104 protein-coding genes and 1 pseudogene (2 of these 105 only partly in view) are annotated in these 114046 nt (G+C 60.2%); 44 read left to right on the forward strand and 61 right to left on the reverse strand.

Annotation, left to right across the window (positions count from 1 at the left end):
- On the reverse strand, positions 1-3873 hold the 5' portion of the coding sequence (gene hrpA / locus V8G57_RS03010; protein ID WP_342828151.1) for an ATP-dependent RNA helicase HrpA. 162 nt of this gene lie to the left of the window's left edge; only the first 3873 of its 4035 coding nucleotides appear in the window; the start codon lies at positions 3871-3873; the stop codon falls past the left edge of the window.
- A 310-nt stretch (positions 3874-4183) separates the two neighbouring features.
- Between hrpA and V8G57_RS03015 the strand changes: the two genes are divergently transcribed.
- On the forward strand, positions 4184-5860 hold the full coding sequence (locus V8G57_RS03015) for a peptide chain release factor 3 (RefSeq protein WP_342828152.1): 1677 nt from the start codon (positions 4184-4186) through the stop codon (positions 5858-5860).
- A gap of 84 nt (positions 5861-5944) precedes the next feature.
- Here V8G57_RS03015 and V8G57_RS03020 read toward each other — a convergent pair whose 3' ends face one another.
- Positions 5945-7273, reverse strand: a complete 1329-nt coding sequence (locus tag V8G57_RS03020; protein WP_144740353.1) for a C4-dicarboxylate transporter DctA — start codon at positions 7271-7273, stop codon at positions 5945-5947.
- 556 nt (positions 7274-7829) lie between these two features.
- Here V8G57_RS03020 and V8G57_RS03025 point away from each other — a divergent pair.
- The 3 genes from V8G57_RS03025 (at position 7830) to V8G57_RS03035 (ending at position 10445) form a co-directional block, all read left to right on the forward strand.
- A complete protein-coding gene (locus V8G57_RS03025) occupies positions 7830-8570 on the forward strand; it encodes an acetoacetate decarboxylase (RefSeq protein ID WP_092398459.1) in 741 nt (246 codons plus the stop codon).
- Positions 8571-8612: 42 nt separating this feature from the next.
- Complete coding sequence (locus V8G57_RS03030; protein WP_092398461.1) at positions 8613-9395, forward strand: 3-hydroxybutyrate dehydrogenase; 783 nt, start codon at positions 8613-8615, stop codon at positions 9393-9395.
- 99 nt (positions 9396-9494) lie between these two features.
- The gene (locus tag V8G57_RS03035; protein ID WP_342828153.1) at positions 9495-10445 is read left to right on the forward strand and encodes a hypothetical protein; all 951 of its coding nucleotides are present in this window, start codon (positions 9495-9497) and stop codon (positions 10443-10445) included.
- A 37-nt stretch (positions 10446-10482) separates the two neighbouring features.
- Here the strand turns inward: V8G57_RS03035 and V8G57_RS03040 are convergent, their stop codons facing one another.
- The 5 genes from V8G57_RS03040 to hemC form a co-directional block, all read right to left on the reverse strand.
- Positions 10483-11802 carry a hemolysin family protein gene (locus V8G57_RS03040; RefSeq protein ID WP_092398465.1) on the reverse strand — a complete coding sequence of 440 codons (1320 nt, stop codon included), beginning with the start codon at positions 11800-11802 and terminating at the stop codon, positions 10483-10485.
- 185 nt (positions 11803-11987) lie between these two features.
- Entirely contained in the window at positions 11988-13184 is a 1197-nt protein-coding gene (locus tag V8G57_RS03045) for a heme biosynthesis protein HemY (protein ID WP_342828154.1), read from the reverse strand.
- Between the two features lie 4 nt (positions 13185-13188).
- The gene (locus V8G57_RS03050) at positions 13189-14373 is read right to left on the reverse strand and encodes a uroporphyrinogen-III C-methyltransferase (protein ID WP_342828155.1); all 1185 of its coding nucleotides are present in this window, start codon (positions 14371-14373) and stop codon (positions 13189-13191) included.
- A complete protein-coding gene (locus tag V8G57_RS03055) occupies positions 14370-15170 on the reverse strand; it encodes a uroporphyrinogen-III synthase (RefSeq protein ID WP_342828156.1) in 801 nt (266 codons plus the stop codon). Before V8G57_RS03055 ends, V8G57_RS03050 begins: the two co-directional genes overlap by 4 nt.
- On the reverse strand, positions 15170-16111 hold the full coding sequence (hemC, locus tag V8G57_RS03060) for a hydroxymethylbilane synthase (RefSeq protein WP_092398473.1): 942 nt from the start codon (positions 16109-16111) through the stop codon (positions 15170-15172). Before hemC ends, V8G57_RS03055 begins: the two co-directional genes overlap by 1 nt.
- Positions 16112-16447: 336 nt before the next feature.
- On the opposite strand from hemC, the gene ppc reads away from it, so the two are divergent.
- Complete coding sequence (ppc, locus tag V8G57_RS03065; protein ID WP_342828346.1) at positions 16448-19321, forward strand: phosphoenolpyruvate carboxylase; 2874 nt, start codon at positions 16448-16450, stop codon at positions 19319-19321.
- Here ppc and V8G57_RS03070 read toward each other — a convergent pair.
- On the reverse strand, positions 19318-20424 hold the full coding sequence (locus V8G57_RS03070) for a mechanosensitive ion channel family protein (RefSeq protein WP_342828157.1): 1107 nt from the start codon (positions 20422-20424) through the stop codon (positions 19318-19320). The genes ppc and V8G57_RS03070 overlap by 4 nt on opposite strands.
- 61 nt (positions 20425-20485) lie before the next feature.
- On the reverse strand, positions 20486-20965 hold the full coding sequence (locus V8G57_RS03075) for a GNAT family N-acetyltransferase (protein WP_342828158.1): 480 nt from the start codon (positions 20963-20965) through the stop codon (positions 20486-20488).
- A gap of 226 nt (positions 20966-21191) precedes the next feature.
- Here V8G57_RS03075 and V8G57_RS03080 point away from each other — a divergent pair, with 226 nt between their 5' ends.
- From V8G57_RS03080 to V8G57_RS03110, 7 genes are all read left to right on the forward strand, one after another.
- Positions 21192-21914: a GntR family transcriptional regulator gene (locus V8G57_RS03080; RefSeq protein WP_092398481.1), complete on the forward strand. Its 723-nt coding sequence runs from the start codon at positions 21192-21194 to the stop codon at positions 21912-21914.
- A gap of 1 nt (position 21915) precedes the next feature.
- On the forward strand, positions 21916-22695 hold the full coding sequence (locus V8G57_RS03085; protein WP_092398483.1) for a transporter substrate-binding domain-containing protein: 780 nt from the start codon (positions 21916-21918) through the stop codon (positions 22693-22695).
- A 36-nt stretch (positions 22696-22731) separates the two neighbouring features.
- Positions 22732-23412: an amino acid ABC transporter permease gene (locus V8G57_RS03090; RefSeq protein ID WP_342828159.1), complete on the forward strand. Its 681-nt coding sequence runs from the start codon at positions 22732-22734 to the stop codon at positions 23410-23412.
- Positions 23409-24065: an amino acid ABC transporter permease gene (locus tag V8G57_RS03095; RefSeq protein ID WP_092398571.1), complete on the forward strand. Its 657-nt coding sequence runs from the start codon at positions 23409-23411 to the stop codon at positions 24063-24065. The genes V8G57_RS03090 and V8G57_RS03095 overlap by 4 nt, the downstream gene beginning before the upstream one ends.
- Positions 24046-24774 carry an amino acid ABC transporter ATP-binding protein gene (locus V8G57_RS03100; RefSeq protein WP_092398487.1) on the forward strand — a complete coding sequence of 243 codons (729 nt, stop codon included), beginning with the start codon at positions 24046-24048 and terminating at the stop codon, positions 24772-24774. The genes V8G57_RS03095 and V8G57_RS03100 overlap by 20 nt, the downstream gene beginning before the upstream one ends.
- A 101-nt stretch (positions 24775-24875) precedes the next feature.
- Positions 24876-25931, forward strand: a complete 1056-nt coding sequence (locus tag V8G57_RS03105; RefSeq protein WP_342828161.1) for an adenosine deaminase — start codon at positions 24876-24878, stop codon at positions 25929-25931.
- Between the two features lie 181 nt (positions 25932-26112).
- A complete protein-coding gene (locus tag V8G57_RS03110; protein WP_092398491.1) occupies positions 26113-26442 on the forward strand; it encodes a DUF1488 family protein in 330 nt (109 codons plus the stop codon).
- A 60-nt stretch (positions 26443-26502) separates the two neighbouring features.
- Here V8G57_RS03110 and V8G57_RS03115 read toward each other — a convergent pair whose 3' ends face one another.
- Positions 26503-26943 (reverse strand): multidrug/biocide efflux PACE transporter, encoded by a 441-nt coding sequence (locus V8G57_RS03115; RefSeq protein WP_342828163.1) that lies wholly within the window; start codon positions 26941-26943, stop codon positions 26503-26505.
- Between the two features lie 109 nt (positions 26944-27052).
- Here V8G57_RS03115 and V8G57_RS03120 point away from each other — a divergent pair, with 109 nt between their 5' ends.
- A complete protein-coding gene (locus tag V8G57_RS03120; protein WP_342828164.1) occupies positions 27053-27913 on the forward strand; it encodes a LysR family transcriptional regulator in 861 nt (286 codons plus the stop codon).
- A gap of 78 nt (positions 27914-27991) precedes the next feature.
- Positions 27992-28150 (forward strand): hypothetical protein, encoded by a 159-nt coding sequence (locus V8G57_RS03125; RefSeq protein ID WP_175501026.1) that lies wholly within the window; start codon positions 27992-27994, stop codon positions 28148-28150.
- 616 nt (positions 28151-28766) lie between these two features.
- Here V8G57_RS03125 and V8G57_RS03130 read toward each other — a convergent pair.
- Positions 28767-29807 (reverse strand): oxidoreductase, encoded by a 1041-nt coding sequence (locus V8G57_RS03130; RefSeq protein WP_342828166.1) that lies wholly within the window; start codon positions 29805-29807, stop codon positions 28767-28769.
- Between the two features lie 169 nt (positions 29808-29976).
- Positions 29977-30339 (reverse strand): hypothetical protein, encoded by a 363-nt coding sequence (locus V8G57_RS03135; protein WP_342828167.1) that lies wholly within the window; start codon positions 30337-30339, stop codon positions 29977-29979.
- A gap of 187 nt (positions 30340-30526) precedes the next feature.
- Between V8G57_RS03135 and V8G57_RS03140 the strand changes: the two genes are divergently transcribed.
- Positions 30527-30748 carry a hypothetical protein gene (locus tag V8G57_RS03140; RefSeq protein WP_092398501.1) on the forward strand — a complete coding sequence of 74 codons (222 nt, stop codon included), beginning with the start codon at positions 30527-30529 and terminating at the stop codon, positions 30746-30748.
- Positions 30749-30847: 99 nt separating this feature from the next.
- On the opposite strand, the gene V8G57_RS03145 is transcribed toward V8G57_RS03140, so the two are convergent.
- Complete coding sequence (locus tag V8G57_RS03145) at positions 30848-31096, reverse strand: hypothetical protein (RefSeq protein ID WP_092398503.1); 249 nt, start codon at positions 31094-31096, stop codon at positions 30848-30850.
- Between the two features lie 76 nt (positions 31097-31172).
- Complete coding sequence (locus V8G57_RS03150) at positions 31173-31853, reverse strand: 4'-phosphopantetheinyl transferase family protein (RefSeq protein WP_342828168.1); 681 nt, start codon at positions 31851-31853, stop codon at positions 31173-31175.
- Positions 31854-32406: 553 nt separating this feature from the next.
- Here V8G57_RS03150 and V8G57_RS03155 point away from each other — a divergent pair.
- The 7 genes from V8G57_RS03155 to V8G57_RS03185 all read left to right on the forward strand — a co-directional run bounded on the left by V8G57_RS03155 (position 32407) and on the right by V8G57_RS03185 (position 41636).
- Positions 32407-34092 (forward strand): MFS transporter, encoded by a 1686-nt coding sequence (locus tag V8G57_RS03155; protein ID WP_342828169.1) that lies wholly within the window; start codon positions 32407-32409, stop codon positions 34090-34092.
- A 244-nt stretch (positions 34093-34336) separates the two neighbouring features.
- Positions 34337-35548 (forward strand): formate-dependent phosphoribosylglycinamide formyltransferase, encoded by a 1212-nt coding sequence (purT, locus tag V8G57_RS03160; RefSeq protein ID WP_342828170.1) that lies wholly within the window; start codon positions 34337-34339, stop codon positions 35546-35548.
- Between the two features lie 112 nt (positions 35549-35660).
- On the forward strand, positions 35661-37262 hold the full coding sequence (gene nadB, locus V8G57_RS03165; protein WP_092398511.1) for an L-aspartate oxidase: 1602 nt from the start codon (positions 35661-35663) through the stop codon (positions 37260-37262).
- A 96-nt stretch (positions 37263-37358) separates the two neighbouring features.
- On the forward strand, positions 37359-38591 hold the full coding sequence (locus tag V8G57_RS03170) for an MFS transporter (RefSeq protein ID WP_342828171.1): 1233 nt from the start codon (positions 37359-37361) through the stop codon (positions 38589-38591).
- Positions 38592-38671: 80 nt separating this feature from the next.
- A complete protein-coding gene (locus tag V8G57_RS03175) occupies positions 38672-39985 on the forward strand; it encodes an MFS transporter (RefSeq protein ID WP_342828172.1) in 1314 nt (437 codons plus the stop codon).
- A 64-nt stretch (positions 39986-40049) separates the two neighbouring features.
- Positions 40050-41321 (forward strand): M20/M25/M40 family metallo-hydrolase, encoded by a 1272-nt coding sequence (locus tag V8G57_RS03180; RefSeq protein WP_425458224.1) that lies wholly within the window; start codon positions 40050-40052, stop codon positions 41319-41321.
- A 117-nt stretch (positions 41322-41438) separates the two neighbouring features.
- On the forward strand, positions 41439-41636 hold the full coding sequence (locus V8G57_RS03185; RefSeq protein WP_342828173.1) for a hypothetical protein: 198 nt from the start codon (positions 41439-41441) through the stop codon (positions 41634-41636).
- A gap of 55 nt (positions 41637-41691) precedes the next feature.
- Here V8G57_RS03185 and nadC read toward each other — a convergent pair whose 3' ends face one another.
- A complete protein-coding gene (nadC, locus tag V8G57_RS03190; protein WP_342828174.1) occupies positions 41692-42582 on the reverse strand; it encodes a carboxylating nicotinate-nucleotide diphosphorylase in 891 nt (296 codons plus the stop codon).
- The gene (nadA, locus tag V8G57_RS03195; protein ID WP_342828175.1) at positions 42579-43730 is read right to left on the reverse strand and encodes a quinolinate synthase NadA; all 1152 of its coding nucleotides are present in this window, start codon (positions 43728-43730) and stop codon (positions 42579-42581) included. The genes nadC and nadA overlap by 4 nt, the downstream gene beginning before the upstream one ends.
- Positions 43731-43993: 263 nt before the next feature.
- On the opposite strand from nadA, the gene V8G57_RS03200 reads away from it, so the two are divergent.
- Positions 43994-44551 carry a hypothetical protein gene (locus V8G57_RS03200; RefSeq protein ID WP_342828176.1) on the forward strand — a complete coding sequence of 186 codons (558 nt, stop codon included), beginning with the start codon at positions 43994-43996 and terminating at the stop codon, positions 44549-44551.
- Between the two features lie 93 nt (positions 44552-44644).
- On the opposite strand, the gene V8G57_RS03205 is transcribed toward V8G57_RS03200, so the two are convergent.
- Together V8G57_RS03205 and bla are read right to left on the reverse strand one after the other, a co-directional pair.
- Entirely contained in the window at positions 44645-46246 is a 1602-nt protein-coding gene (locus tag V8G57_RS03205; RefSeq protein WP_092398525.1) for an ABC-F family ATPase, read from the reverse strand.
- 150 nt (positions 46247-46396) lie between these two features.
- Positions 46397-47302: a class A beta-lactamase gene (bla, locus tag V8G57_RS03210; protein WP_342828177.1), complete on the reverse strand. Its 906-nt coding sequence runs from the start codon at positions 47300-47302 to the stop codon at positions 46397-46399.
- A 116-nt stretch (positions 47303-47418) separates the two neighbouring features.
- On the opposite strand from bla, the gene V8G57_RS03215 reads away from it, so the two are divergent.
- Entirely contained in the window at positions 47419-48279 is an 861-nt protein-coding gene (locus tag V8G57_RS03215; protein WP_092398529.1) for a LysR family transcriptional regulator, read from the forward strand.
- 160 nt (positions 48280-48439) lie between these two features.
- Here V8G57_RS03215 and ldcA read toward each other — a convergent pair whose 3' ends face one another.
- The 6 genes from ldcA to V8G57_RS03245 all read right to left on the reverse strand — a co-directional run bounded on the left by ldcA (position 48440) and on the right by V8G57_RS03245 (position 53011).
- The gene (gene ldcA / locus V8G57_RS03220) at positions 48440-49375 is read right to left on the reverse strand and encodes a muramoyltetrapeptide carboxypeptidase (RefSeq protein ID WP_342828178.1); all 936 of its coding nucleotides are present in this window, start codon (positions 49373-49375) and stop codon (positions 48440-48442) included.
- The gene (tadA, locus tag V8G57_RS03225) at positions 49372-49839 is read right to left on the reverse strand and encodes a tRNA adenosine(34) deaminase TadA (RefSeq protein ID WP_342828179.1); all 468 of its coding nucleotides are present in this window, start codon (positions 49837-49839) and stop codon (positions 49372-49374) included. The genes ldcA and tadA overlap by 4 nt, the downstream gene beginning before the upstream one ends.
- A 24-nt stretch (positions 49840-49863) precedes the next feature.
- Positions 49864-50313, reverse strand: coding sequence for a 6-carboxytetrahydropterin synthase QueD (queD, locus tag V8G57_RS03230; protein ID WP_092398535.1), 450 nt, complete (start codon positions 50311-50313; stop codon positions 49864-49866).
- Positions 50314-50341: 28 nt separating this feature from the next.
- Complete coding sequence (gene queE, locus V8G57_RS03235; RefSeq protein WP_342828180.1) at positions 50342-50977, reverse strand: 7-carboxy-7-deazaguanine synthase; 636 nt, start codon at positions 50975-50977, stop codon at positions 50342-50344.
- A gap of 314 nt (positions 50978-51291) precedes the next feature.
- Positions 51292-51891, reverse strand: a complete 600-nt coding sequence (locus V8G57_RS03240; RefSeq protein WP_342828181.1) for a 2'-5' RNA ligase family protein — start codon at positions 51889-51891, stop codon at positions 51292-51294.
- Between the two features lie 76 nt (positions 51892-51967).
- Positions 51968-53011: a phospholipase A gene (locus tag V8G57_RS03245; RefSeq protein ID WP_342828182.1), complete on the reverse strand. Its 1044-nt coding sequence runs from the start codon at positions 53009-53011 to the stop codon at positions 51968-51970.
- 65 nt (positions 53012-53076) lie between these two features.
- On the opposite strand from V8G57_RS03245, the gene V8G57_RS03250 reads away from it, so the two are divergent.
- Together V8G57_RS03250 and V8G57_RS03255 are read left to right on the forward strand one after the other, a co-directional pair.
- Positions 53077-53325: a hypothetical protein gene (locus V8G57_RS03250; protein WP_342828183.1), complete on the forward strand. Its 249-nt coding sequence runs from the start codon at positions 53077-53079 to the stop codon at positions 53323-53325.
- A gap of 98 nt (positions 53326-53423) precedes the next feature.
- A complete protein-coding gene (locus tag V8G57_RS03255) occupies positions 53424-54104 on the forward strand; it encodes a DUF4386 domain-containing protein (RefSeq protein ID WP_342828184.1) in 681 nt (226 codons plus the stop codon).
- A gap of 6 nt (positions 54105-54110) precedes the next feature.
- On the opposite strand, the gene V8G57_RS03260 is transcribed toward V8G57_RS03255, so the two are convergent.
- Entirely contained in the window at positions 54111-54887 is a 777-nt protein-coding gene (locus tag V8G57_RS03260) for an NAD(P)H-dependent oxidoreductase (protein ID WP_092398545.1), read from the reverse strand.
- A gap of 86 nt (positions 54888-54973) precedes the next feature.
- Here V8G57_RS03260 and V8G57_RS03265 point away from each other — a divergent pair, with 86 nt between their 5' ends.
- The gene (locus V8G57_RS03265) at positions 54974-55867 is read left to right on the forward strand and encodes a LysR family transcriptional regulator (protein ID WP_342828185.1); all 894 of its coding nucleotides are present in this window, start codon (positions 54974-54976) and stop codon (positions 55865-55867) included.
- Positions 55868-55959: 92 nt separating this feature from the next.
- On the opposite strand, the gene V8G57_RS03270 is transcribed toward V8G57_RS03265, so the two are convergent.
- Both V8G57_RS03270 and V8G57_RS03275 read right to left on the reverse strand, forming a co-directional pair.
- Entirely contained in the window at positions 55960-57174 is a 1215-nt protein-coding gene (locus V8G57_RS03270) for a DUF4382 domain-containing protein (RefSeq protein WP_342828186.1), read from the reverse strand.
- A gap of 189 nt (positions 57175-57363) precedes the next feature.
- Complete coding sequence (locus V8G57_RS03275) at positions 57364-57711, reverse strand: hypothetical protein (RefSeq protein WP_342828187.1); 348 nt, start codon at positions 57709-57711, stop codon at positions 57364-57366.
- Between the two features lie 288 nt (positions 57712-57999).
- On the opposite strand from V8G57_RS03275, the gene V8G57_RS03280 reads away from it, so the two are divergent.
- From V8G57_RS03280 to V8G57_RS03315, 8 genes and pseudogenes are all read left to right on the forward strand, one after another.
- Positions 58000-58167, forward strand: a complete 168-nt coding sequence (locus V8G57_RS03280; protein WP_342828188.1) for a hypothetical protein — start codon at positions 58000-58002, stop codon at positions 58165-58167.
- 409 nt (positions 58168-58576) lie between these two features.
- On the forward strand, positions 58577-58879 hold the full coding sequence (locus V8G57_RS03285) for a DUF6582 domain-containing protein (RefSeq protein WP_342828189.1): 303 nt from the start codon (positions 58577-58579) through the stop codon (positions 58877-58879).
- A gap of 37 nt (positions 58880-58916) precedes the next feature.
- Entirely contained in the window at positions 58917-59303 is a 387-nt protein-coding gene (locus V8G57_RS03290; protein WP_342828190.1) for a BON domain-containing protein, read from the forward strand.
- A gap of 375 nt (positions 59304-59678) precedes the next feature.
- Entirely contained in the window at positions 59679-60230 is a 552-nt protein-coding gene (locus tag V8G57_RS03295; protein WP_342828191.1) for a hypothetical protein, read from the forward strand.
- Between the two features lie 562 nt (positions 60231-60792).
- Positions 60793-60918 (forward strand): hypothetical protein, encoded by a 126-nt coding sequence (locus V8G57_RS03300; RefSeq protein WP_092358809.1) that lies wholly within the window; start codon positions 60793-60795, stop codon positions 60916-60918.
- Positions 60919-60945: 27 nt separating this feature from the next.
- Positions 60946-61155, forward strand: a pseudogene (locus tag V8G57_RS03305) (YXWGXW repeat-containing protein); the annotation flags it as partial.
- Between the two features lie 28 nt (positions 61156-61183).
- On the forward strand, positions 61184-61369 hold the full coding sequence (locus V8G57_RS03310) for a hypothetical protein (RefSeq protein ID WP_342828354.1): 186 nt from the start codon (positions 61184-61186) through the stop codon (positions 61367-61369).
- 173 nt (positions 61370-61542) lie between these two features.
- Positions 61543-61848, forward strand: a complete 306-nt coding sequence (locus V8G57_RS03315) for a type 2 periplasmic-binding domain-containing protein (RefSeq protein ID WP_342828192.1) — start codon at positions 61543-61545, stop codon at positions 61846-61848.
- Between the two features lie 124 nt (positions 61849-61972).
- On the opposite strand, the gene guaA is transcribed toward V8G57_RS03315, so the two are convergent.
- Complete coding sequence (gene guaA, locus V8G57_RS03320) at positions 61973-63553, reverse strand: glutamine-hydrolyzing GMP synthase (RefSeq protein ID WP_342828193.1); 1581 nt, start codon at positions 63551-63553, stop codon at positions 61973-61975.
- Between the two features lie 117 nt (positions 63554-63670).
- Positions 63671-65131, reverse strand: a complete 1461-nt coding sequence (guaB, locus tag V8G57_RS03325; protein ID WP_092398563.1) for an IMP dehydrogenase — start codon at positions 65129-65131, stop codon at positions 63671-63673.
- A gap of 180 nt (positions 65132-65311) precedes the next feature.
- Between guaB and V8G57_RS03330 the strand changes: the two genes are divergently transcribed.
- The gene (locus V8G57_RS03330) at positions 65312-65839 is read left to right on the forward strand and encodes a DUF4124 domain-containing protein (RefSeq protein ID WP_342828194.1); all 528 of its coding nucleotides are present in this window, start codon (positions 65312-65314) and stop codon (positions 65837-65839) included.
- A gap of 25 nt (positions 65840-65864) precedes the next feature.
- Here V8G57_RS03330 and V8G57_RS03335 read toward each other — a convergent pair whose 3' ends face one another.
- Both V8G57_RS03335 and V8G57_RS03340 read right to left on the reverse strand, forming a co-directional pair.
- Positions 65865-66179, reverse strand: coding sequence for an RnfH family protein (locus V8G57_RS03335; RefSeq protein WP_425458218.1), 315 nt, complete (start codon positions 66177-66179; stop codon positions 65865-65867).
- The gene (locus V8G57_RS03340) at positions 66163-66603 is read right to left on the reverse strand and encodes a type II toxin-antitoxin system RatA family toxin (protein ID WP_092396492.1); all 441 of its coding nucleotides are present in this window, start codon (positions 66601-66603) and stop codon (positions 66163-66165) included. Before V8G57_RS03340 ends, V8G57_RS03335 begins: the two co-directional genes overlap by 17 nt.
- A gap of 67 nt (positions 66604-66670) precedes the next feature.
- Here V8G57_RS03340 and smpB point away from each other — a divergent pair, with 67 nt between their 5' ends.
- On the forward strand, positions 66671-67120 hold the full coding sequence (smpB, locus tag V8G57_RS03345; RefSeq protein ID WP_092396490.1) for an SsrA-binding protein SmpB: 450 nt from the start codon (positions 66671-66673) through the stop codon (positions 67118-67120).
- A gap of 83 nt (positions 67121-67203) precedes the next feature.
- On the opposite strand, the gene V8G57_RS03350 is transcribed toward smpB, so the two are convergent.
- A complete protein-coding gene (locus tag V8G57_RS03350) occupies positions 67204-68121 on the reverse strand; it encodes an SPFH domain-containing protein (RefSeq protein WP_092396488.1) in 918 nt (305 codons plus the stop codon).
- Positions 68122-68189: 68 nt separating this feature from the next.
- A complete protein-coding gene (locus V8G57_RS03355; protein ID WP_092396486.1) occupies positions 68190-68645 on the reverse strand; it encodes an NfeD family protein in 456 nt (151 codons plus the stop codon).
- A 183-nt stretch (positions 68646-68828) separates the two neighbouring features.
- Here V8G57_RS03355 and V8G57_RS03360 point away from each other — a divergent pair, with 183 nt between their 5' ends.
- Positions 68829-70601, forward strand: coding sequence for a tetratricopeptide repeat protein (locus V8G57_RS03360; RefSeq protein WP_342828195.1), 1773 nt, complete (start codon positions 68829-68831; stop codon positions 70599-70601).
- A 78-nt stretch (positions 70602-70679) separates the two neighbouring features.
- On the opposite strand, the gene ppsA is transcribed toward V8G57_RS03360, so the two are convergent.
- Positions 70680-73037, reverse strand: coding sequence for a phosphoenolpyruvate synthase (ppsA, locus tag V8G57_RS03365; protein ID WP_254785033.1), 2358 nt, complete (start codon positions 73035-73037; stop codon positions 70680-70682).
- 332 nt (positions 73038-73369) lie between these two features.
- On the opposite strand from ppsA, the gene ppsR reads away from it, so the two are divergent.
- On the forward strand, positions 73370-74218 hold the full coding sequence (ppsR, locus tag V8G57_RS03370) for a posphoenolpyruvate synthetase regulatory kinase/phosphorylase PpsR (RefSeq protein WP_092396540.1): 849 nt from the start codon (positions 73370-73372) through the stop codon (positions 74216-74218).
- Positions 74219-74243: 25 nt separating this feature from the next.
- Here ppsR and V8G57_RS03375 read toward each other — a convergent pair whose 3' ends face one another.
- The 16 genes from V8G57_RS03375 to rpsB all read right to left on the reverse strand — a co-directional run bounded on the left by V8G57_RS03375 (position 74244) and on the right by rpsB (position 90043).
- Positions 74244-75029: a TrmH family RNA methyltransferase gene (locus V8G57_RS03375; protein ID WP_092396480.1), complete on the reverse strand. Its 786-nt coding sequence runs from the start codon at positions 75027-75029 to the stop codon at positions 74244-74246.
- On the reverse strand, positions 75026-75655 hold the full coding sequence (rnhB, locus tag V8G57_RS03380; RefSeq protein ID WP_342828196.1) for a ribonuclease HII: 630 nt from the start codon (positions 75653-75655) through the stop codon (positions 75026-75028). Before rnhB ends, V8G57_RS03375 begins: the two co-directional genes overlap by 4 nt.
- Before the next feature lie 28 nt (positions 75656-75683).
- Positions 75684-76871 carry a lipid-A-disaccharide synthase gene (gene lpxB, locus V8G57_RS03385; RefSeq protein ID WP_342828197.1) on the reverse strand — a complete coding sequence of 396 codons (1188 nt, stop codon included), beginning with the start codon at positions 76869-76871 and terminating at the stop codon, positions 75684-75686.
- 2 nt (positions 76872-76873) lie between these two features.
- Entirely contained in the window at positions 76874-77662 is a 789-nt protein-coding gene (gene lpxA / locus V8G57_RS03390; RefSeq protein WP_092396476.1) for an acyl-ACP--UDP-N-acetylglucosamine O-acyltransferase, read from the reverse strand.
- Positions 77663-77666: 4 nt separating this feature from the next.
- Positions 77667-78173 (reverse strand): 3-hydroxyacyl-ACP dehydratase FabZ, encoded by a 507-nt coding sequence (gene fabZ / locus V8G57_RS03395; RefSeq protein WP_092396474.1) that lies wholly within the window; start codon positions 78171-78173, stop codon positions 77667-77669.
- A complete protein-coding gene (lpxD, locus tag V8G57_RS03400; protein ID WP_342828198.1) occupies positions 78166-79245 on the reverse strand; it encodes a UDP-3-O-(3-hydroxymyristoyl)glucosamine N-acyltransferase in 1080 nt (359 codons plus the stop codon). Before lpxD ends, fabZ begins: the two co-directional genes overlap by 8 nt.
- 22 nt (positions 79246-79267) lie before the next feature.
- Entirely contained in the window at positions 79268-79792 is a 525-nt protein-coding gene (locus tag V8G57_RS03405) for an OmpH/Skp family outer membrane protein (RefSeq protein WP_342828199.1), read from the reverse strand.
- An 87-nt stretch (positions 79793-79879) separates the two neighbouring features.
- Entirely contained in the window at positions 79880-82261 is a 2382-nt protein-coding gene (bamA, locus tag V8G57_RS03410; protein ID WP_092396468.1) for an outer membrane protein assembly factor BamA, read from the reverse strand.
- A gap of 59 nt (positions 82262-82320) precedes the next feature.
- The gene (rseP, locus tag V8G57_RS03415) at positions 82321-83703 is read right to left on the reverse strand and encodes an RIP metalloprotease RseP (RefSeq protein WP_342828200.1); all 1383 of its coding nucleotides are present in this window, start codon (positions 83701-83703) and stop codon (positions 82321-82323) included.
- A gap of 9 nt (positions 83704-83712) precedes the next feature.
- Entirely contained in the window at positions 83713-84885 is a 1173-nt protein-coding gene (gene ispC, locus V8G57_RS03420; RefSeq protein ID WP_342828201.1) for a 1-deoxy-D-xylulose-5-phosphate reductoisomerase, read from the reverse strand.
- A gap of 5 nt (positions 84886-84890) precedes the next feature.
- Entirely contained in the window at positions 84891-85715 is an 825-nt protein-coding gene (locus V8G57_RS03425) for a phosphatidate cytidylyltransferase (RefSeq protein ID WP_342828202.1), read from the reverse strand.
- On the reverse strand, positions 85715-86491 hold the full coding sequence (gene uppS / locus V8G57_RS03430; protein ID WP_092396460.1) for a polyprenyl diphosphate synthase: 777 nt from the start codon (positions 86489-86491) through the stop codon (positions 85715-85717). Before uppS ends, V8G57_RS03425 begins: the two co-directional genes overlap by 1 nt.
- Before the next feature lie 43 nt (positions 86492-86534).
- The gene (gene frr / locus V8G57_RS03435; RefSeq protein WP_092396458.1) at positions 86535-87095 is read right to left on the reverse strand and encodes a ribosome recycling factor; all 561 of its coding nucleotides are present in this window, start codon (positions 87093-87095) and stop codon (positions 86535-86537) included.
- Between the two features lie 120 nt (positions 87096-87215).
- On the reverse strand, positions 87216-87932 hold the full coding sequence (pyrH, locus tag V8G57_RS03440) for a UMP kinase (protein WP_092396456.1): 717 nt from the start codon (positions 87930-87932) through the stop codon (positions 87216-87218).
- 271 nt (positions 87933-88203) lie between these two features.
- On the reverse strand, positions 88204-89085 hold the full coding sequence (gene tsf, locus V8G57_RS03445; protein WP_342828203.1) for a translation elongation factor Ts: 882 nt from the start codon (positions 89083-89085) through the stop codon (positions 88204-88206).
- A 205-nt stretch (positions 89086-89290) separates the two neighbouring features.
- Positions 89291-90043 carry a 30S ribosomal protein S2 gene (gene rpsB, locus V8G57_RS03450; RefSeq protein ID WP_014005317.1) on the reverse strand — a complete coding sequence of 251 codons (753 nt, stop codon included), beginning with the start codon at positions 90041-90043 and terminating at the stop codon, positions 89291-89293.
- A gap of 331 nt (positions 90044-90374) precedes the next feature.
- On the opposite strand from rpsB, the gene map reads away from it, so the two are divergent.
- Genes map through V8G57_RS03465 form a run of 3 tightly spaced genes read left to right on the forward strand, consistent with a single transcriptional unit; the run spans position 90375 to position 94544 of the window.
- A complete protein-coding gene (gene map, locus V8G57_RS03455; RefSeq protein ID WP_092396452.1) occupies positions 90375-91196 on the forward strand; it encodes a type I methionyl aminopeptidase in 822 nt (273 codons plus the stop codon).
- 3 nt (positions 91197-91199) lie between these two features.
- Positions 91200-93752: a [protein-PII] uridylyltransferase gene (locus tag V8G57_RS03460; protein ID WP_092396450.1), complete on the forward strand. Its 2553-nt coding sequence runs from the start codon at positions 91200-91202 to the stop codon at positions 93750-93752.
- Between the two features lie 45 nt (positions 93753-93797).
- Positions 93798-94544, forward strand: coding sequence for a pseudouridine synthase (locus V8G57_RS03465; protein WP_144738835.1), 747 nt, complete (start codon positions 93798-93800; stop codon positions 94542-94544).
- A gap of 30 nt (positions 94545-94574) precedes the next feature.
- On the opposite strand, the gene V8G57_RS03470 is transcribed toward V8G57_RS03465, so the two are convergent.
- Positions 94575-95045 carry a cyanophycin metabolism-associated DUF1854 family protein gene (locus tag V8G57_RS03470; protein WP_092396446.1) on the reverse strand — a complete coding sequence of 157 codons (471 nt, stop codon included), beginning with the start codon at positions 95043-95045 and terminating at the stop codon, positions 94575-94577.
- Positions 95042-97354, reverse strand: coding sequence for a cyanophycin metabolism-associated ABC transporter (locus tag V8G57_RS03475; RefSeq protein ID WP_342828206.1), 2313 nt, complete (start codon positions 97352-97354; stop codon positions 95042-95044). Before V8G57_RS03475 ends, V8G57_RS03470 begins: the two co-directional genes overlap by 4 nt.
- Before the next feature lie 292 nt (positions 97355-97646).
- Here V8G57_RS03475 and V8G57_RS03480 point away from each other — a divergent pair, with 292 nt between their 5' ends.
- Both V8G57_RS03480 and cphA read left to right on the forward strand, forming a co-directional pair.
- Positions 97647-99803: a cyanophycin synthetase gene (locus V8G57_RS03480; RefSeq protein WP_342828207.1), complete on the forward strand. Its 2157-nt coding sequence runs from the start codon at positions 97647-97649 to the stop codon at positions 99801-99803.
- 67 nt (positions 99804-99870) lie between these two features.
- Positions 99871-102441, forward strand: a complete 2571-nt coding sequence (gene cphA / locus V8G57_RS03485; protein WP_092396440.1) for a cyanophycin synthetase — start codon at positions 99871-99873, stop codon at positions 102439-102441.
- Between the two features lie 54 nt (positions 102442-102495).
- On the opposite strand, the gene V8G57_RS03490 is transcribed toward cphA, so the two are convergent.
- From V8G57_RS03490 to kdpA, 9 genes are all read right to left on the reverse strand, one after another.
- The gene (locus V8G57_RS03490) at positions 102496-103884 is read right to left on the reverse strand and encodes an MFS transporter (protein ID WP_342828208.1); all 1389 of its coding nucleotides are present in this window, start codon (positions 103882-103884) and stop codon (positions 102496-102498) included.
- Between the two features lie 115 nt (positions 103885-103999).
- A complete protein-coding gene (locus V8G57_RS03495) occupies positions 104000-104368 on the reverse strand; it encodes a nuclear transport factor 2 family protein (RefSeq protein ID WP_092396436.1) in 369 nt (122 codons plus the stop codon).
- A gap of 46 nt (positions 104369-104414) precedes the next feature.
- A complete protein-coding gene (locus tag V8G57_RS03500) occupies positions 104415-104927 on the reverse strand; it encodes a cupin domain-containing protein (protein ID WP_092396434.1) in 513 nt (170 codons plus the stop codon).
- Positions 104928-104949: 22 nt separating this feature from the next.
- On the reverse strand, positions 104950-105645 hold the full coding sequence (kdpE, locus tag V8G57_RS03505) for a two-component system response regulator KdpE (protein WP_092396536.1): 696 nt from the start codon (positions 105643-105645) through the stop codon (positions 104950-104952).
- Positions 105646-105647: 2 nt separating this feature from the next.
- Positions 105648-108416 carry a two-component system sensor histidine kinase KdpD gene (gene kdpD, locus V8G57_RS03510; protein WP_342828209.1) on the reverse strand — a complete coding sequence of 923 codons (2769 nt, stop codon included), beginning with the start codon at positions 108414-108416 and terminating at the stop codon, positions 105648-105650.
- Between the two features lie 188 nt (positions 108417-108604).
- Positions 108605-109351, reverse strand: a complete 747-nt coding sequence (locus V8G57_RS03515; protein WP_342828210.1) for a TorF family putative porin — start codon at positions 109349-109351, stop codon at positions 108605-108607.
- 134 nt (positions 109352-109485) lie between these two features.
- Positions 109486-110148: a potassium-transporting ATPase subunit KdpC gene (gene kdpC / locus V8G57_RS03520; protein ID WP_342828211.1), complete on the reverse strand. Its 663-nt coding sequence runs from the start codon at positions 110146-110148 to the stop codon at positions 109486-109488.
- Positions 110149-110162: 14 nt separating this feature from the next.
- Positions 110163-112253: a potassium-transporting ATPase subunit KdpB gene (gene kdpB / locus V8G57_RS03525; protein WP_342828212.1), complete on the reverse strand. Its 2091-nt coding sequence runs from the start codon at positions 112251-112253 to the stop codon at positions 110163-110165.
- 14 nt (positions 112254-112267) lie between these two features.
- On the reverse strand, positions 112268-114046 hold the 3' portion of the coding sequence (gene kdpA / locus V8G57_RS03530; protein WP_342828213.1) for a potassium-transporting ATPase subunit KdpA. Its footprint extends 54 nt past the window's final position; the window shows 1779 of its 1833 coding nt (coding positions 55-1833); its start codon lies off the right edge, out of view — the gene reads right to left on this strand; its stop codon occupies positions 112268-112270.

Here is a 114046-nt window from a genome sequence, read left to right on the forward strand (position 1 = left end):
CTGCCAGGGCGTCGCCACCTGCATCCATTCCGCCATCAGCCGCGTATCGCGGCTCGGATCGGCGCGCAGCTTCTCCAGCCGCACGTTGACCGCCTTCAGGTAGCGCGGGAAATGGGTCAGGTTGGCATAGTCGTTATTGGCAATGAAACGCTTGCCGACCAGCGACTGCATCTGCGCCTGGATATCGGCCACCGCCTGCGGATGGCCCTTGGCGCCCTGCAAACGCTTCGGCAAGCCGTGGTACTCGGCCAGGATCAGCGCCGCCAGGCGTGCAATTTCATTGCACAGCAAACCCAGGCGCGACTTGCCTTCATCCTTGCGCTGGGTGAATTCGGCCGCCGTCCTGGGCAGCGGCAGCTGCATGCAGGCGCGCTCCAGCCCGGCATAAATGATCTGGTCGCGCAGCTCTTCCTGCGATCCCAGCGCCAGGAACTGCATGCCCATCTGCTGCAGGCCGGGGATGTTTTTCTCGAGGAATTTCAATTGTTCCTTGAGCTGCAAGGCGAACAGCCGGCGCAAGCCAAGATGATGGATCCGCACCGCTTCGTTCGGATCGTCGAAAACTTCCAGGTCACAGTGCGTGACCCGGTCCACCAGCGCCGGAAAACCGATCAAGGTCTGCTTGCCTTGCTGGATTTCCAGCAGTTCGGGCAGTTCGCCGAAGGTCCAGCCGGTCAGGTTGCTGAATTGCGCGTTGGCGCTGTCGGCGGCCTTCGCGGCTGGCTGGGCCGTGACACGGCTGGCCGCCGGCGCCACTGTTTTGCCCGTTTGCTGCGTTTCAGCGGCGGCTGCGGCCGTACTGTCGTCAGCCACCGTCACGCTCGCCAGTTTCTGGAAACTCTCGCGCGCCTGGCCGCCGAACTCAGCTTGCAAGGCAGCCAGGTTGCGCCCCATGTCAAGCTGGCGGCCATGTTCGTCGACCACCTTGAAGTTCATCGAATGATGGGCCGGCAAGGTTTCCTGCTTGAAGTCCGTGCTGCGCGCGGCGACGCTGGTTTCCGTGCGGATGTCCGCCATCAAGGCATCCAGCAGGCTGCCGTGGCCGAACACGTGGCGCGCCTGTATACGCTCGCAGAAGCCGGCGGCGTAGTCCGGCAGCGGCACGCAATTGCGGCGTATCTTTTGCGGCAGGGATTTCAGCAGCAGATGGACTTTCTCCTTCAGCATGCCGGCCACCAGCCAGTCGCAGCGGTCGGCATATACCTGGTTCAGCGCATACAGCGGCACTGTCAGCGTCACGCCGTCGCGCGGCGTGCCGGGCTCGAAGTGATAGGACAAAGCCATTTCGATGCCGGCCACCCGCATCACCTTCGGGAACAGCTCGGTAGTGATGCCGGCCGCTTCATGCCGCATCAGGTCGTCACGGTTGAGGAACAGCAGCTTGGGCGTCTGCAGGCTGACATCTTTATGCCATTTTTCAAACGTGATGCCGTTGCAGATATCGGCCGGGACCAGCTTGTCGTAGAAGGCAGCAATCAGCTCGTCGTCCACCAGCACATCCAGCCGGCGCGACTTGTGCTCCAGGTTCTCGATCTCGCGGATCAGTTTCTGGTTGTGTGCGAAGAACGGCGCCCGGGTCTCGAATTCGCCGCCGACCAGCGCATCGCGGATGAATATCTCGCGCGCTTCCTGCGGATTGATCAAGCCGAAATTGATGCGGCGCTGGCTATACACCACCAGCCCGTACAAGGTAGCGCGCTCTGACGCCGAGACCTGCGCCGTGCGCTTTTCCCAGCGCGGCTCGCCATACGATTTTTTCAACAGGTGGGCGCCGACCTTCTCCAGCCATTCCGGCTGGATCTGGGCGATGCAGCGCGCATACAGGCGGCTGGTGTCGACCAGCTCCGCAGCCATCACCCATTTCCCGGCTTTCTTCGACAAATGCGAACCTGGCCACAGATGGAACTTGATGGCGCGCGCGCCAAGGTAGTGCGTGTCTTCGTCGGCCTTGAAACCGACGTTGCCGAGCAACCCGGTCAGCAAGGCGCAATGCAGCTGTTCATAGGTAGCCGGCGCTTCGTTCAGGCGCCAGCCCTGCTCGCGCACGATGGTCAGCAGCTGCGAATGGACGTCGCGCCATTCGCGCAAGCGCAATTGCGACAGGAAATTGGCGCGGCAGTTGTCCATCAGCTGGCGGTTGGTTTTCTTGTGCTCGATCGCCTCTTCAAACCATTTCCAGATTTTCAGGTAGCTCAGGAATTCCGATTTTTCGTCGGCGAATTTCTTGTGTGCCTGGTCAGCCGCGCCCTGCGCTTCCAGCGGCCGGTCGCGCGGATCCTGCACCGACAAGGCGGCGGCGATGACCAGCATTTCGCTCAGGCAGACATTGTCCAGCGCCGCCAGGATCATGCGGCCGACACGCGGATCGAGCGGCAGCTTGGCTAGCTGGCGGCCGGTCTTGGTCAGCTGGTTGCTATCGTCGACCGCGCCCAGTTCCTGCAGCAGCTGGTAGCCGTCGGCGATAGCGCGGCCCGGCGGCGGTTCGATGAACGGGAAAGTCTCGACGTCCGTCAGGTGCAGCGATTTCATGCGCAAGATGACGGAAGCCAGCGACGAGCGCATGATTTCCGGCTCGGTGAATTTCGGCCGCTGCAGGTAGTCCTGCTCTTCGTACAGGCGGATGCAGACGCCGGCGGCAACCCGGCCGCAGCGGCCGGCGCGCTGGTTGGCGGCGGATTGCGCAATCGGCTCGATCTGCAGCTGCTCGACCTTGTTCCTGTAGCTGTAGCGCTTTACCCGCGCCAGGCCGGCATCCACCACATAGCGGATGCCCGGCACGGTGAGCGAGGTTTCCGCCACGTTGGTCGCCAGCACGATGCGGCGCGCATTGGACGGCTTGAATACGCGTTCCTGCTCCTGCGCCGACAACCGCGCGAACAAGGGCAGGATTTCAACGTGGGCAGGATGATGCTTGCGCAGCGCTTCGGCGGTATCGCGGATTTCGCGTTCGCCCGGCAGGAACACCAGCACGTCGCCGGAGCCGATCCGCGCCAGCTCGTCGACCGCGTCCACCACCGCATCCATCAGGTCGCGTTGCTCGCGGTCGCGCTGGGCTGCGCTTTGCGGCGCATGTTGAGGAATATTCGGCTTGGCTGCGGCAGCGGCGGGATTGACGCCGCTGCGGTCGGCATTGTCCACCGGCCGGTAGCGCACTTCGACCGCGTACAGGCGGCCGGACACCTCGATCACCGGCGCCGGCTTGTCAGCCGTGCCGAAATGGCGGGCGAAGCGGTCGGCGTCGATGGTGGCCGACGTGATGATGATTTTCAGGTCGGGCCGCTTGGGCAGCAGCTGCTTCAGGTAACCCAGCAAGAAATCGATGTTCAGGCTGCGTTCGTGCGCCTCATCGATGATGATGGTGTCGTACTGGCGCAGCAGGGGATCGGTCTGGGTCTCGGCCAGCAGGATGCCGTCGGTCATCAGCTTGATCCAGGCGCCCTTGGTCAGGGTGTCGTTGAAACGCACCTTGTAGCCGACGTGCTCGCCCAGCGGCGAGTTGAGTTCCTGGGCGATGCGCTTGGCGGTCGACGAGGCGGCGATCCGGCGCGGCTGGGTGTGGCCGATCAGGCCGGTTTGGCCACGCCCCAGTTCCAGGCAGATCTTCGGCAGCTGGGTGGTTTTACCCGAGCCGGTTTCACCGCAGACGATGATGACCTGGTTGGCCGCGATCGCCGCCGAAATTTCACCGCGCTTGCCGGAAACCGGCAGTTCCTCGGGAAACACGACCGGCGGCAAAGGATTGCGCTCAGGCAACGGCCGCACAGGTTCCGGGCGTGGCGATGCCGGACGCGGCTGGGATGGACGGCCAGCGGTGCGCTGGGAACTTGGGCGATCGCTTGACCGCGCTGGTTTGTTGGATTCTGATACTGACATGAGGATGGAATTATACAGAGCGCCATAGCTAACGCCTCGGCATATCGGCAACTGTTTTGGCTGCCGCATGAAATTACTACAATAACAACGCCGGTGAAACCCGCAGCCAGCGAATTAAAGCCATGGCCGTTTTGCCAACCGTCGTCCGCTACACTACATACGCTATAATCGCGGGTTATCGAAATTGCGTGAAACTGCCCGGCTCTGCCAACATGCAGCCGCAACCGCGGCCGGCAGGTTTTCCGTCTTTTTTCTCGCATCCATTATTTATTCTCAAGGCAGGCGGCCGAGATCGCCTGAACCACGCATCATGCAAGAACCCGTCTCCGAGCAGCCAAACGACAATGGCGCGGCCGATAGCGCCGACATCGTCGCCCACAATGTCTCCGTCGAACAGATCGCCAGCGAAGTGGCGCGCCGCCGTACATTCGGCATCATTTCCCACCCGGACGCCGGCAAAACCACGCTAACCGAAAAACTGCTGCTGTTTTCGGGCGCGATCCAGCTGGCAGGCACCGTCAAGGGCCGCAAAAGCGGCCGCCACGCGACCTCGGACTGGATGGACATCGAAAAGCAGCGCGGCATTTCGGTCGCCAGCTCGGTCATGCAGTTCGAATACCGCGACCACGTGGTCAACCTGCTCGACACCCCGGGCCACCAGGATTTCTCGGAAGATACCTACCGCGTGCTGACCGCGGTCGACTCGGCGCTGATGGTGATCGACGCCGCCAAGGGCGTCGAAACCCAGACCATCAAGCTGCTCAACGTCTGCCGCATGCGCAACACGCCGATCATCACCCTGATGAACAAGATGGACCGCGAAACCCGCGATCCGCTGGAACTGCTGGACGAACTGGAATCGGTGCTGAAGATCCAGTGCGCGCCGGTGACCTGGCCGATCGGCATGGGCAAGACCTTCCGCGGCGTGTATCACCTGCTGCGCGACGAGATCCTGCTGTTCGCCGCCGGCAACGACAAGGCTGACCAGACGTTTGAAGTGATCAAGGGCATCGACAATCCGCGCCTGGATGAAATGTTCCCGCGCGAAATCGAACAGCTGCGGATGGAAGTCGAACTGGTGCACGGCGCCTCGCATCCGTTCGACCAGGAAGCCTTCCTGGCCGGCGTGCAAACCCCGGTATTCTTCGGCTCGGCCATCAACAACTTCGGCATCCGCGAAATCCTCAACGCGCTGATCGACTGGGCCCAGCCGCCAGGCTCGCGCGATGCGACAGTGCGCACCGTGGAGCCGAAAGAAGCCAGCTTCTCCGGTTTCGTGTTCAAGATCCAGGCCAACATGGACCCGGCGCACCGTGACCGCATCGCTTTCCTGCGCGTCTGCTCCGGCCATTTCCAGCGCGGCATGAAAATCAAGCACCTGCGCCTGAACCGCGAAATCAAGGTATCGAACGTGGTGACCTTCATGGCGTCCAGCCGCGAACAGGTAGAAGAGGCATATGCCGGCGACATCATCGGCCTGCCCAACCACGGCAACATGCAGATCGGCGACAGCTTTTCCGAAGGCGAACTGCTGCAGTTCACCGGCATCCCCTACTTCGCGCCGGATTTCTTCCGCTCGGTGCGGATCCGCAATCCGCTCAAGATCAAGCAGCTGCACAAAGGCTTGCAGCAGCTCGGCGAAGAAGGCGCGATCCAGGTCTTCAAGCCTGTCACCAGCAGCGACCTGGTGCTGGGCGGCGTCGGCGTGCTGCAGTTCGAAGTGGTGGCCAGCCGCCTGCTCAACGAATATGGCGTCGACGCCGTATTCGAAGGCACCAGCATCAGCAGCGCGCGCTGGATCACCTGCGACGACAAGAAGATCCTGGCCGATTTCGAGAAATCCTCGGCCGGCCATAACGTTGCCTATGATGCGGCCGGCAACATGGCTTACCTGGCGACCTCGGGCGTGAACCTGCGCCTGACGCAGGAGCGCTGGCCGCAGGTGGTGTTCCATGAAACGCGGGAGCATGCGGTCAAGCTGAACTGATCCGGCAAGCTGCGGACGTAAAAAAAGGAGATGCGATTGCATCTCCTTTTTTTTCATTTCAGGGCGCTGGCCCTGAAAACAAACTTACGAATGCGTGCGCTGGTCCGCCTGTTCTACCGCGGCATCGTGCTTGGCCAGTTCCTGCTCCGCGTCGATACCCTTGTTATCCAGCTGGCGATGCAACTGCTGCTCATCCAGCTCGCCAGTCCACTTCGCCACGATGATCGTCGCCACGCCGTTGCCGATGGTGTTGGTCAAGGCGCGCGCTTCCGACATGAAGCGGTCGATGCCGAGGATCAGCGCCAGGCCGGCGACCGGCACATGGCCGACTGCCGACAAGGTCGCCGCCAGCACGATGAAACCGCTGCCGGTGACGCCTGCGGCGCCCTTGGATGTCAGCAGCAAGACTGCCAGCAAGGTCAGCTGCTGGAACAGGCTCATCGGCGTATCGGTAGCCTGGGCGATGAATACCGCCGCCATCGTCAGGTAGATCGACGTGCCGTCCAGGTTGAATGAATAACCGGTCGGGATCACCAGGCCGACCACCGATTTCTTGGCGCCCAGGTTTTCCATCTTGCCCATCAGGCGCGGCAGCACCGATTCCGACGACGAGGTGCCGAGCACGATCAGCAGTTCTTCCTTGATGTACTTGACGAACTTCCAGATGCTGAAGCCGTGCACCTTGGCGACCACGCCCAGCACGCCGAAGATGAACAACAGGCAGGTCAGGTAGAACGCGCCCATCAGCTGGCCCAGCGACAGCAAGGAGCCGAGGCCGTATTTGCCGATAGTGAATGCCATCGCACCAAAGGCGCCGATCGGTGCGACCTTCATGATCAGGCCGACCATGCCGAACAGCACATGCGAGAATTTTTCGACAAAATCAAACACCAGCGTGCCGCGGCCGCCGAATTTATGCAGCGCGAAGCCGAACAGTATCGCGATCAGCAATACTTGCAAGATCTCGTTCTTGGCAAAAGCATCAACAAAACTGCTTGGAATGATGTGGAACAGGAAGTCGCTGGCGGACTCCATCTTGCCCGGACCTGTATATGCAGCAATGCTCTTGGTATCGAGCGCGCTGAGGTCGACGTGCATGCCGGTGCCCGGATGCCAGACATTGACCACTACCAGGCCGAGGATCAAGGCCACGGTGCTCATGATTTCAAAATACAGCAGGGCCAGGCCGCCGGTCTTGCCGACTTTCTTCATGTCTTCCATGCCGGCGATGCCGATCACCACGGTACAGAAAATGACCGGCGCGATGATCATCTTGATCAGCTTGATGAAACCGTCGCCGAGCGGCTTCATCGCCGCCCCGGTTTCCGGGTACAGATGTCCAAGCACGACGCCGATCACGATGGCGGTCAATACTTGCACATAAAGGGATTTGTAGAGCGCTGGTTTTGCCATTTGTCCTCTCCGATTAGATTATTACGTTTTTTTTTAGAATATCGCCGCTGCTCGCTACATCCAGCGCCGATCATACCGCCTGCGTCCATCGACAGCACTGTCCTTGCATTCCCCCTGAATGGCGCCGGACAGGAAAAGATGGAAAAAAGAGCGCAACTTTAGCTGATAACGCTAACATCACTCAAGTTATTTACACTCGCCGACGCGAAATTGCATTTTGTGCAATCATTGTTCGATACGTCTGCCGCAATCTCTTGAATTGACAACCTTGATCAGCATTCTGTTCTGTATTGCTCTTTAAGTAAATTCCTCATGAGATATTTATCGGGCAAGATTATCGGACAAGACCTGAGATAGTCTTGTCACATTGGGTGTGTATCTTGCTTAAGGGCAGACGTATAGTGTCGGATTGCTTTTTTACCAATCCCGCGGTTTGCACCGGCGCCGGAATTTTTGCCTGGTGAAATGCACGGAAAAGTAATGGCAACCTTTCGCCTGCTTCACCTGTCACAGACAAGCCGTATTACAGCAAGTCCTTTCATAGCGAGGAAGAAATATGACTGAAAACGATGTCCGCAACAACGCCTTTGCGATGCCTATCCACAATCCGGCCTTTCCGCCCGGCCCCTATCGTTTCGTCGACCGCGAATTCCTGATCATCACCTATCGCACCGACCCCGAAGCGCTCAAGAAGATGATTCCGGCGCCGCTGCAGTTCGTCGAGCCTATCGTCAAGTTCGAATTCATCAAGATGCCTGACTCGACCGGCTTCGGCCATTACTGCGAATCGGGACAGGTCATCCCGGTAACGCTGGACGGCGTGGCCGGCGGCTATGTCCACAACATGTACCTCAACGACCACCCGCCGATCGCCGGCGGCCGCGAACTGTGGGGTTTCCCGAAGAAGCTCGGCAGCCCGGAACTTCAGGTGCACACCGATACGCTGATGGGCACGCTCGACTACAGCGACTTCCGCATCGCCACCGGCACCATGGGCTACAAGCACAAGACGCTCGATAGCGCCGTGGTGAAGAAGTCGCTGGAAGCGCCGAGCTTCCTGCTGAAAATCATCCCGCATGTGGACGGCACCCCGCGCATCTGCGAACTGGTACAGTACAGCCTGACCGACATCACCGTGAAAGGCGCCTGGAGCGGCCCCGGCGCGCTCGATTTGCACCCGCATGCGCTGGCCCCTATCGCCGACCTGCCGGTGCTGGAAGTTATCTCCGCGGTACATATCCTGACCGACCTGACCCTGCCGTTGGGTACCGTCGCTTACGATTACCTCGCCAAGTAAGTACGCAAACAAGCACGTCAATAAACAAGTAAAGGAATAGCCATGTCACTCAAAGATAAAGTTGCACTGATTACCGGTTCCGCCAGCGGCATCGGCAAGGAAATCGCCATCGAATACGCGCGCGCCGGCGCCAAGGTCGTGATCGCCGACCTGGCGCTCGACGCCGCCACCGCCACCGCTAACGAGATCAGCCAGTCCGGCGGTATCGCCATGGCGGTCGCCATGAACGTCACCGACGAAGCGCAGGTCGACAAGGGCATCGCCGATGCCGTAGCGGCCTTTGGCAGCATCGACGTCCTGATCAGCAATGCCGGCATCCAGATCATCGCGCCTGTCGTCGACTCGACCCTGGACAACTGGAAAAAAATGCTGGCGATCCATCTCGACGGCGCCTACCTGACTACCCGTGCAGCGATGCGCGAAATGATCAAGAAGGGCAATGGCGGCGCCATCATCTACATGGGTTCGGTGCACTCGCACGAAGGTTCGCCGCTGAAGGCGCCGTACGTCACCGCCAAGCACGGCTTGATCGGACTGGCGAAAGTAGTGGCCAAGGAAGGCGCAAAAGACAAGATCCGCGCCAACGTCATCTGCCCAGGTTTCGTCCGCACGCCGCTGGTGGAAAAGCAGATTCCTGAGCAAGCCAAGGAACTCGGCATCACCGAAGAGCAAGTGATCAAGAACGTGATGCTGAAAGACACCGTGGACGGCGAATTCACCACCACCCACGATGTCGCGCAAACCGCAATCTTCCTCGGCGGCTTCGAATCCAACGCCCTGACCGGGCAATCGATCGTGGTCAGCCACGGCTGGTTCATGCAGTAACAGCTTGCGGCAGCCAACGCCGGACAAGAAGGGCAAGAAATCGTCTTGCCCTTTTTATCAAGCGCGATCCGGCAGCCGCATCCAATCCGGGAAGTCATTTTGAGCACAACTTATTTTTTGCCGGCGCCAGCCCCTCGGCTGCGCCTGAAGCATGGCCTGTGTTGCCTGTTGCTGCTGGCAGGCAGCACCACCCTGCTCGCCAAAACCGAGCAGGCCACGGCGGCCGAGGCGCCGCCGGCGTTTGCCAGCCGCCAGGCGGCGCTTGCGGCCTTGCCGCCGCTGATGCTGTGGGTAGGAGAACGGCCGGACGACGTCCGCACCTGGGTCGGCGGCAGCGCCCGCCAGGCAAAACTCAAGGGCGGCGCCGACAATCAGCCCGTGCCGCCAGTCCAAGACCAGCGCATGGGCGTTGCGGTACTCGACACCACCATCCTGCTGCGCGACGGCAGCGCCAGCGTCCGCCGCCGCCAGCAGCCCTTGCAGCTGCCGCCGGCCTGGTACGCGCAAAACGGCGTGCAGCAAAAAGCGCCGCTGGTGACCATCGTCCATATCGACATGGCGCGCGGCGCGCGCAAACCGCAACTGAACGAAAAACAGAAACGGATCATCGTCAACGCCATAGTCGCCGCCGCGGCCCGCAGCCCGAGCCAGGTAGTGCAGCTCGATTTCGAGGTCATGCATAGCCAGAAGCCGTTCCTGGCGGATGTCGTGAAACGCAGCCGCGACGCCTTGCCGGACAATGTCGCCTTGTCGATCACGGCGCTGGCTTCATGGTGCGTGGGCGATGCATGGCTGGCCGACCTGCCGGCCGACGAGATAGTGCCGATCGCGTTCCGCATGGCCGGCGACGCCGGCCGCATGCGCGATGTGCTGAACCACGAGGGCCACTTCCCGCGCCCGGAATGCCAGCCCAGCCTGGGCCTGTCGCTGGATGAACAGCCGTGGCCGGACAAGCTGCGCAGCCAGCGGCTTTACCTGTTTAACCGGAATGCCTGGTCGGGGACGCCGATGGCGGGCTGGGCGGTAAGGCTGGGGGCGATTTTCCCCTAAGCCTGGCGTCGCTCAGGATTGACGGCGCCTGGGCCGCTCAAGTCTCCGCCGCGCGAGCGGCCGGATAAACCTTCACCAGCACAATCCGCGGCCCGTTCATTTTCTTGACCACGATGTCGAAGCCGTCGAATGCGATTTTCTGCCCTTCATGCGGCAAGTCGCCGAGCTTGGCCATGATCAGGCCGCCCACCGAGTCGACGTCTTCGTCGCCCTCGATCACGACATCGATGCCGAGTATCCGTTCCAGGCTGAAGATCGGCAGGCTGCCCTTGCCCAGCAGGGTGCCGTCGTCGAGGCGGCTCCATTCGTTGTCGTTGCGCCGGAATTCGTCGCGGATTTCGCCTACCATCGCCCCCAGCAGGTTATCCAGCGTGATGAAGCCTTCCGGCTTGCTGCCCTTCTTGCCGATGATGGCGAAATGCGGCGAGCCGGTGCGGAAGCGGCGGAACAGTTCCAGCGCCGGCATGCGCGACGACACATACTCCACCGGCCGCAGGTAAGCGTTCAGGCCTTCGATCGACTTGCCTTCCTGCTGCGCGATGAACAGATCTTTCAGGTGGATCACGCCCAGCACATTGACGCCGCTCTGGTCGAAGTAGGGATAACGGCTGAAGCGGTGGCGATAGATGGTCTGCAGGTTTTCCTGCAAGCTGCGCGCCTGGTGCAAAGCGGTGATTTCGTTGATGGGACGCATCAGGTCGGATACTTCAAGCTCGCTGAAATCGAGCGATTGCGCCAGGACGTTCCATTCCTCGCGGTTGAATTTTTCTCCGGCATGGCTGCCGCGCAAGATCAGTTTCAGCTCATCCGCCGAATACTGCGCATCGTGGCCGTGGGCGCCGGCCAGGCCGGCCAGGCGCAGGATCCAGTTGGCGCTGGCGTTGAGCGCCCAGATCGCCGGGTACATGGCCCAGTAAAACCCGTACAGGGGCAAGGCGCACCACAGGCCGATCACTTCGGGATTACGGATCGCCACGGTCTTGGGCGCGAGTTCGCCGATCACGATGTGGAGGAAAGAAATCAGGAAGAAAGCGAAGAAAAACGAAATGCCGTGTATCAGTTCCGGTGAGCTGATGCCGATCCAGCCGAACACCGGCTGCAGCAGGCTGGCGAACGCCGGTTCGCCGATCCAGCCCAGGCCCAGCGAGGCGAGTGTGATACCGAGTTGGCAAGCGGACAGGTAAGCGTCCAGCTGGCGATGCACTATTGCCAGGATGCGCCCGCGCAAGCCTTGGGTCTTGGCGATGGCGCGGATGCGGGTCTGGCGTAATTTGACTAAACCGAATTCGGCAGCGACAAAAAAGCCGTTGAGCGCTACCAGAAATAATGCTGCGATAACCAATAACAGGTTGTTCAATGAATCTCTTTCATGGGTAATGACGGATTACAAGTATAGGCGAGGATTGCGCTTTCAACAAAAGCGCGGAGGATCCGCCGTTGCAAACAGCGCCGGCCAAGAAAAACGGGGCAGGGTTTTACGCCAGACTGCGTATCAACCCTGCCCCATTCCAGCGTAGCGCACGGCTACCGCGATATTCCCGATTACAGCGTGGTAGCCAGCGCACACTGGCGATAATGTTCGGCGGCCAGCGCCTGCTGGTCGATTGCTTCATGCAGCTGCCCCAGTTTCAGATGCGCTTCGCGCACCGTGGCCGGCGCTACGGCGTCCGACAAAGCCTGCTCCAGGTGGCGCTGGGCCTTGCCCCACAATTTTTGCCTGAAGCAGAACGTGCCCAAGGTCAGCGCCAGCTCGGGGTCATTGGGCGCCCTGGCGGCCCAGTGCTCGCAGTGCTCGATTTGCGACAGCAGCTCGGGCGAGGCCTCGGCTGCAGCAGCGTCACGGTAGACCGCCAGCAAGCGCTGGTCCCATTCTGTCGCCAGGGATTTTTCGACGAGGGAGCGCGCTTCCGCATGCAAACCGCTCTTGTTGAATGCCTGGGCGCCGCGCATGGCGATGAATGGCTTGGTCCGGTCTTCGTTCGGCACCGTGCCCCACAGCCTGGCGATCGATTCGGCATCGTGCGCTTCATCCGACAGCAAGCCGTCGTATGCCAGCTCGCGCAAGCGTGTCGACAGGGCCGGATGCAAGGCGTCGTGCTTGTTCAGGGTCCGCACCAGGCGCAGCACTTCCGGCCAGTTCTTGGCTTGCTGGTTGGCTTTCAGCGCCAGCCGCAAGGCGTGGATATGGCGCGTGCCGCGCGCGTTCAGTTCATTAACGGTATGCAGCGCCGCCTGCGACTTGTGCTCGTCCACCAGCAGGTCCAGGGTGGTGATCAGGCGCGCCGTCTTCAGCGGCTCGTCATCTTCGATGCTGGCCAGCCAGATGTCGCGCCGTTCAGGCTGTCCCATGCGGTGGGCGGCGCGGGCGCCGATCAAGGCCGCCACGCCCAGGTTGTCGGGCAGTTCGGCGGCGCGCGTGGCGGCTTTCTCAGCCTGGCCGAAACGACCCTCGAACAAGGACTTGAGCGCATCGCGCAAGGCGTTGTTAGCAGTGGTTTCGCGTTTGTGGCGACGATAGCCGATCACTCGTCCGGGTAATTTCTGCGTGACCCGGATCGCCCGGATCAGCACATACAGGATGATGAACAGGATCGCCAGCGAGATGACGAAGAAGTTCAGCGACAGGTCAATCCGGTACGGCGGGAAAAACATCACCACGTTACCGGGGTTGTAACGCGCCAGCACGGCGAGGCCGATGGCGACTGCAAACAGAGCAACAAGCCGGAGAAAGAATCGCATAGGACTATGGCTTGCCTTTGTAAGTACGGATCGCCGCGGGGCTATCCAGCGCCGGCATGGTGATCGAAAGATTGCTGCTTTGGACCTGCTTGAGCAAGGTCTGCACGGTCTGGGTCTGCTTGGCCCGGGTGTCGAAATACTTGGTGATGGTTTCCTGGGCCGCGATCAGGTCGCTGCGGAACGCCGATTCGTTGCGCGACAGCAGGCCGAGGCGCGCATTGAGCAAACGCAGCTTCAGGTTTTCCCGGGCGTAGTAGGCCTGGGTCGGCGACAGCAGCAAGGCGTCTGGCGTATCGACGGTGCGTACCCGGATCAGCTGGCTGATCTCGGTCCACATCTCGCTGCTCCAGCTTTGCCATTTATCCTTCAGGCTGTTTTTCCAGTCGGTCACCACGGCATCCGCCGGCACCTGGGTCTTGGCGATATTGCCGCTGCCCGCGGCTTTCGGCTTGACGCTGGCCTCCGGCTGGTTGTTCGGCTTGCTGACGCCGACGATCGGTTTTTCATCGGACAGCAGCGGCATGCTGTCGATCTGGCCGATGATGCTGTCGAGGCGCACGGCGATGCCGGTCACATCCAGCGTCGGCAAGGCTTTCAGTTTTTCGATATCGCTGGCGATGGCGCGCCGCACGATGATGAATTGCGGCTTGTCGGAGCGCGACAGGTTCTTGTCGGCGTTCTGCAGCGCGATCAGCGCACCCTGGACGTTGCCAGCCAGCTGCAGCTGCTGGCTGGCGGTCGACAGCACGTCTTCCACCTGGGCCAGGGTCCAGTCGTCGCTGTTGCGGGACAGGTCCTTGTACAGCTGTTCCAGCGCCAGTTGCTGGCTTTGCGATTCAACCTGCTTGTTTTCCAGCACGCTGACCTTGCCTCGCAGTTCCTTGGCTTCATCCTGCACCGACTTCACCAGCACCTTGGTTTCCGTATTGGTGCTGTCGCCGACTTGCAGGCGGCGCGCCAGTTCCTGGCGCAGCTTGCCGTTCTCGTTGCGCATCGTCCACCACTGCGCCGCCAGCAGCAAGGCCAGCAACAGCAATATGCCGTACACCAGCCCAAGCGAACGCTTCGGCCCTTTGTCCTGGCTGACTTTGTAAGGCTGCAGCACGGGCTGCGACGGTGGCGATGCCGTGGCGCTGACGGCAGGACCAGCAGGCTGGTTCGATTCTGGAGTGGGTATCGATTCGTTCATAGCGGGAATTGTAACGCGTCGAGTAGCCGTTCGTCGCCTGAGCCGGTCAGAGTAACGTCAGTAAATCCCAGCACATGTGCCGTTTCGGCAATACGGGCATGCGGGACAAGGAGTTTCTGCTGTTGGATTTTTGCAACACCGGTGCTGCCCTCGAGCGCTTGCGCCAGGCCGACCAGGTGCCTGAGCGCTTCCGAGCTGGTCAATATCCAGTCGTTTTCGGAATCCAGCAGTGGCTGCAGGCGGGCTCTCAACGCCGCGTCGAGCGCCGGCGCCTGGCGTCGGTAGGCGGCTACGGCCTGCACCTTGACGCCCGCCGCCAGCAAGCTGTCGGCAAAAAATTCGCGGCCGCTCTCGCCGCGCACCAGCAACACCTGGCGTCCGCGCAAGGCGTCCAGGTCAAGCGCCTGCAGCAGCCCTTCAGAATCGGTCCTGGCTGGATCCGGCGGGCTGAAGATGGTGGTGTTCTGCGCCGTCAGGCCATGCCGCGCCAGCGCCGCCCTGCTGCCTTCGCCGACGATGCCGACCGGCAGCTGCGGCGGCCAGCCGGCGATATGGCGAAACGCCGCGTCGATTGCATTCGGGCTGACGAACACCACCAGCGCAAAGCTGGCGAGCTGGTCGAGGACGGCTTGCAACGGCGTGCTATCAACTAACGGCAAGATTTCCAGCAAGGGGAAAATCACCGGCTGGCGGCCGCGCGCGGCGATCTGCTGCGCCAGCGCAGAGGCTTGCTGCGCCGGCCTGGTGATGATGACCGGGCGCAAGGCAGGTCCGCCTCCTTGTGGCGCAAGCGGCACTAGGCCTCCTTGCACAGCGCCAGGATGGCTCCGGCGTCCTGCGCCTCCAGCGCTGCGGCAATCGTTTCTCCCAGCACTTCCGGGGCGTCGGCGGCGCCGCTGGCCTCAGCCACCGCAACCCGCGAGCCGTCCGGCGTGGCGATCATGGCGCGCAAGCGCATCTGGTCGCCGTCGATGGTGGCAAACGCCGCCAGCGGGATCTGGCAGCTGCCGCCAAAGGCGCGCGACAAGGTGCGCTCGGCGGTCACCGCCAGTTCCGTAGGCAAATGATTCAGGGGCGCGAGTATCTCTTGCAGGTCGGCACGGTCGGCGCAGATCTCGATCGCCATCGCGCCCTGGCCCGGCGCCGGCAAGCTCTGCTCCGGCTCGATCGGCGCCGTGATGCGGTCGGCCAGGCCCAGCCGCTTGAGGCCGGCCGCGGCCAGGATGATGGCGGCGTATTCGCCGCGGTCGAGCTTGGCCAGGCGGGTGCCGAGATTACCGCGCAAGGGCTTGATCTGCAGCAAGGGAAAGCGCGCGGCGATCAGGGCCTGGCGGCGCAGGCTGCTGGTGCCGACGACGGCGCCGGCAGGCAGCTGCTCCAGGCTGGCGTAGTCGTTAGACACAAACGCATCGCGCGGATCTTCGCGCTCCAGCACGGCGCTCAGCACAAATCCGGGCGGCAGCTCCATCGGCATATCCTTGAGCGAATGCACCGCCAGGTCGGCGCGGCCTTCCGCCATCGCCACTTCCAGCTCCTTCACGAACAGGCCCTTGCCGCCGACCTTGGACAGGGTGCGATCAAGAATTTGATCGCCGCGGGTGGTCATGCCGAGGATTTCTATATTACAGTCTGGATATAATGCAGATAACCGTTCGCGCACGTGTTCCGCTTGCCACATGGCCAGCGGGCTTTCACGCGATGCGATCACCAACTTGGAAGGGGAGGATATTTTCGACACAAGTTCTTTCAGATTTTAGCTGGTGGGGTGTTTCGCATGTAATGGCGCTTAAGAAATGGCGTATTTTCGTGCCAGGCTAGGCGCAAACCGGAGCGATAGCTGGCTATCGCGAGGATTTGCAACGACGCATGGCGTGAAAAGACGCAGTTTATTAAGTGCCATTATGTGCGTAACACTACACCAAGCAGCGCACTGGATTTTAGCATGCGCTGCGTACTGTTCCGGCGCACTGCCTCAGTTCAGCTTATATCAAAAGACTTATATAGACAGCGCCCGCTTGACAAGTTTCAAACCCTTCGTCCCCCACCCCAGAAAAGCTGATTGCACTCGTTCATTATGGCAAAACAATTGAATTCTGCTGTCCAGGTAAAAAAACCCGCCCCCAATAAAGATGCTCCGCTCAAAGAAGATATCCGCCTGCTGGGCCGCCTGCTGGGCGACGTGCTGCGCGATCAGGAGGGCGACGCGGTATTTGAAGTTGTAGAAACCATACGCCAGACGGCGGTGCGCTTCCGCCGCGAATCGGATCCGCAGGCCGGCGCCGACCTCGACAAGCTGCTCAAGAAACTCACCCGCGACCAGACCAACTCGGTGGTGCGCGCGTTTTCCTATTTTTCGCACCTGGCCAATATCGCCGAAGACCAGCACCACAACCGGCGCCGCCGCGCCCACCTGCTGGCCGGCTCCGCGGCGCAGCCGGGCAGCGTCGCCCACGCCCTGAGCAAACTGGATGACGCCGGCGTCTCCGGCGCCACCGTGCGCAGTTTCCTGAAAGACGCCCTGATTTCACCGGTGCTGACGGCGCATCCGACCGAAGTGCAGCGCAAGAGCATCCTTGATGCGGAACGCGAAATCGCCCGCCTGCTGGCCGAGCGCGACCGGCCGTTGACCGCGAAAGAACTGCGCGACAACACCGAACTGCTGCGCGGCCGCATCGCCACCCTGTGGCAAACCCGGATGCTGCGCTATACCAAGCTGACGGTAGCCGATGAAATCGAGAATGCGTTGTCCTACTATCGCATCACCTTCCTGCGTGAACTGCCGGCGCTGTACGACGACATCGAAGGCGAAATCGCCACCCAGTTCCCGACCCGCGCCCGCCAGCCCGGCGCTAGTACTGAACTGGCGCCCTTCGTGCAGATGGGCAGCTGGATCGGCGGCGACCGCGACGGCAATCCCAACGTCAACGCCGGCACCATGCAACGCGCATTGTCGCGGCAATCGACCACCATCTTCGATTTTTACCTGGAAGAAGTGCATGCGCTGGGCGCGGAACTGTCGGTCTCGACCCTGATGGTCAGCGTCAACCAGGAACTGCTGGCGCTGGCGGAAAGCTCACCCGACACCTCGGACCATCGCGCCGACGAACCCTACCGCCGCGCCCTGATCGGGATTTATGCGCGGCTGGCCTCGACCGCGCGCGAACTCGGCGCCACCAACATCCTGCGCCAGGAAGTCGGCGCCGCCGACCACTACGCGACACCGCAGGAATTCACCCAGGAATTGCAGATCGTCGAAGACTCGCTGCGCGCCCATCACGGCAGCGCCCTGGTCAAGCCGCGGCTGGCGACGCTCAAGCGCGCTTCCGAGATTTTCGGCTTCCACCTGGCTTCGCTCGACATGCGCCAGAGTTCCGATGTCCACGAACGGGTACTGACCGAACTGTTCGCCCAGGCCCAGGTAGAAGGCGCTTACGACAAGCTCAGCGAAGAACAGAAGATCGACCTGCTGCTGGCCGAACTGGCCAAGCCGCGCCTGCTGTACTCGCCCTACATCAGCTATTCCGACGAAACCGTCTCCGAACTGTCGATCCTGCGCGCCGCCGGCGAGATGCGCCAGCGCTACGGCGCGCGCTCGATCCGCAACTACATCATTTCCCATACAGAGACCGTATCCGATTTGCTGGAAGTCCTGCTGCTGCAACAGGAAACCGGCTTGCTGCGGCCTGCATCGACGACTGCCTCGGCCGCCGGCAAAGCCATGCCCGGCGCGCTGGACGTGATGGTGATTCCGCTGTTCGAAACCATTCCCGACCTGCGCCGCGCCGCCGCGATCATGGAGCAGTTCATGGCCTTGCCGCCGGTGGAACGGCTGATCGCCAGGCAAGGCAAGCTGCAGGAAGTCATGCTGGGTTACTCCGACTCCAACAAGGACGGCGGTTTCCTGACTTCCAACTGGGAGCTGTACAAGGCCGAGATCCAGCTGGTGCGCGTGTTTGACCGCGCCGGCGTCAAGCTGCGCCTGTTCCATGGCCGCGGCGGCACCGTCGGCCGCGGCGGCGGCCCGAGCTACCAGGCGATCCTGGCGCAACCGCCGGGCACCGTCAACGGCCAGATCCGCCTGACCGAACAGGGCGAGATCATCGCTTCCAAGTTCTCCAATCCGGAAATCGGCCGCCGCAACCTGGAGCTGCTGGTGGCGGCGACGCTGGAAGCGAGCCTGATGCCCAACAATGCCGACGCCAAGCAGGCCAAGAGGCTGGGCGAATTCGAGCAGCTGATGGATGGGCTGTCCGAGCGCGCTTACCAGTCCTACCGCAACCTGGTCTATGAAACTCCCGGCTTCACCGACTATTTCTTTGCAGCGACGCCGATCGCCGAGATCGCCGAACTGAACATCGGCTCGCGCCCTGCCTCGCGCAAATCGACGCGCCGCATCGAAGACTTGCGGGCGATTCCGTGGGGCTTTTCGTGGGGGCAGTGCCGTTTGCTGCTGCCGGGCTGGTACGGCTTCGGCAGCGCCATCGAAAGCTGGCTCGAGGAAGGCAAGGACAGCAAGCTCAAGGCCCCGAAGCTGGCGACATTGCGCGCCATGTACAAGGAATGGCCGTTCTTCGCCACCCTGCTGTCGAACATGGACATGGTGCTGTCGAAGACCGACCTGGCGGTGGCCTCGCGCTATGCCGGACTGGTCACCGACCGCAAGCTGCGCAACAGCATCTTCAAGCGCATCGTCGATGAACACGAACGCACCAGCAGCATCCTGTCAGCCATCACCGGCTCCAAGGACCGCCTGTCGGGCAATCCGCTGCTGGCGCGTTCGATCAAGAACCGCTTCGCCTACCTCGATCCGCTGAATCACTTGCAGGTCGAACTGATCAAGCGCCACCGTAGCGTGACCGCGGCCGGCCGCACGACGGAAGAACGGGTGAAACGCGGCATCCACCTGAGCATCAACGGCATCGCCGCCGGCTTGCGCAATACCGGCTAGCTGGAGGCGGCGGGCTGCTCTATGCTGGAACCGGCCGCCTTGGCCGGTTCGGCATCGAGCGCCGCACGCAGCCTTGGCAGGCTGCCCGGGTACTGCTGCGCGATGAAAGCGAGCATGGCTTCGCGGATGGCGCAGCGCAGGTCGAAGGCGGTGCCGGAATCCTTGGCGCTGACCAGCAGCCGCAGCTGCATGGCGCGCTCGCTGGCGTCGGTCACGTGCAGCACGCAGACCCGGCCGTCCCACAAAGGAGACTGCTTGCATATGCGCTCGAATTCGGCGCGCACGGCGGGCACCGGGACAGCGAAATCCAGCCACAGGAAAACCGTGCCGAGGATGGTCGAGGATTTATGCGTCCAGTTTTCGAAGGGGTTTTCGATAAACCATTGCAAGGGCACGATCATGCGCCTTTCATCCCAGATCCGCACCACCACGAAAGTGCCGGTGATTTCCTCGACCCGCCCCCATTCGCCCTTGACGATCAAGACGTCGTCGATGCGGATCGGCTGCGAAAACGCAATCTGCATGCCGGCGATGAAATTCCCCAGCACCGGCCGCGCCGCGATGCCGGCCACCAGGCCCGCCACCCCCGCCGAGGCAAGCAGGCTGGCGCCGAACTGGCGGGCGCCGGGCAAGGTCAGCAAGGCGAAACCCAGGCCGAGAAGCGCGGCAATGAAGTAAGCGCTGCGCGTCAGCACCCTGGTCTGGGTCAGGATGCGGCGGGCTTTCAGGTTGTCGGCGGCGCTGACGGGATTGAGCTGGACCACGGTGGCGCTTAACGCGCGGATGCAGCGCATCGCCAGCCAGGTCAAGGCGATGATCAGCGCCACCGAGGTCAGGCAGGACAGCGGCACCAGCCAGGGTGTCTCGTCCGGCGCCCCGGTCAGCACCAGGCGCACCGCGAACAGGATCAGGCACACCCGGCTGGCGTGATACGCGATAAAACTGGCGTTGGCGATGTAGGGCCGGTTGCCTGCCAGCCGCCGCAGCAGCATGATGCCCGCACGGTGCAGCAAGCCGGCCAGCAACGCCGCCAGCAGGGCTGCGCCAACGACGTAGAGGCTGGTCTCCAGGTATTGCAGTTCAGGGAAAATGCTCAGGTTCATCCATGGCCCTCATCGGTTGGTCGAATCCGGCGCCGCTTCCTTGATCTGGACCGGCGCCGGACTAGAGTTTCTTTTGCATCAGCATGGCTTTGCCCATGGCCGGATCGAGTTCGTAGCCGGCAAACCCGGTGGACTTGTACAGTGCCTGGGCCAGCTTGTTGCCTTCCAGCACTTCCAGCGTGATCTTGCAGCAGCCCAGGCCAAGCGCTACCTGCTCCACCTGCGCCAGCAGCTTCTTCGAAATCCCGCGCCCGCGAAATTTGGCGGCGACCGCCAGGTCGTGGATATTGAGCAGCGGCTGGCAGGCAAACGTCGAAAATCCTTCGATGCAGATCGCCACTCCCGCCGGCTCGTCGTCGACAAAAGCCAGCACCACGTGGACATCGCTCCTTTTGCTGATGGCGGCAATCAGGTTGCTTTTGACGAAATCGGCGAGCTGCCGGCCGCCGCCCATGGCGTCCATGGCGTAGCCGTCCAGCAGTTCCACGATGGCGCTGGCGTGGCGGGGATTGGCAAATTCGGCATTCACTATCTGAGTCATGTTCCTGGTCCTGGTTCAGTATTGATGGATGTTTCCGATTTTATATCAGCGCGGACAATGTCTTGCGGATGTCAGGCGCGTGCCAAAAAAGCGCAGCCGCTCCCCCTTTTGGTGACAATAATCGGCAGTGCTTGCCAACTTGGTGAACTGATACACCAATCTTGTATATCAGATCAGTGCATCAGTCCCGGCGGCCGCCTGGCATACGACTTGCTGATACGTCAGCATGACCGCCACCGCCAAATCGTCCACCCAGATCGCCGAACGGATTACCGAAGCGATGCTGGCGCGCAAACTGGCGCCCGGCACGCGGCTGGGCGAGCAGCAGCTGGCGGAACTGTTCGGCGTCAGCCGCACCCAGATCCGCGAAGCCTTGACGCGCCTGGTGACGCGCGGCATCGTCACCGTCAGCGCCCGCCGCGGCTGGTATGTGATCGAACCGACCCCGGAAGATGCGCGCGATGCTTTCGAAGCGCGCCGTGTGCTGGAGCTGGGGCTGCTGCGCCATGCGCGGCCGATCAGCGCCGACGCCATCCGCAAACTGCGCCAGCATGTCGAGCGTGAACAAGCGGCGCTGGAAGGCGACGATGTCGCCTCGCGCAGCTTCCTGCTGGGCGATTTCCACGTCTGCCTGTGCGAATCGTTCGGCAACACCTTGCTGGCCGACACCCTGCGCGACCTCACTACCCGCACTACCTTGACCGCCATGCAATACCAGTCTTCGCACCACGCCAGGCAATCCTGCGCCGAACACGTCGGCATCGTCGCCGCGCTGGAAGCCGGCGACCTGGAGCAGGCGGAACAACTGATGCACAACCATTTATGCAATGTCGAAGCAGGCCTGGACCAATCGCTGCGCAGCGATTCCCTGTCGCCGCTACGACAGGCGCTGGCCCCGCTTTCCGAGAATGCCGACTTTGCAACATCACCCCCGCTAAAGGAGTTTTAACATGAAGTTCCCAAAAATTTTGCTCGCCTTGGCCGCTGCTGCCACCCTGTTCAGCGGCACTGCGCGGGCCGATGCGCTCGAGGACATCGTCAAGAGCGGCGTACTGAGGGTCGCCGTGCCGCAAGACTTCCCGCCGTTCGGTTCGGTCACCAGCGATCTCAAGCCGCAAGGCCTGGATATCGACGTAGCCACCCTGATCGCCAAGAAAATGGGCGTCAAGATCGAACTGATCCCGGTTACCAGCGCCAATCGGGTGCCCTACCTGCAAACCAAAAAAGTCGACCTGATCATTTCCAGCCTCGGTAAAAATCCGGAGCGGGAAAAAGTCATCGCCTTCAGCGACGCTTATGCTCCTTTCTATAACGGCGTGTTCGGCGGCGCCGACCAGAAAGTCAGCAGCGCGGCCGACCTGGCCGGCAAGACCGTGGGCGTGACCCGCGGCGCGGTGGAAGACCTGGAACTGACCAAGATCGCTCCCGCCAGCGCCACCATCAAGCGCTATGAAGACAACAACGGCACCATCAGCGCCTTCCTTTCCGGCCAGGTGCAGCTGGTAGCGACCGGCAACGTGGTGGCCGCCGCGATCATCGCCAAGCATCCACCGAAGAAACCGGAAACAAAATTCCTGATCAAGAATTCGCCATGCTCGATCGGCCTCAACAAGGACGAACCGAAACTGCTCGACAAGGTCAACGCCATCCTGGCGCAGACCAAGAAGGACGGCGAGCTGAACGCACTGAGCGTGAAATGGCTGGGCCTGCCTTTGCCGGCCAACCTGTAAGCGCTGCTTGCCGCATCGACTAGCTTAAGGCGAGACATGAGTTATCACTTCGATTTCCTGGCGCCGTTCGACTACCCTGCCGTGCTGATCAAAGGCGTGCTGGTGACGATCGAACTGATCGCTATCGGCGGCGTGCTGGGCGTTGCCGTCGGCATCTTCGGCGCCTGGGCCCGCACCCAGGGACCGCGCTGGCTGCGGCCGCTGGTCAGCGCCTACGTTGAGCTGATCCGCAACACGCCGTTCCTGATCCAGCTGTTCTTCATTTTCTTCGGGCTGCCGGGGATAGGCCTGCAGATCGGCGAGATGGAAGCGGCGGTGCTGGCGATGGTGATCAACCTCGGCGCCTACAGCTGCGAAATCATCCGCGCCGGCATCGCCGCCGTCGCCCGCGGCCAGGTCGAAGCCGGCTTGAGCCTGGCGATGACCAGGATGCAGATATTCCGGCATGTGATCCTGCCCCCCGCCCTGCAAAAAATCTGGCCGGCGCTGTCGAGCCAGGTGGTGATCGTGATGCTCGGCTCGGCCGTATGTTCACAGATTGCGGTGGAAGAACTGGCGTATGCAGCCAACTTCATCCAGGGCCGCAATTTCCGCTCGTTTGAATCTTACCTGCTGTCTACCGCGATCTACCTGCTGCTGGCGATCGGCTTGCGGCAGCTGCTGCGCCTGATCGGCGACCGGCTGTTCGGCCGGCCCGCGGCCAAGGAGGCCACATGATTTCATTCTCTGTCTGGGACATCGTCCGCAACCTGCTGCTGGCGCTGCGCTGGACCGTGTTGCTGTCGCTGGCGTCGTTTGCCTTGGGCGGCCTGCTGGGATTGATCATCCTGTTCATGCGGACATCAAAGCAAGCCTGGCTGCGCCGCCTGACCAAGATGTACATCGAGCTGTTCCAGGGCACGCCCTTGCTGATGCAGCTGTTCCTGGCGTTTTTCGGGCTCGCCCTGTTCGGCCTGGAAGTGCCGGCCTGGCTCGCCGCCGCGCTGGCGCTGACTTGCTGGAGCAGCGCCTACCTGGCGGAAATCTGGCGCGGCTGCGTCGACGCCGTTCCGCGCGGCCAGTGGGAAGCATCGTCATGCCTGGCCATGAGCTACATGCAGCAGATGCGCCACGTGATCCTGCCGCAAGCCTTGCGCATCGCGATTCCGCCTACGGTCGGCTTCAGCGTGCAGATCGTCAAAGGCACCGCGGTCACCTCCATCATCGGCTTCGTCGAACTGTCGAAAGCCGGCACCATGATCACCAACGCCACGTTTCAGCCGTTCACCGTGTATGCACTGGTGGCGCTGATGTATTTTGCGCTGTGCTGGCCGCTGTCCAAATACAGCCAGTCTCTGGAAAGGAAATACAATGCCGCTAATCGCCATTGACAATGTAAAAAAAAGCTTCGGCGACAACCAGGTGCTGAAAGGCATCCGGCTCGATGTCGAAGCCGGTGAAGTGATCGCCATCATCGGCAAAAGCGGTTCCGGCAAGAGTACCTTGCTGCGCTGTATCAACGGCCTGGAAAGCATCGATGAAGGCAATATCAGCGTCGCCGGCGCACACCTGGGCAAGACCGAGCTGGAGCTGCGGGCGCTGCGCCTGAAGGTTGGCATGATCTTCCAGCAGTTCAACCTGTTTCCGCACCTGACTGTCGGCCGCAACGTGATGCTGTCGCCGATGATCGTCAAGGGAACCACAGAAGGCGAGGCACGCAAGTCGGCACAGGAGAACCTGGCGCGGGTCGGCCTGGCTGAAAAATTCGACGCCTACCCGGACCAGCTGTCGGGCGGCCAGCAGCAGCGGGTGGCGATCGCACGCGCGCTGACGATGCAGCCGCAGGCCCTGCTGTGCGACGAAATCACCTCCGCGCTCGACCCGGAGCTGGTCAACGAAGTGCTGACGGTCGTGCGCGGCCTGGCGGAGGAAGGCATGACGCTGCTGATGGTGACCCATGAAATGCGGTTTGCCCGCGAAGTCTGCGATCGCGTGGTATTCATGCATCAAGGCAAAGTGCACGAAATCGGCCCGCCGGAAGAGATTTTTGCCAATCCCAAGACACTCGAACTGCAGCAATTCCTGGGCGCTTCGCACTGAAAAAAGCCGGCTGGAAATCGGGGAACGGAAGGAGCTGCCCGCAATTCTGTAAAATTGAGGGTCAGCTCCTGATTTGCTCCTGTTTAACCATGGAAGTACACATGAATTCAATCAGCACCACCCCGCCGCTCGCAGCCGATCTGGTTTCCTTTATCGAAGGTTTGCCGAAAGCGGAACTGCACCTGCATATCGAAGGCACGCTGGAACCTGAATTGCTGTTCTCGCTGGCGCAACGTAACAATGTCGAACTGCCCTACGCTTCCGTGGAAGAACTGCGCGCCGCCTATGCTTTCACCGACCTGCAATCGTTTCTCGACCTGTATTACGCCGGCGCCGCGGTGCTGCAGACCGAACAGGATTTTTATGACATGACGATGGCGTACATCGCCCGCTCGCGGGCAGACAACGTGCGCCACTCCGAAATTTTCTTCGATCCGCAGACCCATACCGAACGCGGCATCAGCATCGAGGTCGTATTCGCCGGCATCGCCCGCGCTCTGCGCGAAGCGCGCGACAAGCACGGCTTCAGCAGCGCCATGATCATGTCCTTCCTGCGCCATTTGTCGGAAGAGGAAGCGTTCGCTACCCTGGAAGAAGCGCTGCCCCTGCGCGCCCAGTATCGCGACCTGTGGATAGGCATCGGCCTGGATTCGGCCGAACGCGGCAACCCGCCGGAAAAATTTGCCCGCGTCTTCGCGCGCTGCCGCGAACTCGGGTTCCACCTGGTGGCCCACGCCGGCGAGGAAGGCCCGCCGGAATACGTCAGGGACGCGCTCGACGTATTGCATGTAGAACGCATCGACCACGGCGTGCGCAGCGAGGAAGATCCGGCCCTGATGAAGCGGCTGGCGCAGCAACGCATTCCGCTGACGGTATGCCCGCTGTCCAACCTCAAGCTGTGCGTGGTCGACGACATGCGCAAGCACAACCTGGCGCGCATGCTGCACGCCGGCCTGGCGGTCACCGTCAACTCCGACGATCCGGCCTATTTCGGCGGCTACATGAACGCCAATTTCCTGGCGGTGGCGGCATCGCTGCGCTTGAGCCGCACCGAACTGGTGATGCTGGCGCGGAATGCGTTTGAAGCGACATTCCTGCCGGCTGCGGCGAAACAGCAGCTGTTGCTGGAACTGGACGGCTACTGCATGGCGCACTGATCCTGCATCGGCTGCAACCGCTGTGCGCAAGCCGCCGCGCCTCACGGGCCCGGCGGCTTTTTCACGGCGGCGGCGCAAAAATGGCCCGCATGCCTGATCCGCGGCAAGGCCATAACAAATCTGCACTACCCAAAACGCCGCTTCTGTATTGTCCTTGCAAGCCGGCCGGTTTCAGGGCACCATGGATAAGCAGCCAGATAGCCTGCCCTATCGATCCCGTCTGACTCTGCGCAACCGCTTTATCGTGGAGACCATGATGGACAACGTACTCGCCGCACCTCGCCTGACCAACGCCGGCATCTTGTTTTCGGTGACGGTCGAATTCCAGCAGTACCAGTGCCTGGTGCCGGCAACCACACTATCAGACCTGTCGCATTCGAAAGATCCCAAGCTCGACCTGCTCGATACCTATCGCGCCTTCCAGACAAAAATCGAAGGCGTCGCACGGCGCCTGATCGGCGCCGGCATCGTCGGCAAGCCGCTGGTTATCGGCAGCGGCTATTTCCAATAATCCCAAACCGGACCTGGTTGCTTCGCTGCTGCGCATGCAATACATGCATGCGCTGGATCGTCACATGCCGGCAAACGTGCGCTTCTTCAGCAAGGAAGCACGCAGCTTGTCGTACGCCAGGTTGAAAACGAAGGTATAAGGCAGGAAAAAAAGCAGCAGGCCGATATCGAGGAACAGCGCATCGAGCAGGCTCATGTCCAGCCACCATGCCACCAGCGGCACCACGATCGCCACCAGCCCGGCTTCGAATGCGGTAGCGTGCACCACCCGCATGGCCATGGTGCGGACCAGGTGCCAGCGGCGCTCGATACGGTCGAACAGGCTGTTGAAAATCATGTTCCAGGTCATCGCCACCAGCGAAATCATCAGCGTCAGCAAACCCGCATGCGCCATCGGTATCTTCATCACCCATGACAAGACGGGTGCGGTCATGCCTACCGCCAGCACTTCAAATATCAGCGCGTGAATGGCGCGTTCGGTCCAGGTTTTATGCGTGTTCATATTGCCTCCATTGCTTCAGAAAACTCTGATGAAGCTATTTTCTTCGATTTACTTGATACTATAAAATCTATAACCATCGGATAAACCGATATATAGGAGCGAGTACGCCATGCGCCACTCACTGGAAACCCTGTTCATGTTTGTCGAGGCCGCCACACTGGGTTCGTTCTCGGCGGCGGCACGCAAGCTGGGCAAGCAGCAGTCCACCGTCAGCGAGGCAATCGCCAACCTGGAAATAGACCTCGGACTGACGCTGTTCGACCGCCGCACCCGCCGCCCGACGCTGACCGAGCAAGGCCGGGCCATGCTGGTCCACGCGCAGCACGTGATTGAAGCTGCCGATCGCCTCGAACGCTCGGCGCACCGGCTGGCGGGTGGACTGGAGCCGCAGCTGACCCTGGTGCTGTCCGATACTTACCAGTCGGACCGCTTCGAACATATCCTCACCAGTTTCGAGCAACGCTACCCGGAGCTGGAACTGGAATGCATGATTGCGGAGCGCAACGACGTGGTTTCTTTGGTGCAGGAAGGACGCGCCAACCTCGGCCTGGTGGCGGCGCAGCCGGACTATCCGCCGGATATCGGCTTCGAATCGGTGCCGGACCGTTCCGCCATCGGCCTGTATGTCGGCAAGCAGCATCCGCTGGCAAAAGCCGCGCACATCTCCAGCGAGATGCTGCACGGTGCGCGCGAGCTGCGCCTGAGCACCTATGCCGACGAGCCTGTGCAGCGCCGCCGCGGCAAATGCTGGACGGCGTCCAGCTACCTGCTGCTGCTGGAAATGACGGAACTGGGTTTCGGCTGGGCCGAATTGCCGTACTGGCTGGCCAAACGGTTTGCCGCCAACAGCCTGCTTGAGCTGCAGGTGCGCGGCTGGCCGAAAAGCATACAGGTCGACGCGGTCTGGTCGCGCCAACGCGGACTGGGACCAGCCGGCAGCTGGCTGCTGGATACCCTGATGGCGCGCTGACACGGCCAGCCAGGGAAACGGCGACGCCTGGCGCGAATTTTGCTGGTATCGGGCATCACCCAGGGAAACAGACAAAAAATGTTAATCATCCTCGCCTCCGTCACTTTTGCCGTCCTGCTTGCCTTGTTCCTGCTGCACAAGGAACTGAAGACGCGCGGCTTCCTGTCGACTTACAACCGCAATGCCCGCTCCGATGCCCGCTTGCAGCGCAGCCGGACGATCAAGCCACACCATTGAGCCGCGGCAAGCTGTCACAGGCACGTGATAGTTAACGTCAAGAAGTGACAACAAATCGTCGCCGGCGCCTTGTCGTCAAGGGGCCGGGCTAGTCTCGCCTTTCTGATGGGCAAAAAAAAGCCCGCAGAGCCTTGCGGCGCGGGCTGAATCCAAACCATAGGGGGTTGGAGGAGACAAATCCACTATAAATTGAAATATGGCGCAGTGCAATATAGTAAAAATACGGTATCCAGACGCAAAAAAACCTGCGACCGTGAGGTAAGCAGGCTTATGTATTCATACATTCATCAATACAGGAGAAGATTCCCGAAACCCAGTCCTATCTGGAAAGTGGCCCCGACGTGTAACGAATCTACTCTTGTATTGGCCCGTATCGCTTTATGCGTTACAGGCAATTTTTGAATTATACACAGATCTGCCCGGCAGTGCAAGCTAAAGTCCTGTGCAGCCTATTTCCCGCAAATACGGCGGACAAAAAAAAGCCCGCAGACCTTTCGGTGCGGGCTTGAATCCAAACCTTAGGAGGTGTTGGAGGAGACAGGTGTAACTATATAGAGACGGTCCGCGGACAGCCAATTTATTTAACGCATATCAGTTATTCACATGGATGATAGCGTTACCATCCGGTCGCCGCATAGGGCAGGCGACGCCCTTCCATGGCGCTTTGGCGCGCCAGTTCCAGGATTTCGGCAACACTGACGGCGGCGTCCGCCGTGACCGGAAACGGCACGCCGTCCTGGATCGAGGCGGCCAGCGCGCGATAAAACTCGACATAAGCGCCGTCCAAGGTAGCCAGTTCGCCGCGCAGGTCAAGTTCACCTTCCACTTCCCGGATCAAGCCAGGCGGGTTTTTGGCCCAGCCCGGCTGCCCGGGACGCAAGCCGGCCTTGAGCTGGTCTTCCTGGCTGTCGAGCCCGGTTTTCAGGTAACTGCCGCGGCGGCCGTGGATCGTGAACCGCGGCGCCTCCAGAGCGCTCAGGGCACTGGCATGCAGGACTACCTGTTTGTCGGCATAGCCGAGCTGCAGGTGGACGTAATCCTCCGCCTTGGCCTGTTCGCGGTAGGCGCCGATAGTCGCGTTGACGCTTTGCGGAGCGCCAAACAAAGTCAGCGCCTGGTCGACCAAATGCGGCCCAAGGTCATACAACAGGCCGCCGCCATTCAAGGCATTCTCGCGCCAGCGTTGCCGTACCGCAGGCCGGAAACGATCGAAATGCGACTCGAAATGCGTGATCTGACCAAGCCGGCCGCTGGCGATCAGCGCTTGCACGGTGCGGAAATCGCCGTCCCAGCGCCGGTTATGGAACGGCGCCAGCAGCAGCTTGCTGTCGGCGGCCGTGCGCGCCAGGATGCGCGCCTCTTCTGCGCTCAGAGTGACCGGCTTGTCGACCACCACGTGCTTGCCGGCAGCCAGCGTGCGCCGGGCGAATTCAAAATGGGTATCGTTCGGGGTAGCAATCACGATGCAGTCGAGCGCGCCATCGGCCAGCAAGGCGTCGAGATCGGCAACAATCCGCGCTTCCGGCCAGGCTTGGGCGGCAGCCTCGGCCTGGCTGCTGGCAATCGCGCTGACTGCGGTGCGGCCCGAGTGTCCGATCAGCGGCGCGTGGAAGGTGGCGCCGGCAAAGCCGTAGCCTAAAAGACCTATGTTCAGCATGGGTTTCTCTTTCAATTGCATGATGGACCGAAAGTTACCCACAGAAATTGTGGACAGTCCTGTGGATAACCATCAAGAATTTTAATCAAGTGTTTGATTTATATGATTTTTTGCTAAGCGCACAAACTTGATACCACGGGCATAACTTACGGCCCGCCGGTATCGCCGTTCAGGCCGCCGAAGAATCGATATCCGCCAGGGACTCCCGTCCTTTTTCGGTGATGTCGTAACCGTCGCCCGCCGGCCTGGCGCTGACATGCCCTTTCTTGCCGAGGAACATGGCGACGTCGGCCGCCAGCTTGGCGCCGGGATCGCTGGCCACCGCGCGCAGGCCGTCTATGCAGTTCCTGATGAACAAGGTCTGCTGCCCTTTCTCGGTCAATGACAGGCCGCCGTTCTTTTCATATGCAATGTACTTCAGTCCCGCCAGGCGCTTGGTATTGCGTGCCACGCAAGCGCTCACCCTGCCGTGCGTCCCCTTGTGGATCTGCTCCAGGGCGTCGTATTCATCTCTTGTCAAACCGTCGTTCATTACTGCTTCCTCTGTAGAATTTACCATGCTGCGACCCTCATGGTACGCGCCGCAACGGATAGCGGCAATGGATAGCGGCCACGCGGGCGGACGCAGCGCCGGATGAACGCATCGATTGCTACAATCGTTAAATAAAATCTGGTATCGTTACCGCAGGTATTCCAACCTCGCGCACAAGGAGACACTTATGGATTTAACAGAAAAATTCGACGCCAAAGGCAAAGAAACAGGGAACGCCTATCATGTCGAGTGCTATAAAGACTCGATTGAAAGAGCCACCGCAAACGGCACCGTCGCCTCCCTGCCCGGGCGGGAAATCTACAAACTGGCGGATGGACGGGCGCTGACTCCGTACGCGGAAGGAAAATTTGTCATTGACCAGACTGGCGAAAAGATCGTGCGGGTCTGAGCCGCGTTAGCCGCTTGCCTTGATCGGCATCATGAAAGCCTGCGCACCGTGAGGACGCAGGCTTTTTCATTGGGCCAGCAGGATTGAATTGGAATCGCCCTACGCTCGTCCGCCCTCGCGCAGGGTCCGGATCAGCAGGTCCGCCATGATGTTGCCGTCGAATTCGCGGAATCCGCGCTGGTAAACCAGTGCGCCTATCGCGATCAGCCGGAACAACTCTTCCTCTGTCAGCTTGTAAGACAATTTTGCGATTTCGTTGGCAAACATCTGTACGATGTCGTCGTCGCTGGTGAGCGGTACCTGGCGACTTGCCCTACCCCACATCTCGATGATTTTCGCAGCCTTCATAGAAACCTCCGGAAGACTTTTTATTATAGATGCCGCGCCGCAAATATCCAGTACCGTGCGCCGGTTGCGGCAACTGTCAGAGCAGGCACAATGTAGCGATATTGCCGGGGAAATAACTATAGCGGATGCTGTACAGGCTGCCTTTGACGCATGAGGGCGACAAACTCGTCGCCAGCCTCAGCGTGAGACGGGATTGCTGTTGTTGCAACTCGCACACTTCCGCATCCAGGAAATCGAAATAACGGCCGACAAATGGATAGAGCGCCTTGAACAGGCTTTCCTTGGCCGAAAAAACCAGGCTCAGCCAGTCTCCGAGAGCCAGGCCGGCGGCCTCGCCCATGGCCAGCTCCGGCGCTTTCATCAGGTGCTCATGCAACGGCTGCGCCGCCTCGTCGGTAAGGATCCGTTCAATATCGATTCCCAGTCCGCGCCAGTCCCGGGTACTGGCCGCCACCGCAATCGCCAGCCCGTCGCCATGGCTGATCGAACCCAGGTAGCCGGTTGGCCACAGCGGCGCCCGATGCTGGCCGATAGCGAGCGTCGCCTGGCTGTCGTGGCCGAGCTTTTGCAAGGCTTCGCGAGCGCAAAACCTGCCGGCGGCGAACTCCACCTGACGTTTCAGCACCGCGCGAGCCATGGTGTCGGGCAGGACTATGCCGCTGGCCTGCAGCCGCTCCAGCTGTCCGGCGTCGACCGTATAGCGCAAGCCGGCCCGGCAAATGGAGTCCGGCATTTCCGGCAAAACAATCTCGGTCATTTCATCTGCTGGAATTTGCATGGGCTGGAAGGATTAAACGATTCTGGGCAGGCGGCAAAACATTATAGCGGCCGGAAAACGAAAAACCCGCGCACCTTGCGGCAGCGGGTTAATCCGGAGACAACAAAACTGGTGCCGGTGATCGAGGCTACCGGCCAACCTGCTGATGGCAAAACACTCTTCGAAAAACCCTGGCCGGGCTTTATAAGTGAGCACTAAATCAACGCCTCGTATGCTACCCGCCTAAGATGACGGCGGTATGACTGCCCTATGACAATTGCCGGTTTTACCTATGCCAGGCAGCTGAAAAAAAAAAGCCCGTGAACCTTGCGGTCACGGGCTGAATCCAAACTCGGGGAGAGTTGTAGAAGACGTAGCCATTGTAGCGATTCCGGCAGGCCGGCACAGCTGTCATTGTTGACAGGTAGCAACTTTCCATTTCCAGCGTCCCTATCCCGTAAGTTTGTCGTAAGTTTCAAGCAAGTCCCGCGTAAGGTTTCGCCTGCACACTCCAAGACAGCTGTACCAAATATAAATAATCAAGGAGACCGGCATGGCCACAATACAACCTACCGCAGGCGGGCTGAAACCTGCTGCACGGGGCATCACACCGGAGGAGCGCAAAGTCATCTTTGCCTCGTCGCTGGGCACCGTATTCGAATGGTATGACTTTTACCTGTACGGCTCGCTGGCGGCCATCATCGCCAAGCAGTTCTTCTCCGGCACCGATCCAAACACCGGTTTCATCTTCGCCTTGCTGGCGTTTGCCGCGGGCTTTATCGTGCGTCCTTTCGGCGCGCTGGTGTTCGGCCGCCTGGGCGACATGATCGGCCGCAAATTCACCTTCCTGGTGACGATCCTGATCATGGGCGCCTCGACCTTCATTGTCGGCATCCTGCCAAACTACGCCACCATCGGCATTGCCGCCCCTATCATCCTGATCACCTTGCGCATCCTGCAAGGTCTGGCGCTGGGCGGCGAGTACGGTGGTGCGGCGACCTATGTCGCTGAACACGCGCCAGACGATAAGCGCGGCGCATTCACCTCCTGGATCCAGACTACCGCAACGCTGGGACTGTTCCTGTCGCTGCTGGTGATCCTGGGTGTCCGCAGCGCCGTCGGAGAAGAAGCATTTTCTTCATGGGGCTGGCGCATTCCTTTCCTGGTCTCGGTCATCTTGCTGGCGGTCTCGGTCTGGATTCGCTTGTCGATGAATGAGTCGCCGGCTTTCGCCAAGATGAAGGCTGAAGGCAAGACTTCCAAAGCGCCGCTGACGGAAGCTTTCGGTAAATGGAAAAACCTGAAACTGGTGATCCTGGCCCTGATCGGCCTGACTGCCGGCCAGGCCGTGGTCTGGTACACCGGCCAGTTCTATGCCCTGTTCTTCCTGACACAATCGCTGAAGGTCGACATGTCGACTGCCAACATCCTGATCGCGCTGGCCCTGCTGCTGGGCACACCGTTCTTCGTGATCTTCGGTACGCTGTCCGACAAGATCGGCCGCAAGCCGATCATCATGGCCGGCTGCCTGATTGCAGCGCTGACCTACTTCCCGATCTTTTCCGGTTTGACCCACTACGCCAACCCGGCGCTGGAAGCAGCGCTCAAGAGCGCACCGGTGATCGTCACTGCCGACCCTGCCACTTGCCAATTCCAGTTCAACCCTACCGGCACCAAGAAATTCACATCGTCTTGCGATATCGCCAAGGCCAAGCTGTCGGCGGCTTCGGTGAACTATGAAAACGTCGTCGGCGCTCCTGGTTCGGTTGCCACCATCAAGATCGGCGAAAAGATCCTGACTTCGTATGACGCCAAAGGCTTGTCGAAAGAAGATGCCGCGGCCAAGGACAAGGCATTCTCGGCAGAACTGGCCGGCGACATCAAAGGCGCAGGTTATCCAAGCAAAGCCGATCCGGATCAGATGAACAAGCCGATGGTGCTGTTGCTGCTGTTCATCCTGGTGCTCTACGTGACCATGGTGTACGGCCCGATTGCGGCGATGCTGGTGGAAATGTTCCCTACCCGCATCCGCTATACCTCGATGTCCATGCCTTACCACATCGGCAACGGCTGGTTCGGCGGTTTGCTGCCAACCACTGCTTTTGCGCTGGTGGCGTTCAAGGGCGACATCTACTATGGCCTGTGGTATCCGATCATCATCGCGGCAGCCACTTTCGTCATCGGCATGCTGTTTATCAAGGAAACCAAGGACTACGATATTTACCAAGCCGAGCGCTAATGAACGATATGGCATATGCTTACGGCTATGCCTGAGCAGCGCCGGAAGAGCCGCCAGATGATTCTGGCGGCTTTTTTCATTTTGCCAACTGTCCTTGCGTCCTGATATTTGCTATTGTCAGGCGCTGGCCAACGATAAAATATCCTCTTTGCGAATTTTTCACCGTCATCACCCACCTCACCCATCAACGACTAACAGCAAATTCGCGGCGCAGGGCAACCAGGCGCCGCAGCTCCTTTCCAATATGAAGACACCCACCAGAATCGGCACCCCGCTTTCCCCTTCCGCCACCAAGGTCATGCTGCTAGGCTCCGGCGAACTCGGCAAGGAAGTCATCATCTCGCTGCAGCGGCTCGGCGTCGAAGTGATTGCCGTTGACCGTTACCCGAACGCTCCCGGCCATCAGGTCGCGCACCGTTCACACGTGATCAACATGGCCGACGGCGCGGCGCTGGAAGCGTTGATTGCGCAAGAACAGCCTGACCTGGTCGTGCCGGAAATTGAAGCAATCGCCACCGAAACCCTGGTCGCGCTGGAAGCCGCCGGCAAGGTCACCGTAATACCCACCGCGCGCGCCGCCTGGCTGACCATGAACCGCGAAGGCATACGCCGCCTGGCTGGCGAGACGCTGGCGCTGGCGACTTCGCCCTACCGTTTCGCCAACAACCTGGACGAACTGAAAACCGCTTGCGCGGCGATCGGCTTTCCGTGCGTGATCAAGCCGGTCATGTCGTCCTCCGGCAAAGGCCAGTCGAAGCTCGACAGCGCCGATGAAATCGAAGCCGCCTGGGCCTATGCCGCCGCCGGCGGCCGGGTCGATTCGGGACGTGTCATCGTCGAGGGTTTCATCGATTTCGATTATGAGATCACGCTGCTGACGGTGCGCGCTCTGCAGCAGGACGGCAGCATCGCCACCCATTTCTGCGAACCGATCGGCCACATCCAGGTGCAAGGCGATTACGTCGAATCCTGGCAGCCGCATCCGATGCATCCGGAAGCGCTGCTCAAGGCGCGCGATATCGCCAAGAAAGTCACCGACAACCTGGGCGGCCTCGGCCTGTTCGGCGTCGAACTGTTCGTCAAGAACGAGATGGTCTGGTTCTCCGAAGTCAGCCCGCGTCCGCACGACACCGGCATGGTGACCATGGCCAGCCAGCAGCAAAGCGAATTCGAACTGCACGCCAAGGCGATCCTGGGCCTGCCGGTGAATGTCACCTTGCGCAGCCCGGCGGCATCGGCCGTCATCTACGGCCAGCACGACGCCAAAGGCATCGCCTTTGAAGGCGTGGCCGATGCGCTGCGCGTGCCGGGCGTGGATATCCGCCTGTTCGGCAAGCCGGAATCTTTCGCCCGCCGGCGCATGGGCGTGGCGCTGGCCACCGCCGACGACGTCGAGACCGCGCGCATCAGGGCCAAACAGGCCGCCGCCAAAGTCAAACCGGTAATCGTGGAATAATTAACGGCACGGCAGCACGGTAGCAGAGGGTAGTAGAGACATCGCCCCAGATCCTTGGGGCGGTCCGGATTAAAACAATAAGGTCCCGTCAGGGCATAACCAAGCATCCACCATGAAATTCGATGTCGCCATCATCGGCAGCGGCCTGGCCGGCCTGTCGGTCGCGCTGCACCTTGCCGAGAACAACAAGGTTGCAGTCATCTCCAAACGCGCGCTGCTCGACGGCGCCAGCAACTGGGCCCAGGGCGGCATCGCCGCCGTGCTCGATTCCGGCGACAGCCACGAACAGCATATCAACGACACCCTGGTCGCCGGCGCCGGCCTGTGCGACGAAAGCGCCACCCGCTTCATCGTCGAAAACGGCCGCGCCGCCATCGAATGGCTGATAGAACAGGGCGTGCCCTTCACCCCCGATTCCAGCGCCGAGCTGGGCTTCCACCTGACGCGCGAAGGCGGCCACAGCCAGCGCCGCATCATCCATGCCGCCGATGCTACCGGCCATGCGGTGCAGGTGACGCTGGAACAAAAGGTGCGCGCCCATCCCAACATCACGCTGCTGGAAGATCACTACGCAATCGACCTGATCACCTCCAAGAAGGTAGCGACAGGCGATACGGCGCCGCGCTGCCTTGGCCTGTACGCCAAGAACGTCAAGACCGGCAAGGTGCTGACCCTGGCCGCCAACCACACGGTGCTGGCCACCGGCGGCGCCGGCAAGGTCTACCTGTACACCACCAATCCCGACAGCGCCACCGGCGACGGCATCGCCATGGCCTGGCGCGCCGGCTGCCGGGTCGCCAACATGGAATTCATCCAGTTCCATCCGACCTGCCTGTACCACCCGTACGCCAAATCGTTCCTGATCACCGAAGCGATACGCGGCGAAGGCGGCGTGCTCAAGCTGCCGGATACCGAAGGCGCCGACGCCGGCATGCGCTTCATGCCGGCCCACGACGAGCGTGCCGAACTGGCGCCGCGCGACGTGGTGGCGCGGGCGATCGACTTCGAGATGAAGAAGCGCGGCCTGGACCATGTCGACCTCGACATCACCCACAAGTCGCCGGAATTCCTGAAAGAACACTTCCCGACCATCTATGCGCGTTGCCTGGAGCTCGGCATCGACATCACCAGGCAGGCGATCCCGGTGGTGCCGGCGGTCCACTTCACTTGCGGCGGCATCGTTACCGACCTGAACGGCCGCACCGACCTGCCCGGCTTGTATGCCGTTGGCGAAACCGCCTACACCGGCCTGCACGGCGCCAACCGCCTGGCCAGCAATTCACTGCTGGAATGCGTGGTGATCGGCCGCGCCACCGCCAAGTTCATCGCCCAGCAAGAAAAGCCGAAAGCTATCCCGCTGCCGGCCTGGGACGAAAGCCGCGTGACGGATGCCGACGAGGAAGTCGTGATCTCCCACAACTGGGACGAACTGCGCCGCTTCATGTGGAATTACGTCGGCATCGTGCGCACCAACAAACGCCTGGAGCGTGCCCAGCACCGGATCCGTTTGCTCAAGGAAGAAATCGATGAATACTATGCGCACTTCCGCATCAGCCGCGATTTGCTGGAGCTGCGCAACCTGGTGCAGGTGGCGTCGCTGATCGTCGAAAGCGCTTTGTCGCGCCATGAAAGCCGCGGCCTGCACTACAGCCAGGACTATCCGGAAACGCTGGCCAAGGCATTGCCTAGCGTGCTCACGCCGCAGCGCCGCTAGTCCATCCGCGCGCAGGCGAATTGCGCGCCAAGAAACGGGGTGTCCGCTGCCGGAAACGGCGCGACACTACCGTTCCCCAAGAAAACCACAAGAATCATGACGTCACCACTTCCGCACGCCCTTCCCCGTTCTTTGGTCGCCCTCACCTGGTCCAATCTTGCCGCGCAATCGGCCGAACAACTCAGCCTGGCGGCGACGCCCATCATGGCGGTGCTGATACTCGGCGCCGGACCGGGCGAAATCGGCACGCTGGCCGCGGTGCAATCGCTGCCGTTCCTGCTGCTGTCGATCCCGTTCGGCCTGCTGGCCGACCGCACCTCGCGCAAACGCCTGATGGTGACCGCCGAGGCGCTGCGCATGCTGGCCTTGCTGGGCGTGCTGGCGGCGCTCCTGTCGAATCACCTGTCGATCGGATTGCTGGCGGTGCTCGGCTTCATCGGCGCCGTCGGCACTGTCGGTTTCAGCGTCGCCGCCCCGGCCATCGTGCCGGCGCTGGTAGGACGCGAGCTGCTGGCGAAAGCCAACGGCCGGCTGGAACTGGCCCGCAGCGCTGCCTTTGCCGCCGGTCCCGCTCTCGGCGGCGCGCTGACTTCATGGGCCGGCGCCTCGACCGCGTTCGTGCTGGCGGCCATCCTGTCCGGCTCGGGCGTGGCGCTGCTGTTGCAGCTGCGCGAGCCGCAACGCGCACCGGCGGCGCCGCGCCATCCCCTGCTGGAGCTGCGCGACGGCGCCCACATGGTCTGGCGCGACAAGCTGCTGCGGCCGATCCTGCTGACCGCGGTGGCCTGGAACATCTCCTGGTTCGTGCTGCAGGCTGCCTATGTGCCCTATGCGGTACGCAAGCTCGGACTGAGCGCCAGCGCGGTCGGCATGACGCTTGGCGCGTATGGCGTCGGCATGATGGTGGGCGCCCTGCTGACGCCGCGGATAGTGGCCAGGCTGCCGTTCGGCCGCGCAATCCAGATCGGCCCGGCGATCTCGGTGCTGGCCGCATCGACAATGGTGGCGACGCTTGCGGTTCCGAGCGGCATCCTGGCGGCCCTGTCGTTTTTCCTGTTCGGCGTTGGTCCGATCATCTGGGTCATCACCTCCGCCACGCTGCGCCAGACTGTCACGCCGGGCGCCATGCTGGGACGGGTATCGGCGATTTTCCTGACGGTCAACACCGGCGCGCGGCCGATCGGCGCCGCCCTCGGCGGCCTGGTCGGCGCGCGCTGGGGCGAACCGGCCTGCCTGGTGCTGGCGCTGGCCGGCTTTGTGGTGCAGGCCTGGATCATTTTCGATTCCGAGGTGCGCGTGCTGGAGCGCCTGCCGGCGCCGCTGGCCTAGCTGGCCGAATCTGCAACAGTGTCGCTTCCGCCTCATCTCGGCTATGCTTGGATCTCAAACTAAAAAAATGAGGAGAAACGATGAGCGCAGCATCGCAGCAAATCACATCTGCCCCAGCACCGGCGCAGAACAGCGCCAGGCGCGTGATCTTCGCCAGTTTCATCGGCACCGCCATAGAATTCTACGATTTCTACGTCTACGCAACCGCGGCGGCGCTGGTCATCGGCTCGGTATTTTTCCCGCATGACTCGCCGACGGCGCAAGCGCTGTCGGCTTTCGTCACCTTCGGCATCGCGTTTATCGCACGGCCGGTCGGCGCTTTCCTGTTCGGCCATTTCGGCGACCGCATCGGACGCAAATCCACGCTGGTGCTTTCGCTGCTGGTGATGGGCGTCGCCACCACGCTGATCGGCTTCCTGCCGGGTTACGACTCTATCGGTGCGGCGGCGCCTGTCCTCCTGTGCGTGCTGCGTTTTGCCCAAGGCATAGGCTTGGGCGGCGAATGGGGCGGCGCGGCGCTGCTGGCGACCGAATATGCACCGCCGGGGAAACGCGGCAGGTACGGCATGTTCCCGCAGCTTGGCCCTTCCGTCGGTTTCCTGATGGCGAATGGCCTGTTCCTTGCCCTGGCCTTGAGCCTGTCGGATGAACAGTTCAAGAGCTGGGGCTGGCGCATCCCGTTCATTTTCAGCACGGTACTGGTGGTGCTGGGCTTGTATGTGCGGCTGAAGATCGCTGAAACGCCGGTATTTGCCGCGGCGCTGGAGAAGCGCGAACGCGTGAAGGTGCCGGCAGTCACCCTGTTCCGGCACCACTGGCGTCCGGTGATGCTGGGTTCGGTGGCAATGATTGTCTGCTACACCTTGTTCTATATTGCGACTGTGTTTTCGCTGTCTTACGGTGTCGGCACCCTGCATATCCCGCGCCAGGAATTCCTCGCGCTGCTGTGCCTGGCGGTAGTGTTCATGGCGCTGGCGACGCCATTCTCAGCCATCGCCAGCGACCGCTTCGGCCGGCGCCCAGTGCTGATCGCCGGCACGCTGGCAGCGATCGCCGCGGGCTTCACCATGCAGCCGCTGTTCGGCAGCGGCAACATGGCGGCGATCGCCTTGTTCCTGATCATCTTCCTGTTCCTGATGGGAGTGACCTTCGCGCCCATGGGAGCCTTGTTGCCGGAGCTGTTTCCCACCAGCGTACGGTATACCGGCGCCGGCGTGTCGTACAACATCGGCGGCATCCTGGGCGCATCGGTTGCACCTTATATCGCGCAACTGCTGGCGCAGCGCGGCGGCCTGGGGTATGTCGGCGCCTATGTATCGGTGGCCGCGGCGCTCAGCCTGGGCGCGGTGCTGTGCATGCGCGAGACGCGCCACGACAGCCTGCAGCAGCCATAAAAAAACAAGCACGGATTTTCATTAAAACCAACGGAGACAGAAGTTGAAACAGCCATCCTTTTCCCTGAAAAAAAACTTGCTCGCCGCCGTGCTGTTCCCGGCGCTGGCCTTGAGCGCCGGCATGGCGCTGGCGGCCCCCGTGGCGCCGGTGTACGACCTGGCGCAAAAAGAAAAACCGGTAATGATGGACACCATGCGCGACCTGGTGAATATCGAATCGGGCAGCGGGGATCTTGAAGGTCTGGCCAAGATCGCCGCCCTGATCCGTGATCGCCTGACGAAACTGGGCGGCAAGGCTGAATTGCTGGACGCGCCGGAAATTTACCGGATGGGCGACACCCCGGAAAAGATCGGGCAGATCGTGCACGCGGTTTTCAAGGGCAACGGCAAGCGCAAGATCATGCTGATCGCGCACATGGACACGGTGTACCTGCGCGGCATGCTGAAAGACCAGCAATACCGGGTTGACGGCGATAAGGCTTACGGCCTCGGCATCGCCGACGACAAGCAAGGCGTCGCCACCATCCTGCATACCATCGCCATCCTGCAAAAAATCGGCTTCAAGGATTACGACACGCTGACGGTGCTGATTAACGGCGACGAGGAAATCAGTTCGCCCGGCGGCCGCAGCCTGCATACCAAGCTGGGCGCCGAACAGGACGCCGTGTTTTCCTACGAAGGCGGCGGCGCCCAAGGCCAGCTGCGGCTGGCGACCAGCGGCATCGCCGCGGCGTACCTGACGGTCGAGGGCAAGTCTTCACATGCCGGAGCGGCGCCGGAAAGAGGCGTCAACGCCTTGTATGAACTGTCTCACCAGGTGTTGCAGATGGACTCCTTGTCGCAACCGTGGCGCGGCTTGAAACTGAACTGGACCGTGGCGCAGGCCGGCACCAACCGCAACGTGATCCCGGCCAGCGCCAGCGCACAAGCCGATGCCCGCGCCTTGAAGATGAGCGACTTCGAGCAGTTGCAGGAACAGATGCAAGAACGCGTCAAGAAGCAGCTGATCCCGGACGCCAAGGTCCACCTGAAATTTGAAATGCGGCGGCCGCCGCTGGAAACCAATGCCGCTTCGCGCGCCGTTTCGGCTTACGGCCAAAAGATCTACCAGGAACTGGACTTGCCGATGACGATAGTAGATACGGCCAGCGGCGGCGGCACCGATGCCGCATTCGCCGCACTGAAATCGAAGGGAGCCGTAATTGAGGGAATGGGATTGACCGGCTATGGCGCGCATTCGAATGACGCCGAATACGTCTTGCTGAACAGCATCGTTCCGCGCCTGTACCTGTCGACGCGGCTGATCATGGATTTTGCCCAGGGTAAAGTCCAGTAGGACTGGCATACACGGCTGGGCAGGTTGTCCTGTCCAGCCATACGGCAATCACCTAAACGATACAAACCATGGATTGGAAGACTTGATCCTTGCACAAACTGGGATTACCATCTCGACATGGAAACAAGAGTCATCAAACTTGAAGAATTTGCCGGCGAAGCGCGTGATCGCCTGACGCGCATCGAAACACGCCTGGACCATATGGTCACCAAAGAAGATATGTCCAAGCTTGAGGCCACTCTTCTACGATGGTTTATCGGAACAGCCGTCTCCCTGACGGCCCTGGTGTTCGCTGCGGCAAAACTGATTCACTGAACGCAACGCTGCCGTTGCACGGCCAGTTCAATGCGTTTTATCCAATCTGGACGCTCTACCCAATAATCCGCAGCGAATAATCTGTCGCCCGGATATCCTTGGTCAGGCTGCCGATCGAAATCCGGTCGACGCCGGTTTCCGCGATAGCCCGCACCGTTTCCATATTGATGCCGCCGGAAGCTTCCAGCAGCGCCCTGCCGTCAGTCAGCTTGACGGCGTCGCGCATGGCGTCGAGGCTGAAGTTGTCGAGCAGGACCGAGTTGGCGCCCGCGCTCAATGCCTCCTCCAGCTGCACCAGGTTTTCCACCTCGATCTGGACCGTGACATCCGCATCCAGCTTGTGCGCCGCCTGCATCGCGGCGGAGATGCCGCCGGCTGCAGCGATATGGTTTTCCTTGATCAGGATGCCGTCGTACAGGGCCAGCCGCTGGTTATGGCCGCCGCCGACGCGCACCGCGTATTTCTGCGCCAGGCGCAGGCCGGGCAAGGTTTTACGGGTATCGAGGATATGCGCCTTGGTGTCGGCGATGGCATTGACGTAGATGCGCGTTGCGCTGGCTACGCCGGACAGCAGCTGCAGGAAATTCAAGGCGCCGCGCTCTGCGGTCAGCAAGGCCCGGGCCGGCGCATCGATCAGGCAGACCTGGCTGTCGGCGCTCATCAGGTCGCCTTCGGCATACGACCAGTCGATACGGATGCGTTCATCCAGCTGCCGCATCACTGCTTCGAACCATGGCGCGCCGCACAGCACAGCTTGCTCGCGCACGATCACGCGCGCCTTGACCATCTGTTGCTCCGGGACCAGCTTGCCGGTCAAGTCACCGCTGCCGACATCTTCGGCGATTGCAGTGCGGATGTTGTTATCGAACGCCGTTTGCAGCGCCGCATCAAACGGTGCGAAACGATTCTCTAAGTTGCTGACTGATTTGCTGTTGGAAGTACTCATGCGGGACCGATTCCTGAAAACAGTTTTTGTTCTTGCGCCAGATCGCCGGATGGGCGCACGTTGGCTTTGCGCTGGGCGGCGAAATCCAGCATGCGGTCGATGCAGACCACCGCCTTGCGGCCGGTTTCAGCGTCGACCTGGATTTCATTGCCGCCGAATTCCAGCACGTCGGCCAGGTTCTGCAAGCCGTTCATCGCCATCCATGGGCAATGCGCGCAGCTCTTGCAGGTCGCGCTGTTACCGGCGGTTGGCGCATCGATAAAGCGTTTGCCGGGCGCAGCCATGCGCATCTTGTGCAAGATGCCGTTGTCGGTGGCGACGATGAATTCGTCGGCGTCCAGGCTCTGGGCGGCGGCGATCAGCTGGGTGGTGGAGCCGACCACATCGGCTTGCGCCACCACGGCTTCCGGCGATTCGGGATGCACCAGTATCTTGGCGTTCGGATGCTGCTGGCGCAGCAGCGCCAGTTCGACGCCCTTGAACTCGTCGTGCACCAGGCACGAACCCTGCCACAGCAGCATGTCGGCGCCGGTCTGTTTCTGTATATAGCCGCCCAGATGCTTGTCCGGCGCCCACAGGATTTTTTTACCTTGTGCGTGCAGGTGGGCGACGATGTCGAGGCCGATGGAAGAAGTCACCATCCAGTCGGCGCGCGCCTTGACCGCGGCACTCGTGTTGGCGTACACCACCACGGTACGGTCGGGATGGGCATCGCAAAAAGCGGAAAATTCGTCCGCCGGGCAGCCGAGGTCAAGCGAACAGGTGGCGTCCAGGTCAGGCATCAGCACGCGCTTGTGCGGGCTCAGGATTTTCGAGGTCTCGCCCATGAATTTGACGCCGGCCACTACCAGCGTCTTGGCTGGATGATCGCGGCCGAAGCGCGCCATTTCCAGCGAATCGGAAACGCAGCCACCTGTCTCTTCTGCCAGGTCCTGTAAATCGCCGTCGACGTAATAATGTGCGACCAGCACGGCTTGCTGTTCTTTCAGCAAGCGCTTGATGCGCTCCTTGAGGGCGATTTTCTGGTCCGCGGTGGGAGTTTCAGGGACGCGAGCCCAGGCATGAGCGGTACAGCTGGTACCTGCGCTGCTGCCTAGGTCCATTTGCGGCCGCTCGAATTCAACGGTTTTGATGGCGTGGGTTTGCATGGCTACGATGGGTGTGAGAGGGTCATGAGCTGCGGTAATACGCAATGATACGACAGAAGGCGCAACAAGACATTTTGCCGCAGCAAGCCTTGGGGTATCGGGACAGGGATTCTACCGCCAACCTTGACATTGCGTGTGAACATTACCTTATTGCAAGCAGGAATGAACTCCCGTACTATGATTTAACAATTGTCATAAAAAAAATCTGCCGGGTTCAATGTCCGAGCATTTTGTTGGATGCAATATAAGAACACAGGGACAACATGATAATTTTCGACAAGACAGAACGTGGCCGTACCGAAATAGCCACACGCGGCCAGAGCGTGGCGCCACGGCTGCGGACACTGTTATTGCTGGTAGACGGCAAGACCGGCAGCGACGAGTTGCTGCGGAAGGTGGCCGGACTGGGGCTGGGCCAGGAACACCTGGACGAGTTGCTGCAGGCCGGCCTGATCCAGGCCAGCGCCGATAGCGGCAATACTGGCAATCCCGGCAACAGCGCCGCCGCTGTCGAGGCGCCGCCAGTGAAAAGCGTGCCGCCGCCCGCCGCCCCCCTATCAGCCGAGCAGGTGCTGCCGCCGGGACAAACCCAGTTCGAGGCGATTTATCATTTCTACAACGATACGATCAAGAGCATGATCGGCTTGCGCGGTTACGGCCTGCAGCTGAAAGTCGAACGCGCCAGCAGCATCCAGGATTTCCGCGAACTGCGCCAGCAATACCTGGAGGCGGTGCTCAAGGCCAAGGGCGAAGAAATCGCCCGCAGCCTGCGCGGCCGGCTGGACCAGTTGCTGTACCTGGGCGAACGGCCGCAGCAGTAAGCGCAACGATAAAAAAAAGCGTGGCAGATTGAATCTGCCACGCTTTTTCACATCAGCCATGGCGCAGAAATTCCCGCGCCATGGTTGATTGATTTACTCGATGCCCTGGCTGGTCAGGTAATCCTCGTAGGAACCCTGGAAATCGACCACTTCGTTTTCCTTGACTTCCAATACGCGGGTGGCCAGCGACGACACGAACTCGCGGTCATGCGAGACGAAGATCAAAGTGCCGGCATATTTTTCCAGCGCGATGTTGAGCGACTCGATCGATTCCATGTCCATATGGTTGGTCGGTTCGTCCAGCAGCAGCACGTTGTGGCGGCCCAGCATCAGCTTGCCGTACATCATGCGGCCCTTCTCGCCGCCGGACAGCACCTTGACCGACTTCTTGACGTCGTCGCCGCTGAACAGCAGGCGGCCCAGGCTGGAACGCACGGCCTGGTCGTCGTCGCCTTCCTGGGTCCATTGGCCCATCCAGTCGGTGAGCGTCTTGTCGGTCGCGAAATCTTCCGTCGGATCCTGCGGCATGTAGCCGACATTGGCGTTTTCCGCCCACTTCACCAAGCCGCTGTCGGCCGCCAGGCCGGCGATGTCGCTGCCGCCGATGCTGCGCAACAAGGTGGTTTTACCGGCGCCGTTGGCGCCGATGATGGCGATTTTTTCACCGGCTTCAACCATGATGTTAAAGCTCTTGAAAATCGGCCGGTCATAAGTCTTGCTGATGCTTTGCACTTCGACCGCCAGCCGATGCAGTTTCTTCTCGCCGTCGAAACGCACGAAAGGATTGGCGCGGCTCGATGGCTTGACGTCCTCGACCTTGATCTTTTCAATCTGCTTGGCGCGCGATGTCGCCTGGCGCGCCTTCGATTTGTTGGCCGAGAAACGACGCACGAAATCCTGCAGTTCGGCGACCTTGTCCTTGGCCTTGGCATTCGCCGACAGCTGCTGCGCGCGCGCTTGCGAGGAAGCCAGCATGTATTCGTCGTAGTTGCCGGGATAGACCTTCAAGGTGCCGTAGTCCATGTCGGCCATGTGGGTGCACACCTGGTTCAGGAAGTGGCGATCATGGGAAATGATGATCATGGTCGAATTGCGCTGGTTCAGCACATCTTCCAGCCAGCGGATGGTATTGATGTCGAGGTTGTTGGTCGGTTCATCGAGCAGCAGGATATCCGGATTCGAAAACAGCGCCTGCGCCAGCAGCACGCGCAGTTTCCAGCCCGGCGCGACATTGCTCATCGGGCCCTGGTGCTGCTCGATCGCCACGCCTACGCCTAGCAGCAGTTCGCCGGCGCGCGCTTCAGCGGTATAGCCGTCGTACTCGGCAAACTTGGCTTCCAGGTCGGCCGCTTTCATGTAATCGTCGTCGGTAGCTTCCGGATTGGCGTAGATCGCGTCGCGCTCAGCCATGGCCGCCCACATTTCGGTATGCCCCATCATCACGACATCGAGCACGCGCATTTCCTCGAATGCGAACTGGTCCTGGCGCAATTTACCCAGGCGCTCGTTCGGATCGAGCATCACGTTGCCGCCCGACGGCTCCAGGTCGCCGCCCAGGATCTTCATGAAAGTCGACTTGCCGCAGCCGTTGGCGCCGATCAGGCCATAGCGGTTGCCATCGCCGAATTTGACGGAAATGTTTTCAAACAGCGGCTTGGGGCCGAACTGCATCGTGATATTTGCTGTGGACAACATCTTAGATTTGGTCTTTTCTTAATTGAATCATGGGGTTAGATAGTGGCGGCATTATACAGTATCCACATTTGTGCACTGCATGAACCGGCATAAAACCAACGCCTGCCGCCACTATTTCCATGAATCCGGGCAGATTTCCAATCCGCCGCCTTATTTCGCCGCCACGGATGCCGCCAGGCGCCCGACTTCCGCCAAGGCCGCATTACGCGTGGCTTCCGAGGCCTTGGTCGCGGTCAGGTAGCTGGCTACCAGCAGCGGTGCGCGATCGGGTGGAAACAGTATGCCGATATCGTTAGTGCTGCCATAGGCGCCTGAGCCAGTCTTGTCGCCTACCCGCCAGCCGGCCGGCAGCAATGCGCGCAGGCGCTTGTCGCCGGTCTTGTTGGCAAGCAGCCAGGTTGTCAATTGTTTGCGCGAATCGGCAGACAATGCATTTCCTATCAGCAACTGGTGCATGGTGGACAGCATCGCGGCCGGCGAAGTGGTGTCGCGCGGATCGCCGGGAGTGGCCTGGTTGAGGTCTGGCTCGATACGGTCGAGCCGAGTCGCCTTGTCGCCCAGGGAGCGTACGTAGGCCGTCAGTCGAGCGGGGCCGCCAAAGCTGTGCAGCAGCAGGTTGGCGGCGGTATTGTCGCTCAAGGTGAGGGTTGCTTCGCACAGCTCCGCTATCGACATGCCGCCGCCGACATGTTTCTCGGTGACGGGGGAATACGGGACCAGCTCGGCGGCTTCGTAACGGATGCGCCGCGCTAGCTGTTCCTGTCCCTGGTCCACGCGTTTCAGTGTCAGTCCCGCCGCCAGCAGCTTGAAGGTGCTGCACATCGGAAACCGTTCGTCGCCGCGATAGGCATGGCTTTGTCCGGTAAGGGTATCGAGGATGGCGACACCCAGGCGTCCCCCGCTTCTGATTTCTATCTGGCGCAGTTGGCGGGCGATCGGATCGGTAACCGGCTTCGCCGTGCTGGCAGTCGAGGCCCAGGATTTCTGTGTGTAGCCGCTTAAGACCAGCGCTCCGAAAGCTGCCCCCAGGTTGCCGGCAAACTGGCGTCGTTTCATACTTCCCCTCAGAATTTGATGAACAGGGCATCAACGATAACGTTGGCCAGGCTATCACTCAAGCTACAATATCGAAGGCAAGACATAAGAAAAACTAGCTCAAACGGAGAAATGACATGCACCTCCCCTTGAATTCCTTGCGCGCTTTCGAAGTCTCGGCACGCCTGCTCAGCTTTACCCGTGCGGCCTCCGAGCTCAACGTTACGCAAGCCGCGATCAGCCAGCAGGTAAAAAATCTCGAAGAAAGAATGGGAGTACAGCTGTTCCGCCGGCTGCCGCGCGGGCTGGCATTGACCGACGAGGGCATCGCCTTGCTGCCGGTGCTGGCGGAATCGTTCGGGCGCATCGGCGCCGTGCTGCAGCAGTTCGGCGACGGCCGCCGGCTGCGCGAGGTGCTGACCGTGGGCGCTGTGGGCACATTCGCCGTCGGCTGGCTGATCCCGCGCCTGCGCGATTTCCAGCAAGCCCACCCGTTCGTCGATTTCCGCCTGTTCACCAACAACAACCGGGTCGACATCGCCGGCGAAGGCCTGGACTACGCTATCCGTTTCGGCGACGGCGCCTGGCACTCGACAGAAGCCGAAGAGTTGCTGGCCGCGCCGCTGGCGCCGATGTGCTCGCCGGCAGTCGCATCTTTCCTGCGCGATCCGGCCGACCTCGCCGGACAGGTATTGCTGCGCTCCTACCGCACCGACGAATGGGCCGCCTGGTTCGCCGCAGCCGACCTGCCCTGCCCGCTGCTCAGAGGCACCGTGTTCGACTCCTCGCTCACCATGGCCGAAGCCGCTGCCCAAGGCGCCGGCGTAGCGCTGCTGCCGACCCGCATGTTCGCCCGCGAACTGCAGCACGGCCGCCTGACCCGCCCGTTCGACATCGAGATCGCCACTGGCAGCTACTGGCTGACCCGCCTCAAGTCAAAACAAACCACCCCCGCGATGCAAGCCTTCCGAGAATGGCTGCTCGCCGCCACCAGCTAAATTAGGGTCAGAGTCAAATTAATTTCAAAGCAAGTGCCAACTGCCCGCGGCAACGCCAGGGCTAATTAGAGCTAATTAGGGTCAGAGTCAAATTAATTTGGAAGCAGGTGCTTGCGGCGACACCAACGGTCTTCGGGCCAGGCACGCTGATTGGGGGAGATCAGGACGCGAGCGTGAGCGGATTCTGGATAGTCAGCTGGAAGCCGCTTGCATCCGCCAGCAATTGCGCCTGCGCGCCGACCGGCAAGGTCACCTTGTCACGGATGTGGCCAAACGGCAAACCGGTCAGTATCGGCGCCGATACGTGGGTGCGCAGGTAAGCCAGCATGGCGTCGAAATCATAGCCGTTGTCATGCTCGGCCAGCCGGTAGTTGGAAAAATCGCCCAGCACGATCGCCCGCTGCCGTTCCAGGATGCCCGCGTACTGCAACTGCAGCATCATGCGTTCGATGCGATACGGATGCTCGCCGATATCTTCCAGGAACAGGATGCCGCCGTCGACCTGCGGCAAATAGGAGGTGCCGACCAGATGGTTCAGCATCGCCAGGTTGCCGCCCCACAGGGTGCCACTGGCGTTGACAGCCGGATTGCCGGCGGCGCTGACTTGCAATACCTGTTCCGGCTGCCGCAGGCATTGCCAGAAATGCGACATCGTAAATTCGCTCAGCTCAGCCTCGCCGAAATCGCTGCACAGCATCGGCCCGGCAAGGCTTGGCGCGCCGGTCTGCGCCAGCAGGGCCAGGTGCAGCGCGGTGACATCGCTATGGCCGACAAATATCTTCTTGCTGGCGGCCAGGCGCGGCAGGTCCAGCAGCGGCAGCAAGCGCGACATGCCATAGCTGCCGCGTATCGCCAGCACGATCTGCACCTGCGGATTATCGATCGCTTCGTAGATCTGCCCTACCCGCGCAGCGTCAGAGCCGCCGAAACGCAGGTACTTGGCGGCCGGATCGTAATAGTCATAGACCACGCAACCCTGGCTTTGCAAGGCAAGGATGCCGCGCGCCAGCGCTGCTTCGTCGGAGGCATAGCCGCCAGGTGCGATCAGCGCGACGCCGATGGATTGTTTTGAAGGTGCTTGGACAGGTTCGGTCACGATTGTTTTTGTTGGGCTTGCCGGCGTTCGGCGAAAAATTCTTTGAGTAGTGTGCCACATTCCTCAGCCAGCACGCCAGCCGTCAGCTCGGTGTGATGGTTCAGTCTCTCCTGTTCGAACAGGTTGAGCACCGAACCGCAGGCGCCGGTCTTCGGGTCGCTGGCGCCAAACACCACCCGCGCCAGCCGGGCATGCAACATGGCGCCGGCGCACATCGCGCATGGCTCCAGGGTGACGTACATTTCGCAACCGGGCAGGCGGTAATTGCCGAGGATGGTGGCCGCCGCCCGCAGCGCCATGATTTCCGCATGCGCTGTGGGATCGTGGTTGCCGATCGGCTGGTTGAAACCGGTAGCGATGACCTGCCCTTCTTTCACGATCAGCGCGCCTACCGGCACTTCGCCCAAAGCCCAGGCATTGCGCGCCTGGGAAATCGCTTGCTGCATATAGATGGCGTCACGCATAGGCACTCAGGGAAGCAATATCTATCAACGGTCTTCTGAAATCTCGGCCCAGCAATTGGGCGTTTCGTGCAGCACCAGTTTCTGCAGGTGCAAGCCGGTGCCGTAGTGGTCCTTGTAGGCGGCCTTGAGGATATCGTAGGCGGTGCGCGCGAGGTTTTCCACCGTCGGAATACGGTCGATGATGACGGTCTTGTGATCCGGCAGCGTCGCCAGGAACTCGCGCACCGCCGTGTCTTTTTCGTAGACCAGGAAAGCATGGTCCCAGACATCCACCAGATGCTGTTTTGCCAGCGTCTTGATATCGGAGAAATCCATGATCATGCCATTGTCGGAACTGCCTTCGACTTCAATCACCGCGCCCACCAAAGTGATTTCGAGCGTATAGCGATGGCCGTGCAGGTTGCGGCACTGGCTCTTGTGGTCGGGGATCCGGTGGCCGGCGTCGAATTCCAGTTTGCGGGTGATGGTAAGCATAGGTAAAAAGGTTCTTTATAAAATCTGTTCAGGGAATCTGCAGCAGCTTGTGGGTTTGCAGGCTCAGCTTCCATTTCGGGTTGCGCTTGCAAGTCTCAAGTGCCAGTTCCAGATTGTGCGCCAGTTGCGGGCCATCCATGGCCTGCACATAGAAATGTTCGAAATCAAGCGATTCGTATGCGGCCAGCGATTGGCCGGCTTGCGGGATCACCACTTTCAGCTCATTGCCCTTGCGCAGCTTCAGCACCGAACCCATCTTTGGGCTGACGCAGATCCAGTCTATGCCTGGCGGCGGCTGCAGCGTGCCATTGGTTTCGATGGCGATTTCAAAACCGGCCGCGTGCATGCTGTCGACCAATGCCGTATCCAGTTGCAGCAAGGGCTCGCCGCCGGTAAACACCACGAACTTGCTGGCGGCGTAGGTATCCGGCCAGAGCGCATTGATGGTGCTGGCCAGCGCCTCGCTATCCTTGAACTTGCCGCCGCCGACACCGTCGGTGCCGACAAAATCGGTATCGCAGAACTGGCAGACCGCGGTGCTGCGATCTTCTTCGCGGCCAGTCCACAGGTTGCAGCCGCTGAAGCGGCAAAACACCGCAGGACGGCCGGCATGGGTGCCTTCGCCTTGCAATGTGTAGAAAATTTCCTTGATGCTGTAGGTCACGGTGCTTCTCGCATATGTTTGTCAGCCTCTGATTCGCCAGCCGCAGCGAAGCCGCATGAATATCGGGCCAGACACTGTCAATACTCGCAGTTTTCCGTCGTTTTCACTATCAAAAACGACAATTTTTTGCTGGTGTGGGAGATAGGTCGATGTGCGGGGACGCCGCACTCCTGCCGCAGATCCATGCGCAGATGCCGACCCAGCCCGCTATTTTAGCGTAGAACGGCCATTCCCGCGACGCGTCGGCAGTATCGGGACGGTGAAACGTTGCATTTTTGGCAGCCACGATCCCTGCCGGACAGAACTTTGCGGCATCAGGATGAGAGCGCCCAGCGCGCCAGCTGTATGTGGCGGGTCTGGCCAAGCAGGCTATGCACCAGGACAAATTCGTGCGCGGTCCAGCCGATGGTTTCAATCACCTTTGCCGGAACCAGGCGATTGTCGTACAGCAGGGTGACATGAGGCGTGTAGTGCGGATTGGCTTTGCCGAACCCGGCTTTTTCCAGCGCCCTGCCAAGCGTTTCCTGGAATTTCGCCAGGGCGGCGAGGCCATCGCCGCCTAGCAGGACTAAAGGGCGTTTGCGCGGCCGGCCGTGGAAACTCGCCGCGCGGTCGAACGCGACATCGAACGGCCCCGCCCTGATGCTGTCCGCCGCCGTCATCGCCGCCTTGACAGCGCCTTGCGGCAGCCCCAGGTAATCGCCCAGGTGGCTCAAGGTGACATGCAAACGTGCGATCCCGATTGGCTTGCCTGTCACGCCAAACTCGTCGCGCAGCAATCCCCGCTGCCGTACGATGGCGGCCGCCGCATCCGGAGCCGGGACGATAGCGAAGAACAAGCGATCGGTCGGCTGCGGCGGCGCCTCGAAGCCCGGCAAGAAAAGCTGTCCGGGCACGTGATGGATGCGTTTCATGAAATGCGCTGCTTCCGTTGAAAAAGGGGATATCAGTTTACGCCTTTTTCACACCAGGGAAGTGGGACCGGCCGCATCAGAAGTCGATCAGAAAGCCCGCACCGATGGATTTTTGCGAATAGTTGTAGTCGATCAGGCTTTCGCCGTAACCGGAAAACAGATGCAGGTATCCCTTTAAATTGGTCGTGACCGGAAACGCCCAGCCGGCCTCAAGCGCGCCGTGCCCGGTCTGGAAATTGCGGCGTGCAGTCATCGAATACTCATAACCGTTCTGGCGGTAGCTGGCGCGCACGTCGCCGTGGCCCATGTAGTCAACGATATCGATGTTGTCGTTGTTGGCTTTTGCATTGTCGAGGCGTTTCCAGATCCTTGCCGACAGCGCCAGGTTGCCGTATTCGGCGCCCAGTTCAGTATAGAAACGGTTCCAGCTGCGAGACAAGGTAGAGGATTGGCCGTTGGACTGGTGCACCAGTCCGAAATTGAGATAGCGGAAGTTTAAGTCGCCGATCTTCATGCTCAATGGCAGCGTCGCAATCAGTTCAGGCTGGTAATTCGTTTCGCGAAACGGGCTGGAGTCGGCCCGGTTGTATGCCTGCCAAAAACTTTGCTGGGTGTAGGCCAGCCACAGGTCGACCGGGCTGCCGGCGACGTTTTCCGCCATCTTCATCTTGAAACTGAGCTGGTAAGTCAACTCTGTATGCTGCGGCTTGAGTCCGTTGGCATCGCTGGCGAATGGCGCGTTGTTGGCGGAGGTGCTGTAATTGGCCAGCAATACATAATTATTCAGATAGGATTTGAGGGCAAACACGCCGCGTTTGGAACTGGGATCAAGTTCCCAGCTCTGCACCGTACGCGAAATCGGCGACTCGCTCGGCTCGCTTGCGTTCTGGGCCGCGGCCAGGGCCGGCGGCGATGCAGGTGCAGCTAGGGGAACAACGGCTGCAGCGGGAACCGGCGCATCGGCGGCGGCCTTGGCCAGGGCATCGAAGCAGTCCAGGCGCGCGCTGGCGTCGCCCAATACGGAGCAGCGCGCCAGTTGCTGCTCCAGCTCAGCCGCATGCAGCAGCGCCGGCGACATGCAGCTCAAGGAAAAAACGATTGTCTTGATGTTTTTTTTCATGATGGATTTTAAAAATACGAAACTGCCCCGCCACGCCAACCGTGGCGGGCATGGGGAATCAAAGCATGTGCGCTATTGCTAAATTGTCGCGCTCGCTCGAGAACACGTTTTCCGGTCGTAGCAAAAAACAAAAAAGCCCGCATTCATGTGGGCTTTTGAGCGTTTCTCATCTTCGCATATTAGCAAATGCCGGACGCCAGATTATTTCCGCTCTGTATTCGCTGCAAAAACGCTTAGAATCGACCGCATTGGCTAACGATCCCGCAAAAGCCCGCTTTCATGCGGGCTTCGACGTTTTTTTGAACTGCGGATAAGGCAGATTTTCACCGGGCTCTATCGGGCCCTCACTGCAGCGAGCGAAACTGTCATGACAAATAGAACCATCGAAGCTGCCCCGCAAATGTACGCGCGCATGGGCGGCGTGCTGTACCTGGCAATCATAGTGCTGGGCGGACTCGCCGAGGGATTCGTCATGAACCGGCTGGTCATGCCGGGCGACGCCGCGGCAACGGCGCATAACATCTTGGCCTCGCCGCTGCTGTGGCGCCTCGGCGTCGCCGGCAACCTGATCGTACCCTTATGCGCCGTTGCGCTGACGTGGGTGTTTTATCTGCTGCTCAGGCCGGTAAGCAAGCGTTTGGTCCTGCTTTCCGTATTTTTCAACCTGGTGTCTCTCGCGGTCGAGGCCGTCAGCAAGCTGTTTCTCCTTTTGGTCGAACCCATATTGGGGAATGCCGGCTACCTGAAAGCCTTTGAACCGAGGCAGCTGCAAGTCCTCGCGGACCTTGCCCTTGCCTCGCATGGCATTGCCTTTAACATCGCCCTGATATTTTTTGGCTGCGGGTGCCTTGTCGATGGCTACCTGATTTTCAGGTCGGGTTACTTACCCAAGGCAGTAGGCATATTGATGCAACTTGCCGGTCTGGCTTACCTGACTGCCTGTCTTTCCGCACTTTTCACCCCGGCGTTTGCAGAACTGATAACGCCCGCCATCCTGGTTCTGCCATTGGTCGGCGAATCGTCATTGTGCCTATGGCTTCTTGCAAAGGGAGTAAATATCGCCAAGTGGAACGAGCGAATAAGCGCAGGCTAAGCCAGCTTATGCAGTATGCGCGGCAAACCCCGTCAGATCCGGCGCGACATCCGGCCGCAACGTGAGCTCAGGGATGTTGTACGCGCCGGAATTTTGCGGGCGGAATGGTATCGGTGCAGTCTTCCAGAGATCGTCAAGACGCTGGCCGAGCGCATCGCGGATCTTCGCAAATCGTGCGTCGTCAGTCCGCCCTGTGCGATAGACCACGAACGGCGGCAAGACGTCAAAACCAGGGTAATACAGCACCCCATGGTGAATGGGGAACAAAACATCGTCTATTGGGCCATTGATGCCCCGTGCGCTGTAATGCGATTCCCAGCCACCCGTAGTAACGATCAGCATGGCACGTTTCCCCGCCAGCGTGCCTTCTCCATAGCGGTCGCCCCAGCGTGCATCGGAGTGTTCTCCAATACCGTATGCAAAGCCGTAGGCATAGACACGCTCTACCCAACCCTTGAGGATCGCCGGCATCGAGAACCACCACAGAGGGAACTGCAAGATGACAGCGTCGGCCCAGCGCAGCTTGTCTTGTTCGAGCGCGATGTCCTTGCTCTGCAAGCCATGTTCGAACGCACGCCTGGAGTCAAGCGACGGATCGAAGCGTGCATTTGCGTGCCGATCCGTGCTGTCGTCGGCGTCGAGCGATGCTTTCCATTTCATGGCATACAGGTCTGAAACCTGGACGACATGCCCGGCATCCTCAAGGTGTTTCACCGAGAAGTTTTTCAGCGAGCCGTTCAAGGACTTTGGTTCGGGATGGGCGTAGACGAGAAGAACATTCATGGTTGCGCTTTCAATGATGAGGAACAAGCAGCTTAGGCTCCGCTCAGGTATATTGAAAATGAATTCTCAATATTCCAGGTATTACTATGAATAATCTCAGACGACTCGACCTGAACCTGCTGGTAACGCTGGATGTCCTGCTTTCGGAACACAACGTGACCCGTGCGGCGCAACGCCTGAATTTTTCCCAGCCATCGATAAGCGTTCATCTCGCTAAACTGCGGGATATCTTCGGAGACCCGCTGCTGCTGCCTGGGCCAAGGGGAATGCGGCCCACCGCGAGAGCCGACGAGTTGCGCGAACCATTGCGACAGGCACTGGACGCACTTGCGCACGCGGTGTCGCCTGCCAGCCCTTTTGATCCGGCCAAGGCCAGTCATACCTGGCGCGTCGCCGCCACCGACTATGGCGAATCGACGATCGTACTGCCCGCCCTGGGCGGCTTGCGCTCGGCGGCGCCTGGCACCCGGCTGGCGGTGCTTGAACTTGTTCCGCCCCGCATAGCCAGGCAAGCGGAACAGGGCGAGATCGATCTTGCTTTTCATACCAGCGAAGGCGCTCCGCCGGGCTTGCGGCGCCGGGCGCTCTTTACCGAGCGATATGTCCTGGCGGGGCGCGTAGGTCATCCGCGTTTGAAAAAGCGTCCAACGCTTTCTCAATTCTGCAAGCTCGATCACGTGATCGTATCGCCGGATGGCGGGGGATTCCATGGCGTCACCGATGAAGCGCTGGCGGAGGCCGGCCTGGCGCGCCGCGTAGTGCTTTCCGTTCCGCATTTCCTGTTTGTCGGGTCCGTGCTGGCGAGCACTGACATGGTGGCGATGCTGCCCGCGCGCCTGGTCCGCGACGCCAGCGAGCTGCAGGTTGTCGAGCCGCCTGTCGAGGTGCCAGGCTACGAGATGGCCATGCTCTGGCATGAACGCTGCCATCGCGACCCCGCGCATCAATGGCTGCGCGAGTACATCGCGAATTCGGTGTGATCCGGCACATCACCTCGCCGAAGTGACAATATGCAATCTCGACAAACAGCGCACACTTTTCAAAAGTGTGCGCTGGGTTCCGGCAGGAACGATTAAGGCGTCAGCGTGAAGTTGATAGCAGGCTGGTTACCCGTCGTGACGTTTACCGATAGATTTGATTGAGTTACATAACCATTCGCCGAGGCTTCAACTACATACTTGCCGGTGCCTGGAGTGGTGTTTGGCTGCGTTGCAAACATGATCGGCAACGCCGCACTATATTGGCCAAGCTGCGGCGCCACGGTGGGCAGGTTTGACAATGCATATGCGCCACTTGCCACATCAACGCCCTGATATTTGATTGTCACCGTAGGGCCGGCCGAGAAGCTTTGCTTTGCCGCTACATAGGCAATTTCCGTTGCGCTAACCGGATTTAACACTACCGTGCCGCTAATAGCGCCTGGAGGCGTGGCGGCTGCTTGCAAATCGATAGGCGTGCTATTGCTGCTGACTACGACCGTGCTGGTGGTGCTGGCAACCGGCACCGCGGCAATGACCGCGGTTGCACGGTTGTCCGCAGTAAGCACGACGTCATAGTTGCCCGGCACAAGACGTGCGAGGAAAAATTCTCCCGTCGCGGCATTGGGCACCGTGGAACGCACTACGACACCGTTCTGCTGCGCAGACACCATGACGTGATTATTCAGCAAGGCAGGGTTGATGAAACCGTCGATGCCATTCACAACCGTGGGAATCACGGTGATCACCGGTTTCAATGCGTATTTTCCGTTACCCTTGGTCACAACGGATTTGCAGGCATCGAAGTCGAGTACCAGGTCAGTGCGTTGCCCAGATGCGACGTCAAATTGATTAATCAGCTTGATGCCGCTTTGCACCGCACTTGGCGTATCGAGTGAAATTTCCGTGCTTGTGCCAGATGGAATCACCGAGTTGGCGAGGCCAGCTCCGGTGTTTGGATCAAGCACCAAACGCAACTGCGTGTAGTGGCCCGCCGTCAAAGGTGTTTGACCCAAATCTTCCAGAGCGCCATTGGTCAGATTAAGAAGGTTGATTTTGCGTGCAGGGGTCAACGTGATATCGGCCCAGCCAGCATCGTTTTCGTTGGCAGTTGCGCTTTGATGCACGCGGACTTTGTTAACGGTGACATTGACCGCATCAAATCCACAGGACGGCGCATCGGTCATCGCCACGCCCAACGTCCCGGTCCCAGCCGCCGGGGCTCCATCGCCACCGCCGCCGCAGGACGCGAGCAATACAACTGTCGACATAGCGCCGAATGAGCATAGCGTACGTAAAGAATTTTTCATTTTATGTCTCCTTGTAATTATGGATATACGGCGTATTGAGCGCCGCTCAGAATGTGGTTTCAGTAGCAACAATTCTTGTATAACCACAAACAGGCCACTGAGTTACCGAGGCAAAAAGGACATTATTTACAGAGCTGGATGCACCGCATGGCTCCTCGTCTAAGCGATGTTCCCGTGCCACGCAAATTTTTATTGCGTAGCTTTAAGCGTATGCGCCTTTCCTTTATTCGTTTTTTTGTGGGTTAAACCCTTTTGATTCGCGCGGTCCGCTGAACGTTGCAGGCCCTTGTCGCGATCCGCGGCATTTGCTCCATTAGTGTTTTTCATGCCCTCACTGCTGATGTGCTGTGAAGAGGCGCCACCGAAATGTGTGCCGCCTCCGCCCCCGCCCCCGCCACGAGCAAAAGTGGTGACACTAGCACTGGCCAGAAGTATGGCGGCGCCGATTATGCATGCATTTTTAAACATGTTCTTTCCTCTTTTATAAAATTGAATTGCCTTATGCATGGCTTCGAATAAGCGAGAAATATCAGGCATGCGCATTATTGACACTACAACTCTGTTAGTACTCAAATTCGATGAAAAGTTGACGTCTTATGCGCATTAGATGTATCAAATTGTTTCAGAACGATGCTCTTCCGATATCAAGCACTACTTATGTTCCCTAGCCTGACGGCGATAAAACCCGGCATCACAGACGCTGACTTGTAAACTATTGTGAATTGCTACAAACCGTTTACAAATGCCAACAACCGCGTTAGTCAATATGCCAAAATGAGCGCGATTTAATTAAAGGTCCATCATTCAAGTAAAAGGAAAAGAAACATGAAGAAGCTTTTTGCACTATCCGCTTTTATCGTATTAACCTTACAAGGTTGTGCTGTTTATGGGCCAGACTACCCCGATGCCGTAGTGGCCCCGCAAGGCCGCGCACAAGGCGGCCCTGGCAACGGTTTTTGTCCGCCAGGACAAGCAAAAAAGGGGAATTGCTAAAAAAACATTAATGACGATTGCCCTGCTGGAAATTGAGGGTAATCACGGCAATTTCGGGAGGTTCGGAGCGATCAGCTTTTATACATCCCCACCTCGCCCGCCGCTAAATAGGGTGCCTTTGACTCAAATTTGCGCTACCCGCAGAAACCAGCATGAAGGCACAAAAAAAGCCCGCGAACCATGCGGCAGCGGGCTGAATCCAAAACTTGGGAGAGTTGGAGGAGACATGTCCAATGTAGTGCAGTCAAACCAATTCCCAATGCCCATTTACAGTTATTTGCAGCAACTACAGTTACATACATCAGCGAAATACAAAAATCTCTCAGACCAGTACATTTGTTGGGTAAGCGTAGAACTTTGAAATCAATTGAGGCTCTGACATGAACAGCGTCTGAACTAGGAGAGAAACATGACCCAGACAACGTGGAAGCCGCATGCCCAGCATGGCGAGTTAAGCAGCAAGGATCGAGATCATTTACCTGAGAGTGCATTCGCATTTTCAAAACAGCGCAAAGAACCTATGACCGATGCCTCACATGTCAGGAATGCGCTGGCGCGGTTTGATCAGGTAGATGACGTATCTGACGCTGAACGTGAAATCGCGTTCGAAAATATCAAGGCAGCAGCCAAGCATTTTGGCGTCGAGATGACGGAAACGAGCTGGAAGGAACTTGGTAAAAAACCTCATACCAAAAATCCGTCTCACAAATAGGCGCAATGGATAAGGTGATCGGACGCCCCGCAAAACCGTGGGCGGTGTGGCTGTAAGCAGCATTCTTGCAAAATTATTCACGACTCCTATACTGAAAAACACCAGTGCAACCGTAACCTGCCTCATGATCGGCGCGTTGCTGGCGCCAGTCGCAAACTATGCAGCCGACTATTCGTCGACTCAGGAAAAACCGGTGACGATAGTCAAGGATTCTGTCATCACAACAAAGATAAAGAGCAAGTTGACGGCAGAGAAACTGACCTTCGTGAAGGATATAAAAGTCGACACCGACAATGACGGCGTCGTGACGCTGAGCGGTAAAGTCGCCACTCAGGAACAAGCCGACAAGGTGGCGCCGATTGCGCGCGATACCGAGGGCGTCAAGTCGGTGAACAACGATCTCAAAATCACAGGCGCTCCTTAACCGGCCCCGACAACATCTATCCAGATTGTGTGCTTGGAAATTTTATCCTGCGGTGCGCACTTCGACTGAAGCCTGACTGCTTCGCACATATTTCAACGCCTTGCTAGCGCGAGGTACGTTTTTTTTCGGCACGCGATATGCCAACCAATCTTTAATGGAGGCCATATGTTAAGTAAACAGATACTTATCACGACGGTTATCGTGGGAACCGTCTTGGCTGGCTGCAAGAAAACTGATGAGATAACGCCGCGAGATGCACCAATGCAAGCCCCGACTCCACAAGCCGCATCGGCTCCGTCCACGCCTGGCGCAGCGGGCAATGCTAGTGGCAGTGCCTCGTATTAAACAGGCAGGTGTTCATGGAGAGATTTAACAATGAATACGATCACAATCATGCTGGTGATACTCGGCCTGTCTTCTTCTGCGTTGGCGCAATCGTCCCCGACTCCGCCAGAAATACCGGACGAAACGCAACCGATGCCTCCTGGAATAAAACGGCCGCCGACGCCTGCTCCGACGCCTCCAACGCCATCTGCAACACAGCCTGAATCGCAACCTATGGCATCGCAGCCTCCTGCGATCCGCGCGCAGCCCAAATCCAAGAACGGCTTTACCTATTTGTGCGGCGGCGTCGGTTTGGATGAATCCACCTACATGAAGCGCACAGCAAAAGAATATGACCTGATGTCGACTTTTTCCTCGCGGGGTGGCAGTTATCTAGCCGATGTCAATATCGATATTTCGGACAAGAGCGGCAAAGCAAGGTTGCAAACGACATGTTCTGGTCCCATATTGCTGATCAAATTTCCGAGTGCCGGTACCTATCGCATTCGTGCGGAAGTAGGTGGTGAGGTACAGACAAAAATCGCTCGAGTGCAGGCGAAACGCAGTCCCCATTCAGTAGTTTTTGTTTGGCCCGCCAACTAAGAGCCCGCTGAGTGTAGGGAAATTGAAAATTTGAGCGCCGACAGGTGGCTCAGATCAACACAAATACAGCCGTAATTTCCTGTCCCGGGTCAGGCACGCATTTACATAAAAAAAGCCCGCAGATCCTTGTGGACCGGGCCAGTTTGGCTATCGGGAACCAGCCAAACAATATTTCACTTTAGAGATACCTAAAGAGAAATGCAAATGACATTAGCATTCGCCCCTTCTTCGCCTCCTGTTCCTTCTGACACCCGATCCAGGCAGGACGATAGAGATCCATCAGCGCAACTTGCTGAACCATCCGGAATTGCGCAAGACCAACTTTTAAATATATCTGCACCATCGAACATTTGAGAAACGCTGTGGACGTGTGGTCCAATTTTTGGATAGTAGAGCATTGAAGTTACGCCCACATTGGCAGAAAAGTTGCACACTTTTCCAAAGCCTTGAGATCGCATACAGCGCGGTAATCAAAACTTACAAGCGATACAAAACTGAATCACCTGCAGAACGTCTTGGGTGGCAACATATTCCTTATGTCATTCAATGAAAAGAGATCAGCATGAAAAAGCTCATTAGCATAGTGGCAATCGGACTTGTTCTCAGCACAGCATTATCCGGATGTATCGTCGTACCGGTTGGTGGTGGAGGTTATTATCACCATCACGATTATTACTATGGTCGCTGATACGGCGTTTCCTAAAAGGTGACGAACATGAAACGTATTTTTTTCGCTGTTGCACTCATCGCTATTAGCGCCAGCACTTTTGTATCGACGCAGGCCGTAGCGCAAATCGGCGTTGACATCACCATTGGCAGACCACCGCCGCCACCAAGATATGAACCCGTTCCGCCACCACGATATGGTTACGTGTGGATCCCTGGCTTCTGGGATTGGCGTGATGGTCGACATGTATGGATCGGCGGCCATTGGGAACAGCCGCGTCCAGGTTATGTATATGCGCGCCCTGAATGGCGCCAGGGTCCTGACGGTTGGATACTGCAGTCCGGCGGATGGCGTGAAGACCATCGACGATACGATGAGCATCGTGACCACGACTATCGGGATGGCGACCGGCATGACTATCGTGAGGGCGAGCGGCATGACGATGGAAGATACGAAAATCGTTGAGTCCTGACAGGCGGGAGCTTGTTGCAGGCAATCATGACGTGACGCGAACATGGCGAATTTTGTCAAGGATGCCAAGCATTGAATGGCTTTGTCACAGCTGGTCCCATTTGTAGTAGCTCAGATATGACCTGACACGTTGCGTCATCCGGGCACAGGAAAGGCAGTTCAGTTCCATGGCATGTGAAGCTCGGAGAACAAACAGCAGGCCAGCCAGCTGTTCCGGCAATCTGCAGCGATGAGGTGTTCGAGCTTCAGGCTGTGCTCGCGGGTAAGGCACTGGGACGGCTTGCAGGAGTAACGGCAGCGCCGTTCATTCGAGCAGCGCAGTTGGTTCCGATCCTTATCGATCACATGCCGGACATCGCCAGCTACTTTGTTTACTTCGGCAGCAAGACCTCACAAACCGTGCGCGCACGTGCGTTTATTGATCTGGCGATTAGCCATCATGGCATCGGCATGGATAACACCATCACAAAAGCCATCTGAAATAAGTACTTGGGCATACATCGGCTTGCCAATCAATGCAGCCCCATTAAGCAAAAAAGCCCGCATTTACGCGGGCTTTGAGGCATTTTCTACTTCCGTACACTTGCGAGTGCTAGACGTATTTTCATTCCCACTCGATAGTCGCAGGCGGTTTGCCTGAAATATCATAAACCACGCGATTGATGCCGCGCACTTCATTGATGATGCGATTCGACACCCGCCCCAGCAACTCATGTGGCAAATGCGCCCAATGCGCAGTCATGAAATCCTGGGTCTGCACCGCACGCAAGGCCACCACGTATTCATAAGTACGGCCATCGCCCATCACGCCGACCGACTTGACCGGCAGGAAAACCGCAAACGCCTGGCTGGTCTTGTCGTACCAGGTTTCGTCCTGGTCGTCCTTGGTGTTGCGCAGCTCTTCGATGAAGATGGCGTCGGCGCGGCGCAGCAGGTCGGCGAATTCTTTCTTGACTTCGCCCAGGATGCGCACGCCCAGGCCCGGGCCCGGGAATGGATGGCGATACACCATCGCATGCGGCAAGCCAAGCGCGACGCCCAGCTTGCGTACTTCATCCTTGAACAGTTCGCGCAGCGGTTCCAGCAACTGCAGGTTCAGGGTTTCCGGCAGGCCGCCGACATTGTGGTGGCTCTTGATCGTGTGCGCGGCGTTCTTGCCCTTGCCGGCGCTTTCGATGACGTCCGGGTAGATCGTGCCTTGCGCCAGCCATTTTGCATTCTTCAGCTTGGCCGATTCAACCTGGAATACTTCGACGAATTCGCGGCCGATGATCTTGCGCTTGGCTTCCGGATCGGTAACGCCGGCCAGGTGGCCCATGAACTGCGCGGCGGCGTCGACATGGATCACCTTGACGCCGAGGTTCTGGGCGAACATCTCCATCACCATCTTGCCTTCGTCGAGGCGCAGCAGGCCGTGGTCGACGAAGACGCAGGTCAGCTGGTCGCCGATGGCGCGGTGGATCAGGGCGGCGGCGACACTGCTGTCGACGCCGCCGGACAAGCCCAGGATCACTTCGTCGCTACCAACTTGCTTGCGGATCGATTCGACCGCTTCGGCGATGTAGTCCGGCATGTTCCAGTCCGGCTTGCAACCGCAGATATCGATCACGAAGCGGCTCAGGATCGCTTCGCCCTTGACCGTGTGGGTGACTTCCGGGTGGAACTGCACCGCATAGAAGCGGCGCTCGTCGTCAGCCATGCCGGCGATCGGGCAGTTCGGCGTCGACGCCATCAGTTTGAAACCAGGCGGCATGTGGTCGACCTTGTCGCCATGGCTCATCCAGACTTTCAGCATGGAATGCGATTCCGGCGTCACGAAATCGCTGATGCCTTCCAGCAGCGCGCTGTGGCCGCGGGCCCGCACTTCGGCGTAGCCGAATTCGCGCACCTTGCCCATCTCGACCTTGCCGCCCAGCTGCTCAGCCATGGTTTGCATGCCGTAGCAGATGCCGAATACCGGCACACCCAATTCGAACACCGCTTGCGGCGCACGCGGAGTGTCGCCGTCGGTGACGCTGTTCGGGCCGCCCGACAAGATGATGCCGGACGCGCCGTAGCTGCGGATAAATTCATCGGACACATCGTAGGGAAACACTTCGGAAAACACGCCTGCGTCGCGCACGCGGCGCGCGATCAGTTGGGTAACCTGGGAGCCGAAATCGAGGATGAGGATTTTTGAGTGCATGGTGGATGCCTGGTAGCTGATTTAGCAAAAAATGAGAATCTTTAAACTGCACGCGCCACCGGCGGTATCCCCGCAGGTGGCGCGTTCCTGGACTAGATCAAGGTGCAGATCCAACTATCAGTCGGTGCGATAGTTAGGCGCTTCCTTGGTAATCTGGACGTCATGGACATGCGACTCGCGCATGCCGGCTGAGGTGATTTCCACGAACTCGGCTTTTTCGCGCAGTTCGTCGATAGTCGCGCAACCGCAATAGCCCATGGAAGAACGCACGCCGCCGATCAGCTGGTACAGGATGGTCAGGACGCTGCCCTTGTACGGCACCCGGCCTTCAATGCCTTCCGGCACGAACTTGTCAGCCTTGTTGGCCGAATCCTGGAAGTAGCGGTCGGCCGAACCATCCGACATCGCGCCCAGGCTGCCCATGCCGCGATACGACTTGTAGCTGCGGCCCTGGAACAGGATCACTTCGCCCGGCGCTTCTTCGGTACCGGCAAACATGCTGCCCATCATCACGGTCGATGCGCCGGCGGCCAGCGCCTTGGCGATGTCGCCCGAAAAACGGATGCCGCCGTCGGCGATGCATGGAATGCCTGTGCCCTTGAGCGCCTGCGCCACATTGGCGATAGCGGAAATCTGCGGCACGCCGACGCCAGCCACGATACGCGTGGTGCAGATCGAGCCAGGACCGATGCCGACCTTGACGCCGTCGGCGCCATGGTCAGCCAGCGCCTTGGCAGCGGCTGCGGTAGCGATATTGCCGCCGATGACTTCCACCTGCGGGAAATTCTGCTTGACCCATTTGACGCGGTCCAGCACGCCCTTGGAGTGGCCGTGCGCGGTATCGACCACGATGACGTCAACGCCAGCCTTTACCAGCAGCTCGATGCGTTCTTCGTTATCGGCGCCGACGCCGACCGCGGCGCCAACCCGCAGCTTGCCCTGGCCATCCTTGGAAGCCAGCGGGTGCGATGTCGATTTCTGGATATCCTTGACCGTGATCAGGCCGCGCAGCTCGAAAGCGTCGTTGACCACCATCACGCGTTCCAGGCGGTGCTTGTTCATCAGGCGCTTGGCTTCCGACAGGTCGGCGCCGTCCTTGACGTAAACCAGCTTCTCGCGCGGCGTCATCTTGGCGCTGACTTCCGCATCCAGCTCTTCTTCAAAACGCAGGTCGCGGTTGGTGATGATGCCGACCAGGCGATTGCCGTCGACTACCGGGAAACCGCTGATGCCATGCTGTTCCGACAAGGCGATCACTTCACGGATGCGCATGTTCGGCGGAATCGTGATCGGGTCGCGCACCACGCCGGATTCGAAACGCTTGACCTTGGATACTTCGCGCGCCTGCTCCTGCGCAGTCAGGTTCTTGTGGATGATGCCGATGCCGCCCTCTTGCGCCATGGCGATCGCCAGGCGCGCTTCGGTCACGGTGTCCATCGCAGCCGACAGCAACGGAATGTTGATATCGATATTGCGGGTCAGGCGTGTTTTGAGGGTGGTGTCTTTGGGGAGGACGTCCGAATAAGCGGGGACTAACAGCACGTCATCGAACGTGAGTGCTTTCTGAAGTAGACGCATAGTTTTTCCTATAGGCGCAAAAGCGAATTATACAGAAAACCGGACAAGTCGCCTAACGTTGCGCAATTTTAGCCACAACCGGGGAAATATTTCCACAAAGCACTACCGATCAATTGACACGGCTAGTGAAACATGGCGAAATCTGCGCTCAATCTACTTCTATCGCCTCAAGGAACAGCAATGAATGCAATCCGCCTGAAACACGCCTTTTCCGCCACCGCAGCGCTGGTCCTGCTCAGCCTCGCGACTTCCGCCCTGGCGCAATTCGTGTGGCTGGACGAAAAAGGCGTGAAGCAGTATTCAGACTTGCCGCCGCCGCCCTCGGTGCCGAACAAGCGCATCCTGAAAACACCGGGCCAGAGCCTGCCGCGCGGCACTACGGACGAAACCGGAACTGCCGCTGCCGCCGATGCCGGCGCCGATAGCAAGCCGGAAGCAAAAGCGCCGCCGACCATCGCTGAACAGAATGCCGCATTCCAGAAACGGAAAGCTGAGCAGGCTGAGAAGGCCAAGAAAGCCGAACAGGAGGCCAAACTGGCCTCCAACAAGGCCGAGAACTGCGCTCACGCCCGCGCCAACCAGCGCGCGCTGGATTCCGGCATGAGGATTACCCAGACCGACGCCAGCGGCCAGCGTTCATACATGAACGATCAGCAGCGGGCACAGCAAAACGCACAGAATCGAGAAACCTTGAGCGAATGCCAATAAGCAGAAAACTGCAAAAGCCCGCGATTCAGCGGGCTTTTTTGTCAGCGCGCTTGCGGCGCGACTCCATCGGATCGGCAATCAGCGGACGGTAGATTTCAATCCGGTCCTGGTCGCGCAACACCGTATCGAGCGTCTTCAGCTTGCCGTAGATGCCGACCCGCCAGCAGCTGAGGTCGATTTCGCGCACTTCTTCCAGCAGGCCGCTGCGCTTGATGCCGTCATGCAGCAGCGTCCCGGCAGGCACCGACAACTGCTTCAGGGCCTGTACGCCGGGGCTGGCGTAGCAGACCTGTATCCGTATCAACGCCGCGCCGGACGCCGCCTCAACCATGGTGGCCATATACCGCGTCGGCGCGCTTGCAGAAGGAGTCCACGAAACTGTTGGCGATCATGCTGAATACCGGGCCGATCAGCTTTTCCAGGATGCGGTTGGAGAATTCGTAGTGCAGGTCGAATTCGATCTTGCAAGCGTCGGCCCGCAACGCCTTGAAGCTCCAGTTGCCGTCGAGGTGCTTGAACGGCCCCTCCACCAGCCGCATCTGCATGTTGCTGGGCGGCGAGTTGGTGTTTTCGGTTGTAAACGATTGCTTGATGCCGTGATAATGTATATTCAGTGTCGCCACCAGCTTGCCGGCATCGCGTTCACGCACATCCACCCCGCCGCACCACGGCAGGAATTGCGGGTAGTCTTCGACCCGGTCGACCAGCGCAAACATCTGTTCAGCGCTATATCCCAAAAGTACCGTTTTATGCACTACTGCCATTGAATATCAACCGTTTGATAGAATCACAACTTGAAATTTTAACCGACCTGCGCGATTTTCCTAATACATGAGCATTATTGACAACAAAAAAGTCTTCCACGACTACTTCATCGAAGAGCGTTTCGAGGCCGGCATGGAGCTGCATGGCTGGGAAGTGAAGTCCATCCGCGCCGGACGCGCCAACCTGAAAGAATCCTACGTCATCATCCGCAATGGCGAAATCTACCTGTTCGGCGCCCACATCAGCGCCCTGCTCAGCGCCTCCAGCCACGTCCATCCGGAAGCCGTGCGCACCCGCAAGCTGCTGCTGCACGCCGAGGAAATCAGGAAACTGATCATCAAGGTCGAACGTTCCGGTTATACGCTGGTGCCGATCAACCTGCACTACCTGCGCGGCCGCATCAAGTGCGAAATCGGCCTGGCCAAGGGCAAAAAGCAGCACGACAAGCGCGACACCGAACGGCAACGCGATGGTGAGCGGGAAGTCCAGGCTGCGATGAAACAGCACCGGCGTTGAAGCGGCGCCAATAAACGATGCCCCCAAAAAAAAGCGGGCCGGCGGAACCTGAATTCCGCCGGCCCGCCTTTTTTTATCGCCGACTAAGACTTGGTCTGGGATTTGACCACTTGCAAGGCAGTGGCGATCAAGCCGCTGATGTCGCCCAGGTTGGCCGGCACGATGATCGAGTTATTGGTCTTCGCCAGTTGCCCGAACGCCGCCACATATTGCTCGGCCACTTTCAGGTTCACGGCATCCGAACCGCCTGGCGACTGGATCGCCGCCGCAGTCTTGCGGATTGCTTCAGCGCTGGCTTCGGCGATCGACAGGATCGCCGCGGCCTGGCCCTGGGCACGATTGATGGACGCCTGCTTTTCACCTTCGGACTTGGCAATCGACGCTTCGCGTTCGCCGGTCGCAATATTGATCTGTTCCTGCTTGCGGCCTTCCGAAGCGGCGATCAGCGCCCGCTTCTCACGTTCCGCGGTAATCTGCGCCTGCATCGCATGCAGGATTTCCTTGGGCGGCGTCAGGTCCTTGATTTCATAACGCAGCACCTTCACGCCCCAGTTGGCGGCGGATTCGTCGATGGCGCTGACGATGGTGGTGTTGATGTGGTCGCGCTCTTCGAAGGTCTTGTCCAGCTCCATCTTGCCGATGACCGAACGCAAGGTGGTCTGCGCCAGCTGCGTGATGGCGGCGATGTAGTTGGAAGAACCGTAGGATGCGCGCATCGCATCGGTAATCTGGAAGTACAGGATGCCGTCCACCTGCAGTTGCGTATTGTCGCGCGTGATGCAAACCTGCGGCGGCACATCCAGCGGGATTTCCTTCAGGATGTGCTTGTAGGCGACGCGGTCGATGAACGGCACCACGATATTCAATCCGGGGCCCAGGGTCGCATGATATTTGCCCAGGCGCTCCACCACCCATGCATGCTGCTGCGGCACCACTTTGATCGTCTTGGCGATAAATATGATGACGATCACCAGCACGATTAACGAAACGCTTCCGAACATGATTTTTTTCCTTATTGAATTGAAGAAGACAGAGTCATCCGCCGCGCTACGGCGGAAGTCGAGCTCGCTCAGTGCTGGCCGGGCCTGTCGCCGACAATCAGCCGGCTGCCGCGTACCTCGCGGATAAAAAACAGGCCGGCATCCGCATTTGCCGCCGGCGCCAGCTCCACATCCCACATCGCGCCCCGGTACTTGACGCGCGCCGTATATCCGCCGCCTGTGCCCGCATCCTGCTGCCATTGCCCGACCGTGATCGATTGCCCGATATCCAGGTTGACATTGGGATCGCGCTCCGCCAGGACCTTGGTGCGGCGGCCGAACTTGCTGCGCCGTAGAAAATACGTGGCGACCAGGGCCACCACCGCGGCAACCAGCAGCTGCCATTCCACGCCCCAGCCCAGCAGCGCAGCGATGCCGCCGACGGCCAGGCCAATCGCCACCATCAGCAAATACAAGGTCGTGGTGAACAATTCCGCCACGACCAGCAAACCAGCCGCCAATATCCACATCACCCATCCGGCCATATGACCCTCTCCGTTATGTAGAGCACACAGTGTAATCCATCTGACAACTGAAGTTACAATAACTCACGCTTCATTTCGTTCATGCCGCCAAGCTGATGGCTGTCCGATCCAGTGCTATGCTCCCCTCTTCCACAGATTGCCGTGGGCTGACGCCGCCGTCAGCCAGCCATACATGAGTACAAAATGAGCACGACCCATCTTATCCAGCAAGCATACAAGGATTTCCAGAATGGCAAAACCGGCCATGCCGAACGCTCGCTCAAGGAGATCCTGAAGGCCCAGCCGGAAAACTTCGACGCCCTGCATGTGCTCGGCGTCATCTGCGCCGCCACCGGGCAACGCCAGGAAGCGGCGCAACTGTTCGGGCAAGCGCTGGCCCTGGACGGCAAGAATGTATCGCTGCATTACAAGCTGGCCCGGTTGCAGTTTGAATCAGGCCAGTTCGATGCCGCCCTGCTCGCTTATGAACAAATCATTGCATTGGGCTATGTCAAACCCGAGATACTGCTGGCCAAGGCCGTGACCCTGCTCAGCCTGCAGCGCCGGCAGGAGGCGCTGGCCTGCATCGAACAGACGCTGGCCGCATGGCCGGACCATGCCGACGGCTGGGCGCACAAAGGCGCCCTGCTGTACCAGTTGCGGCACCATGAGGATGCGCTGCTCCACTTTGAGCGCGCGCTGGCGCTGCAGCCGGACATGGCCGACAGCTGGTATAAAAGGGGCCTGGCCCTGGACAAGCTGGAGCGCTATCCCGATGCGCTTGCCAGCCTCGACCGCGCCATCGCGCTGGCGCCGAAAACCGCCGCCTACTGGCTGGACCGCGCGGTCATCCTGCACAAGCTGGAACGCTACGCCGAATCCCTGAGCGACAACGAAACCGGGCTGGCGCTGGCTCCCGGCAATGCCGAAGCCTGGGGCGACCATGGCCTGACCCTGAGCCGCATGAACCGCCACCAGCAAGCGCTCGACAGCTACCAGCGCGCCCTCAGCCTGCAGGCAGGTTATGCGGATGCACTATCGAATCAATCGCTGTCGCAGCTGGTGCTGGGGCAGTTCGAAGCCGGCTGGCAGAGCTATGAGTATCGATGGAAGAAAGGCAATGCGGATGTTCAGCGCCATACCGGAATCCCGCTGTGGCTGGGCCAGCAGGCTATCGAAGGCAAGCGCATCTTGCTGTGGTCAGAACAGGGCCTGGGCGACACGATCCAGTTTTGCCGCTACGCCACCCTGGTTGCAGCGTTGGGAGCCGAGGTCGTGCTGGAGGTAGACCCGGCGCTGAAAGCGGTCGCCCAGACCATGGGAAACTTCCAGGTGATCGCCATCGGCGAAGGGTTCGCGCCGGTCGACTGCCAGACGCCGCTGATGAGCCTGCCGCTGGTCTTCAAGACCGGCCTGGCGACCATCCCGGCCGCCATCCCTTATTTTGCGGCCGATGCCGGAAAAAAGGAAAGCTGGGCAAAACGCATGGGCTCCACCGGCGGCAAACTGAAGATCGGCCTGGCCGGCTCAGGCAATGCCGGCAATACCAACGATCACAGGCGCTCCATGCCGCTGCAGGAATTTGCACCGCTGCTGCAGCTGGATGGCGCGGATTTTTTCCTGGTGCAGAAAGACATCAGGGAGTCGGATCGCGCATACCTGCAGCAAACGCCCAAGCTGCGGCCGCTCGCCGAGGACATTGCAGGTTTCGACGATACCGCGGCGATCGTCGCCAGCCTGGACCTGGTGATCAGCGTCGACACCTCGGTCGCCCACCTGAGCGGCGCCCTCGGCGCGCCGGTCTGGATCCTCCTGCCCTGGGCGCCTGACTGGCGCTGGCTGCTGGATCGCGAAGACAGCCCGTGGTATCCGAGTGCAAGGCTGTTCCGGCAAGAACAAGCCGGCAACTGGCAAAATCTGATGCTGGACGTAGCCGATTCCTTGCATCTCTTCCTGGACAAGCGGGCTGGCATCTGACCCTGAAAATAAAAACGCGAGCACTTGGCTCGCGTTTCTTCTTATGACCAGGACGCATCATCGTCCCGCATATCGCCTTTATTGCGCGGCAGCCAGCAGCTGCCAGGTATCGATCACCGAATCCGGATTCAGGGAAATCGATTCGATGCCCTGCTTCATCAGCCATTCGGCAAAATCAGGATGGTCCGACGGACCCTGGCCGCAGATGCCGACATACTTGCCCTTGGCCAGGCAAGTTGCGATGACCTTCTCCAGCAGAGCCAGGATAGCCGGGTCGCGCTCGTCGAAATCGGCCGCCAGCAATTCCATGCCGGAATCGCGGTCGAGGCCCAGGGTCAGCTGGGTCAGGTCGTTGGAGCCGATCGAGAAGCCGTCGAAGTAATCCAGGAACTGCTCGGCCAGGATGGCGTTCGACGGCACTTCGCACATCATGATCACGCGCAAATCGTTTTCGCCGCGCACCAGGCCGTTCTTGCCGAGCAGGCCGATGACTTTTTCCGCCTGGCCCAGGGTCCGCACGAAAGGCACCATGATCTCGACGTTGGTCAAGCCCATGTCGTTGCGCACCCGCTTCATCGCCTGGCATTCCATTTCGAATGCTTCGGCAAAGTCGGCTGCCAGGTAACGGGCGGCGCCGCGGAAACCGAGCATCGGATTTTCTTCGTCCGGCTCGTAGCGCGAACCGCCGATCAGCTTCTTGTACTCGTTCGACTTGAAGTCGGACAAGCGCACGATCACCTTTTTCGGCCAGAATGCAGCGGCGATGGTGGCAATCCCTTCGGCCAGCTTGTCGACGTAGAAAGCCTTCGGCGAAGCATGGCCGCGCGCTACCGATTCCACCGCCTTCTTCAGGTCGGCGTCGATGTTCGGATATTCCAGGATCGCGCGCGGGTGCACGCCGATGTTGTTGTTGATGATGAATTCCAGCCGCGCCAGGCCGACGCCGCCGTTCGGGATCGACTGGAAATCGAACGCCAGCTGCGGATTGCCGACGTTCATCATGATCTTCAGCGGCAGCTCAGGCAATGCGCCGCGCGCCACTTCGCTGACTTCGGTTTCCAGCAGGCCGTCGTAGATCTTGCCTTCGTCGCCTTCGGCGCAGGATACGGTAACCAGCGTGCCGTCTTTCAGCACGTCGGTAGCGTCGCCGCAGCCGACCACCGCCGGCACGCCCAGTTCGCGCGCAATGATCGCAGCGTGGCAGGTACGGCCGCCGCGGTTGGTGACGATCGCCGAAGCGCGCTTCATCACCGGCTCCCAGTTAGGATCGGTCATGTCGGCTACCAGCACGTCGCCCGGCTGCACGCGCTCCATTTCGGAAGCGTCATGGATCACGCGCACCGGACCGGCGCCGATTTTCTGGCCGATGGCGCGGCCATGGGTCAGCACGTTGCCGGTGCCCTTGAGTTTGAAACGCTGCTGGGCGTCGGTCGTTTTTTCCTGCGACTTCACGGTTTCCGGACGCGCCTGTAAGATGTACAGCTTGCCGTCGCGGCCGTCCTTGCCCCATTCGATATCCATCGGGCGCTCGTAGTGCTTCTCGATGATGGTGGCGTATTTGGCCAGTTCGACGATTTCGTTGTCGTTGAGCGAATAGCGGTTGCGCAGCTCGATAGGCACATCGACGGTCTTGACCGAACGGCCGGCCTTGGCTTCGCCTGTGAATTCCATCTTGATCAGCTTGGAGCCGATGTTGCGGCGGATGATAGGCAGCTTGCCTTGCTCCAGCATCGGCTTGTGGACATAGAACTCGTCGGGATTGACCGCGCCCTGCACCACTGTCTCGCCCAGTCCATAGCTGGAAGTGATGAACACCACGTCCTTGAAGCCGGATTCGGTATCCAGGGTGAACATCACGCCGGCGGCGCCGACATCGGAACGGACCATGCGCTGGACGCCGGCCGACAACGCCACTTCAGCGTGGGTAAAGCCTTTGTGCACACGGTAAGAGATGGCGCGGTCGTTATACAGCGAGGCGAACACGTGCTTCATGGCTTCCAGCACATTTTCAATGCCGACCACGTTGAGGAAGGTTTCCTGCTGGCCGGCGAACGAGGCGTCCGGCAAGTCTTCCGCCGTCGCCGACGAACGCACGGCGAACGACATCTCGCTGGAAGAATCTTCGACCAGGCGTTTGTAGAAGGCGTGGATTTCCTGCTCCAGGCGCGGCTGGAACGGCGTTTCCACAATCCATTGGCGGATCTCGGCGCCGGCTTGCGCCAAGGCCCGTACGTCTTCGACGTTCAGGGTCGCCAGGCGATCGGCGATGCGGTCGGCCAAGGCCGGGCCGCCGTCGGCGCTATGCGACAGGAAATCGCGGAATGCCTGCGCCGTGGTGGCGAATCCGCCCGGCACCCGAACTCCTGCGCCGGCCAGCTGGCTGATCATTTCACCCAGCGATGCGTTTTTGCCGCCAACGGAATCGACATCCGTCATCCGCAGATTTTCAAAGGAGATGACGTAAGCCGCCCCCTGGGTAGCACCCATCTGTATTGCATTGGACATAACAACCTCTAGTTTGATGATAAGAAATCTTCACAATTGCCTTCGCCGCCCTTGGCTTTTTGTTATTCTTCGTCAGGTAGCTTCAAATATTCAGTTGGCTGCCATTTTATGCCAATTTAGCGTTCACAGGCGCACAAGGCAGCACGTAGCCGTCAGCAGGCTAGAGTCCGTGTTCAGTTAAAAGTTCGGCGGCCCCACTGGCGCCGCAGCAGTTGCCGGGCAACGCCTTGCTTTTTATTTTTTACTTTATTTTCGACAACATTATGCTAGATGCCGCTCCTGCACCGCTGGTTCCTGCCCACCGCACCGTCTTCTTTGTTTCCGACGGCACCGGCATCACCGCCGAAACCTTCGGCCATTCGGTGCTGACCCAGTTCGAGCTGCGCTTCAAGCAGGTGCGCCTGCCCTTCATCGACACCCTGGACAAAGCCTACGACGCCACCCGCAAGATCAATGAAGCATGCGTGGCGGACGGCAAATTGCCTATCGTGTTTTCAACGCTGGTCAAGGCCGACTTGTCAAAAGTCATCCAGCAGGCCAAAGCCATGCATATGGACCTGTTCCAGACTTTTGTCGAACCGCTGGAGCGGGAGCTGGGCGTCAAGTCCACCCACACCATCGGCCGCAGCCATAACACGGCCAATACCGACGAATACAAGAACCGGATCGAAGCCATCAATTTTTCGCTGGCGCATGACGATGGCCAGTCGCACAAGAACCTGGCCGACGCCGACGTTATCCTGGTCGGCGTCTCCCGTTCAGGCAAGACTCCTACCAGCCTGTACCTGGCGATGCAGTTCGGCGTCAAGGCCGCCAACTATCCTTTGATCCCAGAGGATTTCGAGCGCGACAAGCTTCCCAGCGGCCTGTTGCCATTCAAGCAAAAGATTTTCGGCCTGACCATCGCGGCCGACCGCCTGTCGGAAATCCGCAATGAACGCCGTCCGGGCAGCAAATACGCCGCGCTGGCAAATTGCCGTTATGAAGTGAATGAAGCGGAAAAAATCATGCGGCGCGAAGGGATACGCTGGATGTCGTCGACCACCAAATCGATCGAAGAAATCGCGGCGACGATCCTGCAGGACATCAAGCCGGATATGCGGACTTTCTAAGCAGGGGCCGGGACAGCCGGCCTGCTCAATCCAGCGCCTGGCGCAGCTGCTCGAAAAAACATACCGCCGCCGCAGCGGCAACATTCAGCGACTCCATCTGCCCGCGATGCGGAATCACGACTTGCTGGCTGGCCAGTTGCAGCAAATCTTCCGCGACGCCCTGCCCTTCATGGCCGAACAGCCACGCCAGTTCTCCGTGCAGGTCAGCCTGGTAGATGCTTTGCGTCGCATACGAACTGGTGGCAAGCACCGGTATCTGCGCTGTCGCCATCAGGGCCGCCAGGTCAACGCCTTCGAAGATGTCCAGGATGAAATGCGCGCCCATGCCCGCCCGCAGCACCTTGGGCGACCAGGCAGATGCGCTGCCTTCTGAACAATAGATCTGCCGGATGCCTGCGGCCGCAGCGCTGCGCAGGATGGAACCGAGGTTGCCCGGGTCCTGCAGGTTGTCGAGCAGCACGGCCGACTGGGTCAATGCGGCCGGCGCCGCCGCTTTCGGCGTTTCAACCACAAACAGCAGGCCGACGCCGTGCTCGACCTGGCTCAGCGCCTGGTACTGGCCGTCCGGCAGCAGCACGCATTGCACCGCCTCGGCCTGGCATTGCCGGATCACCGCAGCCGCTTCGGCATGCGTCAGCGCGGTTTCGCTGGCGACGCACAACACCGGCCTGGCGCCGCTCTGCAAATACGCTTCGGCCAGGTGGATCCCGTCCAGCAGCGTACGGCCCGCCTTGCGCCTGGCCTGGGCGCTGGTCGCCAGCTGCTTCAGTTCCTTGTACAAAGGATTGGCGGACGAGGTGATGCTTTTCATGCCGCCGCCCCATCGATATCCAGCGCCAGCAGAGCCCGCACCGGCGCATAGGATTTGCGGTGCACCGGCGACACGCCATGCAGGCGCAGCCGTTCCATGTGCAGCGCCGTCGGATAACCTTTGTGCTGGTCGAAAGCGTAGTGCGGATATTGCACGTGCAACACCTGCAGCGCGGCGTCGCGCGCGGTCTTGGCGAGAATCGAGGCTGCCGAAATGGCCTGCACCTTGTCGTCGCCCTTGACGATGGCCTCGGAGCGGATGCTGAGCTGCGGACAGCGGTTGCCGTCGATCAGCGCCAGCGTCGGCTGCATGGACAGTCCTTCCACCGCGCGCCGCATCGCCAGCATGGTTGCCTGCAATATGTTGAGCTTATCGATCTCCGCTTCGGAGCATTCGGCGATGGCCCACGCTAGTGCATTGGCCTTGATTTCCACCGCCAGCAGTTCACGCCGTTCGGCGGTCAGTTTCTTCGAATCGCGCAAGCCGCTGATCGGCCGCGCCGGATCGAGTATCACGGCGGCGGCAAACACCGGTCCGGCCAAGGGGCCGCGGCCGGCCTCGTCGACGCCGCAAATGGTTTCGCCGTCGTAGGTGAAGAGAGAGAGATTCTGGTCGGATGGGCTCACGGCGTTCAGTACCAAGTAGTACGCCGGATCAGGCCGGCGAAAGTCCGGATGGACGTTTATGTTGTTCAATCACTTGCAGCACGGCTTGCGCGCTTTCGCTGGCGGTATCGCGCAGCAGGGTGTGATGCATGTCGGTGAAGCGCTGCCGCAGCATCTCCTGGCGCGCCGGATCCTCCAGCTGCTGCCAGAGCGCGTCCGCCAGCGCCTGCGGCGTCGCATTATGCTGCAGCAGTTCCGGCACCAGGAATTCGCGCGCCAGGATATTCGGCAAACCTATCCACGGCTGGTAGCTCATGTGGCGCAGGATTTCCCAGGTGGCGCGCATCATTTTATAAGCGATCACCATAGGTTTCTTGTACAAGGCAACTTCCAGCGATGCGGTGCCGGAGGCGACCAGCACCACATCGGCCGCCGCCATTGCCGTATGCGATTGCCCGTCCAGCAACTGGATAGGCAAGTCTTGCAGACCGGCCTGGCTGACCAGTTCGCTAAACAGCTTGCTCTGCTTTTCTCCCGCCATTGGCGCGATGAAGCGCATGCCGGGATCGCGCTGCGCCAGTATCGCGGCAGCTTGCACAAAAGCTATCGTGTTATGTTTCAGCTCACCCATGCGGCTGCCGGGCATGATCGCCACTACCCGGCCGGCGGCCGGCAGGCCGAGCGCGCTGCGGGCCGCGGCGACATCGGGCACCATCGGGATCACTTGCGCCAGCGGATGGCCGACGTAGGTCACCGGGATGCCGGCCTTGCGATAGATTTCTTCTTCAAACGGGAAGATGACCAGCATGTGCGACGCCGCACGCGCAATCTTCTTGATGCGTCCGCCGCGCCAGGCCCAGATCGAAGGACCGATGAAATGCACGGTGGGAATGCCGGCCTGGCGCAGTTGCGCTTCCAGGCCGAAATTGAAATCCGGGGCGTCGACGCCGATGAACACGTTCGGCTTCTCCGCCAGCAGGCGGTCGCGCAACGCGACCTGGATGCCCTTGAGCTCGCGGTAGTGGGCCAGCACTTCGAACAAACCGTTGACCGACAGCTTTTCCATCGGCCAGTCGCTGACAAAACCGTACTCCGCCATCTTGGCGCCGCCGATGCCGTACATGCGCGCATCCGGCAGGTGCGGACGCAGGCCGGACAACAGGCGGCTGGCAAGCAAATCGCCGGAGGTTTCTCCGGCGACCATGGCGATGGCTACGTTGGCGTCAGCGTCCGCCATGTTCAGCGGATGATGCCACGCGTAGAGCCGGCAATGAAATCACGCATCAACTTCAGGTCTGCGGCAGATGCCGGCGCTTTCGACTCTTCCTGTTCCAGCGCCGCCATGGCGTCTTCCAGCGCCAGGCCGGAGCGGTAAATGGTGCGGTAGGCGCGCTTGATCGCCATGATCTGCTCGCTGCTGAAACCGCGCCGCCGCAAACCTTCGCTGTTGATGCCCGCGGGTTCGGCGCGATTGCCGGCGGCGGTCACGAACGGCGGAACATCCTGGCTGACGGCAGCGGTGAAAGCCGTCATCGCATGGGCGCCGATGCGGCAAAACTGGTGCACGGTGGTAAAACCGCCAAGCAGCACCCAGTCGCCAATGTGCACATGGCCCGCCAGCGTCGCGTTATTGGCGATCGTGGTATTGCTGCCGATCTGGCAGTCATGCGCCACGTGGACATAGGCCATCACCCAGTTGTCGTCGCCGATACGGGTGACGCCGCCATCCTGGACGGTGCCGAGATTGAGGGTGACGAATTCGCGGATGGTGTTGCGGTCGCCGATCTCCAGCCGGGTCGGCTCGCCAGCGTACTTCTTGTCTTGCGGCACGGCGCCGATCGAACCGAACTGGAAAATCGCGTTATCGCGGCCGATCGCGGTATGCCCTTCGATCACGGCATGCGGACCGATCTTGCTGCCGGCGCCGATGGTTACATGGGGGCCGATCACCGCATAGGCGCCGACTTCCACCGAACTGTCGAGGGATGCCTTGGGATCGATGACAGCTGTAGGGTGAATGCGCGTCATGGGATCACTCTGACGGGCTGGCATCCACCACCACAGTCGCAGCAGCGCCGGGACTGACCGCGGTGCGCATGGTGCACATGAATTCGGCTTCTACCGCCATCTCGCCGTCGACGCTGGCGACAGCCTTGTATTTCCAGATGCCACGCACGACGCGCACGATCTCGACTTCCAGCTTGATCTGGTCGCCTGGTTCGACCGGGCGGCGGAAACGGGCCTTGTCGATGCCGAGGAAGTACACCACGGTATTTTCATCCGGCTTGCGGCCTTCGGTCAGGAACGACAGCAAGGCAGCGGTTTGCGCCAGCGCCTCGATGGTCAGGACGCCAGGCATCACCGGCTTGTTGGGAAAATGGCCATTGAAGAATTCTTCATTGATGGTGACATTCTTGATCGCCGTGATCGACTTGCCGCTTTCCCAATTCAATACGCGGTCAACCAGCAGCAGCGGATAACGGTGCGGCAGGTAGGTCTTGATCTGGTTGATGTCTAGCGTTTGGTTTGGACTATTCATTATCTTTTTGGGTAACCTGTTGCGGTAACTGTTCGATGAGCTGTTTAATGGATTTTTCCAGAGCCCGGATTTTCTCACGCATTGTATTCAGATTGCGCACCAAGGCAGCAGATTTTTCCCATTCGCCATGCTTGGCAATCGGGTAGAAACCGGTGTATTGGCCTGGCTCGGAGATCGAGCGCAACGCCAGCGTACCCGCTGACACATGCACATGATCGACGATGGTAATGTGGCCATGGATCATCGCCGCCCCGCCTATCGAGCAAAATTTGCCGATCCTGGCGCTGCCGGCAATCCCGGCGCAAGCTGCAATCGCGGTATGGGCGCCGATATGGCAGTTATGGGCGATCTGGATCTGATTGTCCAGCTTGACCCCTTCTTCTATCACGGTGTCGGCCAGGGCGCCGCGGTCGATGGTGGTGTTGGCGCCGATTTCGACGTCGTCGCCGATCAGCACCCGGCCGGTCTGGGGAATCTTGACCCAGGTCCCGCCGTCATTGGCAAAACCGAAACCGTCGGCGCCGATGACAACGCCAGAATGGATAATGGTGCGCTGGCCGATCTGGCAGGCGTCATAAACCGTGACGTTGGGATGCAGCAGGCTGCCCGCGCCGATGCTGACGCCGCGGCCGATCACGCAGCCGGCTCCCAGGTTCACATGCTCGCCGATCGTGGCGCCGGCGCCGACGACCGCGTTGGCGCCGACATAGGCGGTCGCCGCGACCTGGGCGGCAGGATCGACGCTGGCTGCCGGATGGATTCCAGGCGCCACCGGAATAGCGTTTTTTGCAGCAAAAAACTGCGCCGCCAGCGCGAAATACGCATAAGGATTGGCGGCGACAATCCGTGCACCGCGATAATCGGCGCCGATCGCCGCATCGTCCGCCGCGGACAGGATAATGGCGGCCGCCTGCGTTTGCGCGGCCTGGGGCCGAAACTTGGGATTGGACAAGAAGGTGATCTGTGATGCGCTGGCGTCGCTCAACGGCGCGATGCCGGATACCCGGGTATCCGCATCACCGATCAGTTGGCCACCCAAGCTTTCGACCAGTTCTTTTAGCCGAATGCTCATATAGTGGCCTTGACAGAATGGGTTACTTATTGAGGATTTTCAATACTTTATCGGTGATGTCGATGCGCGGGCTGACATACACGCCGCCTTCCTGGAACACCATATCGTATTTTTCCGCTTCGGCGATCTGCTTGATCGCCTTGGTCGAGCGCTCCAGCACGATCGCCAGCTCTTCGTTGCGGCGCTGGTTCAGGTCTTCGCGGAACTCACGCTGCTTGCGCTGGAAATCCTTGTCCAGGTCGCTCAGCTCGCGCTGGCGCTTGACCCGCTCGGATTCCGAAATCACGGCTGAATCCTTGTCCAGCTTGTCTGCCATGTTTTTCAGGCGGGTGGCCTGGTCTTGCAAATCCTTGTCGCGCTTGGAAAACTCGGCTTCGATCTTGGATTGCGCGGTCTTGGCCGGGGTCGCCTCGCGCAAGATGCGCTCGCTGCTGACGAAGGCGATTTTCGAACCTTCATCAGCATGCGCCGGGGCTGCCGACAATAAGCACGCCGCCAGCAAGCCGGCGGTGGGCAATGATGTAAAGGTTTTAATTAGAGATTTCAACACTATTCTCCGCAATTCAAATGATGCAACTTGTGCATTATGCCACTCTTGTCAGAATCTGCAATTGTGCACCATCCTTATGGTTTTTTAGAAGCCTGTGCCCAGCTGGAACTGGAAGGACTGCTGCTTGTCGGTCGGCTTCGCGTTCAGCGGTTTGCCGTAGCTGATTTTCAGCGGGCCGATAGGCGATACCCAGCTCAGGCCGATGCCCGTAGAATAACGCAACTCGCTGAGTTGCATCGGCTTCTTGTCGGCGTATACCTGGCCGCCGTCGAGGAAGGTGAACCAGCGCAGGGTACGGTCGCTGCCGGAACCGGGGAACGGGAACTGCGCTTCCAGGTTGCCGAACACGCGCGACGCGCCGCCCATCGAATCGCCGTACTGGTCGACGTTGGTGCCGACGCCCAGGGTCGAACCTTCAAAACCGCGCACGGTGCCGATACCGCCGGCATAGTAGTTCTTGAACACAGGGTACGGCTTGCCGCCGATGCCGCGGCCATAGTCGATTTCGCCGTTCATGGCCAGCGTCACCGCATTGCTGAACAAAGGTTGGAAATACTGGTGCTGGTAGCTTGCACGGTAGTAGCGCAAGGTGCCGACCGCGGAAAGTTCAAGGCTGGCGCGCTGGTAGCGGCCCTTGGTCGGGACCAGGGCGCTGTCGCGGCTATCGCGCTGCCACGCTGCCGTCAGCGGGAAACTGTTGGTGGTTGCCGTCGCCGGGTTGGCCAGCACGTTATAACCGAGGCCGGTATCGACCGACCGGCTGCCGTTGCCGAAGTCCGAAACATATTGCTGGTACAGCAGCGGGCTGGAAGCATCGGCCGAAACGGCGGTGTTTTCCACGCCGATGCCAAAGAACACCGTATCCAGTTCCGAGAACGGCACGCCGAACTTGATATCGCTACCGATGGTCCGCACCTTGTAGTCGCCGGTGGTGTACTGCGATGGACGCACGGTACGGTAGTACAGGTCGTAGGTGCGGCTGATGCCGTCATCCGTGAAATAAGGATTGGTCTGGGACAGCGCAATCACCCGCGAATAGCTGCTGGTGTTGACGTCGAGGCCGATGGTGTTGCCGCTGCCGAAAGCGTTCTGCTGCTGGATCGAGCCGGACAGGCTCAGCTTGTCCTGCTGCGAGAAGCCGGCGCCGACCTGGATGTTGCCGGTAGGTTTCTCGGTAACGGCCATGTTGATATCAACCTGGTCGGACGTGTTCGGCACTTCCGGCGTTTCGATGCCGACGTCCTTGAAATAGCCCAGGCGGTCAACCCGGTCGCGCGACAGCTTGATCTTCGAACCGTCGTACCAGGAATCTTCAAACTGGCGGAATTCGCGGCGCACCACTTCGTCGCGCGTCTTGGTGTTGCCGGTGACGTTGACATGGCGCACGTAAACGCGCTTGCCTGGATCAACCATGATGGTAAACGCTACTTCTTTCTTTTCCCGGTTCAATTCAGGATTGGCGTTGACGTTGGCGAACGCATAACCGAAATTGCCCAGCCGCTCCGACATCTTCTTGGTGCTGTTGTTGAGCTTCTCGCCGTTGAATATTTCGCCTTTTTTCAGCTCCATCAACGACCGCAGCTCATCTTCGCGGCCAAACATCTCGCCTTCCATCTTGATATCGGAAACCGTGTATTTTTCACCCTCATTGATATTGATGGTGATGTAGATGTCTTTCTTGTCCGGCGTGATCGAGACCTGGGTCGACTCTACCTGCATCTCGATATAGCCGCGGTTCAGGTAATACGAACGCAGGGTTTCGATGTCGCCCGACAGCTTCTCTTTTGCATACTGGTCAGCCTTGGTGTACCAGGTAAACCAGCCCGGCGAACGCAGCTTGATCTGGTCGCGCAGCTTGCCGTCGGAAAACGCCTTGTTGCCGACGAAACGGATTTCCTTGATGCGCGATACTTCGCCTTCATCCACCGCAAACGTCACATTGACCCGGTTGCGCTCGATCGGCGTAACGGTCGTGGTCACCTTCATGCCGTACAGGCCGCGCGACAGGTATTGTTTCTTCAATTCCTGTTCTGCGCGATCAACCTGGGCTTTGTCGAAAATGCGCGATTCGCCGACGCCGATTTCCTTCAGGGCCTTGGTCAGCTGGTCTTTGTCGAATTCCTTGATGCCGGAAAAATCGACGCCGGCAATCGACGGCCGCTCTTCCACCATGACCACCAGCACGTCGCCTTCGGACTCGACCCGCACATCCTTGAAGAAGCCGGTCGCGTACAAGGCCTTGATCGCCGCCGTGCCTTTTTCATCGGTGAAGGTTTCACCGACGCGCACAGGCAGGTAACTGAAAACGGTGCCGGCTTCGGTACGTTGAATACCTTCGATGCGGATATCCTTGACCACAAACGGCTGCACCGCCAGCGCTTGGCCCGAACACAGGGCAAAGGCGGCAGCAGCAATCAAACGACGGGGAAGAATCGACAAAGGGAAGTGCTCAGAATGTAATTTCATTAGCGATCGTTTTTTATCAATGTCCTTGCCTGCCACGATTGTCAGACAAGAGAGAAAACCTAAAATATGAGCCGAACGACGTCGTTAAACATGGCGACCATCATCAACGTCATCAGAATGCCGATGCCCGCGCGCTGTGCAATTGCACCAACTCGCTCGGGAATGGGACGTCCAGTCAAAACTTCCAGCGAATAATACAGCAAATGGCCACCGTCTAGAACCGGAATGGGCAGCAAATTCATGACGCCAAGGCTGATGCTGATGAAGGCAATAAAGCTCAGGTAGCTGAATGCGCCGATACGCGCGGTCTGGCCTGCGTAGTCGGCAATGGTGATGGGGCCGGTGATATTTTTCCAGGAAACCTCGCCGATCACCATTTTACCCAGCATCTTGAGGGTCATGATGCTGCTGTCCCAGGTCCGCCTGGCGCCCTTGGCGAGCGCTTCCAGCGGCGGGCTGCTGGCCAGGACCATTTCCGGCATGCCCGACATGACAACTTTGATCAGGCCGACCTGCCCGTCTTTGCCGGCTTCCGCCTGCGGTGTCACGCTCACGGTGAAACTATTGCCGTTACGCAAACCCGTCAGGCTCAGCGGCTTGCCCGGGGAAGCCTTGATCTTGTCGACGAAAGCGCCGCTGTCGGCCACCGGCTCGCCGTCGATGCTGGTGATCAGGTCGCCTTCATGCAAGCCGGCCAGCATGCCTGGGCCGCCCGGCATGACCGTGCCCAGGATAGGCTTGGCGCGCGCCAGCTTGATGCCTAGCTTGGCAAGGTAGTCACCTTCGAGATCCTTGGTCGTCAGGCTGTCTATCGGCAAATTCACTGTATCGAGCAGTTTGCCGCCCGACGGTTCGCCGCCCGCCGCGCCGGGATCCGACCGGCGCACGTCGAGCCTGATCGGCGTCTTGTCGATGACCCCTTGCAGCACTTTCCAGCGCAGCTCGGACCAGGTCAGGATCGCTTCGCCGTTCACCGCGGTAATCAATTCGTTGCCGCGCAAGCCGCCCTGGTAGGCCGCAGTATGCTCGGCGACGGCACGCACCCTTGGCGTCGGCTCCATCTCGCCATGGATGTACAAGCCGGCAAATAACAAAATGGCAAGAGCAAAATTGGCCAGGGGGCCGGCCGCCACGATGGCCATGCGCCGCCAGACCGACTGGCCGGTGAATTCGCGCGTCAGTTCTTGCGGCGACAAGCCGCTGACGTCTTGCTCGCGAGCGTCGAGCATCTTGACGTAGCCGCCCAACGGCAGGATGGAAATCGCCCATTCGGTCTGGTCCGGGCCGAACTTGCGCGAGAAGACGACCTTACCCATCCCCACCGAAAAACGCAGCACCTTGACCCCGCACAAGCGGGCGACAACATAGTGGCCAAGCTCGTGGATGATGACCAGGGAGCCGAGGGCGACGACAAAAGCGAGGATGGTTTGCAGGAAGGCCATTTGTACGATTTATGCGTTCAGGAAAGAGTGAACCGTCTGGCGCGCAAGAAGATCCTGCTCAAGCAACAAATCGATATCGCTGACAGCGCACAGCGGCAACTTGTCCATGGTGCGCGCTATCAGTTGGTCAATCATGCGAAACCCGATTTTTCCGTCTAGGAAAGCTTGGACAGCCACTTCATTCGCGGCGTTCAATATTGCAGCAGCCGAACCGCCTGCCAACAATGCATCATACGCGAGTTTCAGGCAGGGAAAACGTTGCAGGTCGGGCCGGGTAAACTGTAACTGCCCCACCACCGTCAGGTCCAGCGGACTGACGCCGGACGCAATCCGCTCGGGGTACGCCAGCGCGTAGGCAATCGGCGTGCGCATATCGGGATTGCCCAGCTGCGCCAGGACCGATCCGTCTATGTAAGACACCATGGAGTGGATCACGCTTTGCGGGTGGATCACTACTTCGATCTGGCTGGCCGAGGCGCCGAACAGCCAGTGCGCCTCGATGACTTCCAGGCCCTTGTTCATCATGGTCGCGGAATCGACCGAAATCTTGCGCCCCATGACCCAGTTCGGATGGGCAACCGCTTCTTCGGGGGTGACTGAATCGAGCGTTTCAACCGCCCTGTGCAGGAATGGGCCGCCCGACGCTGTCAGCAGGATTTTCTCGACGCCAAGCGCAGCCGGCTGGCGTTGATAGTTATGCGGCAGGCACTGGAAAACCGCATTGTGTTCGCTATCGATAGGCAGCAGCACAGCGCCGCTCTGCTTCACTGCATCGATGAACAGCTGGCCGGACATGACCAGGGCTTCCTTGTTCGCCAGCAGGATTTTCTTGCCCGCCCTGGCGGCGGCCAGGCTTGGCGCCAGCCCGGCAGCGCCAACGATGGCGGCCATCACGGTATGGCAAGCCTCGGCGCTGGCCACCTGGCACAGCGCGGCGTCGCCGTACAGCACTTCGATCGCAGGGGCCTTGTCTTGCAGCAAGGCGCGCAGCTGCTGCGCCGCTGCCGCGCTGCCGACCACGGCCAGCTGCGGCTTGAAGCGCAGGCACTGTTCAGCCAGCTGCTCGACCCGGCTGTGCGCGGTCAGGGCGTAGACGGAATAACGTTCCGGATGGCGCGCCAGCACATCCAGCGTCGACATGCCGATCGAACCAGTAGAACCGAGAATAGTAATATTTTGCATACGACCTAGAACCAGAAACTCAATAATGCAGCCAGCGGCAATACCGGGATCAGCGCATCGACGCGATCCAGTACGCCACCGTGGCCAGGCAGCAGGTTGCTGCTGTCCTTGATGCCCGCGCGCCGCTTCAGCAGCGACTCGAACAAATCGCCGGCCACGCTGGCGGCTACCAGCACCGTCGCCGCCGCCAGCAACCCGGCCCAGCCCCAGCTTGCCAGCAGGCGCGCCGGGAAAGTCTCGGCCAGCGCCGGCGCCAGGCTGAACCCGAACATCATGGCCAGCACCAGGATCCAGCCGCCAAGCGCGCCTTCCCAGGACTTGCCGGGAGAGATCGACGGCGCAAGCTTATGGCGGCCGAACGCCTTGCCGGAAAAATAAGCCCCTATGTCCGCCACCCAGACGATCACTAGGACCGACAGCAGATACAAAGGAGAGTGATGGAACAGCACCACGATCGCCAGGAAACAGCCGAAAATGGCAATGGCGTAGGTGCCGGCGACCATGCGGTTGGCGAAGCTGGCCAGCGGCGGCAAGCCAAAACCCAGCGCCGGCACGAACCGCAAACCCCAGATTGCCACGCACAACATGAACAGCAGGCGGATATCAGGGCCGCTACCGAAATACATGATAGCGGCAAACAGGATCAGTGCAAGCAGTCCCCAGGCCAAGGCCGCTTTAGAGCCGGCGCCGAAGATCCTGGCGCTTTCCCAGATGGCGGCGGCAAAAAAGAGCGTCGAGACGACGGCGAATGCGGGGAAATAATTGAAGTACAGGATCGGCAGCAAGACTGCCAGCAACAGCAAGGCTGTGATGACACGCGTCCTTAACATCAGGAAGCCTGTTCCAGCAGCTGTGCGCTGGTGCGCCCGAAACGGCGCTCTCGCTGCTGGTAGGAGGCAATCGCCTGGTCCAGCTCGTCGGCGCCGAAGTCCGGCCAGTAGGTATCGGTGAAATAGAGTTCGCTATACGCCAGCTGCCAGAGCAGGAAATTCGAGATGCGCTGCTCGCCGCCGGTGCGGATGAACAGGTCCGGCTCGGGCGCATAGGCCATCGCCAGGTACTGCGCCAGCTCGTCTTCGGAAAATGCCGCCGGATCCTGCACGGCGCCTGCGCCCGCCGCGCTGCGCGCCGCCATCATTTTCTGTACCGCCTGCATCACGTCCCAGCGGCCGCCGTAGTTGGCGCAGATGGTCACGGTCAGGGTCGAATTGCCGGCCGTCTTGCGCTCGGCGCTGTCGATCATTTGCTGCAGCTTGGCGTCGAAGCGGCTCAGGTCGCCGACAACTTTCAGGCGGATGCCGTTGGCGTGCATCTTGCTGACTTCACGTTCCAGCGCCACCACGAACAAACGCATCAGCAAGGACACCTCATCCGCCGGCCGGCGCCAGTTTTCCGAGCTGAAGGCAAACAGCGTCAGGTATTCGACGCCACGCACAACGCAGGCTTCGACCACTGCCCGCACTGCTTCAACGCCCTTGCCATGGCCGGCGACACGCGGCAAAAAGCGCTTGGTCGCCCAGCGGCCGTTGCCGTCCATGATGATGGCAACGTGCCGCGGCACCGTCGGAATTGCTGGTAGCGTTTGCGTGGAACTTGTATGGGCCATAGATAATGAAATAAGGAAAGGAAGAGCGACAGACCGGCCCCGACTATACCGTCAGGATCTCTTTTTCTTTATCGATCACTTGCTTGTCGATTTCAGCCACGAACTTGTCGGTCAGCTTCTGGATCTCGTCCTGGGCACGACGCTCGTCGTCTTCCGAGCATTCCTTGTCCTTGACCAGTTTCTTCAAGCCTTCGTTGGCGTCGCGGCGGATATTGCGGATTGCAATTTTCGCATCTTCCGCTTCGCCCTTGACCAGCTTTACCATTTCCTTGCGGCGCTCTTCCGTCAGCGGCGGCGTCGGCACCCGGATCATTTCGCCCTGGGTGGATGGGTTAAGGCCGAGGTCGGATTCACGTATAGCCTTCTCGACCACTGCAATCATTTTCTTTTCAAACGGCTGCACGCCGATGGTGCGCGCGTCGATCAGGGTCACATTGGCAACCTGGCTCAGGTTGGTCGGGCTACCGTAGTATTCCACCATGATGTGGTCGAGAATCCCGGTGTGGGCGCGGCCGGTACGTACTTTCGCCAGGTCGGCGCGCAAAGTCTCAAGCGATTTTTGCATTCTCAGATCGGTATTCTTTTTAACGTCAGCAATGCTCATGCTGTTCTCCTCTTCGAAAACGGGTGTTTTTTAAATTAAGTAATAATTATTTATACCTGCGATTTGCGCCAGCAATTTGTGCAAGCCGTCTGCACAAACATTGCAAATCAGGCAAATAATTTAAACGTGTACCAAAGTGCCTTCATCTTCACCCAGGATGACGCGCCTCAGCGCACCCGGCTTGATGATGGAAAACACCTTGATCGGCAGTTTCTGGTCGCGGCACAAGGCAAACGCGGTAGCATCCATGACTTGCAGATGCTTGGTGATCGCTTCATCAAAAGTGATGTGCGAATAACGTGTCGCCGTTGGATCTTTATTTGGGTCTGCGCTGTAGACGCCGTCAACCTTGGTCGCCTTGAGGACGATTTCCGCACCGATTTCCGAACCGCGCAACGCCGCTGCAGTGTCGGTAGTGAAAAACGGATTGCCGGTACCTGCTGCGAAAATGACAATCTTGTCTTCTTCCAGGTATTGCAGCGCCTTAGGCCGCACGTATGGTTCGACTACCTGTTCGATGCTGATGGCCGACATCACGCGGGCCGTGATGCCAACCTGGCGCATGGCGTCTGCCAGCGCCAGCGAGTTCATCACCGTTGCCAGCATCCCCATATAGTCAGCAGTAGCGCGGTCCATGCCCTGGGCGCCCGGCGCCACGCCACGGAAAATATTGCCGCCGCCGATCACGATCGCCAGTTCAACGCCCAACTTGGCCACTTCGGCAACATCGGCCACCATGCGCTCAATCGTTGCACGATTGATGCCGTAGGCGTCATCGCCCATCAGGGCCTCACCGGAGAGTTTCAGGAGAACACGCTTATAAGCTGGTTTTGTCATGGTCTGGGCCCCTTATGGCTTTCCGATTGATATATAAATATTGGTCAATGCCTGGCTGAAGGACTGCAGCGCCATTGTCAGGCCAAACCGCAGCAAAATCCACTACCGGCGCTATTTAGCATACACAGCGAGAATACGCGGCGCCGGTTCCTGCGGCTTTTCCCTGCCCCTGGATACGAGGCAGCAATTCAGCAAGGCATCCCTTAGTCCGTGGCTTGGGAAGAAAATTCCTCAGAGCCAAAAAAACGGGCCTTTCGGCCCGTATTCTTGCTTACGCCTGCTTGGCCGCAGCAACTGTTGCTGCAACTTCTGCAGCAAAGTCATCCTGTTTCTTCTCGATGCCTTCGCCGACCACGAACATGGTGAACGATTTGACGCTGGTGCTGGTTGCCTTCAGCATCTGTTCAACGGTTTGCTTGTCGTTCTTGACGAAAGTCTGGTTCAGCAGGGAAACTTCCTTCAGGAATTTCTGTACCGAACCTTCGATCATCTTGGTCGCGATATCGGCAGGCTTGCCGGATTCGGCCGCCTTCAGGGTCGCTACCGAACGCTCTTTCTCGATCAGGTCGGCAGGCACCTGGTCCGAAGACAGGGAAACCGGCTTCATCGCGGCAATGTGCATCGCCACGTCTTTACCGACTTGTTCGTCAGCGCCGTCGAACTCGACCATCACGCCGATGCGTGTGCCATGCAGGTAGGAAACCAGCTTGGCGGCAGTATCGAAACGCGTGAAACGGCGGATCGACATGTTTTCGCCGATACGGCCGATCAGGGCAGCGCGGGTCGCTTCAACGGTGCTGCCGTCGAGCGGCAGGGCCGACAAGGCGGCGACGTCGGCCGGATTGTTTTCCGCCACCAGCTTGGCGCAGGCATTCGCCAGGCCCAGGAAATCGTCGTTCTTGGTCACGAAGTCGGTTTCGCAGTTGACTTCCACCAGGGCGCCAACGCCGCCGGCGATATAAGCTGCGACCACGCCTTCGGCGGTCACGCGGGAAGCGGCCTTGGAAGCCTTGCCGCCCAGTTTCACGCGCAGGATTTCTTCTGCCTTGTCCATGTCGCCGCCGGCTTCGGTCAGCGCCTTCTTGCATTCCATCATTGGCGCATCAGTCTTCGCGCGCAGTTCGCCTACCAGTGCTGCTGTAATTGCCGCCATACTATTCTCCTAACAGTTGACGCCGTGCCGGTAATCCGCGGCCGCCTTGCGGTGCAAGCGCAGCCCAGTCGGCAACCAGCCTTCCAGCGCCATCATTCAAAATATATCCAGGTATAAATTCGGGTAAAACACATGCAAGTGATACAAAAAAAGGGGCAACCACGCCCCCTTTTTATTCTGAAGTATGAGACCTCAGATTCAGGGCTTAAGCCTGGTCGTTGACTTCAACGAATTCATCGCCGGCTGCGCCTTTGATTGCTTCAACCACGTCGTTCACTGCATTGGCGCGGCCTTCCAGGATCGCATCGGCAACACCGCGAGCGTACAGGGCGATTGCCTTGGACGAGTCGTCGTTGCCAGGGATGACGTAAGTCACGCCGTCTGGCGAGTGGTTGGTGTCAACCACGCCGATAACCGGGATGCCCAGCTTGGCGGCTTCAGTGATGGCGCCCTTGTGGTAACCGACGTCGATCACGAAGATGGCGTCAGGAATGCCGCCCATGTCCTTGATGCCGCCGATAGCTTTTTGCAGCTTGATCAGCTCACGCTGGAACATCAGGCCTTCTTTTTTGCTCAGCTTCTCAACCGAACCGTCTTCGATCGAAGCTTCCATTTCTTTCAGGCGCTTGATCGAGGTCTTGATGGTCTTGAAGTTGGTCAGCATGCCGCCCAACCAGCGCTGGTCGACGAAAGGCGAACCCGAACGTGCTGCTTCAGCTGCCACGATTTCGCGCGCTTGGCGCTTGGTGCCGACAAACAGGATGTTGCCGCGGTTGGACGACAGTTGGCGGATGTACTTCATCGCCTCCTGGTACATGCCCAGGGTCTTTTCCAGGTTGACGATATGAATCTTGTTGCGGTGACCGAAGATGAACGGCGCCATCTTTGGGTTCCAGAAACGGGTTTGGTGACCGAAATGGACACCGGCTTCCAGCATTTCACGCATTGTTACGGACATAATTTTCTCCAGGGTTAGGTCTGGAACCCGCTCAGTCACCGTTGACGCCAGCATTGCAGCCGGGCAAAAAACAGCACCCTTTTCGAGCGGATTCGCGCTTTTAAAACCAATTTAAACATCAAATAAACTACACAAACATCGACATAGCCGAATAGCAATTCGAGCTAACCCAAGATTGTACCCCAAAACCCCTGACTTCTTCAAGCGCCACGAGGCATATCTTTCAGCGCATCTGCGTGGCCTCGTTTATAATCGACATCTAACTGAATCCGGGCGTTTTTTGCGCCTTTTGCTAAAGAATTCACCGAATTTTCTCGATTTTTCCTATCTTATGACCTCCATCTCCATTAAAACCGCCGAGGATATCGCCGGCATGCGCGTCGCCGGCAGGCTGGCCTCGGAAGTACTCGATTACATCACGCCATTCGTCAAGGCCGGCGTCACCACCGGCGAGCTGGACCGCCTGTGCCACGAGTACATGACAAATGTGCAAGACACCATCCCTGCCCCGCTGAATTATTGCCCGCCTGGTTATACGCCGTACCCGAAAGCCATCTGCACCTCGGTCAACGACGTCATCTGCCACGGCATCCCGGGCGACAAGGTGCTGAAAAACGGCGACGTGGTCAATCTCGACATTACCGTCATCAAGAATGGCTACCATGGCGACACCAGCCGCATGTTTTATGTCGGCGAACCGTCGATCATGGCCAAGCGCCTGGGCGACATCACCTATGAGTGCATGTGGCTGGGCATTGCCAAGATCAAACCCGGCGCGCACCTGGGCGATATCGGCCATGTGATCCAGCAGCACGCCGAAAAAGCCGGCTACAGCGTGGTCCGCGAATTCTGCGGCCATGGCATCGGCAAGGTGTTCCATGAAGAGCCGCAAGTATTGCATTACGGCCGTCCAGGCACGCTGGAGCGGCTGGAAGCGGGCATGATTTTCACGGTCGAGCCGATGATCAACGCCGGCCGCCGCGATATCCGCGAAATGGGCGACGGCTGGACCATCAAGACCAAGGATCGCAGCCTGTCCGCCCAATGGGAACATACCGTACTGGTGACCGAAACCGGCTACGAAGTATTGACCGTCTCCAAGGACACTCCGCCCCCGCCCGCCTTTATCCAGCAAGCGACTGCCGCCGCTTAAGACATGACGACACTTGCCGCCACACTCAAAAAACAGCTTAGGACCGAGCGGCAAACCATCATCTCAGCCTTTCTGGCGGACGGTAAACCCGGCGAACTGCTGACCGCTCTGCGGCGCAGCGTCGACATCGCCCTGACGCAAGCCTGGAAAATGCTGGAGCTGCCGTCCAGCGCAGCGCTGGTGGCGGTCGGCGGTTACGGCCGCGGCGAACTGTTTCCGCATTCCGACGTCGACGTCCTGATCCTGCTGGAGGCCAGCCCGGACGCCGCGCTGAAAGCCACGCTGGAGCAGCTGGTGCAGCTGTTCTGGGATATCGGACTCGAAATCGGCCACAGCATCCGCACCGTGGATGAGTGCCTGAGCGAATCCGCCGCCGACATCACGGTCCAGACCAGCCTGCTGGAAGCACGGCTGGTGAGCGGCAGCCACCCGCTGTTCCTGCAGCTGCAGGAACGCTGCAGCGCGGCCATGGATGCCTGCGCCTTTTTCCAGGGAAAGATCCTGGAAATGCAGCAGCGCCACGTGAAATATGAAGATACGCCCTACAGCCTGGAGCCGAACTGCAAGGAAAGCCCGGGCGGCCTGCGCGACCTGCAAGTGATCCTGTGGGTGGCGAAGGCTGCCGGCCTTGGCGAATCCTGGCCCAAGCTGGCCCAGCGCGGCCTGATCACGGCCGCCGAGGCGCGCCAGCTGGCGCGCCAGGAGCGCGCTTTCAAGGATATCCGGATTCGCCTGCACATCTATACCAACCGCCGCGAAGACCGGCTGGTGTTTGACGTCCAGACCCCGATCGCCGAAGCGCTCGGCTTCCAGACCACGGAAACCCGGCGCGCCAGCGAATACCTGATGCAGCGTTATTACTGGGCGGCCAAGGCGGTAACCCAGCTCAACACCATCCTGCTGCAGAACATCGAAGTGCAGTTGTTCCCGCAACCGATGGTGCCGCAACGCATCAACGACCGCTTCAACCACCTGAACCGCCTGATCGACATCGCCCACGACGACCTGTTCAAGACCACGCCGTCGGCGATGCTGGAACTGTTCCTGCTGCTGGCCCAGCACAGCGAGCTGAAGGACATGACCGCGCGCACCAGGCGCGCCTTGTGGCACGCCCGCGTCAAGATCGACAACAGCTTTCGCCGCGATCCGCACAACCGCTCGCTGTTCATCCAGATCATCCAGGCGCCGCAAGGGATTACCCATGCGCTGCGCGGCATGAACCAGACCAGCATCCTCGGCCGCTACCTGCCGAACTTCCGCCGCATCGTCGGCCAGATGCAGCACGACCTGTTCCATGTCTACACCGTGGACCAGCACATCCTGATGGTGGTGCGCAATGTGCGCCGCTTCACGATGAGCGAGCATGCGCATGAATATCCGTTCTGCAGCCAGCTGATCGCCAACTTCCCGCGCTCCTGGCTGCTGTATGTCGCCGCCCTGTTCCACGACATCGCCAAAGGCCGCGGCGGCGACCACTCCAAGCTGGGCATGACCGACGCCCTGCATTTCTGCCAGCAGCACGGCTTGCCGCCGGCGGATACCGCGCTGGTGGTGTTCCTGGTCGAGCACCACCTGACCATGTCGCAGGTAGCGCAGAAACAGGACCTGTCGGATCCCGAAGTCATCCTCAATTTTGCCAATACGGTCAAGGACGAACGGCACCTGACCGCGCTCTACCTGCTGACCGTGGCCGACATCCGCGGCACCAGTCCCAAGGTATGGAACGCCTGGAAAGGCAAGCTGCTGGAAGACCTGTACCGCATGACCTTGCGCGTGCTCGGCGGCGAAGCGCCGTCGGCTGACCGCGAGCTGAAAAACCGCCAGGAAGAAGCGCTGAAAACGCTGCGCCTGTACGGCCTGGCGGAAGACGCCCATGAAACCCTGTGGCGCCAGCTCGACGTTGCCTATTTCCTGCGCCACGACGCCTCCGACATCGCCTGGCAAACCCGTTCCTTCTACAACCAGACCGACAGCGCAAGCCCGATCGTCAAATGCCGCCTGGCGCCGATCGGCGAGGGCCTGCAGGTCGCGGTCTACACCAAGGACCGGAGCGACCTGTTCATCCGCATCTGCAGCTATTTCGACAGCAAGAATTTCAGCATCCTGGATGCCAAGATCCAAACGACCAAGCAAGGCTACGCGCTCGATTCTTTCCTGATCAGCGCGCCGCTGTTCGCCAAGCACTACCGCGACATCATCAACCTGATCGAGCATGAACTGACCCTGCTGCTGCAAGCCGACAGTCCCCTGCCGGCGCCGTCCAAGGGACGCCTGTCGCGCCTGTCGCGCACCTTCCCTGTGACGCCGACGGTCGACCTGCGCCCCGACGAGCGCGGCCAGTATTACCTGCTGTCGATTACAGCCAACGACCGCACCGGGCTGCTGTTTTCCGTCGCCAGCGTACTGGCCAAGCACAAGATCAATTTGCATACGGCCAAGATCATGACGCTCGGCGAACGGGTCGAAGACGTATTCCTGGTCGACGGCAACGCGCTCAACCACGCGCGCTTGCAGATCCAGCTTGAAACCGACCTGCTGGATGCGCTGCATATCTGATCCATCCTGTTTTTGTTTTTTATCCTTTTTAATTTCTTGCCTCTCATGACCGAACCATTACGCCTTTCCAAACGCATGTCAGAACTCGGGCTATGCTCGCGCCGCGAAGCCGATGAATGGATCGCACGCGGCTGGGTCCGGGTCGACGGCGTGGTCGTATCGGAACTCGGCAGCAAAGTCCTGCCCAGCCAGCGCATCAGCGTGGAGCGCCAGGCCGCGGCCGAACAATCGAAACGCGTCACCATCCTGATCAACAAGCCGGTCGGCTACGTCAGCGGCCAGGCCGAAGACGGCTACCAGCCGGCGGTGGCGCTGGTCAAGGAAGCCAACCGCTGGAGCGAGGACCGCTCGCCGACCTTGTTCCATCCGACCCAGCTGCGCAGCCTGGTGCCGGCCGGCCGCCTCGACATCGACTCGGTCGGCCTGCTGGTGCTGACCCAGGACGGCCGCATCGCCAAGCACCTGATCGGCGAAGAAACCAGCGTCGACAAGGAATACCTGGTGCGGGTGCGCTACACCAAGGGCGACAAGCTGCCCGACGCCGAACTGCGCCGCCTCAACCACGGCCTGACGCTGGACGGCAAGAAGCTCAAGCCAGCCATCGTCAAATGGCAAAACGACGACCAGCTGAGCTTTACTTTGCGGGAAGGCAAAAAACGCCAGATCCGCCGCATGTGCGACATGGTCGGCCTCAAGGTGCTGGGATTGAAACGGGTGCGTATCGGCGGCGTGAAGCTGGGGAATTTGCCTGAAGGGCAATGGCGCTACCTGGGCGCGGACGAACAGTTCTGAAGGAATACGGCCCGCGAGGGCCGCTGCCGGTTACAGGAAACGATCCAGGATCTTGCGGCTGGCCTTGTCCAGCGCCTGGGTGTCGCGGATCAGGAACTGCACGCCATGGCTGTCGGCGATCAGCAGGCTGGTCGCCACGATGCGCCGGATGTCCTCTTCGCCTTTCAGCGTGAAAGAAGCATCGCCGCGATTGGTTTCCACATACCACGTGCTCGGCGCGGTGAAACTGGAAACCCGCTGGATACGCCGGATTTCCGGCATGAATTCGCGGCTCGCCAGTTCTTTTTCAACCATCGCCCGGGTTTCGCCGGGCAAATCGCTCAAGCGTGAAATCCAGGCCAGTTCCTGGCCGTCGCCGTTCACCAGCGAAATGCCGTCGTCCGGCGCGCCGATAGGAAAGGCGCGCACCGGCACCACGCCTTCATGCACCTCGCCGTTGACCGCGGTGTACACCAGGCGGCCGAAGGCATTGCGGCTGAGTTTGAAATCATGGCTTGTCATGCTGCCCTCTCGTCACTGTCTTCGCTGTCTTCATCGACCAGGGTCGGCTCGGTATCCGCATTGCGCAGCTGCGCCTGGTAGAGGCGGTAATAAGCGCCTTCGCGCAGCATCAGTTCGTCATGGCTGCCGACTTCGACGATCTGGCCGCGGTCCAGCACCACCAGCCGGTCGGCCTTGCGCAAGGTCGACAAGCGATGTGCAATCGCAATCGTGGTGCGGCCCTGCACCAGGTTATCCAGCGCTTTCTGGATTTCCTTTTCGGTGGTGGTGTCGACCGACGAGGTAGCCTCGTCCATGATCAGGATACGCGGATCGATCAGCAAGGCGCGCGCAATCGAGATGCGCTGGCGCTCGCCGCCGGACAACGCCTGGCCGCGTTCGCCTACCAGCGAGTCGTAGCCTTGCGGCAGGCGCAGGATGAATTCATGGGCATGGGCGGCGCGCGCGGCGGCGACGATTTCTTCGCGCGTGGCTTCCGGCTTGCCGTAGCAGATGTTCTCCGCAATGGTGCCGAAGAACAGGAACGGCTCTTGCAGCACCAGGCCGATATTGCGGCGGTATTCCGAGATCGGCATGGAGCGGATATCGACGCCGTCGATCCGTATCGATCCTTCCGATACGTCGTAGAAACGGCAGATCAGGTTGACCAGCGTGCTCTTGCCGGAGCCGCTATGGCCTACCAGGCCGATCATCTCGCCCGGCGCAATGGTCAGGTTGACGTCGCGCATGACCGCCCGGTTGCCGTAGCGGAAACCGATGTTGCGCAATTCGATGGCGCCTTTCACATGCTCCAGGTGCACCGGGTTGGCCGGTTCCGGCACGCTCGACACGTGGTCCAGGATTTCAAAGATGCGCTTGGCGCCGACCGCGGCTTTTTGCGTCACCGACACGATACGGCTCATCGAATCGAGGCGGGTATAGAAGCGGCTGATGTAAGCCAGGAACGAGGCCAGCACACCGACCGTGATTTCGTTTTTCGAGACCTGCCAGATGCCGAACACCCAGACCACCAGCAGCCCGACTTCAGTCAGCAAGGTGACCGTCGGCGAGAACAGGGACCAGATCTTGTTGACGCGGTCGTTGACCAGCAGGTTGTGCTGGTTGGCGTCGCGGAAACGCCCGGCTTCGCGCTTTTCCTGGGCAAACGCCTTGACTACGCGGATCCCCGGGATGGTGTCGGCCAGGACATTGGTCACTTCGGCCCAGATGCGGTCGATCTTTTCAAAGCCGTGCTTCAGCCGGTCACGCACCAGGTGGATCATCCAGGCAATGAACGGCAGCGGCACCAGGGTCACCAGCGCCAGCCAGGGATTGATCGAGAACAGGATCACCGCGGTCATGACGATCATCAGCACGTCGATCGCGAAATCCAGCAGGTGCAAGGACAGGAACACGCAGATGCGGTCGCTTTCCGAGCCGATGCGCGCCATCAGGTCGCCGGTGCGCTTGCCGCCGAAATATTCCTGCGACAGGCGCAGCAGATGTTCATAGGTAGTGGTGCGCAAATTGGCGCCGATGCGCTCGCTGACCAAGGCCAGGATATAGGTGCGGGCCCAGCCCAGGCTCCACGCCACCAGGGCGGAAGCCAGCAGGCCGGACAGGTAGAGCTTGACCAGGTCATGGTTGATCGGCTTGCCGTTCTGATAAGGAATCAGCACATTGTCCATCAGCGGGCCCATCAGGTACGGCGGCACCAGGGTGGCGGCGGTCGAGATCAGCATCAGGATAAAACCGAGCAGCAGCATGCCCTTGTACGGCGTGGCGAAACGCGCCAGCCGGAACAAGGCCCAGGTTGAGGACGGTGCTTCCCCTTTTTCCGGGCAGATCAGGCATTCGTCGCTGCCCGGCGGCAGCGGCGCCTGGCATTGCGGGCAAAGCGCCTGCTCCTGGCGCGCGGCGGAACGCCCGGCCAGGTAATCGTCGCGCTGCTGCTCGAAGAGCTTGATCAGGCGCAGCGCTTCCAGGTTGAGGCCAAGCGTGTAGCGCCAGCAAGCCAGCTGCCGCTGCTCGTCGCACAGCTCCAGGCTGCCGACGCCGGCATGGTCGTGGTGGCCCAGCGTCAGGCCGGGCCGGTAAGCCCATTCGCGCCAGCTGCTGTCCTGCTCCATCTTGGCCAGCAGGCGGCGATTGGTGAGCAATACCGTGCCGCGCGCAAAATGCAGTGAAGCGTTGAGATCAATCTCCAGCGACGCTAGCACTTCTTCGTCCGGAACCAGTAAAGTTGCTATTTCAGCACGCAAATCGGCGGGCAGGATATGGGATAAATAATTACCGGGAGTAGGCACAGGGGATAAAGGGTTGCTTTTCATCTAAACGGCATGGTGTGTCCGCATGCATGCACGGATCGGATTGAATTTTGTGTGAAATCGCCTCAAATGGCGCACATCGTCTGCCGCAAGTATTATATCCTATCGTGTTTTTCGGAAACGTTACATTTCGTTACCATAACCCTATCATTTTGCTATTTTAAGTGAGCTTCTGTAAACCGATTCGTGCATTAGCGCGTTACAGATAGTTGCAGGGTGTTGAACCGGCACCAGAAAACAAGAAAAAAATTTTCAGCACGAACGCAGCCCTATTGCATAGCCTCATTGCTCACTCATGAAAAACATTGAAATTCTCCGCATCATGTCGCTACGCGGACCAAACATCTGGACGTACCGGTCAACCCTTGAGGCGTGGATCGATATTGGCGAACTGGAAGATTTCCCGTCGAATACATTGCCCGGCTTCAACCAGCGCCTGACCAGCTGGCTGCCTACCCTGATCGAGCACCGCTGCAGCTATGGCGAACGCGGCGGTTTTGTCCAACGCCTGCAAGACGGCACCTGGCCCGGCCACATCCTCGAACACGTCACCCTGGAACTGCAAAACCTGGCCGGCATGCCCGGCGGTTTCGGCAAGGCGCGCAGCACTTCAGTGCGCGGCGTCTACAAGGTTGCGGTGCGCGCGCGCCACGAGCAGGTTACCCGCGCCGCCCTGCATGCCGCACGCGACCTGGTCATGGCGGCGATCGAAGACAAGCCGTTCGACGTCCCTGCCACTATCGTCGAACTGCGCAGCATGGTGGATTCGCGCTGCCTGGGGCCGAGCACGGCCTGTATCGTGGAAGCCGCGGAAGAACGGCGCATCCCCTCGTTCCGCCTCACCGAAGGCAACCTGGTGCAGCTCGGCCACGGTATCCGCCAGCGCCGCATCTGGACCGCGGAAACCGACCAGACCAGCGCCATCGCCGAAAGCATCTCCAGCGACAAGGATCTGACCAAGAGCCTGCTGCAGGCTTGCGGCGTGCCGGTGCCGGAAGGACAACTGGTGGAAAGCGCCGCCGAAGCCTGGGAAGCCGCTGAAGATATCGGCTTGCCGGTGGTGGTCAAGCCTTCCGATGCGAACCATGGACGCGGCGTCTTCATCGACCTCAATACCCAGGCAGAAATCGAAACCGCCTACGCCCTGGCGCTGGAAGAAGGCAGCAGCGTCATCGTCGAACGTTTCATCCGCGGCAACGAACACCGGCTGCTGATTGTCGGCGGCCGCCTGGCGGCTGCCGCGCGCGGCGAGCCGCTGTCGATCAGCGCCGATGGCAAATCGACCATCCGCCAGCTGATAGACAGCCAGATCAATTCCGACCCGCGCCGCGGCGAACTCGAAGAGTGCCCGCTGAGCCTGGTGCTGCTGGATGAAGAACCGGTGGTGCGGGTAGAGCTGGAACGGCAAGGCTTCAACGGCGAGTCGATCCCGCCTGCAGGCAAGCAAGTGCTGATCCAGCGTAACGGCAACGTTTCCATCGACGTCACCGACCTGGTCCATCCCAGCGTCGCCGCAGCGGCCTCGCTCGCCGCGCGCGTGGTGGGCCTGGATATCGCCGGCGTCGACCTGGTGGCCGAGGATATTTCCCGTCCGCTGGAAGAGCAGCGCGGGGCGATCGTCGAAGTCAACGCCGGCCCCGGCCTGCTGATGCATCTCAAGCCGGCCGAAGGCAGGCCGCGCCCGGTCGGCCGCGCCATCATCGAACACCTGTTCGCCGCTGCCGACAATGGCCGCATCCCCATCGTCGGCGTCACCGGCACCCACGGCAAGACCACCGTCTCGCGCCTGATCGCCTGGCAGCTGCATTTGAGCGGCAACCATGTCGGCCTGGCTTGCGGCGACGGCCTTTATTTTGCCCAGCGCCGGGTTGAAAAGGGCGACCGCGCCAATTGGGAGTCGGCGCAACGGGTGCTGATCAACCGCGCGGTCCAGGCGGCGGTATTCGAGAACAGCCACGACACCATCCTCTCGGAAGGCCTGGTCTATGACCGTTGCCAGGTCGGCGTCGTCACCAATATCGATCCTGCCGACAGCTCGCCGCAGTACTACATCGGCGATGCCGAGGAAATGGTCAAGGTCACGCGCACCCAGGTCGACGTCGTGCTGCCTAGCGGCGTCGCCGTGTTGAATGCCGCCGATCCGCTGGTGGCGGGCATGGCGCCGCTGTGCGACGGCGAAGTGATCTTTTTTGGCCTCTCCCCTACCCTGCCGGTAATCGCCGAACAGCTGGAACAAGACCGCCGCGCCGTGTTCGTGCGCAACGACCAGATCATGCTGGCGATCGGCAAAAACGAAATGCTGCTGGCAGACATCACCACCGTGCCGCTGATTGCCCGCAGCAAGGACAGTTTCCAGGTTGAAAACGTGTTGGCGGCGGTTGCCGCCGCCTGGGCGCTGGACATCTCTCACGACCTGATGCGTGCAGGGATAGAAACGTTCGAAATGGCTTAAAAAATCTAAGCGGGATGGGCGGCTGCCCTCCTGCTTTTTTTATCAGTAATAATAGGAAAACCTGTTGATGGACGTATCACGTATCCGAGTACTTCGCGGCCCCAATCTGTGGAGTCGACATACCGCTATCGAAGCCATTGTGTCTTGCACCGATGCCGAACGCGCCATTGCAGGCATCGCCGGTTTCGAAGCCAGGTTGCGTGAACGCTTTCCAAAAATCGGCTTCCTGGAAGCCGGCAGCAAGAACGACGTGGTGTCGATGGCGCACGCGCTCGAGATAGCGGCGCTCGGCCTGCAATCGGAAGCCGGCTGCCCGGTCACCTTCAGCCGCACCGTGCCGACCCTGGAAGGCGGCGTCTACCAGGTCATCGTTGAATACACCGAGGAAGAAGTCGGCAGGATGGCGTTCCAGCTGGCGCAGAAACTGTGCCAGGCAGCGCTGGAAGACAAGCCCTTCGATCTCGCCGGCGCACTGGCCAGCCTGCATGAACTGGATGAAGACATCCGTCTCGGACCCAGCACCGGCTCCATCGTGCAGGCGGCGGTCATGCGCGGGATTCCGTTCCGGCGCCTGACCAGCGGCAGCATGGTGCAGTTCGGCTGGGGCAGCCGCCAGCGCCGCATCCAGGCCGCGGAAACCAACCACACCAGCGCGATCGCGGAATCGATCGCCCAGGACAAGGACCTGACCAAGAAACTGCTGAACGCGGCCGGCGTCCCGGTGCCGATGGGCCGGGTGGTCTCCAGCGCGGAAGAAGCATGGGCCGCGACCCAGGAGATCGCCGGGCCGGTGGTGCTCAAGCCGCGCGACGGCAACCAGGGCAAGGGCGTGGCGGTCAACATCACCGCCCGCGAGCAGGTCATGGCAGCGTTCGAAGTGGCCGCCAAGATCTGTTCGGAAGTGATCGTCGAGCGCTACCTGCCGGGGCATGACTTCCGCCTGCTGGTAGTCGGCAACCAGCTGATCGCCGCTGCCCGCCGCGATCCGCCGCAAGTCATCGGCGACGGCGTGCGCACCATCCGCCAGCTGGTGGACCAGGTCAACAGCGACCCGCTGCGCGGCGACGGCCATGCCACCACGCTGACCAAGATCCGCTTCGATGCGATTGCCCTGGCGACGCTGTCCAAGCAGAATTACGCCGCGGATTCGATCCCGCAGCAAGGCGTGCGCGTGGTGTTGCGCAACAACGCCAACCTGAGCACCGGCGGCACCGCCACCGATGTCACCGAAGATGTCCACCCTGAACTGGCGGCGCGCGCGGTAGCCGCGGCGCAAATGGTCGGGCTCGATATCTGCGGCGTCGACGTCGTCTGCAACAACGTCCACCAGCCGCTGGAAGAACAGGAAGGCGGCGTGGTCGAAGTCAATGCAGCACCTGGCTTGCGCATGCACATCAGCCCTTCTTACGGCAAGGGCCGCGCGGTCGGCGCCGCCATCATGTCGACCATGTTCGCCAGCGGCGACAACGGCCGCATCCCGCTGGTAGCGGTGGCCGGCACCAACGGCAAGACCACTACCGTGCGCCTGATCGCCCACCTGCTGGGCCGCAAGGGACTGCGCGTCGGCATGACCAATTCCGACGGTGTGTATATCGAAAAACAGCGCATCGATACCGGTGATTGCAGCGGCCCGCGCAGCGCGCGCAATGTCTTGATGCATCCGGACGTCGATGCGGCCGTGTTTGAAACCGCGCGCGGCGGCATCTTGCGCGAGGGCCTCGGCTTCGACCGCTGCGACGTCGCCGTGGTCACCAATATCGGCATGGGCGACCACCTCGGCCTGAGCTATATCAGCACGGTGGAAGACTTGAGCGTGGTCAAACGCGTGATCGTCGAAAACGTCGCCCCGGGCGGCCATGCGGTCCTCAACGCGGCCGATCCGATGGTCGCCAGCATGGCCAAATCCTGCCCGGGCTCAGTGACCTTTTTCGCCCACGATTTCCATCACCCGCTGATGACCACCCATCGCGCGCAAGGCCACCGGGTGGTGTACCAGGACGGCAACGCCATCGTCGCCGCCAAGGGCAAGCAGGAACATCGGATCCTGCTGCAGGACATCCCGCTGACACGCAACGGCGCCATCGGCTTCCAGGTCGAAAACGCCATGGCTTCGATCGCCGCGGCCTGGGCTTTGGACCTGGACTGGGACGTGATCCGCGCCGGCCTCGGCAGCTTCGTCAACGATGCCGCCACCGCGCCAGGCCGCTTCAATGTATTCGATTATCGCGGCGCGACCCTGATTGCCGACTACGGCCACAATCCGGATGCGATCAAGGCGCTGGTAAAGGCTATCGACAGCATGCCCGCCAAACGCCGTTCGGTGGTCATCAGCGGCGCCGGCGACCGGCGCGATATCGACATCCGTCACCAGACCGAAATCCTGGGCGATGCATTCGACCAGGTGATCCTGTACCAGGACCAGTGCCAGCGCGGCCGCGCCGACGGCGAAGTGCTGGGCTTGCTGCGCGAAGGTTTGCAGAATGCCCGCCGCACTACATCGACCGCGGAAATCAACGGCGAATTCGTCGCCATCGATACTGCGCTGTCGCACCTGGAGCCGGGAGACCTTTGCCTGATCCTGGTCGACCAGGTGGAAGAAGCGCTGGCGCATATCGCCAAGCGTATTGCTGAAGTTTGATGTAGAGCCGCAGCCGCTATCGGATACCTCGGTATCCCGGCAGCGGCGGCTGGCTTAAGCCGGCTTGTGTCCGGTCAAGGCCGCGCCGGCATTCAACGGCAGGCGCCGCGTCACCGGGATCGACGCCAGCGAAAACAAGCCGATAACAATGAAGGCCGGCCAGAAGTCCCCCGCCACGATAGTCGAGTGTCCCTGCAGGCGGCTCGACAGATGCACCGCCAGGCCGCCGATGGTCACTCCCAAACCCAAGGAAATCTGCTGCACCACGCTGGCCAGGCTGGTAGCCCGGCTGACGTCGGCGCTGTCGAGGTCAGCGTAAGCCATGGTATTGAGGCAGGTAAACTGCATGGAAGGGAAAAACCCGCCCAGCAGCACCACCGCCATCATCACCAGGTAGGGCGTGGTCGGCGTGAACAAGCCATACGAGGCCAGAGCCAATCCGGCCAGCAAAGCATTCCAGATCAGCACCGAACGGAAACCATAGCGGCGCAGAACCGAAGTGCCGATGGCTTTCATGAAGATCGCGCCGAAGGCCGAGGCGCAAGTGATGGTGCCGGCATGGAAGGCATTCATGCCAAAACCGACCTGCAGTGCCAGCGGCAGCAGGAACGGCACCGCCCCCAAGCCGATGCGGAACAGCGAACCGCCGATGACGCTGGCGCGGAAAGTCGGGATCCGCAACAGGCGCAGGTCCAGCAGCGGGAACGGTTCGCGCCTTGCATGCAGCAGATACACATACAAGGTCAGGCCGCCCAGCAAGCACATGGCGAACGCCCACCCCGGCGCCAGCAGCTCGCCGTCGATCAGCGACAAGCCCAGCATCAGCAAGGTGCTGCCGATAGCCGACAAGAAGAAACCCTTCATGTCCAGCGGCTGCAACTCGTCGGAACGGTAGTTTTCTATGTAGCGGCTGGCCAGGTACATGCCGAGGATGCTGATAGGAACATTGATCAGGAAAATCCAGCGCCAGTGGAAATAAGTCGTGATGAAGCCGCCTAGCGGCGGCCCGATCACCGGTCCCAGCTGGGAGGGAATGGTCAGGTAGCTGATGGCTTTGACCAGCTCGGTGCGCGGCACCGAGCGGAAAATGACGATACGCCCTACCGGCACCATCATGGCGCCGCCTATGCCTTGCAAGAAGCGCGCCGCGACAAAGGCCGCCAGCGAGCTCGAGGCTGCGCACATCAGCGAGCCGGTCAGGAACACCAGGATGGCGGTACGGAACACGGTGCGCGCGCCGAAACGGTCAGCGACCCAGCCGCTGATCGGGATGAACACGCCGAGGCCGACCACATACGAGGTCAACGCCAGCTTAAGGGTAAGGGGATCTTGGCCGAGGTCGCGCGCCAGTACCGGCAGCGAGGTGGCAATCACCGTCGCGTCCATGTTTTCCATGAACAGCGCGCAGGCGACAATGAGCGGAATGAGAAGAGTACGTGGCACTGCCGATAACCGTAGGGTAAACAAAAAGACAGATGCACGCAGTGTTGCATCTGTCTGCCCGCTAGTTTACACCTATTCCTGGAACTTGGCAGGAGGTACGACGACTGCCCTGTTTTCAGGCCAGCTTGCGTTGTCCAGGATCGTAATAAAAACGTTCTTCGCTTATCTTGTCGCCGCGCCAAAGCTGATAGGCGATTTCGTCCAGCTGGAAACTGCGGCCGTCGTGGGCGACCATTTCGAACAGCCAGTTGATGGCGACCCGGTCGCCGTCAACCAGGAAGGACTTGGCGGCCACGGTGCGGATTTCCTTGAACGCCGCCAGCGCCTTTTCTTCTCCGGCCACCAGCGCCTGCAGCCCGGTGCGCGGCGGCTCCAGGTTTTCCTGCATGGATGCATCTTCCGTATAAAACTCCTGGATTGCCTCTACGTACTTCCCTTGCACAACCAGCGCGATAAAACTTTCAACGTGTTCTCGACTTGGCATGGATCGGTCCTGTATGCGTGGATAGGAATGAAGACTATACCCGCCTTCAGAACGGTCCGTTGGACGCCCGCAATTTGTCCGGCAAGCCGTCGTGCGGACCAAGCGGCTGTTTCGGCGCATCCAGCCAAAGCTGCTCGCCGATCTCGGCGTTGCGCTGCGCATGCAAGGCGTAATAAACCTGGTTGTCGGCGCGGAAGCGGTCGCCCACCACCAGCAGCCGCACATCGGTCTCGGTATTGTTGATGAAGGTATGGGCAAGGCCGGTGCCGGGCGCAAAGCCGACGCCGTCTCCCGGCGCCAGCCGGTGCAGGCGGCCGTCCAGCCAGACATCCGGCGTGCCTTCGATGACGTAGACGAATTCTTCCTCGGTCTTCTCCGCATGCGGCCAGGACGTGCGCCGTCCCGGCGGCAGCAGTTCATGATGGATGCCGAGCCGGTTCAGGCCGAAAACCCGGCCGAACGGCGAACCTATGGACATCAGCTCGGCGCTGCCGGGATAACTGGAATCGTCCGCGCCTTGAATCTCTTGCCAATGCTTGATGCAGTCTGGCCTGGTCATGCTCTTCTCCTCTTGCTGGATTTTATTGGGACAGCAGGATCCGGTAGCCGACCGCGGTCTCGGTCAGCAAGTGCTTGGGCTGGGCCGGATCGTCTTCCAGCTTCTGCCGCAAGTGCCCCATGTAAATCCGTAAATAGTGGCCGCTCTCCGAATGCGACGGCCCCCACACTTCCTTGAGCAGCTGCGGATTGGTCACCACCCGCCCGGCATTGGCCACCAGCACCGACAGCAGCCGATACTCGGTCGGCGTCAGGTGCACCTGCTGCTGCGCCTTGGTGACCAGCCGCGCCTGCAGGTCCAGCGTGACGTCGCCGAAGCGGATCAGGCCGTCATCGCCGGCCAGCGGCTGGTGCTGGCGGCGCAGCGTGGCGCGTACCCGCGCCAGCAGCTCGCCGACGCCGAAAGGTTTGCTCAGGTAATCGTCGGCGCCGGCGTCGAGCGCCTTGATCTTGTCGGTTTCATTGACGCGCGCCGACAGCACGATGATCGGCACCCGCGACCACTTCCTGACATCCAGGATGAAATCGACGCCGTCGCCATCCGGCAGGCCGAGATCGAGGATCACCAGGTTCGGCTTGCGGGTGCCGCAATCGATCAGGCCGCGCTGCATGGTGGCCGCTTCAAAAATCTGCCAGCCTTCATCTTCCAGGGCGGCGCGTACAAAACGGCGGATCTGCGGTTCGTCCTCGACCAGCAGCGCTATGGGTGTGGGTTGCATCGTCATGCTTGCTCCGTATCGTCGCCGGCGCCTGCTTCATGTTCTTCCAGGTCCGGCATGCTGGGCGGCGCGCCGAGCGGAATGGTGAAGATGAATTCAGCGCCGCTTTCGCCATGGTGGCCGCTGCGGGCATGGATGCTGCCGCCATGGGCTTCCACGATGGCGCGGCAGATCGCCAGCCCGAGCCCGACGCCGGGCTTGGCCGATTCGCGCTCGCCGCGCGTGAATTTTTCAAATATCGTGTCTTCCATGCCGCTCGGCAGCCCCGGGCCGTCATCGGCGATGGTGACCGTCAGGACGCGCGTGTTCGCCACCGCGGCCAGGACGATGTGAGAACCGGCCGGCGTGTATTTGGCGGCATTCTCCAGCAGGTTGCACAGCACGCGTTCGATCAGCACCGCGTCAAAATGAATCAGCGGCAATTCGTGCGCTACCTTTATCTCGACCTGGTGTCCATGCAGCGCCGAGCCGCTGGCGCGCAATGCGCTGCCGACTACTTCTTCGAACGGCTGCCACTGCAGGTTCAGCTTGACCTCGCCGCTCTGGATGCGCGCCATGTCCAGCAGATTGGTCACCAGCGCGCTCATGCGCAGCATCTCGCCGTGCAGCGCGGCGGCCAGCGCCTGCTGGTTCTGCTGCAACGGCGGTTTCGACAGCACCAGCGACTCGGACAAGCCGATCAAGGCGGTCAGCGGCGTGCGCAAATCGTGCGACAGCGCCGACAGCAGGGAATTGCGCAACCGCTCCGACTCCATGCGCACCAGGGCGTCTTGCGCCACTTCGACATAATGCACGCGCTCCAGCGCAATCGCAGTCAGGGTAGCGAAGGTATACAACTGTTGCTGCTGCTCCGGGATCAGAATCCAGCGCCGGTTGTGCGGCAGGATCACCAGCACGCCCCGGGTGCGCATCGGCGCCACCAAAGGCAGGTACAGGTAATTGCTGGCCGGCAGGGTATCGGTGCCGATGCCGGCGCTGCTGGCATTGTCGAAAGCCCACTGGGCGATGCCCATGTCGAGCGCCGCGGCGACATGGGCCACGTCGTCCGGTATCACGCCCGGCAGGTGCAGCCGGCCGGCGTCGTCAGGTATCAGGAGCAAGGTCTTGGCCTGGAAGCTGCGCTGCAGGAACAGCCCGCTGGTCTCGAAGATCTGTTCCGTCTGCAGCACCCCCGACAAGGCACGGGCAAATTCAAACAGGGCGCGCGAGCGCGCTTCACGGTCCGAGGCGATCCGGGCCTGGTAGCGCAGGCCGGAGGTCAGGTGGGTAATGGTCAAGCCGACCGCCAGCATCACGCCGAAGGTCAGCAGGTATTGGAAATCGCTGACGGCAAACGAAAAGCGCGGCGGCACGAAAAAGAAATCGAAGGAAGCGATGCTCAGCAAGGCGACAAAGATCGCCGGCCCGCGGCCGTAGCGGATAGCGATCAGGACTTCCGCCAGCAGGTACAGCATGACGATGTTGGCCAGGTCGAAAAACGGCAATATCGGCGTCGCCAGCAGCGTCACCAGCACGCACACCGCCAGCGCCCAGGCATAACCCCACCATTCGACCCGGCTCTGCATCGGCAAATGGCGCGGCAGGATGGAGCCGGCCTCTTCCGGTTTTTCCGCGGCGCTGGCCGAATTTGCGCCGATGGCGATCAGGTCGATGTCGCGGGCATGCGCCGCGATCCGCGCGGAATGGCTGGCTTGCCAGGGAAAGCGGCGCTGGCTGCGGCCGGTGATGATCTTCGAGAAATTGTGGCTGCGGGCATAACCGGCCACAACCTCGCCCACTTCGCTGCCGGCCAGCACCGCGGTAGTCGCTCCCAGGTCCTGCGCCAGCTTGAGCGTCTTCAGGATGCGTTCGCGTTTGGCGGACGGAAGGCGCTGCAGTTTCGGCGTCTCGACATACACCGCATGCCATTCGGCATTGAGCTGGGTCGCCAGCCGCGCAGTGCTGCGGATGACGTGTTCCGCGCCGGGCGACGGACCGACGCAGGCCAGCAAGGCGGCGTCGGTCTGCCATACCGCGCCGATGGATTTTTCGATCCGGTATGCCTGGACATCGCCCTGCAGGCGATCCGCCGTGCGCCGCAAAGCCAGTTCGCGCAGCGCGATCAGGTTGCCTTTGCGGAAAAAATTGCGCGAGGCGCGCTCGGCCTGCGGCAGCTTATACACCTTGCCGAGTTTCAGCCGGTTCAGCAATTCATCGGCAGGCAGGTCTACCAGCACCACTTCATCGGCGGCGTCGAAGACGGTGTCCGGCAAGGTTTCTGCGACGCGGATGCCAGTGATGCCGCCGACGACGTCGTTCAGGCTTTCCAGGTGCTGGACATTGAGCGTGGTGAAGACATCGATGCCGGCGTTCAACAATTCTTCCACATCCTGCCAGCGCTTCGGATGGCGTGAGCCGGAGGCATTCGAATGCGCGAGTTCATCGACCAGTATCAGCGACGGCTTGCGCCGCAGGGCGGCGTCCAGGTCGAATTCCGGCAATTGCTTGTCGCGGTAGCTGACCTGCTTCAAAGGCAGCACTTCCAGTCCGTTCAGCAGTGCCGCCGTTTCCGCCCGGCCGTGGCTCTCGATCACGCCGGCCAGCACCTCGCGCCCTTCACTATGCAACTTGTGCGCGGCGCTGAGCATGGCGTAGGTCTTGCCGACGCCGGCAGAAGCGCCGAAATAGATGCGCAGCTTGCCCCGCCCGGCCAGGCTTTCCTGTACCTGCAGCTGCGCCAGCAAAGCATCCGGATCGGGACGCAGGTTATCGTTTGAATAGGGTGAAGACACTGGTTGCCTTGTGAAAGCCATCGATAAGACGGTTGTGTAAAATCGTAGCGCTAATTGTAGATGGAATCCAGTTATCGTCACGATATACCGGAATCCACTTGGAATCACTCCCGGACCCGCAATGGCAGACAGGCCGGAAGGCTCTGCGCCTTCCGACCCGTACTATTGGAACCGCCGGTCGGCAATCCTTAGAATGTCTTGGTCGCCGATACTACCAGCGTGGTTTTCCCCAGGTTCTTCCGATCCGGCGCCGGGCCCACATAATTCTTGGCGTCGGTGCCGATCACGGCCACGCTGCCGGACAGGAAGCCGAAATCCTTGGTCAAGCCGACTTTCCAGTCGTTATAGCTCAGCGACGAATTGTTTTTGACAGTCTGGTGGCCGGCATGCAGGTTGACCGTATAACCGTTGCTGACATCGATATTGGCGCCGATGTCCAGGTAGCCGCTGTTCTTGCTGTCGGCGGCGCCGAACAGATTGGTCAGCGACTGCGAATACTTGATGTATGCCGGACCATAACCCAGCTGGCCATACAGCTCCGTCGTATTGGCATCCGGATGCAGGTCGTTGGATGGATAGACATACGACAGCACGCCGAAATCGTAGCTCAGGTCCTGGGTGAAGTTACCTTTCTTGCCGGCATAGATATCCCATTCGATATTGCCGTCGCCGCCGCCGTCCTTGACCCATTTGAGCGTCGACAGCCAGGTGCCCGCATACAGTCCGGTAGGATTGTTGCTATAGTCGGCGCCGCCTTGCAGGGCCGGTTTCAGGCGTGTCTGGGAAATGCCGCGGAAGCGATAGTCGGAGACGACACTGGCATTGAACGTCAGGGAATTGTCCGGGACCGCTTCTTCAGCCTGCGAGCAGTTTGCAGTGAAGGCGGTAACGCCAATGACGGTAAGCAGGCCAGCAAAATAGATGATTTTCTTCATGTTTTCCAAGACAAAAACAGCGTGAGGTGGTGTATTTCAAACCAGAGGAAACATGGACGTGTGAAAGCTGGCCGCACGCCGTACGGTCAGCCCTGCAGGCACTATCCCCTCTGGAATGAAATGGGTGGTGAAACTCAGTTTGCGGCCGGATGCTGCCGGTCCAGCGCCAAGTTCAACGCCAGGACGTTGACGCGCGGCTCGCCGAAGAAGCCCAGGCTGCGCTGCAGCTGCAGGCTGTCGATCAGGGCATGCACCGTATCGACATTGAGCTTGCGCTCGCGCGCAATGCGTCCGGCTTGGTAGTAGGCGGCCGCCAGGCTGATTTCCGGGTCCAGGCCGCTGCCCGAAGCAGTCACCAGGTCCACCGGGATCGGCAGCGTATTGCCGGGATCGGCAGCTTTCAAGGCATCGACCCTGCCCTTGACCGCGTCGATCAAAGCCGGGTTGCCAGGCCCGAAATTGGAGCCGCCGGAAGACTGGGCGTTATATGGCATCGGGCTGGTGGCCGACAGGCGTCCCCAGAAATAGTTGGGAGCGGAAAATTCCTGGCCGATCAGGCGCGAACCGACCAGCTTGCCGTTTTGCACGATCAGGCTGCCAGACGCCTGGTCAGGGAAGACGGCCTTGCCGATGCCGGTCACGGCCAGCGGATAGATCACGCCGCACAAGACTGTCAGGCTGGCGAACAGCACCAGTGCCGGACGCAATACGCCTTGCGAAGCCGCTTGCGACGAAGTTACTTTCGAATTGGCTGCCAGTTTTGCCGGCGGCAGCGTTGTTGTGGATGCGGATTTCATTTCTATACTCCTAATTACACCAGGTGCATGACAGACAAAATCATGTCGATCAGTTTGATGCCGATAAAGGGCAATATGATGCCGCCGAGGCCGTAGATCAGCAGGTTGCGGCGCAGCAGCGAAGCGGCGCCGACTGCGCGGTAGCGCACCCCTTTCAACGCCAGCGGAATCAGCACCACGATGATCAGGGCGTTGAAGATGACTGCCGACATGATGGCCGACGACGGGCTGGCCAGGTGCATCACGTTAAGCGCTGCGAGCTGCGGATAAGTGGTGATGAAAGCGGCCGGGATAATCGCGAAATACTTGGCGATATCGTTGGCGATCGAAAAGGTCGACAAGGCGCCGCGCGTCATCAGCATCTGCTTGCCGATCTCGACGATCTCCAGCAGCTTGGTCGGGTTCGAATCGAGGTCGACCATGTTGCCGGCTTCCTTCGCCGCCTGCGTGCCGCTGTTCATCGCCACCGCGACGTCGGCCTGGGCCAGCGCCGGCGCGTCGTTGGTGCCGTCGCCGGTCATCGCCACCAGCCGGCCTTCCGACTGGTAGCTGCGGATCAGCTTGAGCTTGTCTTCCGGCGTCGCCTCCGCCAGGAAGTCGTCGACGCCGGCTTCGGCGGCGATCGACGCCGCTGTCAGGCGGTTGTCGCCGGTGATCATGACGGTCTTGATGCCCATCCGGCGCAACTCGGCAAAACGCTCCTTGATGCCGCCCTTGACGATATCCTTCAGCTCGACCACGCCCATCACCACGCCGTCGTCCACCACCACCAGCGGCGTACTACCGCGGCGGGCGACGTCGTCGACGTTGTGCGCGACTTCGGCCGGGAACGGCTGCCCCAGTTCCTGCAGGTAGTTCTTGAGCGCCTCGGACGAACCTTTGCGGATCGCACGAATGTTGCCAGCTTCGCCGATATCGATGCCGCTCATGCGGGTCTGCGCGGTGAACGGTACAAAGGTAGCGTGCAGCGAATTCATCTCGCGTTCACGGATATTGAAACGCTGCTTGGCCAGCACCACGATGCTGCGCCCTTCCGGCGTTTCATCCGCCAGCGACGCCAGCTGCGCCACGTCAGCCAATTGCTGTTCGGTGATGCCAGGCGCCGGAATGAATGCCGAAGCCTGGCGGTTGCCGAGCGTGATAGTGCCGGTTTTGTCCAGCAACAGCACGTCGACGTCGCCGGCTGCTTCCACCGCGCGGCCGGAAGTGGCGATCACATTGGCCTGCATCATGCGGCTCATGCCGGCCACGCCGATGGCGGACAGCAAGGCGCCGATGGTAGTCGGGATCAGGCACACCAGCAAGGCCACCAGCACCGTGATGGTGATTGGCATGCCGCTTTTGGCGGCGCTCACGCTGAACAGCGAGAACGGCAGCAAGGTCACGGTCACCAGCAAGAACACGATGGTCAGCGCCACCAGCAGGATGGTCAGCGCGATCTCGTTCGGCGTCTTTTGCCGCTTGGCGCTTTCCACCATCGAGATCATGCGGTCAAGGAAGGCTTCGCCCGGATTGACCGAGACCCGCACCACCAGCCAGTCGGACAGCACCCGGGTGCCGCCGGTGACGGCGGAAAAATCGCCGCCGGATTCACGGATTACGGGCGCCGATTCGCCGGTGATGGCGCTCTCGTCAACCGAGGCCACGCCTTCGATGACTTCGCCGTCGACCGGGATCACGTCGCCGGCTTCCACCAGCACGATGTCGCCCTTGCGCAGGTTGCCGGCCGGGGTGGCCGACCATTTGCTGAGCTGGCCATCGGGCTTGCCGTTGCCGTCCAGCTTTTTGGCGGAAACGGTTTGCTTCAAGGCGCGCAGCGATTCCGCCTGCGCCTTGCTGCGCCCTTCCGCCAGCGCTTCGGCGAAATTGGCGAACAGCACGGTGAACCAGAGCCAGACCGAGATCGCCAGGATGAAGGCCGGGCTGGCTTCACCCTTGCCGGTCAATGCTTGGAAATACAGCAAGGTGGTCAAGATGCTGCCGACATAAACCACGAACATGACCGGGTTGCGCAATTGCGTTTGCGGCGCCAGTTTTTTGAACGATGCGACGATAGCCGGGCCCATGAGCGCGGAATCGAAGAGCGTCAGATTAGTGCGAGACATGATGATCCTTCTTCTTAATTTGGTGCAAACATTTGCAAGTGCTCAACAACAGGGCCAAGCGCCAGGGCCGGTACATAGTTCAGCACGCCCACCAGCACCACAACACCAATCAGCAATACGATGAACAGCGGGCCATGGGTAGGCATGGTTCCAGAGTTCGGTTCCAACCGTTTTTTAGCTGCAAACGAACCGGCCATCGCCAGGATCGTGACGATGATGATGAAACGCCCGAACCACATGGCTATCGCCAGCATCACGTTATAGAACGGCGTGTTGGCTGACAGGCCGCCGAACGCACTGCCGTTGTTGTTGGCAGCAGAAGAAAACGCATACAGGATTTCGCTGAAGCCATGGGCGCCGGGATTCAGGATGCCCGCCACGCCGGCCGTCGCCATTACCGCAATCGCGGTGCCGCCCAACACCAGCATCGGCGTCGCCAGGATCGCGATCGAAGTCATCTTCATCTCGAACGACTGGATCTTCTTGCCCAGGTATTCCGGGGTACGGCCGATCATCAGGCCGGCGATGAACACCGCCATGATCGCGAACACCAGCATGCCGTACAGGCCGGAACCGACGCCGCCGAACACCACTTCACCCATTTGTATCAAGGCCATCGGCACCATGCCGCCCAATGCCGTAAACGAATCGTGCATGGCGTTGACCGCGCCGCAGGACGCCGCCGTGGTGATTGCTGCAAACAGGGCCGAAGCGCTGATGCCGAAGCGGGTTTCCTTGCCTTCCATGTTGCCGCCGGACTGCAGCAGGCTGTGGCCCTGGTCGATGCCCATCGCGGTCAGGCCAGGGTGCGACTGCTGTTCCGCATACATGACTACCGCGGTCATGATGACGAAGATGATCGTCATCGCCGCCAGCACCGCCCAGCCCTGGCGGATGTCGCCGACCATGAAGCCGAACGTGAAGCACAGCGCCGCCGGGATCAGGAAGATCGCCAGCATCTGCATGAAATTCGACAGCGGTGTCGGATTTTCATAAGGATGGGCCGAGTTGGCGTTGAAGAAACCGCCGCCGTTGGTGCCTATCATCTTGATCGCTTCCTGCGACGCCACCGGGCCCATCGCCAAAGTCTGCACCTTGGTGTTGGCGGCTTCCATCACGGGCTTGCCTGCTCCGTCGCCGGTGGTTCCCATGACCGGCTGGCCGTCGGCGCCGACTTTCGGCTGCTGATAGTCCAGCGACTGCACGATGTTGGCGTCTTTATAGGAGTCAAAGTTCTGGATCACGCCCTGGCTGATCAGGAATACCGAGAAAATCACCGACAGCGGCAGCAATACATACACGGTGGAACGCGTGATGTCGGTCCAGAAATTGCCGATAGACTGCACCGAATGACGCGAAAAGCCGCGGATCAGGGCAAACGCAACTGCGATGCCGGTCGCTGCGGAAAAGAAATTCTGCACTGCCAGCACCAGCATCTGGGTCAGGTAGCTCATCGTGCTTTCGCCCGAATATCCCTGCCAGTTGGTATTGGAGATGAAACTGACCGCAGTGTTGAATGACGAGTCGGGACTGACGTTGGCAAAATGCTGCGGATTCAGCGGCAGCCAGACCTGCAAGCGCTGCAAGCCATAGGTCGCCAGCGCGCCGATGGTGTTGAACAACAGCAGCGCCAGCGCGTAATGCTTCCAGTTCATTTCGGACTTGGCTTTGATGCCGGCGCAACGGTACAGCCATTGCTCGATCCGGTTGAACCAGCCGAAGCCGGGCACCGGGGCATGGTCGGATGACCCGGCGGCGACCTGCACGATGAATTTGCCGAGCGGATAGCTCAG

Origin of the sequence: Collimonas rhizosphaerae (assembly GCF_038896935.1) — a bacterium.
GTDB lineage: Bacteria > Pseudomonadota > Gammaproteobacteria > Burkholderiales > Burkholderiaceae_D > Collimonas > Collimonas rhizosphaerae.

Bases quoted from the DNA above. Each gene is read 5' to 3' on its own strand.
- V8G57_RS03015 (WP_342828152.1), top strand. From the start codon at position 4,184: ATGCAAGAACCCGTCTCCGAGCAGCCAAACGACAATGGCGCGGCCGAT.
- V8G57_RS03020 (WP_144740353.1), bottom strand. From the start codon at position 7,273: ATGGCAAAACCAGCGCTCTACAAATCCCTTTATGTGCAAGTATTGACC.
- V8G57_RS03025 (WP_092398459.1), top strand. From the start codon at position 7,830: ATGACTGAAAACGATGTCCGCAACAACGCCTTTGCGATGCCTATCCAC.
- V8G57_RS03030 (WP_092398461.1), top strand. From the start codon at position 8,613: ATGTCACTCAAAGATAAAGTTGCACTGATTACCGGTTCCGCCAGCGGC.
- V8G57_RS03045 (WP_342828154.1), bottom strand. From the start codon at position 13,184: ATGCGATTCTTTCTCCGGCTTGTTGCTCTGTTTGCAGTCGCCATCGGC.
- V8G57_RS03050 (WP_342828155.1), bottom strand. From the start codon at position 14,373: ATGAACGAATCGATACCCACTCCAGAATCGAACCAGCCTGCTGGTCCT.
- ppc (WP_342828346.1), top strand. From the start codon at position 16,448: ATGGCAAAACAATTGAATTCTGCTGTCCAGGTAAAAAAACCCGCCCCC.
- V8G57_RS03070 (WP_342828157.1), bottom strand. From the start codon at position 20,424: ATGAACCTGAGCATTTTCCCTGAACTGCAATACCTGGAGACCAGCCTC.
- V8G57_RS03075 (WP_342828158.1), bottom strand. From the start codon at position 20,965: ATGACTCAGATAGTGAATGCCGAATTTGCCAATCCCCGCCACGCCAGC.
- V8G57_RS03080 (WP_092398481.1), top strand. From the start codon at position 21,192: ATGACCGCCACCGCCAAATCGTCCACCCAGATCGCCGAACGGATTACC.
- V8G57_RS03085 (WP_092398483.1), top strand. From the start codon at position 21,916: ATGAAGTTCCCAAAAATTTTGCTCGCCTTGGCCGCTGCTGCCACCCTG.
- V8G57_RS03090 (WP_342828159.1), top strand. From the start codon at position 22,732: ATGAGTTATCACTTCGATTTCCTGGCGCCGTTCGACTACCCTGCCGTG.
- V8G57_RS03095 (WP_092398571.1), top strand. From the start codon at position 23,409: ATGATTTCATTCTCTGTCTGGGACATCGTCCGCAACCTGCTGCTGGCG.
- V8G57_RS03100 (WP_092398487.1), top strand. From the start codon at position 24,046: ATGCCGCTAATCGCCATTGACAATGTAAAAAAAAGCTTCGGCGACAAC.
- V8G57_RS03105 (WP_342828161.1), top strand. From the start codon at position 24,876: ATGAATTCAATCAGCACCACCCCGCCGCTCGCAGCCGATCTGGTTTCC.
- V8G57_RS03110 (WP_092398491.1), top strand. From the start codon at position 26,113: ATGGATAAGCAGCCAGATAGCCTGCCCTATCGATCCCGTCTGACTCTG.
- V8G57_RS03115 (WP_342828163.1), bottom strand. From the start codon at position 26,943: ATGAACACGCATAAAACCTGGACCGAACGCGCCATTCACGCGCTGATA.
- V8G57_RS03120 (WP_342828164.1), top strand. From the start codon at position 27,053: ATGCGCCACTCACTGGAAACCCTGTTCATGTTTGTCGAGGCCGCCACA.
- V8G57_RS03125 (WP_175501026.1), top strand. From the start codon at position 27,992: ATGTTAATCATCCTCGCCTCCGTCACTTTTGCCGTCCTGCTTGCCTTG.
- V8G57_RS03130 (WP_342828166.1), bottom strand. From the start codon at position 29,807: ATGCTGAACATAGGTCTTTTAGGCTACGGCTTTGCCGGCGCCACCTTC.
- V8G57_RS03135 (WP_342828167.1), bottom strand. From the start codon at position 30,339: ATGAACGACGGTTTGACAAGAGATGAATACGACGCCCTGGAGCAGATC.
- V8G57_RS03140 (WP_092398501.1), top strand. From the start codon at position 30,527: ATGGATTTAACAGAAAAATTCGACGCCAAAGGCAAAGAAACAGGGAAC.
- V8G57_RS03145 (WP_092398503.1), bottom strand. From the start codon at position 31,096: ATGAAGGCTGCGAAAATCATCGAGATGTGGGGTAGGGCAAGTCGCCAG.
- V8G57_RS03150 (WP_342828168.1), bottom strand. From the start codon at position 31,853: ATGACCGAGATTGTTTTGCCGGAAATGCCGGACTCCATTTGCCGGGCC.
- V8G57_RS03155 (WP_342828169.1), top strand. From the start codon at position 32,407: ATGGCCACAATACAACCTACCGCAGGCGGGCTGAAACCTGCTGCACGG.
- purT (WP_342828170.1), top strand. From the start codon at position 34,337: ATGAAGACACCCACCAGAATCGGCACCCCGCTTTCCCCTTCCGCCACC.
- nadB (WP_092398511.1), top strand. From the start codon at position 35,661: ATGAAATTCGATGTCGCCATCATCGGCAGCGGCCTGGCCGGCCTGTCG.
- V8G57_RS03170 (WP_342828171.1), top strand. From the start codon at position 37,359: ATGACGTCACCACTTCCGCACGCCCTTCCCCGTTCTTTGGTCGCCCTC.
- V8G57_RS03175 (WP_342828172.1), top strand. From the start codon at position 38,672: ATGAGCGCAGCATCGCAGCAAATCACATCTGCCCCAGCACCGGCGCAG.
- V8G57_RS03185 (WP_342828173.1), top strand. From the start codon at position 41,439: ATGGAAACAAGAGTCATCAAACTTGAAGAATTTGCCGGCGAAGCGCGT.
- nadC (WP_342828174.1), bottom strand. From the start codon at position 42,582: ATGAGTACTTCCAACAGCAAATCAGTCAGCAACTTAGAGAATCGTTTC.
- nadA (WP_342828175.1), bottom strand. From the start codon at position 43,730: ATGCAAACCCACGCCATCAAAACCGTTGAATTCGAGCGGCCGCAAATG.
- V8G57_RS03200 (WP_342828176.1), top strand. From the start codon at position 43,994: ATGATAATTTTCGACAAGACAGAACGTGGCCGTACCGAAATAGCCACA.
- V8G57_RS03205 (WP_092398525.1), bottom strand. From the start codon at position 46,246: ATGTTGTCCACAGCAAATATCACGATGCAGTTCGGCCCCAAGCCGCTG.
- bla (WP_342828177.1), bottom strand. From the start codon at position 47,302: ATGAAACGACGCCAGTTTGCCGGCAACCTGGGGGCAGCTTTCGGAGCG.
- V8G57_RS03215 (WP_092398529.1), top strand. From the start codon at position 47,419: ATGCACCTCCCCTTGAATTCCTTGCGCGCTTTCGAAGTCTCGGCACGC.
- tadA (WP_342828179.1), bottom strand. From the start codon at position 49,839: ATGCGTGACGCCATCTATATGCAGCAAGCGATTTCCCAGGCGCGCAAT.
- queD (WP_092398535.1), bottom strand. From the start codon at position 50,313: ATGCTTACCATCACCCGCAAACTGGAATTCGACGCCGGCCACCGGATC.
- V8G57_RS03240 (WP_342828181.1), bottom strand. From the start codon at position 51,891: ATGAAACGCATCCATCACGTGCCCGGACAGCTTTTCTTGCCGGGCTTC.
- V8G57_RS03245 (WP_342828182.1), bottom strand. From the start codon at position 53,011: ATGAAAAAAAACATCAAGACAATCGTTTTTTCCTTGAGCTGCATGTCG.
- V8G57_RS03250 (WP_342828183.1), top strand. From the start codon at position 53,077: ATGTGCGCTATTGCTAAATTGTCGCGCTCGCTCGAGAACACGTTTTCC.
- V8G57_RS03255 (WP_342828184.1), top strand. From the start codon at position 53,424: ATGGGCGGCGTGCTGTACCTGGCAATCATAGTGCTGGGCGGACTCGCC.
- V8G57_RS03260 (WP_092398545.1), bottom strand. From the start codon at position 54,887: ATGAATGTTCTTCTCGTCTACGCCCATCCCGAACCAAAGTCCTTGAAC.
- V8G57_RS03265 (WP_342828185.1), top strand. From the start codon at position 54,974: ATGAATAATCTCAGACGACTCGACCTGAACCTGCTGGTAACGCTGGAT.
- V8G57_RS03270 (WP_342828186.1), bottom strand. From the start codon at position 57,174: ATGAAAAATTCTTTACGTACGCTATGCTCATTCGGCGCTATGTCGACA.
- V8G57_RS03275 (WP_342828187.1), bottom strand. From the start codon at position 57,711: ATGCCTGATATTTCTCGCTTATTCGAAGCCATGCATAAGGCAATTCAA.
- V8G57_RS03280 (WP_342828188.1), top strand. From the start codon at position 58,000: ATGAAGAAGCTTTTTGCACTATCCGCTTTTATCGTATTAACCTTACAA.
- V8G57_RS03285 (WP_342828189.1), top strand. From the start codon at position 58,577: ATGACCCAGACAACGTGGAAGCCGCATGCCCAGCATGGCGAGTTAAGC.
- V8G57_RS03295 (WP_342828191.1), top strand. From the start codon at position 59,679: ATGAATACGATCACAATCATGCTGGTGATACTCGGCCTGTCTTCTTCT.
- V8G57_RS03300 (WP_092358809.1), top strand. From the start codon at position 60,793: ATGAAAAAGCTCATTAGCATAGTGGCAATCGGACTTGTTCTCAGCACA.
- V8G57_RS03310 (WP_342828354.1), top strand. From the start codon at position 61,184: ATGTATATGCGCGCCCTGAATGGCGCCAGGGTCCTGACGGTTGGATAC.
- guaA (WP_342828193.1), bottom strand. From the start codon at position 63,553: ATGCACTCAAAAATCCTCATCCTCGATTTCGGCTCCCAGGTTACCCAA.
- guaB (WP_092398563.1), bottom strand. From the start codon at position 65,131: ATGCGTCTACTTCAGAAAGCACTCACGTTCGATGACGTGCTGTTAGTC.
- V8G57_RS03330 (WP_342828194.1), top strand. From the start codon at position 65,312: ATGAATGCAATCCGCCTGAAACACGCCTTTTCCGCCACCGCAGCGCTG.
- V8G57_RS03335 (WP_425458218.1), bottom strand. From the start codon at position 66,179: ATGGCCACCATGGTTGAGGCGGCGTCCGGCGCGGCGTTGATACGGATA.
- V8G57_RS03340 (WP_092396492.1), bottom strand. From the start codon at position 66,603: ATGGCAGTAGTGCATAAAACGGTACTTTTGGGATATAGCGCTGAACAG.
- smpB (WP_092396490.1), top strand. From the start codon at position 66,671: ATGAGCATTATTGACAACAAAAAAGTCTTCCACGACTACTTCATCGAA.
- V8G57_RS03350 (WP_092396488.1), bottom strand. From the start codon at position 68,121: ATGTTCGGAAGCGTTTCGTTAATCGTGCTGGTGATCGTCATCATATTT.
- V8G57_RS03355 (WP_092396486.1), bottom strand. From the start codon at position 68,645: ATGGCCGGATGGGTGATGTGGATATTGGCGGCTGGTTTGCTGGTCGTG.
- V8G57_RS03360 (WP_342828195.1), top strand. From the start codon at position 68,829: ATGAGCACGACCCATCTTATCCAGCAAGCATACAAGGATTTCCAGAAT.
- ppsA (WP_254785033.1), bottom strand. From the start codon at position 73,037: ATGACGGATGTCGATTCCGTTGGCGGCAAAAACGCATCGCTGGGTGAA.
- ppsR (WP_092396540.1), top strand. From the start codon at position 73,370: ATGCTAGATGCCGCTCCTGCACCGCTGGTTCCTGCCCACCGCACCGTC.
- V8G57_RS03375 (WP_092396480.1), bottom strand. From the start codon at position 75,029: ATGAAAAGCATCACCTCGTCCGCCAATCCTTTGTACAAGGAACTGAAG.
- lpxB (WP_342828197.1), bottom strand. From the start codon at position 76,871: ATGGCGGACGCTGACGCCAACGTAGCCATCGCCATGGTCGCCGGAGAA.
- lpxA (WP_092396476.1), bottom strand. From the start codon at position 77,662: ATGACGCGCATTCACCCTACAGCTGTCATCGATCCCAAGGCATCCCTC.
- fabZ (WP_092396474.1), bottom strand. From the start codon at position 78,173: ATGAATAGTCCAAACCAAACGCTAGACATCAACCAGATCAAGACCTAC.
- lpxD (WP_342828198.1), bottom strand. From the start codon at position 79,245: ATGAGCATTCGGCTAAAAGAACTGGTCGAAAGCTTGGGTGGCCAACTG.
- bamA (WP_092396468.1), bottom strand. From the start codon at position 82,261: ATGAAATTACATTCTGAGCACTTCCCTTTGTCGATTCTTCCCCGTCGT.
- rseP (WP_342828200.1), bottom strand. From the start codon at position 83,703: ATGGCCTTCCTGCAAACCATCCTCGCTTTTGTCGTCGCCCTCGGCTCC.
- ispC (WP_342828201.1), bottom strand. From the start codon at position 84,885: ATGCAAAATATTACTATTCTCGGTTCTACTGGTTCGATCGGCATGTCG.
- V8G57_RS03425 (WP_342828202.1), bottom strand. From the start codon at position 85,715: ATGTTAAGGACGCGTGTCATCACAGCCTTGCTGTTGCTGGCAGTCTTG.
- uppS (WP_092396460.1), bottom strand. From the start codon at position 86,491: ATGGCCCATACAAGTTCCACGCAAACGCTACCAGCAATTCCGACGGTG.
- frr (WP_092396458.1), bottom strand. From the start codon at position 87,095: ATGAGCATTGCTGACGTTAAAAAGAATACCGATCTGAGAATGCAAAAA.
- pyrH (WP_092396456.1), bottom strand. From the start codon at position 87,932: ATGACAAAACCAGCTTATAAGCGTGTTCTCCTGAAACTCTCCGGTGAG.
- tsf (WP_342828203.1), bottom strand. From the start codon at position 89,085: ATGGCGGCAATTACAGCAGCACTGGTAGGCGAACTGCGCGCGAAGACT.
- rpsB (WP_014005317.1), bottom strand. From the start codon at position 90,043: ATGTCCGTAACAATGCGTGAAATGCTGGAAGCCGGTGTCCATTTCGGT.
- map (WP_092396452.1), top strand. From the start codon at position 90,375: ATGACCTCCATCTCCATTAAAACCGCCGAGGATATCGCCGGCATGCGC.
- V8G57_RS03460 (WP_092396450.1), top strand. From the start codon at position 91,200: ATGACGACACTTGCCGCCACACTCAAAAAACAGCTTAGGACCGAGCGG.
- V8G57_RS03465 (WP_144738835.1), top strand. From the start codon at position 93,798: ATGACCGAACCATTACGCCTTTCCAAACGCATGTCAGAACTCGGGCTA.
- V8G57_RS03470 (WP_092396446.1), bottom strand. From the start codon at position 95,045: ATGACAAGCCATGATTTCAAACTCAGCCGCAATGCCTTCGGCCGCCTG.
- V8G57_RS03475 (WP_342828206.1), bottom strand. From the start codon at position 97,354: ATGAAAAGCAACCCTTTATCCCCTGTGCCTACTCCCGGTAATTATTTA.
- V8G57_RS03480 (WP_342828207.1), top strand. From the start codon at position 97,647: ATGAAAAACATTGAAATTCTCCGCATCATGTCGCTACGCGGACCAAAC.
- cphA (WP_092396440.1), top strand. From the start codon at position 99,871: ATGGACGTATCACGTATCCGAGTACTTCGCGGCCCCAATCTGTGGAGT.
- V8G57_RS03495 (WP_092396436.1), bottom strand. From the start codon at position 104,368: ATGCCAAGTCGAGAACACGTTGAAAGTTTTATCGCGCTGGTTGTGCAA.
- V8G57_RS03500 (WP_092396434.1), bottom strand. From the start codon at position 104,927: ATGACCAGGCCAGACTGCATCAAGCATTGGCAAGAGATTCAAGGCGCG.
- kdpE (WP_092396536.1), bottom strand. From the start codon at position 105,645: ATGCAACCCACACCCATAGCGCTGCTGGTCGAGGACGAACCGCAGATC.
- V8G57_RS03515 (WP_342828210.1), bottom strand. From the start codon at position 109,351: ATGAAGAAAATCATCTATTTTGCTGGCCTGCTTACCGTCATTGGCGTT.
- kdpC (WP_342828211.1), bottom strand. From the start codon at position 110,148: ATGAAATCCGCATCCACAACAACGCTGCCGCCGGCAAAACTGGCAGCC.
- kdpB (WP_342828212.1), bottom strand. From the start codon at position 112,253: ATGTCTCGCACTAATCTGACGCTCTTCGATTCCGCGCTCATGGGCCCG.